Source organism: Lunatimonas sp., from assembly GCF_020832325.1.
Classification (GTDB): domain Bacteria; phylum Bacteroidota; class Bacteroidia; order Cytophagales; family Cyclobacteriaceae; genus Lunatimonas.
Genome location: NZ_JAFIEU010000040.1, coordinates 1 through 107,064, shown reverse-complemented (window position 1 = coordinate 107,064; position 107,064 = coordinate 1). Strand labels below are relative to the sequence as shown.

At 46.9% G+C, this 107,064-nt stretch carries 83 protein-coding genes; 58 read left to right on the top strand and 25 right to left on the bottom strand.

The window, feature by feature from the left end; all coding sequences use genetic code 11:
* Positions 1-141: 141 nt before the first annotated feature.
* Positions 142-1,071 carry an RraA family protein gene (locus tag JJU34_RS14565; RefSeq protein WP_228693119.1) on the bottom strand — a complete coding sequence of 310 codons (930 nt, stop codon included), beginning with the start codon at positions 1,069-1,071 and terminating at the stop codon, positions 142-144.
* Between the two features lie 693 nt (positions 1,072-1,764).
* On the opposite strand from JJU34_RS14565, the gene JJU34_RS14560 reads away from it, so the two are divergent.
* The 3 genes from JJU34_RS14560 to JJU34_RS14550 all read left to right on the top strand — a co-directional run bounded on the left by JJU34_RS14560 (position 1,765) and on the right by JJU34_RS14550 (position 9,474).
* Positions 1,765-5,154 (top strand): SusC/RagA family TonB-linked outer membrane protein, encoded by a 3,390-nt coding sequence (locus tag JJU34_RS14560; RefSeq protein WP_228693118.1) that lies wholly within the window; start codon positions 1,765-1,767, stop codon positions 5,152-5,154.
* A 29-nt stretch (positions 5,155-5,183) separates the two neighbouring features.
* Complete coding sequence (locus JJU34_RS14555) at positions 5,184-6,767, top strand: SusD/RagB family nutrient-binding outer membrane lipoprotein (protein WP_228693117.1); 1,584 nt, start codon at positions 5,184-5,186, stop codon at positions 6,765-6,767.
* Positions 6,768-7,035: 268 nt separating this feature from the next.
* Positions 7,036-9,474, top strand: a complete 2,439-nt coding sequence (locus JJU34_RS14550) for a TonB-dependent receptor (RefSeq protein ID WP_228693116.1) — start codon at positions 7,036-7,038, stop codon at positions 9,472-9,474.
* 393 nt (positions 9,475-9,867) lie between these two features.
* On the opposite strand, the gene JJU34_RS14545 is transcribed toward JJU34_RS14550, so the two are convergent.
* The 4 genes from JJU34_RS14545 to JJU34_RS14530 all read right to left on the bottom strand — a co-directional run bounded on the left by JJU34_RS14545 (position 9,868) and on the right by JJU34_RS14530 (position 12,563).
* On the bottom strand, positions 9,868-10,077 hold the full coding sequence (locus JJU34_RS14545; RefSeq protein WP_228693115.1) for a hypothetical protein: 210 nt from the start codon (positions 10,075-10,077) through the stop codon (positions 9,868-9,870).
* 23 nt (positions 10,078-10,100) lie between these two features.
* Positions 10,101-11,282 (bottom strand): AAA family ATPase, encoded by a 1,182-nt coding sequence (locus tag JJU34_RS14540; RefSeq protein ID WP_228693114.1) that lies wholly within the window; start codon positions 11,280-11,282, stop codon positions 10,101-10,103.
* A 236-nt stretch (positions 11,283-11,518) separates the two neighbouring features.
* A complete protein-coding gene (locus tag JJU34_RS14535) occupies positions 11,519-11,911 on the bottom strand; it encodes a hypothetical protein (protein ID WP_228693113.1) in 393 nt (130 codons plus the stop codon).
* Positions 11,912-11,951: 40 nt separating this feature from the next.
* On the bottom strand, positions 11,952-12,563 hold the full coding sequence (locus JJU34_RS14530; protein ID WP_228693112.1) for a hypothetical protein: 612 nt from the start codon (positions 12,561-12,563) through the stop codon (positions 11,952-11,954).
* A gap of 420 nt (positions 12,564-12,983) precedes the next feature.
* On the opposite strand from JJU34_RS14530, the gene JJU34_RS14525 reads away from it, so the two are divergent.
* Positions 12,984-13,739, top strand: coding sequence for a hypothetical protein (locus JJU34_RS14525; RefSeq protein ID WP_228693111.1), 756 nt, complete (start codon positions 12,984-12,986; stop codon positions 13,737-13,739).
* 102 nt (positions 13,740-13,841) lie between these two features.
* Here the strand turns inward: JJU34_RS14525 and JJU34_RS14520 are convergent, their stop codons facing one another.
* Together JJU34_RS14520 and katG are read right to left on the bottom strand one after the other, a co-directional pair.
* A complete protein-coding gene (locus tag JJU34_RS14520) occupies positions 13,842-14,870 on the bottom strand; it encodes a sugar phosphate isomerase/epimerase (RefSeq protein WP_228693110.1) in 1,029 nt (342 codons plus the stop codon).
* 126 nt (positions 14,871-14,996) lie between these two features.
* Positions 14,997-17,255: a catalase/peroxidase HPI gene (katG, locus tag JJU34_RS14515; protein ID WP_228693109.1), complete on the bottom strand. Its 2,259-nt coding sequence runs from the start codon at positions 17,253-17,255 to the stop codon at positions 14,997-14,999.
* A 176-nt stretch (positions 17,256-17,431) separates the two neighbouring features.
* Here katG and JJU34_RS14510 point away from each other — a divergent pair, with 176 nt between their 5' ends.
* The 6 genes from JJU34_RS14510 (at position 17,432) to bla (ending at position 23,372) form a co-directional block, all read left to right on the top strand.
* Positions 17,432-17,866: a hypothetical protein gene (locus JJU34_RS14510; protein WP_228693108.1), complete on the top strand. Its 435-nt coding sequence runs from the start codon at positions 17,432-17,434 to the stop codon at positions 17,864-17,866.
* Between the two features lie 125 nt (positions 17,867-17,991).
* Positions 17,992-19,032 carry an alcohol dehydrogenase catalytic domain-containing protein gene (locus tag JJU34_RS14505; RefSeq protein ID WP_228693107.1) on the top strand — a complete coding sequence of 347 codons (1,041 nt, stop codon included), beginning with the start codon at positions 17,992-17,994 and terminating at the stop codon, positions 19,030-19,032.
* 225 nt (positions 19,033-19,257) lie between these two features.
* Complete coding sequence (locus JJU34_RS14500; RefSeq protein ID WP_228693106.1) at positions 19,258-20,139, top strand: SDR family oxidoreductase; 882 nt, start codon at positions 19,258-19,260, stop codon at positions 20,137-20,139.
* Between the two features lie 75 nt (positions 20,140-20,214).
* Positions 20,215-21,912: a gamma-glutamyltransferase gene (ggt, locus tag JJU34_RS14495; RefSeq protein ID WP_228693105.1), complete on the top strand. Its 1,698-nt coding sequence runs from the start codon at positions 20,215-20,217 to the stop codon at positions 21,910-21,912.
* A 182-nt stretch (positions 21,913-22,094) separates the two neighbouring features.
* Entirely contained in the window at positions 22,095-22,346 is a 252-nt protein-coding gene (locus tag JJU34_RS14490; protein ID WP_228693104.1) for a hypothetical protein, read from the top strand.
* Between the two features lie 234 nt (positions 22,347-22,580).
* The gene (gene bla / locus JJU34_RS14485; RefSeq protein ID WP_228693103.1) at positions 22,581-23,372 is read left to right on the top strand and encodes a subclass B1 metallo-beta-lactamase; all 792 of its coding nucleotides are present in this window, start codon (positions 22,581-22,583) and stop codon (positions 23,370-23,372) included.
* Here bla and JJU34_RS14480 read toward each other — a convergent pair.
* The 6 genes from JJU34_RS14480 to JJU34_RS14455 all read right to left on the bottom strand — a co-directional run bounded on the left by JJU34_RS14480 (position 23,369) and on the right by JJU34_RS14455 (position 32,157).
* Positions 23,369-24,247 (bottom strand): hypothetical protein, encoded by an 879-nt coding sequence (locus JJU34_RS14480; protein ID WP_228693102.1) that lies wholly within the window; start codon positions 24,245-24,247, stop codon positions 23,369-23,371. The genes bla and JJU34_RS14480 overlap by 4 nt on opposite strands.
* 19 nt (positions 24,248-24,266) lie before the next feature.
* Positions 24,267-26,117 carry a 3-oxoacyl-[acyl-carrier-protein] synthase III C-terminal domain-containing protein gene (locus JJU34_RS14475; protein ID WP_228693101.1) on the bottom strand — a complete coding sequence of 617 codons (1,851 nt, stop codon included), beginning with the start codon at positions 26,115-26,117 and terminating at the stop codon, positions 24,267-24,269.
* A gap of 3 nt (positions 26,118-26,120) precedes the next feature.
* The gene (locus JJU34_RS14470) at positions 26,121-26,840 is read right to left on the bottom strand and encodes a sterol desaturase family protein (protein ID WP_228693100.1); all 720 of its coding nucleotides are present in this window, start codon (positions 26,838-26,840) and stop codon (positions 26,121-26,123) included.
* 165 nt (positions 26,841-27,005) lie between these two features.
* Positions 27,006-27,395, bottom strand: coding sequence for a response regulator (locus tag JJU34_RS14465; RefSeq protein WP_228693099.1), 390 nt, complete (start codon positions 27,393-27,395; stop codon positions 27,006-27,008).
* Between the two features lie 13 nt (positions 27,396-27,408).
* Complete coding sequence (locus JJU34_RS14460) at positions 27,409-30,453, bottom strand: PAS domain-containing protein (RefSeq protein ID WP_228693098.1); 3,045 nt, start codon at positions 30,451-30,453, stop codon at positions 27,409-27,411.
* 609 nt (positions 30,454-31,062) lie between these two features.
* A complete protein-coding gene (locus tag JJU34_RS14455; protein ID WP_228693097.1) occupies positions 31,063-32,157 on the bottom strand; it encodes a 6-bladed beta-propeller in 1,095 nt (364 codons plus the stop codon).
* 108 nt (positions 32,158-32,265) lie between these two features.
* Here JJU34_RS14455 and JJU34_RS14450 point away from each other — a divergent pair, with 108 nt between their 5' ends.
* The 4 genes from JJU34_RS14450 to JJU34_RS14435 all read left to right on the top strand — a co-directional run bounded on the left by JJU34_RS14450 (position 32,266) and on the right by JJU34_RS14435 (position 37,610).
* Positions 32,266-32,931, top strand: coding sequence for a flavodoxin reductase (locus tag JJU34_RS14450; protein ID WP_228693096.1), 666 nt, complete (start codon positions 32,266-32,268; stop codon positions 32,929-32,931).
* A 165-nt stretch (positions 32,932-33,096) separates the two neighbouring features.
* Positions 33,097-34,509, top strand: a complete 1,413-nt coding sequence (locus tag JJU34_RS14445) for an L-serine ammonia-lyase (protein WP_228693095.1) — start codon at positions 33,097-33,099, stop codon at positions 34,507-34,509.
* Between the two features lie 43 nt (positions 34,510-34,552).
* Positions 34,553-36,445 (top strand): CBS domain-containing protein, encoded by a 1,893-nt coding sequence (locus JJU34_RS14440; protein ID WP_228693094.1) that lies wholly within the window; start codon positions 34,553-34,555, stop codon positions 36,443-36,445.
* Entirely contained in the window at positions 36,435-37,610 is a 1,176-nt protein-coding gene (locus tag JJU34_RS14435; RefSeq protein ID WP_228693093.1) for a succinylglutamate desuccinylase/aspartoacylase family protein, read from the top strand. Before JJU34_RS14440 ends, JJU34_RS14435 begins: the two co-directional genes overlap by 11 nt.
* Before the next feature lie 3 nt (positions 37,611-37,613).
* Here the strand turns inward: JJU34_RS14435 and JJU34_RS14430 are convergent, their stop codons facing one another.
* Positions 37,614-38,597 (bottom strand): glycoside hydrolase family 43 protein, encoded by a 984-nt coding sequence (locus JJU34_RS14430; RefSeq protein ID WP_228693092.1) that lies wholly within the window; start codon positions 38,595-38,597, stop codon positions 37,614-37,616.
* Between the two features lie 371 nt (positions 38,598-38,968).
* Between JJU34_RS14430 and JJU34_RS14425 the strand changes: the two genes are divergently transcribed.
* The 15 genes from JJU34_RS14425 to JJU34_RS14355 all read left to right on the top strand — a co-directional run bounded on the left by JJU34_RS14425 (position 38,969) and on the right by JJU34_RS14355 (position 59,901).
* Complete coding sequence (locus tag JJU34_RS14425) at positions 38,969-42,070, top strand: TonB-dependent receptor (protein WP_228693091.1); 3,102 nt, start codon at positions 38,969-38,971, stop codon at positions 42,068-42,070.
* A 23-nt stretch (positions 42,071-42,093) separates the two neighbouring features.
* A complete protein-coding gene (locus JJU34_RS14420) occupies positions 42,094-43,599 on the top strand; it encodes a RagB/SusD family nutrient uptake outer membrane protein (RefSeq protein WP_228693090.1) in 1,506 nt (501 codons plus the stop codon).
* Positions 43,600-43,824: 225 nt separating this feature from the next.
* A complete protein-coding gene (locus JJU34_RS14415; RefSeq protein WP_228693089.1) occupies positions 43,825-44,862 on the top strand; it encodes a ThuA domain-containing protein in 1,038 nt (345 codons plus the stop codon).
* Positions 44,863-44,874: 12 nt separating this feature from the next.
* Positions 44,875-45,729 (top strand): sugar phosphate isomerase/epimerase family protein, encoded by an 855-nt coding sequence (locus JJU34_RS14410; RefSeq protein WP_228693088.1) that lies wholly within the window; start codon positions 44,875-44,877, stop codon positions 45,727-45,729.
* Positions 45,730-45,774: 45 nt separating this feature from the next.
* Positions 45,775-46,599, top strand: a complete 825-nt coding sequence (locus JJU34_RS14405; RefSeq protein WP_228693087.1) for a sugar phosphate isomerase/epimerase family protein — start codon at positions 45,775-45,777, stop codon at positions 46,597-46,599.
* 5 nt (positions 46,600-46,604) lie between these two features.
* Positions 46,605-47,408, top strand: coding sequence for an alpha/beta hydrolase (locus JJU34_RS14400; RefSeq protein WP_228693086.1), 804 nt, complete (start codon positions 46,605-46,607; stop codon positions 47,406-47,408).
* A 42-nt stretch (positions 47,409-47,450) separates the two neighbouring features.
* A complete protein-coding gene (locus tag JJU34_RS14395) occupies positions 47,451-48,590 on the top strand; it encodes a VCBS repeat-containing protein (RefSeq protein WP_228693085.1) in 1,140 nt (379 codons plus the stop codon).
* Positions 48,591-48,809: 219 nt separating this feature from the next.
* Positions 48,810-50,384 carry a calcineurin-like phosphoesterase C-terminal domain-containing protein gene (locus tag JJU34_RS14390; protein ID WP_228693084.1) on the top strand — a complete coding sequence of 525 codons (1,575 nt, stop codon included), beginning with the start codon at positions 48,810-48,812 and terminating at the stop codon, positions 50,382-50,384.
* 132 nt (positions 50,385-50,516) lie between these two features.
* A complete protein-coding gene (locus tag JJU34_RS14385) occupies positions 50,517-50,837 on the top strand; it encodes a Rieske 2Fe-2S domain-containing protein (protein WP_228693083.1) in 321 nt (106 codons plus the stop codon).
* A gap of 108 nt (positions 50,838-50,945) precedes the next feature.
* On the top strand, positions 50,946-54,917 hold the full coding sequence (locus tag JJU34_RS14380; protein WP_228693082.1) for a hypothetical protein: 3,972 nt from the start codon (positions 50,946-50,948) through the stop codon (positions 54,915-54,917).
* A 341-nt stretch (positions 54,918-55,258) separates the two neighbouring features.
* Positions 55,259-55,861, top strand: coding sequence for a sigma-70 family RNA polymerase sigma factor (locus tag JJU34_RS14375; RefSeq protein WP_228693081.1), 603 nt, complete (start codon positions 55,259-55,261; stop codon positions 55,859-55,861).
* Positions 55,836-56,072 carry a hypothetical protein gene (locus JJU34_RS14370; RefSeq protein ID WP_228693080.1) on the top strand — a complete coding sequence of 79 codons (237 nt, stop codon included), beginning with the start codon at positions 55,836-55,838 and terminating at the stop codon, positions 56,070-56,072. The genes JJU34_RS14375 and JJU34_RS14370 overlap by 26 nt, the downstream gene beginning before the upstream one ends.
* 119 nt (positions 56,073-56,191) lie before the next feature.
* Positions 56,192-56,878 (top strand): endonuclease III, encoded by a 687-nt coding sequence (nth, locus tag JJU34_RS14365; RefSeq protein WP_228693079.1) that lies wholly within the window; start codon positions 56,192-56,194, stop codon positions 56,876-56,878.
* Between the two features lie 3 nt (positions 56,879-56,881).
* Positions 56,882-58,681, top strand: coding sequence for an asparagine synthase (glutamine-hydrolyzing) (asnB, locus tag JJU34_RS14360; protein ID WP_228693078.1), 1,800 nt, complete (start codon positions 56,882-56,884; stop codon positions 58,679-58,681).
* Positions 58,678-59,901 (top strand): glycosyltransferase family 4 protein, encoded by a 1,224-nt coding sequence (locus JJU34_RS14355; RefSeq protein WP_228693077.1) that lies wholly within the window; start codon positions 58,678-58,680, stop codon positions 59,899-59,901. The genes asnB and JJU34_RS14355 overlap by 4 nt, the downstream gene beginning before the upstream one ends.
* On the opposite strand, the gene gldB is transcribed toward JJU34_RS14355, so the two are convergent.
* Entirely contained in the window at positions 59,873-60,868 is a 996-nt protein-coding gene (gldB, locus tag JJU34_RS14350; RefSeq protein ID WP_228693076.1) for a gliding motility lipoprotein GldB, read from the bottom strand. The two genes, JJU34_RS14355 and gldB, sit on opposite strands and share 29 nt — an antisense overlap.
* A 305-nt stretch (positions 60,869-61,173) precedes the next feature.
* Here gldB and JJU34_RS14345 point away from each other — a divergent pair, with 305 nt between their 5' ends.
* The 9 genes from JJU34_RS14345 to JJU34_RS14305 all read left to right on the top strand — a co-directional run bounded on the left by JJU34_RS14345 (position 61,174) and on the right by JJU34_RS14305 (position 73,600).
* A complete protein-coding gene (locus tag JJU34_RS14345) occupies positions 61,174-62,550 on the top strand; it encodes a fasciclin domain-containing protein (RefSeq protein WP_228693075.1) in 1,377 nt (458 codons plus the stop codon).
* A gap of 279 nt (positions 62,551-62,829) precedes the next feature.
* Positions 62,830-65,406, top strand: coding sequence for an SLBB domain-containing protein (locus tag JJU34_RS14340; protein ID WP_366512712.1), 2,577 nt, complete (start codon positions 62,830-62,832; stop codon positions 65,404-65,406).
* A gap of 5 nt (positions 65,407-65,411) precedes the next feature.
* Complete coding sequence (locus tag JJU34_RS14335; protein WP_228693073.1) at positions 65,412-66,473, top strand: exopolysaccharide biosynthesis protein; 1,062 nt, start codon at positions 65,412-65,414, stop codon at positions 66,471-66,473.
* 23 nt (positions 66,474-66,496) lie between these two features.
* Positions 66,497-67,792: an oligosaccharide flippase family protein gene (locus tag JJU34_RS14330; protein WP_228693072.1), complete on the top strand. Its 1,296-nt coding sequence runs from the start codon at positions 66,497-66,499 to the stop codon at positions 67,790-67,792.
* 1 nt (position 67,793) lies between these two features.
* A complete protein-coding gene (locus JJU34_RS14325; protein WP_228693071.1) occupies positions 67,794-68,747 on the top strand; it encodes a glycosyltransferase family 2 protein in 954 nt (317 codons plus the stop codon).
* Positions 68,735-70,129: an O-antigen ligase family protein gene (locus JJU34_RS14320; protein ID WP_228693070.1), complete on the top strand. Its 1,395-nt coding sequence runs from the start codon at positions 68,735-68,737 to the stop codon at positions 70,127-70,129. The genes JJU34_RS14325 and JJU34_RS14320 overlap by 13 nt, the downstream gene beginning before the upstream one ends.
* On the top strand, positions 70,116-71,207 hold the full coding sequence (locus JJU34_RS14315; protein ID WP_228693069.1) for a glycosyltransferase family 1 protein: 1,092 nt from the start codon (positions 70,116-70,118) through the stop codon (positions 71,205-71,207). The genes JJU34_RS14320 and JJU34_RS14315 overlap by 14 nt, the downstream gene beginning before the upstream one ends.
* The gene (locus JJU34_RS14310; RefSeq protein ID WP_228693068.1) at positions 71,200-72,354 is read left to right on the top strand and encodes a glycosyltransferase; all 1,155 of its coding nucleotides are present in this window, start codon (positions 71,200-71,202) and stop codon (positions 72,352-72,354) included. The genes JJU34_RS14315 and JJU34_RS14310 overlap by 8 nt, the downstream gene beginning before the upstream one ends.
* A 97-nt stretch (positions 72,355-72,451) precedes the next feature.
* Positions 72,452-73,600: a DUF1972 domain-containing protein gene (locus JJU34_RS14305; protein WP_228693067.1), complete on the top strand. Its 1,149-nt coding sequence runs from the start codon at positions 72,452-72,454 to the stop codon at positions 73,598-73,600.
* A 135-nt stretch (positions 73,601-73,735) separates the two neighbouring features.
* Here the strand turns inward: JJU34_RS14305 and JJU34_RS14300 are convergent, their stop codons facing one another.
* Positions 73,736-74,644 (bottom strand): universal stress protein, encoded by a 909-nt coding sequence (locus JJU34_RS14300; RefSeq protein ID WP_228693066.1) that lies wholly within the window; start codon positions 74,642-74,644, stop codon positions 73,736-73,738.
* 234 nt (positions 74,645-74,878) lie between these two features.
* Between JJU34_RS14300 and JJU34_RS14295 the strand changes: the two genes are divergently transcribed.
* The gene (locus JJU34_RS14295; RefSeq protein ID WP_228693065.1) at positions 74,879-75,439 is read left to right on the top strand and encodes a 2'-5' RNA ligase family protein; all 561 of its coding nucleotides are present in this window, start codon (positions 74,879-74,881) and stop codon (positions 75,437-75,439) included.
* Between the two features lie 5 nt (positions 75,440-75,444).
* Here JJU34_RS14295 and JJU34_RS14290 read toward each other — a convergent pair whose 3' ends face one another.
* Positions 75,445-75,933, bottom strand: coding sequence for a DUF6702 family protein (locus JJU34_RS14290; RefSeq protein WP_228693064.1), 489 nt, complete (start codon positions 75,931-75,933; stop codon positions 75,445-75,447).
* A gap of 91 nt (positions 75,934-76,024) precedes the next feature.
* Between JJU34_RS14290 and JJU34_RS14285 the strand changes: the two genes are divergently transcribed.
* Positions 76,025-76,609 carry a HupE/UreJ family protein gene (locus JJU34_RS14285; RefSeq protein ID WP_228693063.1) on the top strand — a complete coding sequence of 195 codons (585 nt, stop codon included), beginning with the start codon at positions 76,025-76,027 and terminating at the stop codon, positions 76,607-76,609.
* A gap of 204 nt (positions 76,610-76,813) precedes the next feature.
* Positions 76,814-79,141, top strand: coding sequence for a M1 family metallopeptidase (locus JJU34_RS14280; protein ID WP_228693062.1), 2,328 nt, complete (start codon positions 76,814-76,816; stop codon positions 79,139-79,141).
* A 523-nt stretch (positions 79,142-79,664) separates the two neighbouring features.
* Here JJU34_RS14280 and amt read toward each other — a convergent pair.
* Together amt and JJU34_RS14270 are read right to left on the bottom strand one after the other, a co-directional pair.
* Positions 79,665-80,897 (bottom strand): ammonium transporter, encoded by a 1,233-nt coding sequence (gene amt, locus JJU34_RS14275; protein WP_228693061.1) that lies wholly within the window; start codon positions 80,895-80,897, stop codon positions 79,665-79,667.
* A gap of 60 nt (positions 80,898-80,957) precedes the next feature.
* Positions 80,958-81,296, bottom strand: a complete 339-nt coding sequence (locus JJU34_RS14270; protein ID WP_228693060.1) for a P-II family nitrogen regulator — start codon at positions 81,294-81,296, stop codon at positions 80,958-80,960.
* Positions 81,297-82,084: 788 nt separating this feature from the next.
* Here JJU34_RS14270 and JJU34_RS14265 point away from each other — a divergent pair.
* Both JJU34_RS14265 and JJU34_RS14260 read left to right on the top strand, forming a co-directional pair.
* The gene (locus JJU34_RS14265; protein WP_228693059.1) at positions 82,085-82,984 is read left to right on the top strand and encodes a sugar phosphate nucleotidyltransferase; all 900 of its coding nucleotides are present in this window, start codon (positions 82,085-82,087) and stop codon (positions 82,982-82,984) included.
* Between the two features lie 185 nt (positions 82,985-83,169).
* Complete coding sequence (locus JJU34_RS14260) at positions 83,170-83,586, top strand: DoxX family protein (protein ID WP_228693058.1); 417 nt, start codon at positions 83,170-83,172, stop codon at positions 83,584-83,586.
* Between the two features lie 23 nt (positions 83,587-83,609).
* Here the strand turns inward: JJU34_RS14260 and JJU34_RS14255 are convergent, their stop codons facing one another.
* Positions 83,610-84,707, bottom strand: coding sequence for a DNA replication/repair protein RecF (locus JJU34_RS14255; protein WP_228693057.1), 1,098 nt, complete (start codon positions 84,705-84,707; stop codon positions 83,610-83,612).
* Between the two features lie 102 nt (positions 84,708-84,809).
* Here JJU34_RS14255 and pdhA point away from each other — a divergent pair, with 102 nt between their 5' ends.
* The 6 genes from pdhA (at position 84,810) to JJU34_RS14225 (ending at position 91,331) form a co-directional block, all read left to right on the top strand.
* Positions 84,810-85,832 (top strand): pyruvate dehydrogenase (acetyl-transferring) E1 component subunit alpha, encoded by a 1,023-nt coding sequence (gene pdhA, locus JJU34_RS14250; RefSeq protein ID WP_228693056.1) that lies wholly within the window; start codon positions 84,810-84,812, stop codon positions 85,830-85,832.
* A 114-nt stretch (positions 85,833-85,946) separates the two neighbouring features.
* Positions 85,947-86,666 carry a tetratricopeptide repeat protein gene (locus tag JJU34_RS14245; protein WP_228693055.1) on the top strand — a complete coding sequence of 240 codons (720 nt, stop codon included), beginning with the start codon at positions 85,947-85,949 and terminating at the stop codon, positions 86,664-86,666.
* 78 nt (positions 86,667-86,744) lie between these two features.
* Positions 86,745-87,221 (top strand): 6,7-dimethyl-8-ribityllumazine synthase, encoded by a 477-nt coding sequence (gene ribH / locus JJU34_RS14240; protein WP_228693054.1) that lies wholly within the window; start codon positions 86,745-86,747, stop codon positions 87,219-87,221.
* 232 nt (positions 87,222-87,453) lie between these two features.
* The gene (locus JJU34_RS14235; RefSeq protein WP_228693053.1) at positions 87,454-88,776 is read left to right on the top strand and encodes an aspartate kinase; all 1,323 of its coding nucleotides are present in this window, start codon (positions 87,454-87,456) and stop codon (positions 88,774-88,776) included.
* A gap of 278 nt (positions 88,777-89,054) precedes the next feature.
* Entirely contained in the window at positions 89,055-89,393 is a 339-nt protein-coding gene (locus JJU34_RS14230; RefSeq protein WP_228693052.1) for a DUF6787 family protein, read from the top strand.
* Positions 89,394-89,519: 126 nt separating this feature from the next.
* A complete protein-coding gene (locus JJU34_RS14225; protein WP_228693051.1) occupies positions 89,520-91,331 on the top strand; it encodes an ABC transporter transmembrane domain-containing protein in 1,812 nt (603 codons plus the stop codon).
* On the opposite strand, the gene nadC is transcribed toward JJU34_RS14225, so the two are convergent.
* Together nadC and JJU34_RS14215 are read right to left on the bottom strand one after the other, a co-directional pair.
* Positions 91,309-92,169, bottom strand: a complete 861-nt coding sequence (gene nadC, locus JJU34_RS14220; protein ID WP_228693050.1) for a carboxylating nicotinate-nucleotide diphosphorylase — start codon at positions 92,167-92,169, stop codon at positions 91,309-91,311. The genes JJU34_RS14225 and nadC overlap by 23 nt on opposite strands.
* Positions 92,170-92,278: 109 nt before the next feature.
* Positions 92,279-92,686, bottom strand: a complete 408-nt coding sequence (locus tag JJU34_RS14215; RefSeq protein ID WP_228693049.1) for a DUF4783 domain-containing protein — start codon at positions 92,684-92,686, stop codon at positions 92,279-92,281.
* Positions 92,687-92,924: 238 nt separating this feature from the next.
* Here JJU34_RS14215 and gpmI point away from each other — a divergent pair, with 238 nt between their 5' ends.
* The gene (gene gpmI, locus JJU34_RS14210) at positions 92,925-94,448 is read left to right on the top strand and encodes a 2,3-bisphosphoglycerate-independent phosphoglycerate mutase (protein ID WP_228693048.1); all 1,524 of its coding nucleotides are present in this window, start codon (positions 92,925-92,927) and stop codon (positions 94,446-94,448) included.
* Between the two features lie 39 nt (positions 94,449-94,487).
* Positions 94,488-95,027, top strand: coding sequence for a hypothetical protein (locus JJU34_RS14205; RefSeq protein WP_228693047.1), 540 nt, complete (start codon positions 94,488-94,490; stop codon positions 95,025-95,027).
* Positions 95,028-95,036: 9 nt separating this feature from the next.
* Here the strand turns inward: JJU34_RS14205 and JJU34_RS14200 are convergent, their stop codons facing one another.
* From JJU34_RS14200 to JJU34_RS14190, 3 genes are all read right to left on the bottom strand, one after another.
* Positions 95,037-96,563, bottom strand: coding sequence for a sodium:proton antiporter (locus JJU34_RS14200; protein WP_228693046.1), 1,527 nt, complete (start codon positions 96,561-96,563; stop codon positions 95,037-95,039).
* Positions 96,564-96,790: 227 nt separating this feature from the next.
* Positions 96,791-98,017 carry a Glu/Leu/Phe/Val dehydrogenase dimerization domain-containing protein gene (locus JJU34_RS14195; protein ID WP_228693045.1) on the bottom strand — a complete coding sequence of 409 codons (1,227 nt, stop codon included), beginning with the start codon at positions 98,015-98,017 and terminating at the stop codon, positions 96,791-96,793.
* Positions 98,018-98,037: 20 nt separating this feature from the next.
* Positions 98,038-99,129, bottom strand: a complete 1,092-nt coding sequence (locus JJU34_RS14190; protein WP_228693044.1) for an anhydro-N-acetylmuramic acid kinase — start codon at positions 99,127-99,129, stop codon at positions 98,038-98,040.
* Between the two features lie 127 nt (positions 99,130-99,256).
* Here JJU34_RS14190 and JJU34_RS14185 point away from each other — a divergent pair, with 127 nt between their 5' ends.
* From JJU34_RS14185 to JJU34_RS14155, 7 genes are all read left to right on the top strand, one after another.
* A complete protein-coding gene (locus JJU34_RS14185; RefSeq protein WP_228693043.1) occupies positions 99,257-99,985 on the top strand; it encodes a type III pantothenate kinase in 729 nt (242 codons plus the stop codon).
* Complete coding sequence (locus JJU34_RS14180) at positions 99,978-101,246, top strand: hypothetical protein (RefSeq protein WP_228693042.1); 1,269 nt, start codon at positions 99,978-99,980, stop codon at positions 101,244-101,246. The genes JJU34_RS14185 and JJU34_RS14180 overlap by 8 nt, the downstream gene beginning before the upstream one ends.
* Positions 101,243-102,559, top strand: a complete 1,317-nt coding sequence (locus tag JJU34_RS14175; protein ID WP_228693041.1) for a hypothetical protein — start codon at positions 101,243-101,245, stop codon at positions 102,557-102,559. The genes JJU34_RS14180 and JJU34_RS14175 overlap by 4 nt, the downstream gene beginning before the upstream one ends.
* 71 nt (positions 102,560-102,630) lie before the next feature.
* Positions 102,631-103,176 carry an LPS export ABC transporter periplasmic protein LptC gene (lptC, locus tag JJU34_RS14170; RefSeq protein WP_228693040.1) on the top strand — a complete coding sequence of 182 codons (546 nt, stop codon included), beginning with the start codon at positions 102,631-102,633 and terminating at the stop codon, positions 103,174-103,176.
* A gap of 14 nt (positions 103,177-103,190) precedes the next feature.
* Positions 103,191-103,406, top strand: a complete 216-nt coding sequence (locus tag JJU34_RS14165; protein WP_228693039.1) for a hypothetical protein — start codon at positions 103,191-103,193, stop codon at positions 103,404-103,406.
* Complete coding sequence (locus tag JJU34_RS14160; protein WP_228693038.1) at positions 103,407-104,678, top strand: hemolysin family protein; 1,272 nt, start codon at positions 103,407-103,409, stop codon at positions 104,676-104,678.
* Between the two features lie 87 nt (positions 104,679-104,765).
* Positions 104,766-106,880 carry a peptidylprolyl isomerase gene (locus JJU34_RS14155; RefSeq protein ID WP_228693037.1) on the top strand — a complete coding sequence of 705 codons (2,115 nt, stop codon included), beginning with the start codon at positions 104,766-104,768 and terminating at the stop codon, positions 106,878-106,880.
* Positions 106,881-107,064: the final 184 nt, after the last annotated feature.

Below are 107,064 nucleotides of genomic sequence, written 5' to 3'. Positions count from 1 at the left end.
GGCAAGCAGGATATGTGTTCTTATCAGATTACTACCAAAAGGTTAGAGTCAAAACTTAAAGAACCGCCCTGTACCGAACGGTACGCAGGGTGGTGTGAGAGGACAGATAGGGAACTAATCCCTATCTTCCTACTCGATTGGTCAGTTCCCCTTTTCAAGATATGCTTCGATCTGCTCCATGCTTACCGCCAAGGGCTTGGGGTATTTTTTCACCCAGGCTCTAAACTCGTTTTTGATGGCTTCATTCCACTGTCCATGTATTTCGCCGGAAGGGTATTTGCCCTCCTGCAGCAGGACGCGTTCAAATTCGTCCCGTAAACCGACCAGTTCGGAGCTGATTACCAATTCTTCCACCAGGTAGGCCGGAATAAAAACGGTTCCATAATCGTTGGCAAATACCACGTCGCCGGGGAATACAGTTACTTCGCCAATCCGTATGGGAGCGTTAATGGACGTCGGCGTCATATCACGAATATAGGATGGGTCGTGCCCTTTGATCCAGGCGTTGAAGCCATCGGTTTCTTTGAGTTCCTGCATATCCCGCACCGATCCATAGAAGACCACGCCTTTGCCGGTTTTGCCGTAGATGGCATTTCCGAGGCTGGAACCGATCAGGGTGCCATCCTTCACTTTGCCATACCCGTCTGCTACGTAAATATCACCGGGAGTCAGGATATCGATGGGCCAAATATTGATACCGCCGCGCTGGGAGCGGCCCTCGTCCTTACCCCAAGCACGAACCAGGCTGTCCAGATCCGGTCGGGCAGGCATGAATTGGGCAGTGACCGCACGCCCCACCATGGTTTCGCCCGGTTTGAGGATGATCCAGTCCTTTTCGACCTGATTTCGGAAGCCTTTTCGCATGAGAAATCCCCAGATTTGCTCCAGCGTGGCGCTTTGCAGTCGCTCCAACATAAAATCAGGCACATGGGGCCGTCCATCCTCAAAACGCTCCCCTTTCCACTGGGAAGTAAGTCCGATGATTTGTTCCTTGGTTTGGCCTACTTGCTGCGCGTGTGCGTAAATGGAAACGCCTATAAATAGTAAACAGGCTAATAGATGCTTTAACATAGGTTATCGGGTTTACGACAAAATTTAACATGGTTTATTTTCAAAAATAAGCATTTTACAAAACGCCTGTGTATGGTAGCCAAGATAAATAATTTTAAGATTAACAATTTCTTAACCAAACGGCATGAAGGAAAGTGACCTCCGAGTAAAAAAATATAAAATATTACGCAATTCGTTAAAAATTTATATGTCTAATTTAATTTGTCTAATAGGTGCCGTTTATATAAATTTAGTTTGACCAAAATGCAGAAAATCCTTCAACGAGTAGAATGAACATTTATTACTAAAGAATAAAAATAATTGATCCAAACACCATTAAAGTCCCTATCTATTGATCTTTACCATTATTTTTTTAGCTGTTTATTAGTCAAAAAATTAAAAAATACCATTATGGAAATTACTTTAATTTCGAAATGTAGGTAGGTATCAATATTATCTTTGTTTTAAACGCTTAAACCAGATCACTTGTTTTAAATAAGGTCTTGCTTTGTTAATAATTTATAAATTTTTTCGTAAAGTTACAGTTCAAATTACCTTTTGTTAGCTAAGTTGTTGAACGCCGTAACCTGTAGAGCCTATGAAGAATCTTCTTACCTAAAATTACGATAGCGTATTGCTGTCATTTATCAAAACAAATCACACTAATTCTATCTTAATTACCGTTCGTACCCGAACATTTAGCACAACTAACTTATGAATAATGAAAAAAATCTACGCCTAACCAACCTGGCGAAGGGAATCGGTCGGTTCCTTTTGGTACCCGGGTTGATCATGACGGCTTGGAGTCAGCCTACCTACGGTGCAGTTGCGCCCGTGGAGACTGCGCTGACTGAAGCCTTGGAAGCAGACGTTACCGTGCAAGGTACCGTTTCAGATGAGCAGGGTCAGCCATTGCCTGGTGTGACCATCACCGTTCAGGGAAGAAGTACCGGAACAGTTACGGACATTGATGGGGGATATTCGATCACCGTACCGGATAATGCCACCCTAGTGTTTTCGTTTATCGGCTTCAAAACACAAAACGTTGCCGTCGGAAATCGATCTACCATCAACGTAACGATGACAGAAGATATCGGCGCACTGGATGAGTTTGTAGTAACTTCCTTTGGCGTGGCCCGTGAGCAGCGTGCATTGGGATATGCCACTACAACGATCAGATCTGATGAATTGATAAAAGCAGGTACTCCGAACATTGCTACGGCTCTTTATGGTAAAGCTCCCGGTGTGCGCATCCAAGCGGCTGCGGGTGGAGCAACCTCAGCGGTAAACATTACCATTCGGGGTGTGAACTCTATTACAGGTAGAAATCAACCCCTGATTGTTTTGGACGGTGTACCCATTCGAAACGAAGAGGTTAGTAACAATAACTACTGGGGTGATCAGCGCCTAAGAGGCAACGGTCTGTTAGACATCAATCCAGAAGACGTAGACAATATTTCCATCTTGAAGGGTGCCTCTGCTGCGGCACTTTATGGATCTGAGGCGGTGAACGGCGTGGTGCTGATTACGACCAAGAAAGGTTCTGCCGGACAAAAAGGCTTTTCCGTCGATTTCAACGCCAACTATTCTATGGATCGAATCGCCTACCTACCCAGGTATCAAAACGTACGGGGTCCTGGAGCTCCAAGACACGTATTTAACTTGGGCCAGAATGAAGAGGGATTCGTCACCTACGACGATGGCTCTACCGGCGTGCCTGCCACTAACTTGAACTTTGGAACTCCGTTTGATGGTCGGCCAGTACGTACTTGGGATGGTGTTATCAGACCCTACGAAGCGCAAATCGATAACTACGCGCAGCTATTCAACAATCCGATCAACTCTCAGGTTAACGTGGCCATCGCCAACTCTACCGATGTAGCAGACTTCCGACTGTCCTTGACCCGTCAAGACAACGAAGCTCTTAGCTTGAATTCCAAAAACAACAAGAACATCCTGAACCTAAACTCTACATTCCGGGTATCCAAAAAGGTTCGGACAGACCTGATGGTCAACTTCATCAACCAAAATACCGCGAACCGTCCTGTTTCAATAGATCGGATGATCAACAACTTTACCGGTATGATGACCCGCTTTGACAACGGAGCTTGGTACCTAAACAGGTATCAGACCAGCCAGGGCTATCGATTTGTGACCGGCAACGGACAAAGCCTGACGCCGGATGAAAACATCCGTCTGAATGGTTTCCAAGGCGATATCGCCGATTATGTATGGAGAGTAAACCGTCAACAAGCGTCAGAAATCAGCAACCGCGTAATCAGTAGCTTGACCAATACGATCGACTTCACAGACGAACTCTCCCTCCGTGCAAGGATTTCTACAGACTTTACCTATAGAAACTCCGAAACCAAATCAGCTACCGAACGACCATTGGCATTCGGGCCTTCGGGAGGATTCGGCATGCAGAATGAAACGTTTAACATTCTCTATGGAGACTTGTTACTATCCTACCGCAAAAACTTGGCGGAAGACATTACCTTTTCTGCCATGGCTGGCTATACCGCCAACAAAGAATCGTTGAATTCCATCAGTAGAAGTACAAATGGTGGTTTGAGCACCGAAAACCTGTTCGACATGATTGCATCGGTAAACATTCCGAACAACGGGTCATTCCGAAGATCACGGGTTATTGATGCAACACTTGGAACCGTAAACCTAGACTACAAAGGTATTTGGTATGTAGAAGGAACGGTACGTAGAGACCGCACTTCCACCATGAACCCCAACAACAACGCTTTTGTATACCCTTCGGTAAACAGCAGTTTCATGATCTCGGATGCGTTTGACCTTCCTCAAGTTATCAACTTTGCCAAGCTAAGGGGTTCTTGGGGTATTGTAGGTAACTACCCGGATATCTATCAAGCGAATATTGCTTACAATCAGGGCACCTTGGGTGAACAGCGTCCAGGCGGTGGTTCCGTACTTTTCACAAATATCCCTTGGAGTTTTGGAAACGACGGTATCCGTCCGGAGCAAAAATACGAGTTTGAATTTGGGCTAGAAGCCAAACTATTTACCGGACGCTTAGGGTTCGAAATAAACTACTTCAATGCGCAGATTCGGGACCAAATTCTTGGTTTGACTTTGCCCCCTACGGTAGGTGCAGGAAGTGTCCTTGCAAACATCGGTACTATGCGCAACAAGGGTGTGGAACTTTCCTTGACAGGACAGATCTATCAAACTTCTACCTTCCAATGGGAGGCTGGTCTGAACCTTGCCCGGACCATGAACATCATCGAACAGCTGGCAAACAACGCAACTGAATTGCTACATGCCGACTTTGACGGTAATGCAGCCCAGCTTCGTTCGGTAGTAGGGCGCCCCATGGGAGATTTCTATGCTCGTCCAGTAGAAACCGATGCCAACGGCAACAAAATCGTACAGCCAAATGGTTTGTACAAAATTGATCCGAACAACTGGATTCAGGTCGGTAACGCCATGCCAAAAGCCATCGGTGGTGTGTTCAACAACTTCAGGTACAAGAATATTTCACTGGATGTGATGGCAGACTTCCAAATTGGTGGTCACGTAATGCCAACCGGTATCAACTGGATGATTTCCAGAGGTCTTACAGAGGAAAGCTTGAACTTCATGAATACAGAGCGCGGTGGTTTGTCGTATTATGTAAATGCAAACGGACAAGGTGTTCAGACGAGTGCAGCAGCAGGTCCTAATGGCGAAACGGTTTTTAACGACGGTATGCTGATGGATGGTGTCACCGCTGATGGTAACCCCAACACCAATGTAATTTCACAAGCATTATACTATCAGCGTACGTACAACTGGGGAGGACCGCAGTATAGCCAGGCTAGATACGAGCTCTATATTCAGGAAAATACTTACCTGAAAATGCGTGAAATCAACTTGGGCTACGACATTCCATCACGTTACGTCTCCAAATTGGGTGCAAGGTCAATAAACGTATCGGCCTTCGGAAGAAACCTGTTCTTCTTCTACCGAAACATCAAGGATCTAGACCCAGAGGTGTTAACAGCTGGATCCCGATGGACCCAAACCCTTACCAGTGCAGGTACCAACCCGGCCACCCGATCCGTTGGGTTGATGCTTAGGGCAAAATTCTAAGCTAGTATACACCAGAAAATACGAATATCATGAATATCAAACATATCGCATGGGCATTATTGCTGATTGGGTTTACAGTCAGTTGCCAAATATCAGATTTCGAAGACAGTTACGTCAACCCCGCAACGGTTGCAGAAACCTCCATTGAAAAGCAATTCACGGGTTTTATTATTGCTAACAGAAACTATGTTCTCCCGAGTTATGACAATTACTTCATCAGCCTTCGAATTACGGCGAACCGCTTTACCCATTCCATTGGTTGGGTAAATGGCGAAAACCAGTACGTGCCGGGTTCTGCGGCGATTAATAACCGGTGGAGCAATTATTACCAATTCTTGGCCCAATACAGGGAATTGCAGAAAGTCTACAACGGACTAAGTGCTCAGCAACAAACCGACTACCGGCTTTACATGATCACTGCCGCTACCTACTTGTATGATCATACCCAGAAAATCGTCGATTTGCACGGGGACATCCCTTGGTCAAAGGCTGGCATGTTGAGTACCAATGGCGGTAATTTCGGAATCTCGTATCCCGAATACGATACAGCTGAATCCATCTACACCAAAATGCTGGATGATTTGGCGGGTTTTGCCGACGAACTTCGTTCACTAAATATCAATCCCGGAATTAAAGTAGGTTTTGACAATCAGGACCTCATCAACCGGGGTGATATCAATCAATGGTTGCGCTATATAAACTCCTTGCGTATACGCATGTTAACCACAGTAAGCGGAACGTCAACCTTCGGAGCCAGAGCAAACACGGAGATCGCTGCTATCCTCGCGAATCCTGGAAACTATCCGATTGTATCTAGTAACGCAAACAATATCAATTTCCGGATTCATACCCTTGGTACATTGATTGGTGCTACTTCGTTTCAGAGCGGATTGGAAGATTGGAATGGGAATATCGCCAGTAAATATATCCTAGAACACATGATAAACAATGGCGACCCTAGGCTTACATACCTCTTCGAGCCCGGTATTGAAGCCGAGGGTGAGTTCATTTCCATGGATCCATTGGCAAATCAGAGTGTGCAGACTGAGTTGGTAGCCACCAATACATTGGCGATCTACAACCGGTCTACCACCAGTAGAAACCAGTATTTCCCCGGGGTTTTGATTAACTCTGCTCAGGTACACTTGATGCTTGCAGAATACTTCACCAAGCAGAACCAAACCGGACAGGCAAAACAACACTATGAGACGGCTATCCGTGAGTCCTTTGCGTATTACCAAGGCCTAAGGAGCCTCTCCAACAATGCCATTTCACCGGCCCCGGCAGCAGTGACTGCTGATGATTTGAACGCGTATATCGCTGCACCGGAGGTTTCTTGGGAAACTGCTACAAATGCAACCGAGCGCATGCGTTTAATCGCCCGTCAGAAATGGCTACATTTCAACGTAATACAGCCCTTCGAAAACTGGGCAGAAATGCGTCGGGTAGATGTACTTAATCTACCATTTTGGGAAGACCAGTCCAATCAGCAGCGCTTCCCGCCTAACCGTTGGATCTATCCGGATTCGGAACAAACCTACAACCCTGAAAACTATGCTAGGGTACAGCCTACCGATAACCTCACTACCCGTATTTTCTGGGATGTAGATTAATCGGAGATATTTTTCTTACTTAAAAGGGTCCTTCAATTGAAGGACCCTTTTTCATTGAGGCATGTTTAGGCTTTTCGGCACAGGGCCTTTCGGAAGTATTAAACTGGCGGGTTATTTTTTATCAAGTCAATCCCTCCGGCGAGCATAAATATTTTTTATCATATCCTAAAATAACTTTTATTTAGAATTAATCTAAATTAATTGTAAGATCGATTAATGCGCAATAATATTGCATGCAATTTAAATTTGATCTAAATAAAAGGGTGCTATGAGGTTTTCACAATTACTTATTTTAGCCTTGTTTATGCTTGTTTTCGCTGCCAAACCGGCTAGTGCGCAGAAAAATTCCTTGCGGGGAACAATAGTGGATGCAGACAACCGCGCAATACCAAGTGCTAACGTTTACTTGGAAGGGACCGTCCGGGGTGTCATGTCTGACGATGCGGGCAAATACACCATGAGGGATATCCCGCAGGGTGAATACACCCTAAAAATATCCTTCCTTGGCTACAAAGAAACCAGTGTTCCGTTTCAAATTGCCGCACAAGAAAACTTAGAGCTGAACATCAGAATGGTGGAAGATCAGGTTTCCTTGGATGCCTTTGAGTTCAAAGTAAGTAGGGGTATCACCGGACAAGAGCGTCTCCCCGAAGTAGAAGGTTTCCAGATAAATGCGGCCAAGAAAAACGAGGTAATTCGGTTGGATGGCATAGATGCCAACCTGGCGATGAACAATAGCCGTCAGATATTCGGACGTACGCCCGGTATTTCCATCTGGGAAAATGACGGTTCCGGTATACAGCTAGGCGTCGCTTCCCGGGGCTTGAGTCCCAACCGATCCTGGGAGTTCAACGTTCGGATGAACGGATACGACATTACCCCGGACCCCATGGGTTATCCGGAGGCCTACTTCACTCCTCCCATGGAGGTAGTGGATCGCATCGAAATCATCCGCGGTGCCTCCTCCATACAGTATGGATCGCAATTTGGCGGTCTGATGAACTTCGTGATGAAAAAGCCGGATAAATCCACCCGCTTTACCTTCGAGACATTAAATACCGTAGGCAACAACGGACTTTTCAGTACCTTCAATTACCTCGGTGGCACAGAGGGAAAATGGAGCTACACGGCCTACTACCAGAAAAGGGTTGGAAATGGATGGCGTGAAAACGGGTATTTCAATACCGATCACGCCCATGCCGAGGTGAATTACGCTGCAAGTAACCGACTCATGATTGGGCTGGAAATGACCTACATGAATACCGAAAGCCAACAGCCGGGTGGATTAACCGACGCCCAATTTGCCCTAGATGCGAGAAGCAGCACCCGGGAGAGAAACTGGTTCAGCACGCCTTGGGTGATTCCCGCGCTAACTGCTGAGTACATCGTCAACAAACAGACCAAACTGAGCTGGAAAACCTTTGGTACCTTTGCCGAGCGAAATTCAATTGGCTTTATGCAGCCCATCAACGTGGAAGATGATCTGGGCAACCGACAGGTAGACCGGGATTTTTACACTACCTATGGATCAGAACTGCGGATGATTACCGAGTACACCCTGCTTGGAAAATCCAATACATTGGCTGCCGGTGTCCGCTATTTTAATGGCTTTATCGACAGAAAGCAACTAGGCGAAGGCGATAATGGAACCCGGATGAATTTCAACCTCATCCCAGGTGCAGCATACCGTAGGGATCTGGACTTCACCAATACCAATCAGGCAGTCTTTGCAGAAAACGTATTTCGTTTTTCCGATAGGTGGCTGCTAACTACCGGACTACGCTTTGAGCGCATCTTCTCCAACATGGAGGGGGTTTTCAACCGCGTAAACGGAAGCGAAATGCTGCTAGAACCTCAGCAAACCATCCGGAATTTTGTGTTGGCCGGTGTAGGTTCACAGTACAAAATCACCCGAAATACCGAATTCTACACCAACTTCTCCCAGGCGTACCGACCCGTGCTGATCTCTGATCTCACGCCTCCCGCCACCACAGACCTAATCGACGACAACCTGAAGGATTCGCGCGGATTTAACTTCGACATAGGATATCGGGGCAGCGTGCAGAATTGGCTTCAATTTGACCTTGGATACTTTCACTTGAACTACGCCGACCGGATCGGAACCATCGCAACCCTAAACCAAGCCGGTGCGGTTCAGCAATTCCGTACCAATCTGGGCAATTCAGTGAGCAAAGGATTTGAAGGATACGTGGAATTTGATCCCATCACGGCCCTGTTTAAGACTTCGCAGTTCGGATACCTGCACCTCTTTGCTTCCCTTGCCTTCATCGATGCACGGTATGGAGATTTTCCGACTACCTCCGTAAGAGAAGGAGCCATCGTATCCGGCAATCTCAATGGCAATCGCGTAGAAAATGCCCCCAGAAAGATCAATCGCTACGGTGCCACCTACCGATATAGCAGGTTTTCAATGACCTGGCAATGGAGCGATATCGGGGATGCATTCTCCGATGCCTCCAACACCGTAGCACCCAACACGGCCGCTACCGTGGGCCTGATTCCCGCTTACCAAGTACAGGACCTGTCCGTATCGGCAGACATCAAAAAGCGGTACCTCTTTAGGGGAGGAATCAACAACCTTACGGATGAACGTTATTTCACCAGAAGAGCCGGTGGATACCCCGGCCCCGGCATTATGCCCGGCGACGGAAGGACTTTTTACCTGACCTTCGGTTTCAAACTCTAGAGGATAATATCCCTAGCAAAAAAAGGCTGCCTGTGTCTTCGAAGATACAAGCAGCCTTTTTTTAGTATAACGTAAAGTTGCCCCGGTAATAGGATCTTCAGGGATTCTCTCAAAAGAAACGCATAAGGCCAAAGATTCCCGAATAAAAACGGTGTTTTGCCATCTGGTCTACAGTTATCCCACTGTGCGGTACCGCTATGACCTCTGTGAATCAAACAAACGGTCGAGATATTCGAGATATTGTTGGGACAGATTGTCGCACCCTTGGTGCTTGCGGGGATTGGGATGACCTATTTGCATAGCCCTAACAGGCCATGCTACTGATTGCCACACCGTTGGTGCATTAGTGGAAGTGGCCAGTGGCCGCATGATTCCATAGCTCTGTTGGTTATGTTAGTACCCCTCGCACTTTAGTATCAGCACCAAAGGTGCGGCATCACTAGCCTTGGGCAACGCCCAAGGAAGAAGGTGAATACGGCACCCAAGCGCCAAAGGCGCGGAAATAATAGCCTGGCCCATCACCCCAACACATCCTCCCTTCGGGAAAATAGTAGAGGCCACCAAAGCAAGGCGTAGCGCTTGGGCAAGGAAACTACAGGACATCACAAGAATTATTCATCCTCCTCCTAATACAACATACCAAATAACCAAAGAGGCACGCTCCGATTGCTCCCCCCTTTGATATCAAGTGCCAAATAGGATTGGGGGATTCCTTGGAGCTGATCGGTGGTCTTGGAAGCGCCACCTACCTCAAATACATACGCATCATCGACCATAAAGTCCCCAAACTTCGGCGCCGTCACCGAATGGACAGCACTCAGCTGATTGAGGAAAAAGGTTTCACGGACACTGCCGATATTTGCCATGGTTGGCGAAAAGAGATAAATAAAGTTAGGGTTTTGCAAATAAATCTTCTCTGGCTTCTGAAGGTAGCTTATTCCTTTGGTTGACGATCGTAACAGTAGGAGAATCTGCGCCTGATCCAGAATATCAAGCAACCGTAACACCGTGTTCCGAGGGGTTTCCAGCTTTGAGGCCAATTTCTGGATGTTGGGTGTAAACGGGACACTTTCGCTCAACACGAAAAGTAATTTTTTCAATGTACGGGTGGTGGAATGTTGCAGTTCCTCAAATGGCGCGATATCCGTATCTATGACCAATTGGATGGTCTCCTGTAATTTTTGATGGTAATCATTTTTTGATTCCAAAAAGTAAGGGAAATAGCCATATCTCAGGTAATTCGGGAAATCTGTATCAAAATTAAAGGTATCCAACAGCTCAGGACCCATTACGTGATGTTTGTTTAAAACCTCTTCCAAACGAAGGGTTGGCAGGTCAATATTCTTCTGAAAGTTAAGGTATTCCCTAAAAGACAAACCATGTAGCCGATAGACCGATGCTCTTCTGGATAGGTCGGCCTTTCCTTTTGAAATATCAAGTATGGAAGAACCTGTCGCAACTACCTGAATATCTTCATAATCATCATATAGCTGCTTGAGATCTTTTGACCACCACCCGTATCGGTGAACCTCATCCAATAGAAAAACACGGTATCCAAGCTCATAGAGAGATGCCACAGATTCCACCAACCGGTGGGTTTCGAAGTAAAAATCATCAAGACTTACGTAAATGCCCTTTCGCTGAATAGAAGAAAGATACTGTAAGAGAAGGGTTGTTTTGCCCGACCCTCTATAGCCAAGTAGAATTATCAGCTTTTGGTCCCAATCAATTTTTTCATATAAGTACCGCCTTTTTCTCTCTTTAACAGATCTTGCTTTACGCTCGGATTTTCTAATCAGACCTTCCATGAAATAGTTTCTTTAAGAAGCAAATATATATAATAGTTTTTACAAAAAGTATTTTGATCAAATAGTTTTAGAGGAAAGCAAATTTATTGGACACTTAAAGCAAAGGGGTTATAGTCAATATGAAAGGAGATGAGTTTGTAAACGGCAATAGGGAGTCTGAATAAAAGGTATCCGTTGGATTCCGTTAGCAAGATAGGTTTAGGTCAGGACTACGATTTGAAAGAATAAGTTAGTCTCTAAATTGGAAAACTTCCGCCATTGCAACTGGCCCAAAGTTGGTTGTAGCTTTTAAAATAGGCCGAAATAGAAGGGAATAAAGGGATCTGGCTGGAAATCATATTTTCCCTCGTGGCGGAGATTTCCTGTATATCTTCCAGGCGGTCCAGGTAGTTCTTGTCGATAGCGAACCCCTCCTTGATCAGGTTGTCCACCAGCAGCTGGTTATTGCCGAAGAATGCGGCCTTTTTGTAATGATCCGGATTACTGACCGTGCCGCAGAACATGCTTTGGGGTCTCTCCTTTGTCTGGCCAAATAGAGACCCGGGGCAGAGCAGAAAAAGGAAGATAACCCCAGTCCTCTCGGAAAAGAAACAGGACTTTCGATATTTACCGGTAAAAAAATGTTTCATGGTTTATTGTTTTGGGTTGAGAATTATTTGCTTCGTGATTTCAATAATTGAATTCCTCCAGGTCTTTATGGATTTTCAAGATCCAAGGGGACATATGGTGCTTTCTAGAGATAACTCTCCCATTATCTATATGATAAGTACCAGATGCTTCATCATAAATTCCTGGAAAGTACTGAGATAAGAGTTCCCCATTGTAAAAAATGTCAATAGGCCCCTGTTTTACATGGTCTTGGTCGTTGACTATTCCAGTGGAATGAACCCTAAGCGTATCTATATCCTGTTCAAAAAAACGAAATAGATAATAAAGGTCTACATTAAGAGGCTGGCCCCTGTAGCGGATAGCTTCCCCCAAATTGCCCCCTACCACCAGAGGCCCAAACAATGTATCCCCCTCTACAATCGATCCCTTACCCACTACCGGACGCCATGCGAATTCGTTTAAATCCCCAGGGGGGACTAGCTTCCCGTTGTCATCAAGCCTGGCCCCGCATATCTCAACGGATGTTTTAGGAAGTCTATTACAGTCCGAATCCACAAAATCGAAATAGAGAAAAATCCAGGCTGGATATCCGCCACCAGGTGTTTCGTCTGCATTACAACTCCCAAACAGTGGCAGCAGGGCAATAATAGAAAGAAATAGGTACGTTTTCATAGATTAATTGGGTTATACATTGATATGATTTATGCAATAGATAAATAGATGACGTGATTTAGTCTAAAAATGCTACATTTTTCAAAGGAAACTTTTATTTTTTTTCTTTCAATCACATTAAACACATTCCTATCTAGTACGGTATACCCTCTGGAAACAGTGTGTCAAAAATTATTTTGATACTTTTAGTCAAAAACGAAAAAAGTCAATCTTCCCATACTAGGGGTGCAGCGAAAGCGAATCCCATAGGTATTTTCTAAGACCCCTTACGAACTGCATACCATCCTACCTTTATACTATTTAAACAATTCCACCGTGCCAAAGAAAAATTAATTAGCAGTACACATTTTTTCATACCATTTTTTATTTTAATTTTTATTTGTTAATTTACCGGCTATCAACTAATTATCCAAGAATAAAATGAAAAAATTTATTCTCCTATCTCTTACCATTCTCGTTATTTTCCAATTTGGATGTGTTTCTGAGGATGAACAACCAATTCAGGAAATCGAAAATACAGAGTTCTTCAGACCCTCAGGCAAATTGGCTTTCACATACAGCCATAGAAATGCCCATGAATATTTAAGTGTTGCGGAGCACCTGTATGATTCGGAAGGTGCTAAGGCTAAAACAATACTGAATAATGAACTTTTGGGACGAACAATAGCAACATACTATGTTTACAATGAACTGGACAGTCTTCATTGGGAGAGGAGGTATAACATTACCGGTGACCAACGAGTTTTCAATCTTGCCTACGAACGGGTCTTTGACCCCCAAAACCGGCCAATAGAACTCCGTGCTCACCTAGCGGATGGTACCGAGAGATGGGTATACCGAAACCATTTCGACGATAACAACAGGTTGGTAAATAGAGAAATGCCTAACGGGGAGCGTGAGGTATATACCTATCTGGACAACGGCAGGATAGCCACCATAAGGATACAATACAACAACAGCGACCTTTCCATTGGACACCTATACCGCTACGATGACAAAAACCGCCTGATCGCAAAGGAATACTTTGTCATCCGGGGTGACAGCATCCCGGAAAGTGGCGAGGGAAATATCGAGGAGTTTGATTATGATGAGCAAAACCGACTGGTGGAGAGTAGATATTACGATCCAAATTTTGGATTTGTGCTACAGGGCAGGATTACGTATGAATACTATTGATTCATCTTCTCACGCAAAAAAGTCGCCCTGTGTCTTCAAAGCTACAGGGAGACTTTTTCCGTTAGGATACAGCAATGGTATTTGGAATATACAGCGTAAAAATCAGACTATCACTTTCCTACAAAACTCCAAACACCGCTGTACCTCTTTAACAGCATCCGACCCTTCGGGAACCTGGTATTCCAGCTCTATGGAAGCCGGAAACCTGTACTTATTGGCCCGCATGGCCTGGAAAATTGCAGGTAGGGGAGTGTCTCCTTCGCCCCAAGCCAGATTTCCCTTTCCGTTGGCGGGTGTCTGACGGTCTTTGATGTGCATGCTGTAGATGCGCTTGTGGTGCTTGGCGATTAGCTCCATCATATCGGTATGCCCAGCTGCCACGTAATGGCCGACGTCAAAATTCAGCCCGTTTCGCGCACTTTGCGCCAATGCCGTGTCCCAAAACGTAAACGTCTGCTGCTCGTGGCCGTGATATCCCACGGACATTTTATATTGCTCGCCCAATCTACCCAACCGCTGTGTATGGGCATCATTTGAAGGATGCTCCAAGGTAACATGGGATGCACCTAGGGCTTTGGCTGCCTTCATTCCATAGGCAATGTCCGCATCTGAATTATTCTGCCCAAAAGCACTTGGCTTAAACGCATAGATACTGACACCAGCATCCTTGTACAGTTTGCGCAACTGCTCAAATTTGCGGAAATCTACCTTTTCCCTCCACTCGGCTACCACCTTCGCATAGGCTTCGGCTTCCTGTTGCATTTCCTGGAGTTCCTTGGTCTCGTCCGCCGTCAATGTCTCGCCCCGCCGCTGCTTCCCACCCAGTTGCCCCATACGCATGCGGTCTATCGAAGATGCTGGCAAACCGGCAAAGGACTCCGCCGGGCCACCCATCAGCTCTATGGCACTGATGCCTGATTCGGTGACATACTTGAGCGTCGCTTCCGAACTTTGGTCTGGCATGGACCGATAGGAATAGGTGATGCAACCTATCTGTACCCCATTGATACGGGAATTGGGTTTGTTGTAATGGGAGATGATGGCGGGTGCACTTTGCAGCCAGGTAGGTGCTAGTGCCAATCCAGTGGCTCCCAGCGCGGATTTTACCAGAAATGTTCTACGAGACGTCATACGTGTTACGTTGAATGAAGCAGAAATATAAACAGAGCGGTTGAATTTACCGGTAAAACCGACAGTATTTTCCATAAAAAAGGCCACCCTTGCGGGCAGCCCTTATTGTGGTAGTAAGTAATCCTTTTATTTCTTGTACACCATGTCAAAACGATCCAGGTGCATTACTTTGGTCCAAGCCTTTACGAAGTCATGTACGAAACGCTCTGAATTATCAGACTGAGCGTATACCTCGGCAAGTGCGCGAAGCTCGGAGTTTGATCCGAAGATCAGATCCGCCCTGGTAGCTGTATACTTCAGCGCGCCACTGTTGCGATCCCGTCCCTCAAATGCCTCGCCGGAGCGGTCGGTCGACTTCCATACCGTGGACATATCCAACAGGTTCACAAAGAAATCGTTGGTAAGCCGATCTTTCTTGTCGGTGAATATGCCGTGCTTCGAACCGTCATAGTTGGTGCCGAGTGCTCTCATACCGCCTACCAATACGGTCATTTCCGGAGCGGTCAACGTCAGCAACTGCGCCTTGTCTACCAGTAGTTCTTCGGTAGAAATGGTATATTTCGTCTTCAGGTAATTGCGGAATCCATCCGCCATGGGCTCCAGCAGTTCAAAGGAAGCTACGTCTGTCTGCTCCGCGGTGGCGTCCATGCGTCCGGGAATAAAGGGCACGTTGATCTGATGACCTGCATTGGCAGCGGCTTTCTCTACACCCACGTTACCGGCCAAGACAATCAGGTCGGCAAGGGAAACCTTGGTGGCTCCGGCACTGCCATTAAAGTCGCTTTGGATTTTTTCAAGTGTGGTCAATACCTTGTTCAATTGAGTCGGATTATTGACTTCCCAGTTACGTTGAGGTGCCAATCTTATTCTGGCGCCGTTCGCTCCGCCTCTACGGTCTGAACCTCGGTAGGTAGAGGCAGAAGCCCAAGCGGTAGATACCAACTCGGAAATGCTCAAACCGGAACCGGCTATGGCCGCCTTCAACTTATCCACATCCTGCGCATTCACCAACGGATGGTTTACCGCAGGGATAGGATCCTGCCACAGTAGATCCACGGTAGGCGCCTCAGGACCCAAGTACGTGGTCTTTGGTCCCATATCCCGGTGGGTCAGTTTAAACCAAGCCTTTGCAAAGGCTTCGTTAAAGGCCTCCGGATTTTCGTAGAAATGACGGGAGATCTTCTCGTATACTGGATCATATCTCATGGACAAATCCGTAGTCAACATGGTAGGCTTATGTTTCTTTTCCGCATCAAACGCATCGGGATACAATACTTCCGGATTTTTGGCAACCCATTGATGTGCTCCCGCAGGACTCTTGGTCAATTCCCATTCGTGCTCGAACAAGCTTTTGAAAAATCCCTGACTCCACTCATTGGGAGTTAGCGTCCAGATTACTTCTAGGCCAGAAGTTATCGCATCCGGGCCTTTGCCAGATTTGTAGGTACTGGTCCATCCCAGGCCTTGCTCCTCGATTGCGGCAGCTTCCGGCTCGGGGCCTACCTGGCTGGCAGGTCCGGCACCGTGGGTTTTGCCAAGCGTGTGTCCACCCGCGATCAGCGCCACCGTTTCTTCGTCGTTCATGCCCATACGGCCGAAGGTTTCCCGGATATCATGTGCAGCCAAAACAGGGTCGGGATTTCCGTTAGGTCCTTCTGGATTCACGTAGATTAGCCCCATTTGTACTGCAGCCAGCGGATTTTCCAATTCGCGATCGCCAGAATAGCGCTCATCGGCAAGCCATTCTTTTTCTTTACCCCAGTATACATCCAACTCTGGTTCCCAGACGTCTTCCCTTCCACCGGCAAACCCAAAGGTTTTGAATCCGGTAGATTCCAATGCCACGTTTCCAGTCAGGACCATCAGATCGGCCCAAGAAATTTGGTTGCCATACTTCTGCTTGATGGGCCACAGCAATCGCCTAGCCTTATCCAAATTGGCGTTGTCCGGCCAACTGTTCAACGGCGCAAAACGCTGCTGACCCGCACGGGAACCGCCGCGGCCGTCTCCGGTACGATACGTTCCGGCACTGTGCCAGGCCATACGGATAAACAGGCCTCCATAATGGCCATAATCGGCCGGCCACCAGTCCTGAGACTCGGTCATTAGCGTTCGAATATCGTTTTTCAAGGCTTCATAATCCAGCTTTTTGAATTCCTCGATGTAGTTAAAATTAGCTCCCAATGGATTGGACACCGGATTGTTTTGGCGCAAAATACTCAGGTTTAACTGATTGGGCCACCACTCCACGTTTCCGGTAGCTTTTGCAGCGCTGGGGCTTTTTTTCGTGGCTCCAGACCAGCCATCGACCGAGGCCTTCTCTTGAGCCTGCACAGACAGCACAGAGCTGCCTAGTAGGACAAGTAATAAAATAACTTTCTTCATATATAGGTGTTGATTTAGACGGTATGAATAACGCAAGCTCAAAGATACAATCTATTAAATATTCTTTGCAATTGAATTTTTCTATCGAAAATTGACAGAATTAATAACACGGGGCAGTGGCTTGCATAAACCACGAATATCCAGAAGGATACGTCGGCCCAGGAATTGAGTAAAAAATGAAGAATCTAGGGAAAGAAAAAATTACTTCTTTTTACCGTATGTTTGCCATAGAAGTTCAGCGCAGTAGGCGTGTTGCGATTGATCGTGTCTGTAAGGCTTGGTTTGTGCGCGTTGACGACAGATGCCCGAAAATTAAGTCGGCTAGCATATTTCTAATTTCACCATCCGGTATTCAATCTATGTTTGATAGCCCAGATTACCCGAAACCTTTAGAAGAGTCACTGTTTGAACGTTGGTTGGAGCAGGGGCGTCGCAGCCCGATTCCCTATGCATATATACTTGTCATTTGGGATGAACTCGATGGTTGCTATCTGCCCGTGTATACGCAATCAAGGTCTGAAATGAATCAGTTTGCCCGTTTCGGTGCTTCCCCAGATCAAAGAAGCATGGTGGCTGCTTACGATTTGTATTCCGAATCCAGGATTCTTTAGACAGCTAAGCTGACCATATTTTGGTCCGTGCCACTAAATCTTTTTGCGAAATTCCCGCCTCTTTTTAATAAACTAGGTAACTTCATCGCGAAAACCAAACAAACCTACCCAATGAAACCCATGCAGTGAACGCTTTTGGGGCAGCATCGTCAGATGCCCCGCTAAAACAGCTAACCATTCACAGGAGAACACCGCAACCATCCGATGTAGAAATTGATATCCTCTACTGCGGGGTCTGCCATTCGGATCTCCACACCGTGCGCAATGACTGGGGAGGTACCATCTATCCGGCCGTTCCCGGTCACGAAATCGTCGGCAAAGTGACGCAGGTAGGTAGTGCTGTGAGCAAATTCAGGGTAGGCGATACGGTAGGCGTGGGCTGCATGGTAGATAGCTGTAGAACTTGTGGTAGCTGCCAACAGGATTTGGAGCAATTTTGCTTAAATGGCTTCACCGGTACCTACAACAGCAAGGACCAGTACCTGAGCACTCCCACCTATGGCGGGTATGCAGAAAGGATCGTGGTCGATGAGCATTTTGTCCTACGGGTACCTTCTAATCTTGACCCCGCTGCCGTTGCACCGTTGCTTTGCGCCGGAATCACGACCTGGTCCCCACTTCGACATTGGAAGGTACAGGAAGGGAGTCGTGTGGCCGTTATTGGATTGGGAGGATTGGGACATATGGCTATCAAACTCGCCAAAGGATTGGGTGCATCGGTCACCCTCTTTTCCCGATCTGAGGGGAAAATAGAGGATGCCCACCAATTAGGCGCTGATGAAGTAATTATTTCCACAGACGCTGCACAGATGAAATCCGTAAAAGGCAAATTCGATCTGATCATTGATACGGTACCCTACGTCCATGACATCAATCCCTATGTGGGTGCCTTGAAGATCAACGGAACGCTGGTTCTAGTAGGCTATTTGGGCAAACTGGATCCCATGCTTAATTCAGTTCCGATGGTAATGGGGCGAAAGTCCGTAGCGGGATCTGTGATCGGCGGCATCGCGGAAACCCAGGAGATGCTTGACTTCTGCGGCAAGCATAACATCGTATCAGACATCGAGCTGATCCGTATGCAGGACATCAATACCGCCTACGAGCGAATGCTCAAAAGCGACGTGAAATACCGCTTTGTGATAGATATGGCTTCTTGGAGGTGATCGTTTTCACCTTGCCAATATAACGCCCAGTTTTTTTTGGATTTGTTCCGGGGGTCATTTAACCAGTCGATCATTTCAGGACATTGGTTGGGTGTTCGAATTTCCGCTTTATCCCTTCGAAAAATTTCAAAAAGTAGTAACTTACCAGTCTTACGGTGTCTTACGAAAAATTGAAACTTTCTCTTTAAAGTTGGGACAGTAGGTAAGGGGCAAGATTTCCGAATTATGGTAGACACAGGGCTTCAGGGAAAAACGGTAATCGTGACGGGAGCGAATCACGGGATCGGGGCTGCGATCGCATTGGCATTTGCCCGAGAGGGAGCGAAGGTATTGGTTACGTATTTGCGTCAGAGCCCGGAGTTTTTTGGAGAGACCCGAGAGACCGTGGTGCAGGCTACTGCTCCCGGGAAAGCGTTTTATTGCGGGGAAATCGGAAAAACCGGCGATTGGGTAGCTAAGGAGATACAGGGTATGGGAGGGGATTGCCTCACCGTAGAGACGGACCTGTCGGATCCCTCTACGATACCGATGCTGTTTGATTTGGCGGAGGAGCGTTGGGGCCGGGTGGATATAGTGGTAAACAATGCCGCCCTGGCAGATCCGGACACCTTCTTGCCTCAGGCCGTAGTGGATCAGGATCTGGTGTTTGCAAAGGAATATGCGCTAAAGGCCGTATCTGCTGCAACGCACGATGCCCATTTTCAGGTCAATAGCCGCGCGGTGGCCTTGATGATGACGGAGTTTGCCAAAAGGCATATTGCACGCGGAGCGAAGGTGGGCCGTATCGTGAATATTACCACGGATGGTTCCCGATGCCATCCATCCAGCGTCTCCTATGGTGCAAGCAAATTTGCGATGGAGAGTTATGCACGCGCAGCAGCGACAGAATTGGGCCTCTACGGCATCACTGTAAATGTGGTTTCTCCGGGTGCCGTGCAGACCGGGTGGATGCCGGAGGAAGTGGAGAAGGAACTGGCGGCGGGGTATCCGCTTCGTCGGATCGGTCAGCCAGAGGATATCGCCCATGCAGTGATCTTTTTTGCTTCGAGTCAGGCGGATTGGATCACCGGTCAGGTGCTTCATGTAGGTGGAGGAAACCGAATGTAGTGGGGCCTCTCGTCAACCAGTTTTTGCTTAGATTGAACCGAATCGTTACTCGTCTGAAATAAAGCCTTTACGCTTATGAAATTGATCAAAACAACTTGTATCCTTATTGCTTTATGTTGTATTGGACTCTCTGGGTTGCATTCGCAGGACCGTCTTTCCGGTAGGTCCTTTGCCACTAGGTCGGAGGTGTTGGCTCAAAATGGGATGGCTGCTACCAATCATCCGATAGCCAGTCAGATAGCCTTGGACGTGCTGAAGGATGGGGGTAGCGCGGTAGATGCAGCTATTGCTGCCAATGCCTTTTTGGGGTTGGCCGACCCGGCTATGAACGGTATCGGTGGGGACCTCTTCGCCATCGTGTGGTCTGCGAAGGAGCAGAAGTTGTTTGGTCTCAATGCTAGCGGGAAATCTCCGGCATCGCTCAGCTATGCGCAGCTGAAGGCTGAAGTAGATCAGGGAAGGAGCTATCGAGGCGGTCCCCTTTCCATTACCACGCCCGGCTGTGTGGACGGGTGGGTTGCTCTTCACGAGAAATTTGGTGTACTGGATTTTGCCCGTCTGATGGCTCCTACTGTTTCATATGCCCATGCAGGTATCCCGGTTACCTCGGAAGTGGCGGATTTCTTTCAGACTGTTGAAGAAGGTGTTCAGAGATCTGATAACCCCTCATTCAAAAAGGTCTTTTTTACCGATGGCCGATTTCCGAGAAAGGGTGAAATCCTTAAAAACCCGGATCTCGCCAAAACCCTAGAAATTATAGGGAGAGAGGCTAGAGATGGGTTTTACCGGGGTGCGGTAGCCAAAACCATTGCTGACTATGTAAAAGAACAGGGTGGATACTTAACAGAGGAAGACTTGGCGAACAATCAGCCGGTTTGGGTAGAGCCCGTTTCGGTCAATTACCGGGGATACGATGTGTGGGAACTGCCCCCGAATGGACAGGGCATCTCTGTCCTGCAGATGCTCAATATCCTAGAAGGTTTCGATATGTCCGGGATGTCCTATGGAAGTGTAGCGCATGTGCACCACTTTTTGGAGGCCAAGAAATTGGCATTTGAAGATATGGCAAAGTTCTACGGAGATCCGGATTTTGGCGATATCCCGCTAGAAGAGCTGCTGTCTAAGGAGTATGCGGCAAAGAGACGTGCACTTATCCATCCTGGAAAAGCTGGGGAATACCATCCCGGTTTGAGTGCAGGGGATCACACGGTGTACCTGACCGTGGCAGACAAGGAGGGCAACATGGTTTCGCTGATTCAGAGTTTGTCTTCAGGATTAGGCTCCCGGGTGGTACCAGATGGGTTAGGCTTTATTCTGCAAAACCGGGGCTCGGGCTTTGTGCTGGAAGAAGGCCATATCAATCAGTATGCAGCGGGAAAGCGACCTTTTCATACCATCATTCCCGCCTTTATCACCAAGGAAGGTAAGCCCTTTATCAGCTTTGGGCTGATGGGTGGGGATATGCAGGTACCCGGTCATGTGCAGGTGGTGATGAACCTCATCGATTTTGGCATGAACTTACAGGAGGCCGGTGATGCACCCAGGATCTTTCATTCCGGCACATCCGCAAGAGGAGGCAGGGTGCCGGGACTTGGCGAAACCTTTCTCGAGTCCGGATTTCCCTATGAAACCATCAGCGAATTGATGGATAAGGGGCATGTGATCCGGATGGACAAAGGAATCTATGGAGGGTACCAGGCCATCATGCTGAAGGACGGGGTTTACTATGGCGCGTCTGAGTCGCGCAAAGATGGGCAGGCGGTGGGTTATTGACCTGTTTTGGGCAAATTTCACGCTCAATTATACCAGCTTAAAAGCGAAGATAATACCCAATCTCTGCATTATAGGAACCTTGCCGATGACGGTACGAACTCAAAGACTCTGAAATCTTCGTTTTTTCGTACAGGAGTTCTTTTAGGGTGTAGAACAGCTAGAGGATACCCACAAAGCTTGATATGCGGATACCTGAATGTGATTTAGGTATTCCAGCTACAGGAAGCGATACAGACAAAAAAGCACGTTATGAAAAAGATATCAGGTGGGAACAGCGTTTTTCAAACTTCGTAAAAGCCCTCCGAAAGCTTTCCGAAGCAGTTAATTACATCAAGCAGAAAGAGGTACAAGACGATTTGGGAAATTCAAACACTATTGAACTGGTAGATGAAATTATTAGGGAAGGAAATTTATTCAAGGGACACCGACCCTAACCCCGCTCATTAATCAGTATCTCGAACGTTAGCCATGCCTATAAAGTAGTGAGTAAGGAAAATCGAAAAGGAGGTATAAAGCACATAGGAATGTTCGTTTTTGTATTTCCGGCTGCTTGAGTATATTTATTTCTGATTGGAGTTATCAGGAATAGTACGCTAAAAATGCTTGAGTAGCCTACGCCATGTAACTAGTCACTTGTTTAACCACTCAACAACAAAAATAACATGCGGATGAGAGATTCTCTTTTTGTCATTTCGGCTACATGCGTAGCTATCACAATGGTCGCTTGTAACACACCATCAAATCAAGCCATTTTTCCGCAAGAATTGTTTCGATCGGAGGAACTGGTGGTCACGCAGGTTTCCGAAAATGCCTACATCCATACCTCTTATCTACAAACAGATGATTTTGGAAAGGTTGCCTGCAACGGTCTCGTACTTACGGGAGGAGGGGAGGCTTACGTCTTTGATACGCCAACAGACGACATAAGCTCGGAAGCACTCATCGAATGGCTGCAAAACAGCGCAGATTTTCAGGTAAAAGGAGTAGTTCCTACCCATTTTCACAAGGATTGCTTGGGAGGACTGCCGGTGTTTGAAAGTTGGGGGATTCCTTCCTATGCTTCCCACCAAACGATACAGTTTGCTGCGGAAAACAACTTTGCCCTGCCCCAGCATGGTTTTGCGGATTCACTTTTACTCAAAGTGGGGGATAAAACCATTCTGGCTACGCATTATGGGGAGGGGCACACGGCGGACAACGTGGTGGTATATTTTTCTAGTGAGGATATTTTGTTTGGAGGCTGCCTGGTTAAGGAGCTCGGCGCACAAAAAGGATTTCTAGGAGACGCCAATGTATTCGCGTGGTCTCACACCGTGGAGCGGATCAAAAAGAGATTTCCGGAAGTCAAGGTAGTGGTGCCGGGCCACGGGGCTTTCGGTGATGGTGCGCTTCTTGACTATACCCTTGAACTCTTTAAGACCAGGCATTTCGGTGAGGGTAGGGTTCCCAACGCCGATTAATGTGGCGTAATGATTCCGTCACTCAGTTTGCTCAGCTTCATTTTAACGAGAATTTCATGCAGTGTTTCGGCAGCCAGGCCATGTAATACCAATCGATAGGCCGCGCTATAGGTTGTTTCCGGCACCATAGGGTGCTTGTTGTTTACCAACCCCAAGTGGGCGGGTGTTCCCAGTATCTGGGACGTATAAATAGCGATGGTTTCATCCAATTGCAGGGAATTGGAAGCACGCACGAAGTCATTGGCCGTCAGAAAAAGCTGGTAAAATGGCGTAAACAACTCTATAGCCGAACGCAGATCCAAGACGTTGGTCCATCGGTTTGGAAATTCGATGTGGTCAAACTGGTCCTCGGTGATCATGCTTAGGTTTAATTTTTCCGGGGGGCGGATCGTTAGCCCCCTTTCCTTTAATTGCCTGTTTAGGTTGATGACAAAATTATAGAGATTTAAATCGTGCTTCAAAAACAGATCCTCCTTGATGCTATCAAAATCTTTCGGTTTGAGGGGATTTCCTGCCAAGGATACCCCAGGCACATTTCCCGCGATAAACTGTAGGATCTCGGTGCCCACATGGAAGTGCCTAAAAATAAGCAAATTGGCATCTGGACTCACAAAGTTCTTCAAGCCCCATGCCAGAATCCGGTGCAGTACACGGGAGGAGTTCAATCCACGGGGCACAAAATATTTGAACACATGGATAAAAAACATGGTGACTTTGGACCAAACTTCTATGATGGGAAGCAGGTACCGCACCGATTTGGAGGAATTGTCCCGCATCAGGGCTCTCTTTGTGGTGGCGTTAATCGGAATACTATCGTCGAGGTAGAGGGCCAGCCAGGGGTTCGGGTCTCTTTCGTCGTGGGTTAAATTATCCATGGTGTCGTCGTTTGGTTGATCAGTAGTTGCCTAGCTCATTGAGCTGCATGGCGTAGAGTTTAGCAGTAGTTTTGGCCGTTTTCACGATTCGCTTGGCCAAGTCTAGGTTCATAAGCGGGTGCTCCAAGGCCTTTTCTAGGTTATGAAAGTGATTTTCATCTGCCACGCCGTGGTAGGTAAAGAAGGATACCTGATCGTCTCTAAGGTGGAGTTGTTCCTGGATCATCCTTCCCCAATAGCCGGCCAGTCGTTTGCCAATGCCCTCGATGATAAACATGGCCCCCAGCAAATCGATGGGGTTTGGTTTACTGGCCTGTTGAAAAACGAAGGAGGTGAGGGCCACGGTACCGATGTTTTTCTCACCGCTTCGGATGGTCTCGAGATCCTCTCCGAGGGCCTCAAAATTCCGTTCGAGCAGTTGATAGTCCTTGTGTTCGGCAGCGGTATGTTTGATAAAGGCCGACCGCAGCTCAAACAACCCAATGTCGATATGGGATGCGGCCCGGGAGATCCACTGAGAGCCATCGATTACCTGTTGGCGCAGGTCGGTCAGGAGCAGCTTGTAGTCGGCCAGACTGAGATTTCCCTGATGGATCTTGGCGACGACGGGCACCTGGAGCAATTCGGTCTCAAAATCAATCCAGACCTGCGCAAGATTCCGAATGAGCCACTCGGAGGTTTCGTTTTTGGCAAGGTTTAGTTCCGGAGATTCAATTTCCCGGGTCGTATAGGGCTTCTTTTCGGCTTTATCCTCCCCGACCACCGTGAGGTGCATAAAAGAAGTAATGAAACGGCCGCTTTCGGGCACCATGCACAGGATGCGGTCGCCGGCTTGTAGCCTGTCCGAATACAGCAACTCATCCAACATGATGTAGATGGAAGCAGCGCCGGTATTTCCCTTGGTAGGAAGGTTGCTAAACCATTTCGCGTCAGGGATTTCTCCGCCACCCTTGATCATCAACTCTTTGATGGGGCCCTTAAAGACCTCCGAGGAGTAATGGCAGCAAAACCAGTCTATGCCCGCTGGTTGGATTTTCCCCTGGTTGATCAATTCAAAATAGTGGGCTACACCGGTTTTTACCAGGCTATCCAGCAGGCGAGCATCCTGCCGGAGATTGATGGCTCCGGCGGCTGAGGCCTCTTCATAGCTGGGGTAGTCCAGCCAGGTTTTTTCGGTTTCGTTTTTGTTGTCTGTTTTCCCGGTAAACATGCACACCGGAAACTCATGGGCGTGGGATTTCAATTCAATCCAGTCGATCTTCAAGGATATCCCGGATTCATTTTTCTGGTTTTGCAATACGAATGCCCCTGCACCATCGGAAAGCATCCAGCGGAGGAATTCCACGGAAAAGGGAAGGGCATCCGTCCCTTGGGCCTCAAAGCGGGAGGCTTTGAACATCCTGCTTGCAAATTCGCTCCCCACGGATAGGGCGTTCTGTTTTTCTCCGCATTTAATCTGGGAATACGCATTTTTTAGTGCCATGATACCGCTGGCGCATACACTTTGGTGGCTGGAAACCTCGCAGGTACCCAAATCCAGACCGGCATGCACCATGCTGGCAAATCCCGGTATGGGCAGATCCCCTTGGGTGGTTCCCGTACACAATAAGTCGATCTCGCTGGCCCGCAGGCGGCTTCTCTCCAGTGCCGTTCGGATGGCCTGTGCGGCCAGCTCGGCGTTGGAATGGGTAGATTGCTGCTGCTTATCCAGGGCATAATAGCGTGTCTGGATGCCATTTTGTTTTAGTATGCGCTCTCGGTTTCGGCTATCTTTTCCATGGATACGGCCCAGAAAATCTTCCATTTCCGCATTGCTAATAGGTGAATTGGGGAGGAAGGAGCCTGAACTGGTGATATATACTTCTTGCATGGGTTATTTCGTTGGTTTGGAAAACAGCTTATCCAGAAGGTTTAGGGCAAAACCATAATTCTTCCTTCCCTTGCTGTGGTGCTCGTGATGAGCCGTGCCAAATAGTCGCCAGCTATTGCCCCTGCCAGTGCCAAACCGGTAATTGCAATGCCCTGCAAAGTTCAGCAGGATACTGACTGTAGGGTAGAGAAATACTGCTACAATAGGCATAGGGATAAATGGAACAATGGTCAGAGGCACCGTACTCAGTAAGAATGCCTCCAGCCAGTGGAAACTGTACACCGAATAGACGGTGGGGACTGTGGATCGGTGATGGATGTAGTGAATATGTTGCATCATAGGCTTGAGGTGCATGATCCGGTGGATCACATAGAAGTGGACCTCGTTCCAAAGCGTCAGTAGGATTAGGCCCCAGAGGATATTTATCCACGTGTTTGGCAGCAGGTAGATAAAGTCCATCCGAATCAGGTAGATAATGGGAAGGGAAGAGAATCCAAAGATGACGATGGATTTCAGGGAGTGGCGAATCTCAAACCGACGCTGACGGCTAGAGGTCTCTCGGGTATCAATTATTTGGAGCAGATCTTTTCGGGCCAGGAATTTACACGCCCTGAGAAATAGGCTTCCCAGGCCAAAATAGAGGAGTAAAAAATAAAGAATCGTCACCCCAAACCATGCTAGGTAGGAGAATTGGGAAACCATGCCTTCTAATAGAGCCTCCATCAAAACCAAGGACGAACAAAAGATCCGACCCGTTGTAAATATAGACAAAATTCTCAATCAATGAGGCTCGGCATGCCCCATCTGTTCCGACAATTTTGCTTGATGGATAGTTCTTCGATCCAAGGCTTAGTTCTTTTCAATTTTGTCAGGGCCATACAACGTATTTTATACCAGAGATTTGAGAAAATCAGCGGATAATGGTTTTTCAATAAAATTTATCACATGCGTGTTGTCTTTTGCTTTTTCGATATCCCTAGGATCTATGGAGGAAGAAAGTATATAGATAACTATTCTTTCTTTAATAGCGGTCTCAAGGTTCTCAAATTCTTCCATGAATTCCCATCCAGACATTACGGGCATATTAATATCTAGAAGGAGAGTTGTTTTCTCAACAGACGAACGATCGAATGAATGTTCTAGATATTCTAACGCCTTTAGTGGCTCTTCAAAGGCAATTAGAGACGCGTCCGGATATATCTTCTTGATAATCATTTTATTGAACATGTTATTGATTGGATCATCATCCAATAGCATAAATTGAGGTTCTGATTTCATATAAACTATCTAATTAATTTGGTCTTTCAAAGCTGATTGTAAATGTGGTTCCTTTATTTATTTCACTATCAATTTCAATTCGTCCACCTAATGTTTCTACCTGTGTCTTTACCATAAACAGTCCCATTCCTTTTCCTTCTGTATGAAAATGAAATCGTTTATATAATCCGAATATTTGATCTTTTTTCTTGGTTAGGTCAATTCCAATCCCATTGTCCTTAAAAGTGATAATGATATTTTTTTCCGACAATTGGCTTTTTATCTCTATTATGGGGTTAACAGCCTTCTGTTTGTATTTTATGCTATTTGAGATCAAATTGTAGAATATGCTATGTAGGTAGCTTTTTATGGTTTTAATTTCATCGATCTCATTAAAATTGACTATAAAAACAGCACCTTCTTTGTTGATAAGGTTTTGAATACTTTCCTGAATATTTTCAACAAGGTTAGTGAGATTTACCGTGACCTTGTTCTCGTGTATTTCATGCTTCTTTTGCAAGATATAACTTAGATCTTTCAAGGTCATGTCCAGACCTTGAATTGACTTTTTTAACCCAATATTCAATTGGTCTTTTTGATCTTGATCCAATGTTGAGTCAAGTAATAAATTGCTGATTCCAATAATATTTGCAACCGGTGCACGAAGGTTGTGGGAAACGATATAGGAGAATTGTTCTAAATCCCTATTCCTTTGTATTAGATCATTCATGATTTTTTGCCGCTCATCTTCTGCTATTTTTCTGTCGGTAATATCAGACCGTATGGCAATGTATTTGACAGGTTTACCTTTTTCGTTTAGAAAGGGAACTATAGTGGTGTCAACCCAGTAAAAGGAGCCGTCTTTGGCTCTGTTTTTAAACTCGCCTTTCCAAGTTTTTCCGGAGGAGATTGTTTTCCATAATGTTTTGATAAAATCTTTGGAATGGTAGCCCGAGTTGATAAGCCGATGGTCTTGACCAATCAGCTCTTCACTGGTATATTTGGAGATTTTGCAAAAATTCTCATTTGTGTGAATTATTTTTCCTTTGGCATCGGTGATTGCCACTATAGTAGACGCATCTAGTGCATTGCGGTAATCTGCAATTATTTTTAAGTTAGCTATCTGTTTCTGCTCTGCTTTTCTCCGATCTGTAATATCTCTTATGCACCCAATGAGGTAATCTTCTCCATTCGCTGTGAAATAATTAACAGACATAGAGACAAATACGGTCTGCCCGTTCTTTTTCCTCCCTTCTAACTCCAGATCTTTTACATACCCTTTTGTCTTGAGCTCATGTAGTATACGTGCTCTATCCTCTTGGTTTTTATACAGGTTGAGTTCCTGGGAGGTTTTATGTATACATTCTTCTCTCGTGTATCCGAATATGTCAAAATACTTATCATTGACCTCAAGCAACTTTCCGTCTGTAATTGTTCCTATGGAGAAGGCATCTGATGCCGTCATAAAAGCCAATCTAAACTTTTCCTCACTTTCTTCGGTATTTTTAATACTATTGACTAGTTCAGTGATATCTCTGTTCATTCCGATCATTCGATAAGGAAGACCGAGTTCGTTCTTAAGGAAAATTCCGGCTGCTTTTATATATGCTATTTGTCCGTTAGGTTTGACAATTCTGAACGAAGAATCGAATTTTCTTTCTTCTCTTTTTGCCTGCTCAAGCTCTGTGATGACCGCCGATTTGTCTTCAGGGTGAAGCGTATGTGCCCAATGTTCAAAGGTATTTTTTGTTTCATTTTCCGTGAAACCATGCAGGGCGTACATGCGATTGTCCCAAATCAATTCATTTGTTTGAAGGTTCCAGTCCCAGACTCCCAGTTCAGCGGCTTCTACTGCCAGCGTTAGGCGGTATTCATTTTCCTCGGATATTTTTTTTGTCTCCAGCAACTCCTGCTGTATCAACCTTCGTTCGGTGATATCTTGACAGGTTCCAAATGTCCGTAAAGGTTTGCCTGATTCATCGTAGAGAATCTTCCACCTTTCCTCTACAATTTTTATATTTCCTTTTGCCGTAATAATCCTATGTTCGACAGAATTATAGTTTTTGGTGTTAAATGAAGCGATAAATTTATGGTGTACCATATCCCTATCATCGGGGTGGACGAAGTCTAGGAAGGATTCATGCGTTGGCTGGAATGCCCTAGGATCCAGTTCGAAAATCTTGTAGGTCTCTGGCGACCAATTTACCGTTAAGTCTAAAAGATTTGTCTCCCAACTACCGAGTTTTGAGACCATTTGGGCTTCAATTAATTTTGCCTCATTCGTCTCACTTCGAATTACTTGATCCTTTAGTTCTTTTTCGATTCGTTTTTTCTCCGTTATTAGTTCCGTAAACAGGATGATTCCCCCCACCTCTCCGTTATCCTGAAACCATGGACGTATTTCCCATCGAACCCAGTCTATACTTCCATCCTGACGGATAAAGTAATCTTCGTCTCTTTTATCGGCCTTGCCTTTTAAACATTCTTGATGAATTTTTTTCCACTCAGCGCCAATTTCGGGGAAAATTTCATAGTGACTTTTGCCAATTAGCTCTTTGCCGATCAAATTATAGTCGGCAATCCATTTATCGCTCCTAGCTAGATAACACATTTCAGTGTCTAGCATGGCTAATGCAGCCGGACTGCCTTCTATGAACTTTAATAGTTCTTTGACGTTTTTTGAATAGTTCTCTTCGGCGATTTTCACTTCCTCTAGTTGGACGAATGTGAAATCCGAATTGAGGCATTTGTAATACACCTTAACTCTTTTTTCCTTTTCGAAGCCTGTGTTTGTAAAAGAATATTCCCGCTCTATATCTAGTTGGTTTTTGGTACAGGTTTCCAAATCCTGGTGCATTTCTATACATTGCGCCAGCAGTTCACTACTTTTCTTACCATGAAAAGGCTTTCCAGACTCCTGAAAGTAATTTAGAGCTTCTTCGGTGTAATCTACTAAGGTGTAGTCTTCGTCCTTTTTTTTCCAAATAAAGGAAGGTGATTTTAGTTTTTGGAAGAGATTCAGGTATACATCCCGAGAAATCTCGTCTTTTATAGGCGGATTGCCTTCATAGCCTTTCATCGTATTGGTGGAATTGGTAAAGTAGTGTTAAAGAGGTTGTTGATGCCTTGGCTTTGGGTTTTGGTAATCGCTTAATAGGGAGATAGGTGTAGTATGAATTACTTGTTTTTCTATAGCCTATGCAAAGGGAGGGTAATACCTTTTAGGGCACTTGCCAAGTTCGGAATTACCGGTTGATTTACGTTTAATATTACATAAATGGAAATCCCTGCCTGTGAAGGAGGCTCTTGGTCGTTTCTGAGAATTCAGAAAATTTTGGGTTGGATGTTTGAATTATCTAAATGACGGATAATCAGTCACAAGCAACACTATTCTTCCTTGTATTGCATTCAAACTTGTAACATTACGGATGTATTGTGAAAATAGGCTACGCTGCGATTAGAAAAAGATTAGTTATTATTTATAGCTTGGTTAAGAGTGTATTTTTTAGGTGTGCACAGACTTTCATCTGTCTATAATTGATTTTTAATGTTCAGATGGAATCCCTGCCTACCGGCCTTTAGGTCGCATGTTTGCCCCTATAGCCATCGGGGCATCCCACCGTGTGTCGCCTGCGTCGTGCTAGATTTCATGCCGCCACAGGCCATAGGGACAATTGGAATTAAGCGCTTATTTCCACCGTACCCAAAGCAGCATGGGATTATCTTCCTGTCCTACAGCATCTCGCTGTTCGATGACAAAGTAGGAGGTCCCGTTTGATTTTGAAAAGGGCATTCCTGTTTCTGGGAATTTTGGGTCTTGGAACCCTCCCTTTACTACCGAGGATTTCCGATTGCTTTTTTCATGGATATATAGGTAGCGCTCTCCCTTGTAGCGATACTGTACCTGATAGAGTGTGGGGGTAACCTGCACATCTCCCATGCTGAATTCCGGTGGGAAAGTGGCTTCCGATACGCTTTCCCGAAACCGAAAGTTCACTTCGGGTACTAGCTCAAAATTATTGGAAACTGTATATAAGGTGTCTCGTCGATACGTTTCTGGCAGGAGGGTGGGCAGAAAGAAGTAGCTGGTGTCATTTACCTGAAACACGAAATTTTGTTGTCGGTACACCAGCCCAAGGTTGCGGATCAAATGAATGTTGTGTGCGGGGCTGGCTAAGGTGTCAAATTCACTACCTAACACGTGTAACCGATTATTGACTAAAAAGCCATTTTCGTGTGGCTCCCCGTATTGGCTTTCCCAGAAAAAATAGTGGTCGGAGGTAACGAAGGTTGCCGAGAGCATGCGCGTCTTATCTATGTACTCCTCGACGAGGGTTCCGTCTTCTTCAAAAATCAGTGTTTTGTGATCAAATGGAGCACATACGATCAACCGTTTTCGTCGGCCATCGTAGGCAATGGAGGTAGGCACTTGGAATTCACCTGGTCCCTGACCGTTTATTCCAATTCTGCGAATATACCGTCCATCCCAATCGAATTGCATAATGGAGGGATCAGCACCCAAGTTGAGCACATAGATGTAAGTTTCGCCAAAAGCTACATCGCCTATGTAGGATATGAGGCTTTTGGGTGTACTTTCTAAGGGAATAGCCCGTGTCTCGTCGGAATAATCTGTCAACCAAGCCGGTTTAGCGGATGCCTCCGAGTGGGGAATTACCAGCGTAGGGATGCCTTCCGTTTTCGAAAGCTGATTGTTCTTTCCACAGCCGAACAGGATTAAAATTCCGAATGCGAGGAGCAAATTGCCCAAAAAGCATCTGTTCATAGACCTATTTGGCGTTTGTTTTGGGGTAAGGTATCATTTAAATCCGACGATTAAAAGAATAGAACGGTATTTGCACAGTAACACCTATAAACCAAACATACCGAATACATGAGTAATAACGTAAAGATTATCAGTGTCCGATCGCTTACACACGATGTAAAGGAAATAAAAGTGGAAAAGCCACGTGGATATACCTTCGTTCCGGGGCAAGCTACCGAAGTGGCCATTGACAAGGAAGGATGGCGGGATGAAAAACGTCCGTTTACCTTCACCTCTCTTCCCGAAGAGGAGCATTTGGAGTTTGTGATCAAATCCTACAGAGACCATCAAGGGGTAACCTATCAGGTGGATGGGTTGTTGGAAGGAGATCGTCTGTTGATCGGAGATGCTTGGGGTGCCATCACCTATAGAGGGCCAGGTGTATTTATTGCAGGCGGTGCGGGTATTACACCCTTTATCAGTATTCTTCGGCTGCTTGAATCCAAGGGACAACTTGCGGGACACAAACTGATATTTGCCAATAAAAGAGGGAAAGATGTGGTGTTGGAATCCTATTTTTACGATTTGCTTGGGGAGAATTTCCTGTCCATTTTGAGCGATGAAAAAGTCGATGGGCACCACCATGGGATGGTGAATATGGCATTTTTAAACGAGCAACTGTCCGATTTTTCCCAGGAGTTTTACGTGTGTGGCCCGGAGGGAATGGTAAAGGATGTGAGCAGCAGTTTAGAGCAACTGGGTGCACGACCGGATGGCATTACCTTTGAGAAGTAGTTTTCGCGGATGCTTGCAAATGAAGCCCATCTTTTTGGGATGTGGCCGCTTTCCTTTCTCCTGCTCCTGTGGCAAAGAACAAGCAGCTAGGTTATGTGATGCTGATGGTTCAGTTTTTCGGGTGTATATTTAGCCAGTTAAGGAGTGAAACGGTTTGGTGTCAGTATGGAAAATATTTCAGTTTTTGATATATTAAAAATCGGTGTCGGTCCTTCCAGTTCCCACACCTTGGGTCCTTGGATTGCCGGCTCCCTGTTTTTGGAAGAGTTGGGCGCCGACAGGCTGGCATCGGTGACTAAAGTCCACGTGCACCTCTATGGTTCCCTGTCCCTTACTGGCAGAGGCCATGCCACGGATTTGGCGGTAACGATGGGATTGTGCGGGTTGGATCCGGTTCAGTTTCCGGTGGATCAGCTGGGCGCGTTAATGGACCAAATTCGGGAACAGGGGATTCTTCGGCTAGCCGGGGGTCATGTAATACCATTCGAGGTGGACAAGGACATTTTTTTTCATGGAACGTTTCTGCCCTACCACGCCAATGGTCTTCGCTTCGAAGCGTTTACGGCCGATGGGGTGATAGGAGAAACGTATTATTCGGTGGGAGGTGGATTCGTGCAGAAAGAAGGCGAGAAAGACAAATCTCCCGCTGTACGCGCACAGTTTCCCTTTCCGATAGAAAAGGCGAATCAACTGCTGGCCTATTGTACCCGAGAGAATAAGCGCATTTCCGATATCGTTTGGGCAAATGAGCTATCGCTACGTGATAAGCCGGTTATCGAATCGGGGTTATGGAAGATTTGGGAGACCATGTTGGAAAGCATATACCTGGGATGTCATACAGAAGGGGTATTGCCAGGAGGGTTGCATGTGAAACGCCGGGCTTTTGAGCTCCATAAGGGACTCATCGGAAAGGAACTATATTCTGGTCCGCAGGAGTGGCTGGCGGCTGTCCGGCGCTCTGAGGGAGGATTCCGACGGGTGATGAAATGGGTTAGCTGCTTTGCGCTAGCCGTGAACGAAGTCAATGCAGCACTCGGTAGGGTGGTTACCGCTCCCACCAACGGCAGTGCAGGCGTAATCCCTGCCGTGTTGCTATATTACCTGGCCTTTGAAAATGCGCAATCGGGTAGGGATGAGGTATTTCGCTTTCTGCTGGTGGCAGCTGAGATTGGCAGTATTTTCAAGAAAAACGCCACTCTTTCTGCCGCAATGGGAGGGTGTCAGGCGGAGATCGGCGTTTCCAGCGCGATGGCTGCAGCTGGTCTTTGCGAGCTGCTAGGCGGTAGTCCCGGGCAGGTTTTGACCGCAGCGGAAATCGCTATGGAGCATCATCTGGGCCTGACCTGTGATCCCATTTCCGGTCTGGTTCAGGTACCCTGTATTGAACGTAACACCATGGGGGCCATAAAAGCCATAAACGCGGCAGAGTTGGCGACGGAAACTTCCCTGGAACATACGAAGGTATCCCTTGACAAGGTGGTTCGCACCATGTGGGAAACCGCCAGGGACATGAATGGGAAATATAAAGAAACATCCGAAGGAGGATTGGCTCTTTCCGTCAATTGGGTCGACTGCTAGCCAAGGGCCCATCTCCGCAAGCATACCTGTAACGATCTAGCCTATGGGACAACAGCAAGTCCGTTCGAAGAAAAGTAAGATAGAACGAAAGAAATTTCTCAAGCATTTGCTGCTAGACGTGGAAGCCTTGGATGAGATGCTAAGGAGAAATCTTATTGAGAAGAACATTCAGCGTATAGGAGCGGAGCAGGAGCTCTCGCTGGTTGACGCCTACTATAAGCCATCCCGAAAAGGGCCTGCGGTGTTGAACCGGGTCAATGACCCCCACCTGACCACAGAGCTCGCCCTGTATAACCTGGAGATTAACCTAGATCCTCAGGTGTTGAAAAAGCAGTGCTTTTCCAAGATGGAGAAGCAATTGCAGGCGCTTTTGGCAAAGACAGATCAGGCAGCGAAGGCGGTTGGAGATAAAGTGGTGTTAAGTGGAATACTGCCCTCCATTGATATTCGTTCGGGTGAGTTGGACTTCATGACCCCGAATCCACGGTTCTATGCGCTCGATGAAGTGATTCGCCAATTGCGGGGGGAAGATTTTGAGCTAAATATCCTCGGAGTAGATGAGTTGATTTTGGCTCATACTAATATTCTTTTTGAGGCATGCAACACCAGTTTTCAGTGCCACCTGCAGGTCGACCCCGATGAGTTTGTGGATCAATACAATTGGGCTCAGATGATATCCGGGCCGGTGCTGTCTGCTTGTACCAACTCCCCATTGTTATTTGGGCGGGAACTTTGGAGCGAGACCCGGATTTCGCTTTTTCAGCAAAGTATCGATATCCGGAGCAAGGGATATCACCTCCGGGAAAAGGAACAGCGCGTTTCCTTTGGCAAGGGTTGGGTGAGTGAAATCACCGAAATCTACAAGGAAGCGATTGCCCGGTTTACGCTGATTCTCACCGATACGGTGGAGGAGGATTCCATGAGCGTGCTGAAGAAAGGGGGCATCCCTAAGCTAGCTGCACTAAATTTGCACAACGGCACCATCTGGCGGTGGAACAGACCCTGTTACGGTGTGGGGTCAGGCATTCCCCATTTACGTATCGAAAACAGGTACCTCCCTTCCGGTCCCAGTGTGATTGATGAAATGGCAAACTTTGCCTTTTGGGTGGGGTTGATGAAAGCCATGCCGGAGCACTATAAAGGAGCTTGGCAACATAAATCTTTCGAAGATGCAAAGGGTAATTTTTACCGAGCCGCTACTTCCGGCCTGCACAGTAGCATGGTATGGGAAGGAAAAGCGATTCCTTCCCGTAATCTCCTGCTGGATCATTTGCTGCCATCGGCTAGAAAGGGTTTGCTGGATTGTGGCATTGAGCTGGAGGAAGCAGATAGGTACCTGAACGTGCTGGAGGGTAGGGTGAAAAAGGGATTAAATGGCAGTGTATGGACCGTAAAAAGCTTTAGGAACCTCAAAAAGACCCTGTCACGGGAGGAGGCCATGGTAGGGGTGACTGCCGCCATGCACACCCGTAGGATGTCAGGACTTCCGGTACATTCTTGGCGACTGCCAACCAAGTTGGAGATAGAGGATTGCCGCATGCCTTACGATTGGATAGGTAACTTTATGACCACCGACCTCATCACAGTACAGGAGGAGGATTTACTGGATTTGGTAGAGAAGATTATGGACTGGAAGCGCATACGACATGTGCCGGTGGAGGATAGAAAAGGGAATTTAAAGGGATTGATCACCCATAAAATGATCGGTCAGGCTAAAGACACGAATCAACCGGATCGGTTGCTGTCTGCGGCAGACGTCATGCGCACCGACTTGGTCACCGTTGGCAAGGACGCGGATATAAGGTTCGCTATCTTATTGATGGTGGACAAGCAAATCAGTTGTTTGCCGGTGGTAGAAGGGAACCGACTGATTGGTTTGATTACGGATAGGGACACGCAGCAGCTGTGGGAAAAGATGAAAGATCATGAAGCCTGAAAAGCAAGCCGCCTTTCATAGTGACCAAACGTCCCTTCATAATCGCACCCTCTACCGTGTGGAAAAAGGGCCTACCGATCCAACGATGGTGGTGTTTGTGGGGATGCATGGCAACGAGAAAGCGTCTATTCAAGCAGTCGAGGAGATGGTAGTAGAAGGACGGCTTTCCTCGCCTACCCTGCTAGGCAACTTGTTTGTGTTGATAGGTAATAAGAAAGCCCTGAGCTTGGGAAGGCGTTTTATCGACAAGGATTTTAACCGGATATGGACAGCGGAACACCTGCACAGGGCCCGTACCGAAACGGAGTCCAACTGGCCACCCACGCATGAATTGGCGGAATTAAAGGAGTTAGATACCGAGATTTCAGAGATAATCCGGAAATATGGAGCCGGACGACTTTGTTTTTTAGACCTACACACCACTTCTGCGGAAAGCGGGGCCTTTCTTCCCTTCAACGACTCGCTTGCCAACCGTCAATTGGCCGAAAGGTTCCCGGTGCCCCTCATTTTGGGGATAGAGGAGTTTTTGGAGGGGCCATTGATGAGCCATATTAACAATTTGGGATTCCCCGCATTGGGGTTTGAAGCTGGCAGGCACGGGGCTACAGCTTCCATACTTCGGCACCGGGCTTTCTTGGAGTTGGCCCTGTGTCATTGGGGAATAAAAACACTCTCCGACGGTGAAAAATCAGGCCTGGAAAAACAGCTGTCGGAATCTTTGGCGATTCCTTCGGGATTTTACGAAATACGCTACCGGCACGATGTGCGCCCGATGGAGGGCTTTGCCATGGACCTGGGCTATATTAATTTTCAGCCGGTAACAAAAGGGCAGCGGTTAGCCTCCGATAAGCAGGGTGTTATCTACGCGCCATATACCGGTCTCATGTTCATGCCCCTATACCAAGTGGAAGGCAGCGATGGTTTTTTTATTATCCGCAGGGTTTCCAGGTTTTGGTTGGTCCTCTCCAAATGGCTTCGGAGGGCGGGTATTTCCGAACTTATCGCTTGGCTGCCCGGCGTGGAAAAGGATCCGGTCGAAAGTGCCATCTACTGGGTGAATCCGAGAATTGCCCGCTTTTTTCACCGCGAGATTTTTCATCTATTGGGCTACCGAATCAAACAAGAGAAGCGAAACGGAGCTATCCGGATCGTACGAAGGGGCTAGAGGTTAGTTTGCCGGCCCGTTTTTTACCAAGTGCTCAAATTCCTGCTTGGTTACTTTAAAGACAGTGCCGTGCCTCGTGCCTTCCGGAAAACTCACTTTGTCGGAAATGTCCTCCCAGTTTTCTAGGTCGTAGGAAGCCACGGCACCCATCTGATGGTCGATGTATTTATCGAAGTAGACGATCCATCGGTCTCCCACTTTGGCGGGTGTAGGACCTTCTGCCCAATAGTCTCCAGTAATCGGTGCACTCGCTGGCCCATATCCCTCCGTTAGTCGATTGCTTCTAGCTATTCGAATATTCTTCTGGGCAGGTTCACGGGTTTCATCTTTGATAAACAGGATGTATTGCCCACCTTCTTTGATCAGCGTCCCGTCTATGACGTTAAAGCCCGGCTCGTAAAAGAGCTTGGTTTCCGAAAAGGCTTCGAAGTCTTTGGAGGTCACATAGTATTTTCGGTGGTTGTAGGCATTTTCTTCCATGGATTGGGTTTCTGGATAAAGTCCCGTGATCGTGGTAGACCAAAAGATCAAATAGAGGTCGGATTCCTCGTCGTAGAATACTTCGGGTGCCCAGGTATTCCTTGCCCCTTCTTCGTGGGCCATTACCGGAATAAACCGTTGCTCAGACCAGTGAATGAGGTCTTCGGAAGTAGCGTAGCCGAGACCTTTTTCGTTCCAGCTTACCGTCCACACCATGTGAAACTTTCCGTCACCACCACGGATGATGCATGGGTCTCGCATGAGTTTATCTTCACCGGCAGTAGGCGTTAGAAATGAGGCTCCTTCAGATAGCGCTTCCCAGGTATAGCCATCTTCCGAATAGGCGAAATGCAGGCCGTCTTCACCGTTGCCTACAAAATAGGAGAACAGGAAGATTTCTTCTGAGATTCCCGTGGCCGATCGGGTGCCTTTGGATGATTGGGGGCTACCGCACGAAAGAAATGTAAAAATGAGCAGGGCGAAAGTTAAACCGATTGGTGGATTCATCGTCGTTTGGTTTACTAGGTTTAGGCTGCAAATTACAAAACTCAGCGATTTTGTTTCTGTTTGCCATTGAAATTGGGGGGTTGATTTGCTTATTTTCACTCTTTGTTCATCCTGTAAACACTTTATTCGTGATATTCGGTGTTTTTTGGGGCTGGTCGGCAGTATTTAGCGTTTTTAGGATGGTTTTCGGTTAATTTAAGCTATTTTTCCTTGGAAATACTTTATAAGATATCATAAAAAGCAGGACAGTACAGGATGGGGGTTTATTCTTGAAATGCTAAGTTTATATATGATTTATTTTGGTTTATCCGGTCTTGGAAAAATTAAAATAAACTATAAAAAACAATAATTTCAACTTAACCTAATTATTTATGAATCGAACAGTGTACAATTTACACAACGGCAGATGGCTGCTTTTGTGTGTGATGAGTCTGTTAATCGGGTCTGCGGCTTTCGCCCAGCAAACCCGAACCCTTACGGGCGTGGTGAAGTCTCAGGCAGACTCGGAGTTGATTCCGGGGGTGTCTGTATTGGTAAAAGGTACCCAGCGGGGTACGGTGACCGACATCGATGGGCAGTTTAACCTACAAGTGTCTGACGGGGAGGTGATTGTAGCCAGCTTTATTGGCTATGAGACCAAGGAGACGGTCGTTTCTTCCAGTATTACCAATATGGAGATTTTTTTGAGTTCCTCCTATTCCGATTTGGGAGAGGTGATCGTGGTGGGTTATGGAACCCAGCGAAAATCGGATTTGACCGGATCGGTAGGATCGGTGAGCGCCCAGGCACTACAGGAAAGACCGGCGGCCTCTCTGAATCAAGCACTTTCTGGAAGGATTCAAGGAGTAAACGTTTCCGTTAACTCCGGACGTCCAGGCGGCAGGGCCAATATCCGTATCAGAGGAAATACCTCCGTAAGTATCGCCAACGATCCGCTCTATGTAATTGACGGGGTGATCATACATGCCACTGGATTGGCCAATGGTAGTACTCCCATCGATTATATCAATCCCAACGACATTGCTTCAGTGGAGGTATTGAAAGATGCTTCCGCCACCGCAATATATGGTGCTCGTGGAGCAAACGGAGTTATCTTGGTAACTACTAAGCGCGGAAGTTCCAAGGGGGGTATTATATCCTACGATACAGATTTCAGCGTAGGAGTGCTGCCACGAAAAATACCTTTGTTAAATTCCGAAGAGTTCTTGCGGGTGGAGGAACTAGCATATCAAAACGCCCAAAAGTATGATCCGAATGGTTGGGCAAACGGGATTTATAGAGATCCGAGGTTAAAGCGGACAGATCCCAGGCTTTTTGATTCCAACGGAAATCCACTATACGATACCGACTGGCAAGACGAGTCATTCCGTCAGGCAATTACCCAAAACCATCAGTTGGCCTTTACTGGTGGAAATGAAAAGGACAGTTACGGTGTGTTTTTGAACCACCGCAACGAAGAGGGTTTGATGCGTGGTTCTTGGTTGAAGCGTTACGCTGCCCGTTTCGTGTTTGATAGCCAAATCAAAGATTGGCTGAAGGTGGGGGGTTCGCTTGCTTATAACGATCAGCGGGAAAGCCAGATTGACCCGCTGGGTGCAGGAGGTATCATCGCCATGCGTCAGGTGTTGGAGGCCTTGCCGATTATACCGGTACGGTATCCGGACGGAAGCTGGGGTGGCAACGAACACTACCCAGGCATGGAAGGTGGCAACAACCCGCTGCATGTGGTGGAAGATCGTGTGTATGAACTCAGCACACAGACTATTTTGGGAAATGTGTATGCCAATTTTTACTTGGCAAAAGGGCTTGAGTTCAGATCTATCTTAGCGACAAACATCATCAATCAACGCACGGACTATTACGGTGGTAGGATGCTAAACTTTATCGCCCGAAATCAACGGGGGGATGCGTCTGTTACCAACGATCGACATAATTCCTGGCAGTTCGAAAATTACCTTACCTACAACAAAGAGATCGATGAAAATCAGTCATTCAATGCATTGTTAGGACTCTCCTGGCAGCAAGTGGACAGGTTCCAATCCATGGCTAGGTCGCAGGATTTTCAAGATGATTACTTTAAGTTTTATAATCTAGGAGCGGGAGCAAACGTGTTTCAAACAACTTCCAATTATACTGCTTACGCATTGAATTCCTATTTTGGACGATTCAATTACAATCTGAAGGAAAAGTACTTGGTAACCTTCACTGGAAGGATCGATGGGTCTTCTAAGTTTGGAGCGGCAAATCAATATGCGGTGTTCCCCTCCGCAGCGGCTGCTTGGAGGGTGTCGGAGGAAGATTTTCTTAAAAACAGCAATACCGTTTCCAATTTGAAGGTGCGTGCCAGCTACGGTATTACCGGTAACTCGGAGATACCGGCCTTTCAGTCCTTGGCAGGTATGGGGAACTATACGGTTATTTTCGGAGACCAGCGGGCAATCGGGTTGGGCGTAAACCGACTGGCCAACCCAGACCTACGTTGGGAAAGAACCTTTCAGACCGATATGGGGCTGGAATTGGGGTTATTCAACAATCGCTTAACCTTAGAATTGGATTTATATCGCAAGTTAACCCGAGACATGCTCCTAAGTGCGCCGGTTCCTTCCAGCAGTGGATATTCTAACGTTACCCGGAACATTGGTAGCATGGAGAACAAGGGTATTGAAATAGCCCTGAACTCGGTCAACGTGGACACCAAAGGGTTTAAGTGGGACACCCATTTCAATATATCACTGAACAGAAACACCGTATTGGAATTGACCGGAGGTGCCGATATCATAGGAGCCAGCACGATTATCAGGGAAGGATATCCTGTAAGCTCCTTCTTTGGATTTGTACACTTGGGTACATGGAATCTGGACGAGGCGGATTTGGCGGCGAGCTTTGGTAAACGTCCCGGTGATATCAGGTATGAAGATGTAAACGGAGACGGTGTAATCAATGACCGTGACCGGGTGATTATGGGACAGGGCATTCCAAAGGGCTTCGGTACCTTGATGAATACCTTTAACTACAAGAATTTTGAGTTACTCGTTGATTTACAATTCATGTACGGAAATGGAGTGCTCTGGAGAAGCAAACACTCTGCGGAGGACCGTACTGGTATTGCCAACAGCTTTAGAACAGTACTCAATGCTTGGACGCCCCAAAACCAGGATACCAATATAGCTGAGATCAGACCGATGTCTGCAGGGTACAATACCTTCAACGATACAGACAGGCTTCAGGATGGATCCTTCTTGAGGGGTAGAAATTTGATGTTTGCCTATGTATTTCAGCCCCAGCTGGTGCAAAGGCTTCATTTGAGCAGGCTTCGGGCGTTCGTTTCGGTACAGAATTTCTTTTTGTCCACTCCGTTCCAAGGATATGATCCGGAAGTCAGTACCTCCGGTGCAGCGTTTGACCAGGGAGTTGACCTCTATGCGTATCCCAAACCGCGGGTATTTATGTTAGGGTTGAATATAGGGCTTTAAGGATAACTGAAAAACGTGAAAAAATGAAAAAGTACATAAAACATATCGCTAGAACAATGATCATGGGCCTCGTGTTGGTCTCTGGATGGTCCTGCGCCGATTTTCTGGAAGAAACAGACAAATCGAACTTCACACTTGAAAATTATTTCACTCGGCCTGAGCATGCCACGAGCGTGGTCAATACCATCTATGCGGGCTTACCACCGATTATGGCAAGTGGTTTTGGAGGTGGGCCTTGGATGATGCTGGAGTTTGCAACAGGTTTGGCAGATACGGAACTTGGGCAAGCTCAGAACAGCCTTTTTGTGCGTTCGCTGATCAATAACTCCGATAATGGCTACGGACAAACCTATTGGACCACATATTATAGGGGCATTCAAAATGCGAATTTGGCAATCGAAAAAATTCCAGATATTCAGATGGACCAAGCAGCAAAAAACCGGCTGCTTGGAGAGGCTCGCTTTTTACGTGCTTACTATTATTACCATCTCGTTCGAATTTTTGGCGAAATTCCATTGATCACGGGTGTTATTGATCTTGCCTCGCCCGAAATGTACCCTTCACCCTCACCGGTGGAGTCAGTTTATGATTTGATAGTGGAGGATCTTACCTCTGCTGAGACATCTGGCTTGCCATTTAGAGAAGGAACTGGTAGGGTATCCATGGGAGCAGTAAAGAGTATGCTTTCCAGTGTTTATTTGACAATGGCTGGCTATCCCTTGCAAAAAGGGTCTCAGTATTATCAGCTCTCGGCGGCGAAGGCAAAAGAGGTGATAGACTCCGGACAATTCTCTTTATTTCCTCGATATACCGATCTGAATACGGTTTCACTGAAAAATCAAGGGGAGTTTATCTTTATGATTCAGTATGCGGCCTTTATCCAACCCAACACGGTACAACAAGCGATTTTGCCCTACAATAGAGGGATCAGTCAGTACAATGCGGAAACCGGTGGAATCTTTGCGAATGCGGATTTTGTAAGGTCTTTCGAGACAGGAGATAAGCGAACCGAAGAAAAGCAATTTTTCTTTACGGAATATACCCTTAGGGCAGACAGGAGCCAAGTATTGCAATTGGGCGATTACTACATTTGGAAGCATTTTGACGAAGAGGCACAGCTAGTCACCACCAGCAGCGGCATGAATTGGCCGGTGTACCGCTACGCCGAAGTGCTGCTCACCTATGCCGAAGCACTTAACGAGGCTAACGGGCCCTCTCAAGCAGCGTACGATGCTGTGAATTTAATCCGGAGAAGGGCTGAATTACCTGACCTTGAGGGATTGTCCCAAGATCAGCTGCGCCAGGCGATTTGGAAGGAAAGGTGGCATGAACTCTGTTACGAAAACAAAACCTGGTTTGACATGGTACGTCTGAGAAAAGCCATGAACGTTTTTACCGGCGATTTCGAGGATTATGTAGGACACCAGTTTTCTTACGGACCGACCGTGACCTCCAGAGAACTTTTGTTTCCAATTCCAACTGCGGAAGTACGGAACAACACCAATCTGAGACAAAACCCCGGATATTGATCGAGGTGGTGAATAGATGAAATCCACGGAGGCAGACTTGGTTTGCCCCCGTGGATTTCTTTTCTTTACTGCTGGGCAAACAGATTAGGTTTCGTTGCCTCAAAAAAAAGAATTATGGAATCTACCCAAATTCCAATATATTAACCGATGATTTGGGTAAAGGAAACCAAAAGGTTTTCATGCTTTGCCTCAACTAATCATCTTACTAACCTAAATATAGAACGAATGAAAAACCTACACAGGGGAGTCTCAACTTCCCGCCGTTGGATCATGCTTGCATGTGTGATGCTGCTCATAGGAAGCGTAAGTTACGGACAACATGGAGAAATGTGGCTGGAATACTCGGGAGGACAAGGCCCTGGAAAGGGCAAAACGGTCGTTTTGATCAGCGGTGACGACGAGTACCGATCCGAAGAAGGGATGCCCATGCTGGCAAAGATCCTTAGCACCCATCATGGGTTCGATACCAAAGTGCTATTTGCCATTGATCCGGAAAAAAAGGAAATAATCCCCAATTATAAAAGCAATATTCCAGGGCTTCACTTTTTGGCCGATGCGGATTTGGTCATCATGCTTATGCGCTTTAGGGAGCTGCCGGATGATCAGATGAAGTTTATCGACGACTATGTACAGTCTGGAAAACCTATCATTGGCCTACGGACGTCCACACATGCCTTCAACTACGGAAAGGATAACCAAAGCAAATACCGAAAGTACCATTGGATGGCCAATGAGCCAGGCTGGGAAAAAGGGTTTGGAAAGAAGATTCTGGGTGAAACCTGGGTGGCGCACCATGGCCACCATGCCGTGGAGGGAACCCGGGCGATGATAGATGGCGTATCTCATTCTTCCAAACATCCCATCCTTCGGGGTGTAAAGGATATCTGGGTAGCTTCCGATGTGTATACCGTCAATGGCTTGGGTGAGGATGCACAGGTGCTGATGCACGGCGCAGTGACCCACGGAATGACAGCAGATACGCCGGTGAATTGGGAGAAAGCCCTCATGCCGGTAGCTTGGATTCAAACCTATACCAGCGACGCAGGGAACACAGGAAAAGTTTTTACGTCCACCATGGGGGCCTCTGTGGACCTGGAAAGTGCTGACCTGCGAAAATTAGTCGTCAACGCGGCCTACTGGTGTCTCAACATGTCGCACCAAATTACAGAGACCACAAAGGTAGACTACGTGGGCGCCTATAACCCAACCATGTTTGGATTTGATAACTGGAGAAGGGGCATGAAAGTAGCCGACTTCAAATAAAAGGATAGCAATATGAAGAACAAAATTGGATTCAATGTACTGGCTTGGTCTGCCGCCGTTTCCGACGACCTCAAACCGATTATTGACCGATTGAAAACAACCGGATACGATGGGGTGGAATTTTTGGTGGGAGCGCCAGATGAGCAGGCCTACAAGCGCATAGGAGATCACGTAAGAAGCTTGGGGATGGAAACCACCACCGTATTTGTATTAGGCCCTGATGAAAACCCTATAGACCCGGATGCAGGAGTCAGGGCAAAGGCATTGGATAAGATCAAGTGGACCATAGACCGTTCCTACGACCTTGGAGCAAAACTGATATGTGGTCCTTTTCATTCGGCATTTACCGTATTTGCCAAGCGCGCTCCGGAGGAATCGGAGTATGAGCGTAGTGCGGAGGTGCTCCATAAGGCCGGTGACTATGCGCAACAGGCGGGCATTCTTTTGACACCTGAAGCCCTCAACCGATTCGAATGCTACCTGTGCAATACCATGGACCAACTGATTCACCTATTGAAGAAAGTAGACCATCCCCATGTAAAGGCCATGTTTGACACTCACCATGCCAACATAGAAGAAAAGAAACTTGGCGATGCCATTCGCAAGATAGCGCCTATGTTGGGCCACGTGCACATTAGTGAGAATGACCGCGGTACCCCTGGATCCGGCCATGTGCCATGGGACGATGCATTTTCTGCCTTGGCCGAAGTGGGCTTTGACGGGTGGCTGACCATCGAGGGTTTTACCCGCAATGACCCGGATTTCGCAAATTCCATTGGCGTGTGGAGGGAGTTTTCCCAGCCTTGGGAGATGGCAGAAAACGGCTTGAAGTTCATCAAAGAGATGGGTGCCAAGCACGGCCTCTAATCCGATAATCCTAGAAAATATAATCTCAAACTAACGCTTGACACAATGATGAAATTACCATTCCGTTTTGGAGCAGAAGTATATACTTGGTTTATGGCTGGCAATGGGGAAACCCATAAGGGTCAGCTGGCACATATGATTGACATTATTGCCGACGCAGGGTTTACCGGCATACAGCCTATTTTTACCTGGATGGGGCCGCTCTCTGACCCGAAGCTGCTGGCAGACAAGTTAAATCAGCGAAACATAGACCTGGCTGCCGTGGCGCTGGCTTTGGATTGGAACGGTGCAAAGGAAACCGACGAAGAGCGGCGCATAGCGGATGATGCCATCAGTATGTTGGAGCAGTTTCCAGGTTCGGTGTTGTGCACGGTACAAATACCTACCGGACGGCACGATTTGGTAAGCAGACGTAAAAGTTTGACATCCATTGTGAACGAAGTTTCGAAGCGGGCAGCAGACCGCGGTGTGGTTAGTAGTTTTCACCCTAATTCACCCCACACGTCCATTACCCGTACCGAGGAAGATTATCAGGTCATCTTGGAAGGATTGGATGCATCCGTCACCGGTTGGTGCCCGGATGTAGGCCATATCATCAACGGCGGAATGGATCCATTGGCCAAAATGAAGGAATACCAGTCCCTGATCAATCATGTACATTACAAAGATTGGGACGGCAATCCAGAGTTTACGTTGATGGGGAATGGAAAGGTGGACCTGGTGGGAATCACCCAATGGCTGAAAGATATTGCATTTCCAGGTTGGATCATCTGCGAGGATGAGGGGCAGGAGGCCTTGGAGGATCCGGACTTTGTAACTCTCCACGATGGAAAGTGGATACACGAAACCTTGGTCAAACAACTAACCTAAGTAAGATGCCGACTGTAAACGCAAACGGAATAGATATTTACTATGAGACCCGGGGTAGTGGTGAGCCTCTACTGCTCATCATGGGGATCACCGCTCCAGGATCGGTGTGGGAGAAGCATACTGCAGCATGGGAAAAGGATTTTACCTGTATTCTAATGGATAACCGGGGAGTTGGCCGGTCGTCAAAGCCCGTGGGACCTTATTCTACTGCATTGATGGCAGATGACTGTGCCGCGTTATTGGAAGCCTTGGGCATTTCCCAAGCCCGTGTTGCCGGAGTTTCTATGGGCAGTACCATTGCGCAGCAATTGGCGATTCGACATCCTCACAAGGTAAGGTCAATGGTCTTGATGTGTCCTTGGGCCCGCTGCGACAACAAGGCCAAGGCAATTTTCGAACTGATGGTAGATTGTAAGGCTCGCTTTAGGCCGCAGGAGTTTAGCCGTTTTATTCAGCAGTTAATTTTTTCCAAAGCCTCTTGGGATGATCCGGGCACTTTCCAAGCCATGTTGGAGGATAGAGAGGGTGCTGCAAACGACTCCAATCCTCAGCCCCTACTCGGGCTGGAAGGACAGGCTGCGGCCTGTATAGAACACGATGTGTTGAAGCAGCTTGGGCATGTACAGATACCCACCTTTGTCGTAGGTGGCGAGGCCGACGAGTTTACACCCAAGTGGATGACTGAGGAGGTAGCAAAGGCTATTCCCGGGGCGGATCTCCATATTTATCCCAACAGTGGACACGCCTTTCATTGGGAAAATTTGGAGGACTTTAATCAGCGAGTTGGCCAATGGTTGTTACAAAATTAACTAGTCCGTAGTGGACGTATTTCAAACCCAAAATCACCAAACATGCACACGCTATCGCTCATCATCCCCTTTTTCGCTCTTTGGTTTGCAACTCAAGATAACCCGCCAAAGCATGTTACATTCAAGAAGCAGCTGATTGCAGCAGAGAGCGCTGAATCCGCGGGAGTGTTTGATGTGAATGGAGACGGACATCTGGACATCGTTTCCGGCAGCTACTGGTACCAAGGGCCGGACTTTAAAAAGAAGCATTTTATCGCGGTTTTTGATCGGGTGGGTGAATACTTTGACGATTTCTCCACCATTCCCATGGATGTCAATGGCGATGGCCACATGGATTATATCACCGGGGGCTGGTTTGGTGCTACTTTGGTTTGGATGGAAAATCCGGGTAACAACGGTGCCTGGAAGACCCACGAGATCTACAAAACTGGCAACATAGAAACAACCCGTGCCTGGGACGTAGACGGTGACGGTCAGTTGGAGATTGTTCCGAATACACCCAACAAGCCGCTTGCTTATTATAAACTTGTCCGAGATGCAATGGGCAAGGGGACGGGTACCTTTGAGCGTGTGGAAGTAGCTGCAAACCATGGCCATGGATTAGGATTTGGAGATATCAACGGCGATGGGAGGGGAGATTTTATCCTGGCCAACGGCTGGCTGGAGGCACCCGAAGATCCCCGTTCCGGTCCTTGGAAGCTGCATGAGCATTTCAACCTAGGTTCAGCGAGTATTCCTGTGCTGGTGCAGGACGTCAATGGAGATGGTCTAAATGACTTGATAGTGGGCCAAGCCCACGATTATGGACTGGATTGGTACGAGCAGCGTCAAGATGGTCAAAGTCGTTCCTTTTTGAAGCACCCCATCGATCCCTTTCATTCCCAGTATCATTGCTTAGAATGGGCAGATATCGACAATGATGGTCAGATGGAGTTGGTGACCGGAAAGCGCTATCGAGCCCACAATGGAAACGACCCCGGTGGTCACGATCATTTGGGTATGTACTATTTTAAGTGGAACGGGGAGTCGTTTACAAAGAATGTCATTTCCTATGGACCATTCGGGGAGGGTAAGGGCTCCGGGATTTACTTTGCCATTGCAGATGTGAACCAATCCGGATTTTTGGATATCGTAGTAGCTGGTAAGGACGGCCTCGCGGTTTTTTACAACGAAGGGCGTTAAGCTTAACCTAATGTTCACACAAACTTTGCACACGCGAATAGGTACCTGCGTAGATTTGTTTTTGTATCGTCTGAAGTAATTATCCTGCCTTCTGTTTGGTCGGTACGCACCTACGGTGAGTAAAATAATCATCCGGCAGGATTCTTCAGCATAGCACTTCGGGTTGGTTTACCAGATATGCCACACAGGTTCGATAGAAACAACAAATTACTAAGTCATATGCAAAAAATATTTTCTATTTTTCTGATTATGTTGGTGTGGCCTGCTTTTTCGCAACAGGTCGCCACGGGGTATGTGTACGAGGATCTCAATCAAAACGGCAAGCGGGACCGGAGAGAAAAGGGAATTGCGAACGTTTCTGTCAGCAACGGAACGGATGTGGTCCTGACCGACGGACAAGGCAGGTATTCGCTCGAGGTTGGAGAGGACAACATTCTTTTTGTGATAAAGCCCAGCGGTTACTCGGTGCCCGTCAATGATGCGAACCAACCCCAGTTTTACTATATCCACAAGCCTTCCGGCTCACCTGCTACCAAGTATCAGGGAGTTGTACCCACTGGGCCACTGCCCAAATCCGTGGATTTTCCGCTGTATGCAGCAGAAGAGCCAACAAACTTTACCGCGTTGATTTTTGGGGATTCCCAGCCATATACCACCCAAGAGCTAGCTTTTTTTCAAAAGTCCGTGGTTGAGGAGGCTAAAAATGAAAAACAGGCAGTCTTCGGGTTGACACTCGGGGATCTGGTGGGGGATGACTTGGACCTGCATCAGCCCTATATTCATGTCATGAAAGCGATGGGTTTGCCTTGGTATAACCTAATGGGAAACCACGACATGAATTTAGATGTAGACCGGGATGAATGGAGCGATGAGTCGTTTGAGGCAAGCTTTGGACCAGCCAATTATGCGTTCAATTATGGAGGCGTTCATTTTATAGTGCTCGATGATATCCTGTATCCCGACCCCAGGGACGGACAGGGATATTGGGGCGGTTTCCGGAAAGATCAACTTGATTTCGTGCAAAACAACCTAAGGTTTGTGCCCCAGGATAAGCTCGTCGTACTGGCCTTTCATATTCCTCTTTTTCATGTTGACGAAATCTCCTTTCGAGACAGCGATAGACGTCGGCTTTTTGATTTACTGAAGTCCTATCCGAATGTGTTGGCCATGTCTGCCCATACCCACCTGCAGCGCCAGAATTACTACACCGCAGAGGACGGGTGGCACGGTGAGAAGCCTTTTCACGAATTTAACGCAGGTACCACCAATGGAGACTGGTATTCTGGCAAATTGGATGAAAACAACCTCCCGATTTCTACGATGCGGGACGGAACCCCCAAGGGCTATACCCGTTTGAAAATAGTAGACAACAGCTATCAGTTGGAATATCAGGTATTGGGTAAGCCGGCGGATTATCAAATGCACGTGTTTCATCCGCAGGTGGTTGCTAATAACCGGGGGACTCAGGCAGGGATTTTTGTGAATTTCTACATGGGACACCAGGATGATCAGGTGGAGTATCGAATCAACGGGGGCGATTGGAGACCCTTGGTTTGGGTGGATGCCGCAGATCCGGTATTTGTCAAAGAAGTGATGGAGTGGGACACGGCAGATCAGTTAATGGCTGGGAGAAGGCCCTCAAACCCGGTTAATAGCACACACCTATGGAGGGGCAGTATGCCAACAAATCTCGGAAATGGATCCCATCAGATTGAGGTAAGGGCTACGGACCGGTCAGGAAAGGTTCATACGCACCGCAGCACCTACCGAATAGCTGAACCGGTTGCCTTTTGAACGAAACGAGGTGAATCGGATGTTCCGTGTGGCTGGAGTACCGGCCACACCTTTTTTTGTTTGTTCCCGATCTAGGCCGTCCCGGTCTTTGGTGAGGGACATGCAGTGACCGCAATGAATATTTAAAAACAGATGAAGGAATATAGGTTGGGAAATAGTCGCGAAGGGGTGATTTCCCTCTTCCCGGAGCGCACCATCAAGCAAGTATCGTTGGGTGATCAAAAGGTTTGCGTGGCGAGAATCGGCGAGCGATTTTTCGCTTTTGAGGGGCTCTGTCCACATCGTATGGCGAGTCTTAGCGAGGGTTGGATCACGGCATTTGATGAGGTAGTATGCCCACTTCATCAATACCGGTTTGAGTTGGCATCGGGGCGGGTGTCCTCCGGTGATTGTAGGGAATTGATTTGCTTTAAAGCAATCCTCGATGATGGAGGCTTACTGATTTACCTTTGAAAACATTTGTTTTTTTCAGTTTATTTAGAAGTTAAATACGGTGTTATATTTTTTTGTAAAATAAAGTTTTTCTAAATTGATCTCGGTTTCGTATCAGCTGTTGTGCCAATGAAATTCCGGGATCTACGTGTATGGTTGTATGTGTTTGGGCTAACGGCCTTGGTAGCCATATACCTGTATCAGCAGTCCATGAGTCACAAGAAGGAGTTGGAATCCCAATCCATCAAGGCAGTTGTACTTGGTAAGAATAATCTACAGGCTACCTTTCATAACTACCACTTACAGCTCGATGAATACCTCAGCCGAAACTACCTGGCATTGACCGGTGGGTCATTGGCTGATCAAGCTGCACAAATTGCCGCTATTTTTGATAGCAATCCCAAATTTCAATTACATCAAATTCAAACGTTATCAAGAAAAGAGGCTGCGGAAAAGCAATTCGAGGGCTTGCAAAGCCGAGTAATTTTGCGGGATAGTTCTTCAAGCATGTTGGTGGAGAACTATTTTTTTGATTTAGAGGGGAAGGTTTCCGGAGGTAACCCGGGCAGCCGATTTTTTGTGACGGAATCGTTGATTGAAGAACGATTAGGGGTTTCATTTGATTCCAACCCGAAAGATGGGGGAGAGAGAAGCCTGAAGTTTTTGGTGGAGCACGAAGTGCCCTTTTTCCGGTTGATGGAGGATAATTTGCCCTTAAGGTTTTTTGATAGACTATTTTTGTTGGATGCCAGTGGGGTAGTAGTTTATCCAAGTGAATACAGAGGTACTGCATTGCTCGACCCCGCGACGGTTGAAAGCCATTCATCGATCGGTCCTGAAAATAATGCAGAGGTGATGAAGGCGGGAGAGCTTATATTTCAGATGAATCTCGGTAGTGAGGAATTTGAAGCCTTTATGTCTCCTTGTTTGCTAGCTGGGGGTCACTATTTTTTATTGGGGCTGAAAGAGCGATCCCAATTCCAACGGGCAGCTTACCGCATCGATTTTGGCGTACTGAGTGTGTTGGTATTGGTACTGGTACTGGTCTTGTTTGGTATTCCGATTATCGGGATTTTTAGCTTGAGTGCCGGAGATGTGCTCAGCAAGGGGAAGGTAATGGGTATTGGATTGTCTCTGATATTTTTGGCATTGGTGGCAGGTTATACCTTGGCATTTATTCAGAATCAACGTACCTCCGAGCTGGATGTGGAGCTGCTTAACGAATTGGAGGGAGATATTTCAGCGCAGTTTCAGCACTATTATTCCCTCCTCCAACGCTTTTCTGTTGCGGAGAATCAGGATGATGTGACGAAAGATACCCAAAACCAGCTTCCAATTAACGAATACATACAATTTGGAACCGATGGCTTCATTCGAAAGCTGGGCGTACCAGGGACTGGGATGATGGGGCTGGGCGACCAATCCTTTATCAGCATCAAACAGAGAGATTATGTGATAGAGTCCAAACGCAATCCCTCGAAAGCCTTCTTATCGGCTCATTTTTCCAATGCTACCGGTGCATTGGAGGGCGTAGTCAGTTTGTTCCAAGATGAAATCGGTAGTGCGATTACGTTCGATGTAGGTTCGTTAGTGAGTAGCGAAATGAATAGGAACCGCTTTTTTGTGTTTAAGGAGGATGGAAAGGTAATCATGAAAAGTACCGGAATGGAAATGCCGGTAAACCGTCTTCAGGATGCTATTGACGAGGGTGTTTGGTCCCGCATTCAGACACTGTTGGGAAACAATGCGGAAAGGCATCAGAAGCGAAGCTGGGAGATGCCTCTCTATGTCAACGGGCACGAATACCAGGCCATTTTTAAGCGGCTGTCATTTGATGGGTTTTCGTCGTCGGTATGGGTAATGTACTTGGTGGACAAGAGTCTGCAAGATTCGCTGTTCATTTTGACAACGTTTGAGACATTGGCATTTTTGTTTCCGTATTTGTTGCTACTTGGCTTGCTGATTTCCTTTGTGTTTTTAGCTCGATTGCAGCCGATCTATCTGCGCATGCGGGAGTTTTCGTTCGACTGGTACCGACCCGCTCCATCAAAGAGAAATCAATATTTATATGCCAATTACCTGTTGGCTTTTCACATTATCGTTTTTCTGTTTGTGTATTTGGTCATTCCTCTGACCTTGTTTTCCATTTTTCTTTGGTCAGCGCTATTAGCTATGAGTGCCAGTATATGTAATTTTGTGCTGCTGTTTCCCGATACAAAAAGAGGGCTTGGCACCCGGGAGTTTAATTTTCTGGCTCCCGCTTTGTTTGTTTTCCTCCTGCTAGCCATAGGATTGGTGTTTCTAAATGCTTACGCATTGGATCAGAATTATTTTTATTGGGGAATGCTCATGCTGTTTTTATTGGTTTTTGCGGTGATACTTTGTTTTGTGGCTTCGGGGATGGGGAGGATGCCAAAGCTTAAGCCGGACTTTAGTGGAGAGATCAAGGGTTGGAAGAAGATACATTTCCAACTTACCAAGATGTGGAACTTTATCACGCAGCTTCAAGTGGAAAAACGTATATTTTCTCTTAATTTTTTGCTCTGGATCATTGTTCTGGGTTTTTTGCCGGGTTATGCGATTCATCGTCAGGTGTTTGTGCAGGAAGTGTACATCTGGAAAAACCCCGTGGGCGGGGGAGCCAAACCATCGGGCATACAGCAGGTTTCCGGCTTTTACCAAGATTTAATCTCCGTCCACGAACAGTTGAGGCGGGTGAATTTCAGCCGGCTTACCTACCGCTCGGATGAGGAGTTAAGCAGGTTTATTGCCCCGGACATTCGTGCGGTGGAGGCTTCTTTTATGCGACCCAAGCAGGTGTATTACGGGGTTGATCGCTCCGTGCAATCGGCTTCCATCGCCGAGGTTGTTTTTCAGAAAATTGGGCAGACCCCGGTGCTTTTGTTAACCACGATCCTGTTATTTGGACTGTTTTTTAACTTAATCATGCGGGTCAGTAAACGGATATTTCTTGTAGACTATTTATTTCCGGTACAGAATAAGCGGCTACCCTCCGCCTGTATCAAGCGAAAGTTTACTTTTGTAATTGGCTTGGACAATAAGAAAATAAGCAAATGGATCCGTTACCATTTCCTGATAAATAGAGACCGTTTACTGATTCTTTCCGCTACCTCGGATGAAAGTTCCTGGCCAGAGGAAATGGAGGATTGTCAAGCTGTTTTGTTGCAAAACCTCCATGGTTTGGACAGTGCGTCGGAGGTACTGGAAGTTTTGGAGCGGTTTAGAGACAGGTTTTTTGGCCGTAGTTTATTGCTCTTTATTTCTTCCGGTCGATCCATTCAGGACATTATCCAAGAGGGTGCCAGCGAAATGGAAGTGTTGCGTATAACGGAGATCATGAAACCGTTTCTGTTTTACATCGTCCCACTTAATTTCCACCAAGAGGTATTGCTGCTGCCTCACGATATAGGGGATTGGGCTTCCATGTCCGAAGAGCATAGGCAGGGTTTTCGTCGGAAGGTAAAGTCGCCGCTTTTCAATGACCCCTTGGTAGCAGGGCTTAGTGAAGAGTTAATTTATGGGGAGAACAATACTGCGCTGGCCTGCCTCATTACCGATGAACTGTTGGAAGAGTCGCTGGAAAGCAGGATTTCGCAGGACCGCTACGAAAAGTGTATCCTCTCTATTCAGCGGTACAACAAAGCCTTCTTTATCAACGTGTGGTCTAAGCTGAATATGAGAGAAAAGAAGCTATGCTATTACTTCGCATCGGAAGGATTTATCAACTATACCATGCGGGATGTAATGGCATCCCTGTTGCAAAAAGGTGTTTTAAGCTTGAATCCTACCCAGGATCGGTTGCGTCTTTTTTCGGTTTCCTTCACCAATTTTGTACTAGCCAACACTGCCGAAAAGGAAATTGAAGCATTTAGGAGGGAGGAAAAAGCGAAGGGAACTTCCAGACTGGTACAGGCTGCTGCGATTAGTTTTGTGTTCATTTCGGTGTCTGTGATTGGGTTTTATGACCCCAATATACTCGATCGTAGCGTCGCTTACGTGAGTGCAGCCATAGGTCTTTCCGGCACGATTTACAGTTTTTTTCACAAAGGCTTCAAAAGCATGTGGTCCGGAGATTCTTAGGTCTGGTATGATTATTGTTTCCCACATACAGTTGAACTTGCGTGCTTCATTGCCAGTCTTCGTTTGTTTGGGGAATACTATTTTTGAGGTCCTGATTATCAGTTTATTGTTTGGTCAGCGAAGTGCCTTTTGCGAGGCAGGTGATGCCTACTGATTCCCATGCATACGTTTGGCTGCCTTGGAGCGTCTCGTTTCGATAAAAGCTGAGTTTATACAAAAAAAATGAAAATAAATTGCTATGTTTAATCCTATTCGATACATTTGGTCGGATAGTACGGATAACTTTCACCTTAAACAAAGCAATATGGGAAAAAACTCTACGTTATAAAAAAGTCAGATTTATGAGTAAAAGGGTAGGACCTAAAGACAGCGAACTTATTGCCCAATATAGAAACGGTAGTGAAGCAGCCTTTGAACGATTGGTGGATAGGTACAAGTCCAGAGTTTATTCGACTATCTTGATGATAGTGAAGGATCAGGGTGTGGCGGAAGACCTTTTACAGGATGTTTTTGTGAAGGTAGTACAGACACTCAACTCAGATAAATATAACGAAGAGGGTAAGTTCCAGCCTTGGCTGATGCGCATAGGGCACAATTTGGCCATCGACCACTTTAGGAGAGCGAAGCGTTATCCCTCCGTTGTCATGGAAGATGGGTCCAACGTGTTCAACACGCTAAATTTTGCCGAGGAGAATGTAGAAGATCTAAAGGTAAAAGATGAAACCTACGAGATGATAAGGAAGTTGGTAGAAGAGCTTCCGGAAAATCAGCGGCAGGTGTTGATCATGCGGCATTACATGGACCTAAGCTTTCAGGAGATTGCCGAACAAACGGGAGTGAGTATCAACACAGCGTTGGGGCGCATGCGATATGCTTTGATCAATCTAAGGAAGAAACTTAAACATATTAATATAGCCTATGACAAAATCTTTTACCCAAAATGATCTGATAAGGTATATTTATCAGGAAATGTCAGCAAGTGAAAGCGTGGAGTTTGTCCAGGCACTTCAGCTAGATCCGGTTTTGATGCAGGAGTATCTAGATCTGTTGGGGTCCTTGGAACATCTCGACCACCTTTTTAGGGAGCCCTCCGAGCGGATAGTTGGTCAAATCAAAGGCATGGCCCGGTCATCCAAAGGATTGGAAAAAGTATAAAAATAGTAGCAGCTAAAGCATTCGACCTGTTAACTTTGATTTGGAAAAGTTAGCAGGTTTTTTTATTTGCCTGCTACAAGGCTTGTGTATGAATCAAGCCACTATGAAATTAGACTGATATGTTGAAGAAAGAGCGATTCAAAGCGTTTGTCGATCATTTTGCCTCGGAAATGCCCGTACCTGAAACGGAACTTACGTACGAAAATCCTTACCAATTGTTGGTAGCGGTGATACTAAGTGCGCAATGTACCGATAAGCGAATCAACCTGGTTACGCCGGCAATATTTCGCGATTTTCCCTCTCCGGAGCATTTGGCACTGACTACTTTTGATGAACTGTTCCCCTATATCCGTTCGGTCTCCTACCCCAACAATAAGACGAAACACCTCATTGGGATGGCTAAGATGTTGGTGGAGGATTTTGGTGGGGAGATACCTTCGACTGTTGACGAGTTGGTCAAGCTCCCTGGGGTTGGCCGGAAAACGGCCAATGTGATTACCAGTGTGGTTTGGAATCAGCCAAATATGGCCGTGGATACGCATGTATTTAGGGTCTCAAAGAGATTAGGCTTGGTGACCCAGTCTGCCAAAACCCCCTTGGAGGTAGAAAAGCAGTTGACGAGGCATTTGCCCAAGGAAGTAATCCACAAGGCGCATCATTGGTTGATCCTGCACGGAAGGTACACCTGTCTAGCTAGGTCGCCGAAATGCGCTACCTGCACGATCACCTACCTGTGTCGGTATTTCGAGAAAAACAAACTTCAGGCTGAGAAAACGACAGGGCTACCTCCAAACCAAAATGGATAGGCCATGTGCGGGATCAATCTGCTATTAAATTTCCCCGAAGCCATCGCAGCGCAGGCGATTGGCGCAATGACGGAAGCAACCTCATACAGGGGTCCGGATGCCTCGTCCTGGACAGAGATTGCTACAGGCTCATTCCTGGCAGCAAACCGTCTAATGATCATGGGTCTAGAGGACGCCGCCAACCAACCCCTTTTCACTCCAGATAAACAGCAGGTGTTGGTGTGGAATGGAGCATTGTATAATTTTGGTGACCTTCGAAACCGCTTGTTGCAACGCGGAATAACGATGAAAGGGGGGAGCGATTCGGAGGTTCTTCTGCACTGGCTGACAGCGTTTGGAGAGTATGGACTTCGGGATTTGCAGGGGATGTTTTCGCTGATTTTTGTAGACAGAGTGAAGGAAAATATAGTCATCGCGCGAGACCTTACCGGTCAAAAGCCCTTGTATTTTTCACAATCCAACGGTGGATGGCTATTTTCTTCCGAGATCCGCGGCATCCTCGCCAGTGGCTTGGTACCAAAGCGGCTAAACAGGTCTCAATTTGCTCCTTATTTTTACTTGCGTTACCCCGTACCAACCGAAACCTTTTTTGAACAAGTTCGTCAATTTCCAGCAGGGAAGGTAATGGTTTTGGGATTTGATGGGGAGGAAAGGGATTCCTTTTCACTGTTTTTAAGTGACCATGGCAACGGTATACTGCCGAGTTCGGAACGCTTTGAGGAGCTGCTTACGGACGCTGTAATGACCCATTTTCGTGCGGAAGTGCCCGTAGGTATTATCCTAAGCGGCGGCGCCGACAGTACTCTTCTATATCAGCTTTGGTATCAGGAGACTGGAATACCGTTGAGAAGCTATACCGCGGTGTTTGAGAAGCGGTACGAGCGGGAATTTGAAGACCATGCCTTTGCGCATAGGGTTGCAAAGGGTTTTCGGGGTGATCACCAAGAGGTAATGGTATCCCCGGAGGTTTTTTTGGCCCATTGGGAGGCCTATTGCAAGGGCTTGGATCAACCTGTCGGGGATAGCGCGGGATTCCTCACCTGGATGATCGCCAAAGATGCAAAAGAACACGTCAAGGTCTTGGTAAGCGGTGCGGGTGCCGATGAGCTGATGGGGGGATACAATCGCCACAGGGCTTTTTTGAGCTACCTAGACCATCCCCGCATTGCAAACTTGCTGAAAGGTTTACACAGATTGCCGCAGCTCCCAGCACCATATAGGAAGTTTTTCGCTGCCATTTCCCAAGATCCTGCGTCCACATATCGTGATTTGGCTGCCTTACAGCCCCTACCACCAGAGCTGTCCGCATCCTTGAAGATATCCCTAAAAGATGAGTCCTTTGGACTGAAAGCAGCACTGGATTACGATAGAAAGGGTTACTTGGTGGAGGATGTCTTGAAAGTACTGGACAATTCCTGTATGGCATTTGGGATAGAAGGACGATCACCCTATTTGGATTACCCTATCCTCGCGTTGTTTGGTCAGCTATCTGAATCGGAGCAACGGGCTTTGATTGGGAAGAAATGGATAAAGGATCTGTTGATCTCAAAGGGGCAGTCAGCGGTGGCAAATAGACGGAAGCTTGGTTTTGGTCTTCCCATACTTGGATGGTACCGCCACCATAGGGCTTTTAAAAACAGTGTCTTAGATACCCTTTCGAGGTTTGAAGCCAATTTTGGTGCAGATCTTCCACCTGAAATGCGTAAATTGATCCGAAACCCTGACTCCGAAATGAAAAGGAGTTATTTACAGGTTTGGAACCTGTATTTGCTCGCCTCTTGGATTTACTGCCATCGTCTATGAATATTGTTTATGTACATCAGTATTTTTTAACTCCCCGGCAAGGGGGTGCCGTAAGGTCATATCATCTGGCAAAGGGGTTAGTAGATGCAGGTGCACAAGTGGACGTGATTACTGCACATAATCAGGCACACTACGATATTCAGTGGGTTGACGGCATACGGGTACATTATCTTCCGGTCTCCTATAAGAATGAATATTCTTTCATAAAACGCGTAATTGCCTTTTTGACATTTGTCAGACAGTCCAAGAGGCTTCTTCAAAAGTTGGCACGACCCGATCTATTGTATATTACCTCCACGCCGCTGACCACCGGCCTGATTGGCATTTGGGCAAAACGGCGGTTGGCGGTGCCTTTTTTCTTTGAGGTTAGGGATTTATGGCCAGAGGCACCCATTCAAATGGGGATAGTTAACCATCCCATTTTAAAATCCTTGTTGTATCGAATGGAACGGCGTATTTACCAGGAGGCCATTCACTTGGTTGCCCTTTCGCCGGGGATCAGGGAAGCTTTAGTCAGGGCTTGTCCAGGGAAGGCAGTTTCCTATATACCCAATTTTGTGGATACCTCATTTTTTCAAACCTCTGAAAGGAGCCTGACCGACCATTCAGACGGTTCCTTGCCCAGAAAACCCCTTACGATTTCCTACGTGGGTGCCATAGGGCGGGTAAATGGCTTAAGCGCATTCTTGGATTTGGCGGAAGAAGTGCTGAAAGCAGGGAAGCATTGGCGTTTTGTGCTGATGGGTAAGGGTGCATCGCTTCCACACCTTTACGAAGTGGTCAGGGCTAAGGGCCTAACCAATGTGGAATTTCGACCTTTCGGTAACAAGCGAGCCGTTCGGGAACAATTGGCGAGGAGTGATTTTGCCTATCTGTCCTTTCTGCCCTTACCGGTGTTGGAGTCCTCTAGTCCCAATAAATTTTTTGATGCCTTGGCGATGGGTGTGCCGATAGTTGTCAATTTTAAGGGTTGGATTGCCGATTTGGTACAACAACACGAAATAGGTGTATTACAAGGTAATCCGCTGTGGAGAACGGTGCAACAGATAGAGGCACTGTATCAGCATCCTACCGAATGGAAAAGTGCAAGTCAGCAGGCAAGGGAGCTTGCGGAGCGACAGTTTTCCAAAGAAAAAGCGGTCTCGGTTTTGTGTAGCCTGTTGCTACAAGCGAACAGTCCTGGTAAGATGGCTAGCGGGGCCTATAACCGGATAGCCTAAATATTTCCCTGGCGTTGTCTTGTTTCATTAGTTCGGGCAGACCGATTGCGTTGTTTTCCCGGTAATCGTCCACGATGTTCCATCCCATCCAGCGCCCAATTCGACCGGGAGCATCTAAGCTAATTTCATCGGTGAAGGGTGCCTCTCCCGTATATTTTCTGATTTCAAAAGGGTTGGTTTCGTAGAAAAGCTCATTTTCGATGAAGTGGGCATAGATCATCTCCTCATTGCTGTAGCAGGCGATGATGTCCTCGGATGTGTATCCAATGATAAACTCATCGGGAGTACACGGCATCACTTGCTTGGTGAAGTGATACGATTTCCCATAGAAGATCATCTCAGCCAACAGCGTGTTGTCTTTCAGATCTGTTTTGTTAAACCAAGACGAGATGGCAGTTATCACCGTTGGCACTAAATGCTCTTTGGTATACCTTCGACTGATGTACTGGGGCAATTCTACCGGTTGAAATCGATGGTCGTTGGGCAAAAAGTAGTCCAAGCTGATAACGAGCATGTCTTTGGTCAGGTAAATATCGTTTGTAAAGCCGCTTACATAGGTATAGATAATGGGCGGTTCGAACTCGGGAAAGAAATACTTGATACTTTTAAATGCGTCCTCAAACATGTTCTCCAAATCTTCCAACCCGGGATAATGAATCAACACCTCGCGGTAAAGTTCCTGCATGCCGGGATCATTGTGCAGTGTCACAATCTCCTCCACAAATGCGCTTCGATCCTCAAACTCACCTTCTAGGAGGTATTTTTCCGCAAAAGCAGGGTAACGCTCCAGGCCTGTCAAGATTCCATCGGAAGTCACCTGTTCAAAGAAGACTTTTTCCAGCCGGGTAATTTGAATGTCCATGGCGATTTCTTCGATTTCTTTCGGTAGGGTGCAGGTATCGGTGGAGCGACTACACCCTAGGAGAAGAAGGGCCATGAGGCAACTAAGCAGGCGATTTGCGATCATGGTTCAAATATATGCAATAAAGGATTAATCAACTATTAGAGCTGATTCACCCGTTCTAAAACCCGCATCAAGTACCATACCAAGTAAAAATTTAAAATTACCCAGTAAGAAACAGGGCATCAGCTTCTAAGCGATTTCGGTATGGAGATAGAAATCAGTGATTCATTGTCTATACATTTAATTTTAGACACAAAAAAGAGTTGTTTGTTTATTTTTGTTTAACAAATATTCATTTTTATTAAACTAATCTATCCGCTAGGCGTTCTTTATGGGACTTTATTAATTTCACTAAACCGATAAATATTATGGAAAATTTGAAAAGAAACTATCATTTATTTTTCGTGTGGCTGGCAGCCTTCGGAATGCTGGCTTTTACATCATGTTCTGATGACGACAACGGTCCTATGCCTCCAGCAGAGGAAAACATTGTGCAGGTAGCGCAGGGTGCATCTCAATTTTCTACGTTGGTAGCGGCAGTACAGCGCGCAGGATTGGTAGATGCCTTGACTGGACCTGGACCATTCACCGTATTTGCGCCAACCAATCAAGCGTTTACTGATGCGGGAATTACCGATGTATCAGCGGTTCCTGTAGATCAACTGAGAGATATTTTATTATATCACGTGGTTTCTGGAAGGGTGATGTCCAACCAAGTTACTTCTGGTGCGGTTCCAACCTTGTTGGAAGGAGAAAGCCTGAACTTCACTGTAAGTGGTGGTGCGATTACTATCAATGATGGCGTAGGCGTTACTACGGCAGATATCACTGCCTCCAACGGTGTGATTCATGCCATCAATTCGGTATTGTTACCTCCAACTGAAGAAGAGGAAGAAGAGACGAATACAATCGCAGATATCGTAATAGGTAACGAAAATTTCTCTACGCTACTAGCAGCAGTTCTTGAAGCTGGTCTTGCCGATGCTTTGGCTTCTGCAGAAGGTGAATTTACAGTATTTGCGCCAACCGATGCTGCATTTGCTCGATTTATGGAAGACAACGGCCTGACTGCTGAGGCGCTACTCGCGTCTGAGAGTTTGGTAGATATTCTTTCTTACCACGTGGTTACTGGATCAGTTCCATCCTCTGCGGTTGCAGCAGGAAGCGTGAGTTCACTAGGGGGAGTGCCCTTCTTTGTAAGTGTTGATCCCGACGGAGGTATCTGGCTGAATGGATCTGCGCAAGTTGAGGCTACAGATATCATGGCGGATAATGGCATCATTCACGTGATTGATTATGTAATTACTCCCCCAACACAATCTATCGCCGAGATTGCAGTAGGATTTACCACTGCCGAAGAACCTCAGTTTACGCAGTTGGTGGGTGCGCTTTCAAGAGCGGGGTTAGTTGATGCCGTTAACGGTGGATTTGACGATAATTTGACTGTGTTTGCACCTACCGATGCAGCTTTCGCAGCCCTGTATGAAGCATTGGATGTAGATGGCTTCGAAGACATCGAACTAGATTTGCTTACAGCGGTGTTGACCTATCACGTAGTACCTGCTAGAGCGTTCTCTCAAGACCTACGGGAAGGCGCTGAGTTGCCTACATTGAGCGGAGAAAATACGTTGACTGTTAATCTGTCTGAATTGCAGATCAATGAGTCAGGATTGATTCCATCGCTCCTTAATGTACACGCAACAAATGGTGTGATCCACGTGATCGATCAAGTGCTACTACCCTAACGATATTTATCAGGTTAGTTAGTGTGCAAGAGGTCTTCTCCGGAAGGCCTCTTTTTTTGCTTTTAGGCAGGTTATATTTAATAGCCGTTAATTGACCCATAAAAGAATGTAATAATTATCTTTACAGCGTTTTAGGTCACACCACCAAGTATTCCTCCGTGCAAACCCAAAAGTGACTGTGTTTGAGGAGGCGAAGCTGTGGCCTTGCGGGTTTAAATAAGCGTTTGGGAATTTATGGGTATTCAATTATTTTTAAAGAGAAAGATTACATTTGTTTGGTTGATACTTTTTTTGGTAGCTTTTGGTAGCTACATAGCACCCGCTGCATCACAGTCTTTGCAGGACATTTCTTCGTTGAAGGTCGACGATCTTTCGGATGAACAGTTGCAGGTTTTGGTGAGGCGGGCGGAGGAGGCTGGTCTTACAGAGTCCGAGTTAATCATGATGGCCCAAGCCCGCGGAGTGCCTCAATCTGAAATCAATAAGTTGCGTAATAGGCTGGAAAATATGGATATTTCCATTTCGGCTGGAGGTCCACGTAATTTGGGATCAAAACGGCAGCCCCGACAGCAGACCAATTTGAATGCCATCACGCAGGGAGTTATCAATTTCCAACAGGAACCAACGGATGGACTCGAAGAGGTAGAGCCTTATTTTGGCTTAGACCTGTTTTATAGCAAAAACAGACGCCTTTCGTTTGAGCCAAATTTCAACTTGGCTACCCCCCAAAACTATGTCATTGGCCCTGGAGATGTGATTTATATAGACCTGTATGGCCAATCTGAAAAGTATTTTGAGGGGATGGTTACGCCGGAAGGATCCCTGATACTGGACAATGTGGGGCCTATAGGGGTGTCGGGAAAGACCATAGAGGAGGCAACAGCACTCATCAAGAGCCGGCTTTCCCGCTTTTATACCGGATTGGCGGGCGCAAATCCCAATACCTACCTGCAGATCAGCCTTGGAAATTTACGTACCATTCAGGTACATCTGGTGGGAGAGCTTAGGCTTCCAGGTACTTTTACGCTGAGTTCTTTGAGTACGGTGTTCAATGCCCTATATGCTGCGGGCGGTCCGAATGTCAATGGGTCCATGCGCAGTATTAAGGTCATACGAAACGACCGTCAGCTAGCGGAAATCGATGTGTATGACTTTTTGATTAATGGAAAGACAGATATCAACCTGCGACTACAAGATCAGGATATTATTTTGGTTCAGCCGTTTTTAGGAAGAGTACATGTATTGGGGGAAGTAAAGCGTCCGCTAATCTTTGAAGTAAAAGAAGGAGAGACCTTTCAGGATGTACTGGGCTATGCCGGTGGCTTTACCGATGAGGCATTTAAGGATAGAATAAGCGTATCCCGAACGACCGGCAAAGAACGGGCTGTGTCGGATATTTTTAATAATCAGTTTTCGATTTTTTCGGTAAAAGGTGGAGACACCTATACCGTAGGCAGGGTCCTTGACAGATACACCAACCGCGTACAGATAAAAGGAGCAGTTTTCCGAGAGGGGAATTATGCCCTTACGGAGGGTTTGACACTGAAGGAATTGATTCGCCATGCAGACGGTCTACGGGGGGAGGCGTATTTGGAGCGTGCCAGTATTTTAAGAACCAAAGACGACCTGACCACCGAAATTCTGACAGTAAACCTGCGTGAATTGTTGAACGGGGGTGCTGCTGACATACCGTTGCAGCGGGAAGATGTGGTACGGGTTTCCAGTATTTATGATCTTCAAGAGGAAGTATACGTGCAGATAACCGGAGAAGTACGCAACCCTGGTACCTATCCCTATTCTAGTCAGATGACCGTGGAAGACCTCATCGTACTAGCCGGTGGACTGAGAGAGTCGGCTAGCACGCAGGATATAGAGATTGCCCGACGGGTAGTGGATCCGGCGGAAGGGTTGTTTTCAACCTTGGTCCCCGTTACCATTACCAGAGACTTGATTTCGAGTGTTGCATCTCAGAGATTAGAGCCCTTTGACAATTTGGTGATCAGAAGAAAGCCGAATTTCAGTCTGGAAAAGATGGTGTATGTAGAAGGCCAAGTAAATTCTCCGGGCACTTTCGTGGTTCAGTCTGCCAAGGAGCGGATTTCGGATGTGATTCAGCGGGCAGGAGGGCTCACCTCCTTTGCGTATTCCAAAGGTGCTACGTTGATCCGCCGTACAGAATATTTCAATACCGAATCAGAGCAGCTTAGGCGTAAACGGAACTTGATGGACCTGCAGGCCAAGCTACAGTTTGACCCAAATGATACCGAGGCCCAAGAGGCGCTTTTACAGCGATTGTTTAAAGATTTGGGCGTAGGAGATCCCGATCGGGACGCTGCTGAAAGTGCGGCAGTATCGGACGTAAAGCGGGAAACGGTGGCTGGAATCGCAGAGGATAAGGGTGATTTTGGCCAAGTTAGGATCCGCGAAACGGAGGCCGTAGCGATCGACTTGGAAAAGATTCTGCAAAATCCCGGTTCGGCATTTGATCTTATTTTGGAAGAAGGGGATATTATTTCCATCCCACGGCAGCTACAGACTGTAAGGTTACGGGGCGATGTGGTCTATCCGACCACGGTTCGTTTTGAGCGGGAAACCGGGGTAAAATATTACATCAATAGAGCCGGTGGATTTGACATTCGGGCTAACCGAAAACGTACCTACGTGGTCTATGCAAACGGAGAAGTTGCCAGAACAAAGAGTTTCCTCGGCATGAGATTGTATCCGTCCATTGAACCGGGGGCTGAAATTTTCGTTCCAACCAAGGGTCCCCGCATTCCAGTCAGGCCGGGCGATCTTGTAGGCCTGACTACGGGTTTGGCCACGTTGGTGCTGATAATCTCACAGATAAACCGTTAATTATCATGTCAGAGAAGCACATATTGGAAGATAAGCTCACCCTGCGGGATGTGGTATTGCGTACGAAGTGGTGGGTAGGGTATTTTTGGAGCAAATGGCGCATCATTGTCCTTTGGGCTGTAGCAGGATTTTTGCTTGGCGGATTGGTTTCCATTTGGAAGAAGCCGGTATATGTGGCTGAGACCTCTTTTGTGTTAGAAGATGCCGACAATGGAGGCTTGGGGCAGATGTCCGGCCTCGCATCGCTGGTTGGGGTCAATTTGGGTTCGCTTGGGGGCTCTAGCGGGTTGTTTCAGGGCGATAATATCATAGAATTGTACCGGTCAAATAATATGATCGGAAAAACACTGCTTAGTCCTTTTGATCGGGATAGATTGCTGATTGAGCGTTTTATTGCCTTTAATGAGTTGGATAAAAAATGGAAAAAGGCGGTGGACTTAAACGCCCTTGATTTTAGAAAGCCGCGGGAGACCTTTTCAGTTACACAAGACTCCGTGATGCGTGAGGTTTCACGCTTGATCCGGGAAAACCACCTGTCAGTGAATAAGCCCGACCGAAAGCTGTCGATCATTCAGGTGAATATATCCTCCAAAGACGAGCAGTTTGCCAAGGTGTTCAACGAGACCCTTGTCGAAAATGTCAATGGATTTTATTTTGAAACCAAAACAAAGAAGACTTCCGAAAATCTGAACATCCTTCAGGCGCAGGCAGATTCTGTGAGGCGGATTTTAGACACGAATCTGGAGGAACTGGCAGCCCTGTCGGACCGAATGCCCAGTCCCAATCCCCTGATGCAGGCAGGTAATATTGGCGTGCGCAAAAAGCAAATCGATGTGCAATCCTCCTCCGCCATCTATGCGGAAATTGTAAAAAATCTGGAGATAGCGAAAGTCAACCAACGCAACAATTCTCCCCTTATTCAAATTATTGACGGACCCCGATATCCACTTGAGCGGTTTGAAATCAAGCCATTAAAAGGGGTTGTGTTGGGTGCTTTTTTTGCAGTTTTTGCGGGCATCCTGGTATTGTATGTAAGGGAGGTGTATCGTCGGGATTTTGGAAGTTGACCAGCGACCCAACCATTTTTGATATGATTGAACGGATTAGGAGTATTCATTTTTTAGGTCTCATTAGAAACCGATCGCTGCAAAATTTTATTTTTCTGAGCCTGATTCAGGCTTCCAATATACTGATCACGCTGGTTTCTATGCCCTTGTTGATCACATCGATAGGAGTTGACCAGTTTGGCTTGGTGAATTTAGCTTTTTCGGTGATGGTGATAGCCAATATTTTCGTAAGCTTTGGGTTCAACCTTAGCGGACCACGCGCAGTGGCCCTAAACCAGCAGAATCCAAAAAGACTGTCCTTCCTGATCTCCCATATCCTTGGAGGAAAGGTACTGATGGCGACGATCGCTACCGGTACGATTCTCCTATTGATTTTTGGCTTTAATCTGTTTCGAGATTATCAGACGATTTTGGCGCTCTCAGTTTTATTACTTTTTTCTGAAGCTACACTCCCTCTTTGGTTTTTTCAGGGCCTGGAGAAAATGAAACTAATTTCGGTGGCCAATGTGATCAGTAAGCTAATGTATCTAGCCGGGATCGTGTTATTTATCCATACACCTGCCGAAGCCAGATGGGTGAATCTACTTTTGGGTGGGTGCGGTCTGTCAGTAAACCTCCTGGTGCTGGCATATGTGCGCTGGAGATTAGGAATCGTGTTTGTATCCCCAAAGATCAGGCGTATACTGAGATCACTCCAGTCAAACCTTCACTATTTCTTGAGTAACCTGACGTCCTACCTGACCTTTAACGGAGGCTTGGTGATTTTGAGTTTTTTTGCCAATTCACAAACACTCGGTATGTACAGCCTCGCCGAAAAGATTGTGATGGTGATCCGGCTTTTTCCATCTATTCTCACACAATCCGTGTATCCGAACGCTGCCAAACTGTTTATCGGCCAACCCGAAAAATTTATTCCATTTATGAGAAAAGTCTATTTGGGTGGCCTGGCCCTTTCTCTTAGCTTTTCGGCGATAACCTTCTTTGCAGCACCACTCATCATTCAATTTTTAGCAAAAAGTAGGTTGGAGGACGCTGTATTTTACCTGCGCCTCCTCTCCTTGATTCCATTTTTGGCCTGCCTGAACATGGTCAATGTGCTTTTTTTCCTGGTCACCAATCAGCAACAGCAACTTTTTAGGGTGTCGGCTTGGATGTGTGCGTTTATGGTGACGACGGCTTCAATCCTTACCTATCAGTTTGGCGTTTTGGGGATCTGCATCGCATTGTTGTCTACAGAGCTGCTGCATTTTGTCAGCTTTTCGGCGTTGGTTGCGAGAAAAAATCCGGATCTTTGGCGTCGCTTTTACCTATTTGCGTGACATGAGTATTGCAGAAACGTCCATTTTTCCTTCGGTAGCCCTAGTCGTGGTCAATTGGAATACCTACGGGTATACCAAGAACTGTTTGGATCAAGCGGCTAAGCTCGATTATCCCAATTTCGAAGTTATTTTGGTAGACAATGGTTCCTCAGATGGAAGCGGGGACCGTATCCAAGCAGAGTACCCACACATTACCTTCCTTTCAAATGACCGGAATCTGGGTTTTACCGGCGGGAATAACCGCGGAATCGATGTGGCATTGGAAAGAGGTTTTTCTTATATTTTTTTATTGAATAACGACACCTACTTTGACCCGGGATTCCTAGATCCCTTGGTTTCACATATGGAAATGCATCCTGGTACCGGTGCCGTGCAGCCGTTGATTTACGAGTCAAACGGTGCCAAGGGTGTGTGGCACGCAGGAGGAGTGTTTAACCGGTTTACCGGAAAGACCAGCAGTATCAAGCGAACGGTGGACCTACAAAGCCCTTATCCGTCGCAGTGGTTGACCGGCTGTGCCTTTTTGGTCAGATCCACAGTCGTTCGGCAGATCGGTACCTTGCGGGATGCCTACTTTGCCTACTTTGAAGATGTGGATTGGTCTTTTCGGATCAAACACGCCGGATACACCTTGGAGATCGTGCCTCAGGCTGTGTTGCACCATGAAGTGAGTGCCTCTACCAAGTCGAAAACCAAACTTAAGGAGGGATTCCTAAGCCCCGCCGCCCACTATCTCAATGTGAGAAATCAGTTTCTCCTTCTAAAGTCAGAGCCGATCGGATTGGTGAAACAGACGGCATGGCCTTACCAGATTGTAACAGGACTGGCCGTACTTGGGTATTTTGTGTTACGTCTCCGGATAAAGAAGCTTAGAGCAGCTGCTGATGGACTATGGGATGGCCTGAGAGATCATCCCAAGTCGGAGATACCCCCCGATATTTCATGCTATTTGTAATCGTCGTTATCGGTACCGTCTTCTTGGCGGGGATTACCTTTCGGAAAATCATTCTGAAAGGACAGTGGGAGTTTGTAATCTTCTTCGCGGCCCTGTTTTTTCCATTTTATATTACGATTCTGAGTATCGTATACACAGCCACGAGGTCCACCCTTCTGCTCACCGCCTTTCAGTCTATCAAAGAGTTGGTCATTGGGTTTGCGGTACTAAGTTTTTTCATTTTCCAAAGGGATCTGGCCCGTTATCCCTTCCGGTTGATTACTTTGGACTGGCTATTTGTGGCATTTTATGCCTTCGCGTTTATGTTTTTGGTGTTGCCAATCGGGGAGGCCGAGTTAATCAATAAAGTGCTCTATTTCAAGAACATGGTTCTGATGGGTGTCTTTTATTTTTTTGGTCGAAACACCCGGTTTAGTGATGATGCCCTAAAGCAATTGTTGCACCTGATGTTGGGGATTGGGCTGCTGGCGTTTTCATTCAACTTGGTGGAATATGCTATAGATACACATTTTCAACAGTTTACGGGGTATGCCTTGTTCAATGAGCAGGTAAATGAAGTGGTACCCCGGGGGAATTATGGACTGACTTGGACCTTTGAGACGCAAACGCTATCCAAGCGCTTTGCTTCTTTTTTTGCCGATCCCTTGGAGTTGGCTATTTCATCGCTGATGTTATTTTCCATCGCACTGATCATGTACCTTACGACTCCGAGGGAGAGGGCATATCCTTATTTGATCCTTGTTGGCGTTACATTGGGAACCCTGATGTTTTCCTCCTCCCGGTCCTCCTTGGCGGCCCTGATGGTTTTAGCACTCTATATTGCTTTTGTGTTCAAACTTCACAAAGTGTTGGTATTTGCTGGGCTGTTTGTAGTGTTGTTTGTGCTGTATTTCTTTTACCTGGCATCGGAGGATTTTCAGTATTTCGTCATCGACACCATCACTTTTCAAAATACCTCTTCGGTGGGGCACCTGTTAGAGTGGACAGCGGCGCTGGAATCAATGATTGCCAGTCCGTTTGGCATTGGGTTGGCTACCAGCGGAAATGTGGGTGCGGTGGACGATAGCCTGCGCGTAGGGGGAGAGAATCAATTTTTGGTTTTTGGGGTGCAGTTGGGCTGGATAGGAATGGCGATGTACTTGCTGATTTTGGCCATTTCGATCGTCTACGCGTACCGGGCTTTTTCCGAATTGAAAAACGTGCAGGAGGCGAGAATAGCATTCGTAGCGACATCCGTTAAATTTGCGATGATATTCCCCTTGTTCACCTCCAATGCCGAGAAGTTCTTTTTCGTGTCGCTGATTAGCTGGTGGATGGTGGGATACACGGTACATGCGATTCACCGGCAACGCCTAAATGCAACTTTGGATGAGAAAAATTAGGGTAGGGTACGACGCCCGCGATTTGTTTTTTGCTCAAACCGGCACGAGGACCTTCTCTGAGGAGCTGCTTCGTGAGATTCGGAAAGACAATGATGTGGAGTTGATTACCCTTGCACCGGTCTACGCCAAACCCCCAATTGGGAAGCTTTCTAAGGCTTTGGCCCACCTTCGGTTTATCTTCTGGAAGGTGGTGACCCTGCCACGCTTGGCCAAGAGAGCAGATGTCGACTTCCTCATCTGTCCAGATTACGTGGCGCCCTTTCTCTTTTTGGGGAAGATCAAGACCCTTCCCGTGTTTCATGGATGCAATATTTGGGAGTTGCCAGAAAACTACAACAGCATTTGGAGGCTCTATTTCAGTTTTTTAGCCAAACTAGGCGAGCAAAGGGCGCATGCCGTGTTGACCGTTTCGGAGTTTTCGAAGGATAGATTGAGGCAGGTACTTGGCTTGAATCCAGAAAAGATCAGGGTGATTCCCATCGGAGCCAAGCGTTTTGAAGGTGTTGGCATGACAGCCACCCATCCCCGGCCCTTTGAAGCGGACTATCTCCTACATATCGGTGTGTTGGATAAGCGAAAGAACCTCCCGGCTTTGGTGGAGGCATTTAGCAATCTGGAGGACAAGCGTCTGCACCTGATCTTGGTGGGTGGCCGCCCTTCTAAAGTGTTTATGGATGGCTATCCGGAGATAGTTGACAAGATAAACGAACGGGGCTTGCAAAGCCGGGTTCATCTCGAGGGATATGTGGCCGACGAGCTGCTGCCCGCCTATTATAGGCACGCCTGCGCATATGTGTTTCCATCCAGCTACGAGGGCTTTGGTATTCCTGTACTCGAAGCGTATCAATATGGTTTGCCCTTGGCGGCATCATCCGCGGCTTCGCTTCCCGAAGTGGTCGGTGCCGGCGGGTTGTTGTTTGATCCACGGGATGTAGGCGATATGACGCAAGTGATTACCCGCCTACTTCGTATGGATGCAGTCGAAAGAGCCGCGCTTCGGGCCGGCCAAAAGGACGTATTGGAGCGGTTTAATTGGCCCAATGCTTGGAAGGTAATCAAGGAGGTGATGCATGGATAGGAAGAAAGTATTGGTGTTCCACTCCAGTTCGGATCTTTATGGGGCGAGCAATAGTTTGCTACGTTCCTTGAAAGCGTTGAAACAACAACAAATGGATCCGGTTTTAGTGCTTTCCGAGCCGGGGCCCTTGAGTGAGGCAGTTGCTGAGCTAGGGGTTCCCGTGCATTATATCCGCCTTGGTGTGATTAGGAGGAAGTATGTTTCACTGACTGGGCTTTTTAATCGGATGTATTTTATCGGAAAGGCAATCCTGGAAATTAGACGTTTGATTAAGCAAGAGGGGTTTGACCTAGCGTTGACCAACACGGTTGTTATTTTTTCCGGGGCCATCGCATCCAAGCTGAGCGGTTTGCGGCATATTTGGCACGTGCGGGAGACGGTAGTTAGCCCGAAGCCGTTGAAGAAGTTCATCCTTTGGATGCTGAAGCATACTGGGGATGCGGTTTTTTTTGTGTCGCAGGCCTCCCGGGACAATTACCTGCCCTGGCTTCCGAAGGAAAAAACCCAAGTGATCTACAATGGGATAGATAGTTCCAGGTTTTTGGTTGCCGACCATGATTTAAAAAGTGAGCTAGGAATCCCGAAGGAAACGTTGGTGCTGCTAATGGTAGGTAGAGTAAGCTATTTAAAAGGGCAGCATTATTTTCTGGAAATTGCCAAGCTTCTGTTGCAGGAGAATGGGGGAATACACTTTGTCTTGGCTGGAGATGTATATCCTGGCAATGAGGCCATTGCCAATAACTTAAGGAAATTTATTGCCGATCATCAGATGGAGGCGAAGGTGACAGACTTGGGATTTCGGACGGATGTAGCTCGGGTTATGGCCGGTGCAGATATTTTTGTGTTACCCAGCGTGTTGCCGGATTCCTTGCCCACGACCGTTCTGGAAGCGATGGCAGCCGCCAAACCGGTGGTAGCGACAGACCTGGGAGGCGCTCGGGAAATGGTTTCGGAAGGGGAGACGGGTTTTTTGATCCCCGGGGACGATGCCGCCTTTGCAGCAAAGACCCTTCAGAGGCTGATTGATGATTCGGATCTGCGGAAACGTATGGGTGAACAGGGCCGCGTGATCGTGCTGGAAAGGTTTTCGTTGCAAGGCTACCTGAGCCATTTTGGAGAGGCGGTTTCCAGGCAACTTCCCAAATGAAGGCCTAGGGGGCATTGATTGTGGCTAATGGCAGTATTTGGTTTGTTTTTGGTATATTTGCGGCACCGATCGCGAATTTGGGAGGGATTTTTACCACATGAGGACATTAAAAAAGCATAGGCCACTGCGGGTGGCAGTTATTGGAACAAGAGGATACCCGTACGTGTACAGTGGCTATGAGACCTTTGTAAAAGAAGTGTGTGAGCGCTTAGTGGATCGAGGAGTAGATGTGACGGTCTATTGCCATCGTCCCCTATTCGCGGATCGACCCAAGGAGGTGAATGGGATCCGGTTAGTCTACGTGCCCTGTATCGAAACCAAAAACCTCAGCCAGCTAACAAATTCATTTTTATCGATGATCCATGTTTGTTTTTCCAAAGCCGATGTGGTTTTTGTGGCCAATAGCGCCAATGGTCCCTTTGGCATATTTCCCAAGCTTTTTGGAAAGCCTTCGGCGATCAATGTGGATGGATTGGAATGGCTTCGACCAAAATGGAAAGGATTGGGTGCCAAATACTTTCGATTTGCCTCTCGCTTAGCCACAAAGCTCTACGATTGTGTGGTGACGGATTCGGATGAGATGCAGAAAATTTATCTGGAGGAGTTTAATGCTCCCTCCAAGATGATAGCCTACGGGGCAAACCCCCGGTATCCCTCTGGAAATTCCCTGATTGCCCAATGGGGATTGGAAAAGGAGTCTTATTACTTGATTGTGGGGCGACTTATTCCCGACAATAATTCCGACCTGATCGTGGAGGGTTTTCTCAAGTCCAGTTCGGATCGAAAACTGGTTATAGTGGGCGACGTCCCTTACCAAGATGCCTTTGCGCAGCGGATGAAGAATATGGGGGGCAATCGATTGTTGTTTACTGGTTATGTGCGTGATCAGGAAGCACTTGCAGCGTTGTACCACAATTGTTACGGATACCTTCATGGCCACGAATACGGGGGTACCAATCCGGCGATGCTGAAAGCGCTGGCGTACGGCTGTGCGATTTTGGCCTTGAATACCCGCTTTAATCAGGAGATGCTTCAGGAAGGAAAGTTTGGGTGGTATTTTGAAAAGCGTGCAGATTCCCTTCGATCCCTGTTGGAATACGCCGAGACGGTACCCGAAAAAATGAAGCTGCTTCGAGAACACTCGAGAGAGGGATTGGGCCAAAAGTACAACTGGGATTTTGTCACGGATGAGTACGAACGGCTCTTTAGGAGTTTATGCAAGCGGGAGATAGAGGTTTCAGCTTAGCTAGTTTTTGCACTCAATTTAAGGCATAGGCATTGGAAGGGGGAAGCGCATGGAGACATCTTGTGCTTTTACTTCTGTACCTATCCATGAAGGAGGTAGGGAAAAAACGCCCTACCTGCCCGCACGCATAGCCATCTATAGTTTCAAAAGTGCCTCCAGAAAACTCATGTTTTCACCCTTTTTCTTCAAAATCAGGGTGGGTACCTCCGTGTTTAGCTGAATAAGCTTCTCGGCCACACTACCCAGCAGCATGGCCGCAGAATGTGTTCGGCCTCTGCTGCCAATGATGACCATGTCAGCGCCGAAGGATTTGCCGTAATCTATGATGTACCGGGCTTCAGATTGTTTTTCTTTCAGGATAAACTCGCAGGGAAGGTCGGTATAATCGTGCTTCGCTGTAAATTTCGCAAAATCCTTCTGTACGTTTTGAAGCATGATCCCCTTAAATTCCTCGTAGGACTTGCCGGTTTTGGAGTAGCCGGCAGGAACTTCGTACAAGTGGCAGCAAGCTACCGTGGCATTTACTTTGGCAGCAAGTTTCAAGGCCAGATCCACCGTGATACGGCTGTAATCGGAAAAGTCTAAGGGTACGAGGAGCTTGGAAGGATGATCGGTTCCGAAACCCTCCGGTATAAACAATACCGATGTGGGGGATTTTTGAGCTAGGTTTTTCGCTAGCGAGCCGGATCCCTCCAGTTGCTTTTTGCGGCCCATCACCAAGAGATCCACATCTTTAATCTTGCACCATCTCAGCACGGTCTCCATGGGACTGCCTTCCTTTACCATGATTTCGTATTCAGTGGGGTCAAACGAAAATTCGTTTAACTCATGCTTAATTCCCCGGATAATCGTTTCATCTACCGGAGCTAGGAGATCCGGATAATTTTTGGAAAGTTCTTCGGGTATGGACAGGTCTTTGGCTACATGTACAAAATATATTTTCTCTATGCCTAAAATAGGAGACCAGATTTTGATATTGGACAGTAGGGTTTCATCCATTTTCGTGAGGTCGAGCCCTACCATTACTTTAGAAAACTGTTTCATTTAGCGTTATCGATATGGTGTTTCAAGTTAAGCCTTTGGGAATAACTTTTAAAATGATCCCCCGTTTTTTCAGCTAAAAATTATTCGAACCCTATCTTTGTGCATGTGAGGGAACCTGATTGACCCGATTAATCGGCACACCTTGCGACCCCTTTCCGATCCAGATACGCTGTTGAAGATATAGTTGGATAGGAAGGTATCAAGCACGTATTGGCGTAAATAGCATGCAGGTTGATGGCAAAGAAAATGGAGAAATATTTTTTGGCGCTGGTTCCCAGAGGTCGGGTTCAGGAGTTGGCTGAAGGCGTGAAGGCCGCACTCAAAGAACGTTTTGGGGTCAAGTATGCATTGAAATCTCCTGCTCACGTTACCGTTAAAATGCCTTTTTTGTGGAATGAAAACAAAGAGGAGGAACTCAAGAGGATCTTAGGCAGTTTTGCAGCCGATCATGCCCCCTTTGCATTGATTTTAAAAGGATTTGGGCACTTCAGGCAACGGATCATTTTTATCCATGTATGGCCGCAGCAGCGGCTGGATGAGCTTCAGGCTGCGTTGAGGGAGCTGTCGAAAGTGAAACTAAAACTGGATGTTGAGCTGAGCGATCAAAATTTCCGGCCACACATGACTGTTGCCTACAATGATTTGAAAAAGAAGGATTTTCAGGACTGTTTTGAGTACGTGAGGTCGTTGGGTTTTGATCAGCGCATGCAGGTAGAAGATCTGGCCCTGCTGAAAAAGCGTGAAGGAAGGTGGGAGGTATTGACCCGCTTTCCTCTTGGAAAAACGGAGGCTTAAGCGGGTCAAAAAGTTAACTCACCCTCAGGGACACTTCGGGAGGTGATGATGCTTTTGGGGCTTTTGTTCAAATAGAAGTTGACGATATTTTGCTGGGTCGGAAAGTCCTCAAAGAGCAATGTGTTTTGGATACGTACGGTCTTCGGGGTGGGTACTTTTTCTGCCTCAAAATAAAACCACGCCGCATCGTCGTCCAGTTCAAATCCTAGGTACGTGAGCTCGATTTTTGATCCATTGATAACTAGCAGGTTATGTGTAAGCAGGTAAGCTTCTGCTAGTTTGTTTAGGGCATTGATATCCTGGGGTTGGAGAAAGTTTACCTTTTCTTTGCTTTCACGGCTGAGTGCTACCTCCAGGTCATCCCAAAAAATCTTCTGTGCGATCTCAATGCGTCCTTTCTCGCTATTATACACCATGTCGGTCAGGCTGATGAAAAAGGGGTGGGGTGTCAGCAAGCCGGCAACGCAATACAGGGTAACCAAGAGATTGACCATGAATGATTCGGTAAATTTGTTTAATATCTGAAATTAACCTTATTATTGCGACAAATTTAACAAACGTATTCCATTTCATACCAGCACATCGATGAACCAATTTCAACTGTATTTTAAATTAGGAGTTGAACACATTTTGGATTTGGCAGGATTTGATCACATCCTTTTCGTCATTGTGCTGTGTGTGGTATACCTGCTAAGGGATTGGAAGCGTATACTGATCCTTGTAACGGCATTTACCATCGGGCATTCCTTGACCCTTGCATTGGCTACGCTTCAGGTAATTAAAGTAAATACTGATTTGGTGGAATTTTTGATTCCCGTAACCATTGCGATCACCTGTGTTACCAATATTTTCAAGCCAAAGCCTGCCGCCGGGCGCTCTGCCATTCAGCTGAATTATTTTTATGCGCTCTTTTTTGGGCTGATCCATGGGCTGGGCTTTTCCAACTACTTACGGTCTTTGCTCGGTCGGGAGGCATCCATCTTTCAGCCCCTGTTGGCATTTAACTTGGGATTGGAGGTAGGACAGTTGATCATTGTGGGGATATTCCTGTTGGTCGCTTCCCTAGCGGTGGGGATAATTGGGGTAAAGCGCAAGGAGTGGATACTGGTAGTTTCTTCTATTATTTTGGGCATGGCTGTTATGATGATGCTGGAGAACAAGTATTGGTAGTCGCTATCCGAAGGATCGATCCAATGAAAGATAGATTCTGCGCTAGGCCAATAAGCGATGGATTGGGTTTGATTTCCTGAACATTTTCCCGGTTGGTTGGTTTTGAGACCATAAAATGATTATTTTGCGGGGTGTTTTTGAGTAAATATGATCCATTTCCATGCTCAAGGCCTTTTATTTTAACCGAAAATTTCCGATTTACATATGAAGAGAATACTTACCGCTATTTTTGCCTTGCTGGGCTTCCTAACCGAACTTTCCGCTCAAATCGATGAACAGCGGCACGGAAACCGTTTTGAACAACTCGGAACCATACTCCGGTCACCCAACGTATATAGAAATGCGGCGGGAGCTCCAGGGCACCTGTACTGGCAACAGCAGGCAGACTATGAGATCGACGTCACCTTGGACGATGAAAACCAATCCATTGCCGGAAGCGGCAAGGTACGGTATATCAACAACTCGCCGGATGCCTTGGATTACCTATGGATTCAGTTGGATCAAAACCAACGGGCTGCAGATTCGGAAACCCCAAAGATGACCACCAACAGCATCAGCCCACGGATGAACCTAAGGCAATTGCAGGGAATTTTGTGGCACGATGAGGACCTTGGATTTAAAATTTTATCGGTCAAGAAGCCAGATGGATCGGACATCCCAGTGACAATCAACTATACCATGATGCGATTGGATCTGGAGACGCCGTTGATGCCGGGTCAGGAGTTTGAATTCATGATGGAGTGGTCCTATAACGTGCATGACCGCATGGGTTTCATTGGAGGAAGAGCGGGGTACGAATATTTTGAGAAAGATGGAAATTACCTCTACACCGTCGCAGAATGGTACCCTAGAATGGCGGTTTACTCCGACTTTGAAGGATGGCAGAATAAGCAGTTTGCAGGCACAGGAGAGTTTGCTCTGGTCTTTGGAGATTATAAGGTGAATATTACCGTCCCGGCCGACCACATGGTGGGCTCCACTGGCGTGCTTCAGAATCCGGAGGCTGTTTTGAGCAGCACGGAGTTGCAGCGTTGGAATCATGCCAAGACGACCTACGATAAGCCGGTAGTTATCCGTACTCAGTCGGAAGCAGAGCGGTTGGAGAAGGGCAGGTCCAAGGATACCAAAACATGGGTGTTTCACGCAGAAAATGTGCGGGACTTTGCGTGGACATCCTCCAGAAAGTTTATTTGGGATGCCATGGCGGTCAAATTGGGTGGCAAGGACGTGATGGCTATGTCCTATTACGGCAAGGAAGCGAATCCCCTCTGGGGCCAGTATTCCACCCGGGTGGTAGCGCATACGCTGGAATCTTACTCAAAATACACGTTTGATTATCCGTATCCTGTTGCCATCTCGGTAGAAGCTACCAACGGCATGGAATATCCCATGATCTGTTTTAACTATGGTAGACCCGATGACGATGGTACCTACTCGGATGCCATCAAATACGGTATGATTTCCGTGATCATCCACGAGGTGGGGCATAACTTCTTCCCAATGATCGTCAATTCAGACGAGCGGCAGTGGACATGGATGGACGAAGGACTGAATACCTTTTTGCAGTTTTTGGCCGAACAGGAGTGGGACAGGGAGTATCCTTCCCGTCGAGGTCCAGCGCACAAGATCGTACCCTACATGAAGATGGACAAAAACCTCTTGGAGCCGATCATGACCAACTCGGAGAATATTTATTCCTTAGGAGGAAATGCCTATGCCAAGGCGGCGACGGCTCTGAATATCTTACGGGAGACGGTAATGGGACGTGAATTGTTTGATTACGCCTTCAAGCAATATTCCCAACGATGGATGTTCAAGCACCCCACACCTGACGATTTCTTCCGGACCATGGAAGATGCCTCTGCCGTGGATTTGGATTGGTTCTGGAGAGGCTGGTTTTTTGGAACCGAAACTGTAGATATTTCCATTGAGGATGTAAAATGGTATACCGTTGATTCCGGTAAGCCCTCCGAGGCGAAGGCGAGGGAAAGAGAGGCCTATGAGTTGGAAGAAGCCCATATCACGAAGGAACGGAATCGTACCGACGTGCGCGAAACGATCGTGGAACGTGATCCGGCTGCGCGGGATTTCTATAACAGCTACGACCGGTTTCGTGTAGGCCCTGAGGACGAGAAGCAATACCAGGATTTCTTAAAGTCCCTAAATGCCAAGGAGCGGGAGTTGCTCAACTCAGGCCTGAATTTCTACGAAATCAAATTCAAAAATAACGGTGGGTTGGTGATGCCAATCATCCTCCAGTTTAATTACGCCGATGGAACCTCCGAAGTAGAACGGCTCCCTGCGCAGATTTGGCGTATGGATGAATACGAGATCACCAAGGTATTTGGCAAGCCGAAAGAGGTGGTGGAGATTATCCTGGATCCTTTCCGGGAGACGGCCGACGTGGAGGAGGAAAACAATTATTGGCCCCGAAAATTCGTACCATCCCGATTTGAATTGTTTAAGAGCAGCATGCCGCCACGTGGAACCTCCCGAGGCGCTAACCCGATGCGGGACGCGAAAAAGAAATAGCCCTTAACTGAAAAATCTGTTTTTAACTAGAGGTTGTCTCCATATGTGGGATGACCTCTTTTTTTGTGCCCCTTTGGCTTTGCGATCGGGATTAGCCCTTTGCATGTTTAGCTGGTCGGGATAGCGTGGTTTTGCAAAAGGATTGACCACGCTAGTGACAAAGTAACGTGTCTCTACCGGGATACTACCAGCAAGACGATCCTATCATGCATTTGGAGGATCAGAACCCCGGCAACTTACCTGTTTCTAGCAGCCTATGTATCATTTCGAGTCTGCTTTTACTCGATTTCGATATTATTTCAAATTAGTACTAAGTCCTGTAGAACCAGCTTTATTCGATGACTTATCGGTGATTCCAAGCGAATGCGCCTCTTGGCTCTAACTTGCACCATCGATAGAAGGGAAGCTTCCGACCGTACCGTCTCTAGAGACACAATCAGGTGATTTTGTTCAATGTGCAAAAAAAAGGCACCTAAAAGGCGCCTTTCTTTACACATCAATCTAAAACTCACACTTCTAATCATTACTCTTTTGTAGCAAAATCCGGGTATGCGTGCATGCCGTGTTCATTGATATCCAGTCCTTCAACTTCTTCGGTTTCATCTACGCGGATGCCGATAGTTTTCTTTAAGGTGAAGAAAATGATAAAGGCAAAAGCGGTACAGAATACACCGATTACTACAATGCCGATCAACTGGGAGATTATTTGTCCTACTCCGGCAAGGTCTCCAAAAATACCTACTGCTAAAGTGCCCCAAATGCCACAAACCAAGTGTACGGATATAGCACCCACTGGGTCATCGATTTTAATTTTGTCAAAAAGAACTACGCCAAATACGACCAATATACCGCCAACAAATCCGATCACTGCCGATTCCCACACCGCCATTTGGTCTGCACCTGCGGTAATACTCACCAGACCTGCAAGGATACCGTTTAGGACCATGGTGATGTCGTAGGCTTTAAACTTGGCATAGGAGGCAAACAAAGCACCAAAGGCGCCAGCCGAAGCAGCAATAGCAGTGGTAACAAATACCAAGGAAACATCACCTGGTGCTGCACTCAGCACGGATCCCCCATTGAATCCAAACCAGCCAAACCAAAGCAAGAACACGCCGAATGTGGCAAGTGGCAGGTTGTGACCTGGAATCGCATTCATTTTGCCGTCTTTGTACTTGCCAATACGCGGTCCTAGGAGGTAGGCACCGATGATGGCTCCCCACCCGCCCACGGAGTGAACGATGGTGGATCCAGCGAAATCATAAAATGGGGTAGAAAGGGTGTCCAAAAAGCCTCCGCCCCACTTCCACATACCCACAATGGGATAGCAAATACCTACGTAAAGTAGGGAAAAGAACAGGAAGGGACCCAGTTTGATACGCTCGGCGACGGCACCCGAAACGATGGTAGCGGCAGTCGCTGCGAACATAGCCTGAAAGATAAAGTCTGTGAAAAAGGTATACCCTTCGTCGTAAGCAGAGGTGTCCCAGCCATCCGGCAGGGCCAAACCTAGTCCGGCCAGCCCGAAGAAGCCTCCCTCGAAGGCATCACCGGGGTACATCAGGTTAAATCCGATAAATGCATATGTCAATATTCCCAATGCGGGAATGATGGTGTTTTTAAAGAGTATATTGACCGTATTCTTTGCCCTGGTCAGTCCGGCTTCCAATGCAGCAAATCCCAAGTGCATGATAAATACCAAAATGGTCGCAACCATCATCCACAGGTTGTTTATGGTAAATAGTTCTTGGCTCATAGTTCTTTAGTGATAGTTAAGGTGAAATGAATTCGTTGTGGGTGATTCGTGATAGGGTGATTACAGGGCTTCTTCCCCGGTGTCGGTATTTCGGATTCTGAAGGCTTGCTCTACATCGTAAATGAAAATCTTACCGTCTCCGACTTCTCCGGTTCTTCCTTCTCTTAGGATGCATTCCGTCACTGCTTCTGCGAGATCATCCGGTACGACGATCTCCAGCTTGGTGCGCGGAATAAAGGTAGGTTCGTAGGCTACGCCTCGGTATTGCTGGGTTTTTGCGTGCTGCAGTCCCATGCCTTTCACTTCAAAAAATGTCAGGAATTTAACCCCAAGACTGGAAAGACACTGGTGGATTTCGTCAAACTTGGATGTTCGGATAAGTGCTTCAATTTTTTTCATTTTGCTAACGGGATTTGGTTTTCGTTAATAAATCGGAGTATAACCTAGATCATTTTTGACAAAAGTAAAAAAAGAGGTTTAATAAACAATCAAAAAGACTTGAAAAAATAAGGTTTAGTTTAAAAAAGGTGTTTTTGAAAACCATATATGATCGTATTGATGTAAAATGCTTGTTTTTAGGGGGTATAAACGAACATAAATTAATTTCCCTGATATTTGGTCTACTTTCGGTTTAAATCTGCAAGATGAATCCATATTGGTATTTTTGGATACGTAGATAATGGCCCAAGTTATTTTTTATGGAGATAATGGTTTTCTTATTGACGTTTATTAAAAGAAAAGGTATATGCTGTTCAGCATCCTGATTTTTGACATTTTTTAGCTGTGGGAGTTTTAGAATAGCGTATCTTTGCCGCCTGTGCAACGGCCTTGGGAAACGACATATCGTGAGGTCAAGGTCTAATGGTAATTGTAGACACATGAAATCGAGCATGACGTAACCGTCACACACTGGGATGCCCCGATAGCTATCGGGGCAAACATGCGACCTGCCTGCCGGTAGGCAGGGATTCCATCTGACCTTTGAAAAACAAAAAATAAACAGATGAAATCGAGCATGACGCAGCCGTCACACACTGGGATGACTATCCGCCATGCGAGATTCCATGTGACCAATGAAAAATCAATTATAGACACATGAAATCGAGCACGACGCAAGCGACACACGTAGGAACGATTGTAATACGTGCGAGATTCCATCTGACCGTTAAAGAACAAATTATAAACAGATGAAACCAACCCTTTTGATTTTGGCTGCCGGGATGGGTAGCAGGTATGGAGGAGACAAGCAAGTAGACGGATTTGGTCCGCATAAGGAGACCATTCTGGAATACAGCATTTACGATGCGATTCAGGCCGGCTTTGGAAAGGTGGTCTTTATCGTGCGGCAGGAGATTTTAGAACTGGCTAAGTCCCTATTTTTTGAAAAGCTTAGCGATAAAGTGGATGTTGACTTTGTAGTGCAATCTCTTGGTAGCTTGGTGCCCGCCGAACACCGAAACCCGCAACGTGTGAAGCCCTATGGCACAGCCCATGCGTTACTATGTGCAAAGGACGCTATTCGGGAGCCTTTTGCGGTGATCAATGCGGATGATTTTTACGGACGGGAGGCGTTTCAGGCCTTGGGAGCTTTCCTTAGTGAAGAGGTGAGGCCTGATCTTCACTGCATGGTGGGCTATGCAATAAAAAATGTTCTTTCGGAATACGGGACAGTCAGTAGGGGTGTCTGTGATTACGGATCGGAAGGCAATTTAAAAGGCATGATCGAGCGGACCGCGATCAGTCGCCGCGAGGATGGGAGCATTGTTCACGAGGCCAATGGTGAACGGATAGTGATCGCAGAGGATACCCCTGTGTCCATGAATTGCTGGGGATTTCACCCATCCGTCTTTGAAGAAACCGCTCGTCTTTGGGAGGCGTTTTTGGAGTCGCAGGGACATGAACTTAAATCGGAATTTTACATACCCACCGTTGCGAACACGCTGATCCAAGAGGGTAAAGCTGCCGTGCGAATCCTGGAGGGTGGCAAAACTTGGTTTGGTGTAACCTATGCGGAGGATCGTCCCATCGTGATCGAGGCGCTCAAAACATTGCACGATGCTGGAATATACCCAGAAAAACTTTTCTGATTTAAATAGGAGTGAAACGGTATCCTCGGACAATAAAAAATAAACCGCCGATTTGTTTCAAGTTTCCAACATAATTGAATAATTTTAAGACACTTAGAACCGATTCGGCCTACCGTATAACGTTTGGCGAAAAGGTTTTTTGGTACATAGCGCACAATATCCAACCTCAAGAAACCCAATTAGACATGAAGCAACTGATTTTCTCCAACAAATCTTTTGGAACTGATATTGCCTTGTTGATTTTGCGGGTGGGGGCTTCTATGATGCTTCTCACCCATGGATGGGCAAAGATCACCAATTTTAGCGAAAGGCTGAACACCTTTGCCGATCCGATTGGGCTGGGCTCGGCGCTGTCCCTTCAGTTGGTGATATTTGCAGAGTTTTTTTGTGCCATCCTGTTGATCTTAGGTTTCATGTCCCGGGTGGTGTTGATTCCCTTGATTATCAACATGGCCGTTATTACGTTCGTCGTCCACGCTGGAGACCCCTTCAACAAGCAGGAGTTGCCCTTGTTGTTTTTAGTTTCCTTTGTAGTGTTGATGCTCACAGGACCGGGTAAATTGTCCATGGATGCCCAAATTCTTCGCAAAAGGCGGTATTAGTCCGAATCCCCGATTTCACCATTTTAGAAAGGTTTACCTTGGCTGATACCGATGAGTTTGGCAGACATGGACAGGGACTCAAAGATGCTCTTGGAGCGCTCAGGCCTTGCATCGGTGATAAAAAGCTGTCCAAAGCCTCTGTTTGCCACCAAGCGCATCAACTGCTCGATGCGTTGGTCATCGAGTTTGTCAAAGATATCGTCTAGTAGGAGGATGGGGACTTGGTTCTTATGCTGTTTCACCACCTCAAATTGAGCGAGCTTCAGTGCGAGGATGAACGACTTCTGTTGACCTTGTGAACCAAATTTTTTCAGTGGGTATCCATCGATTTCAAAGGCAAAGTCATCTTTGTGAATGCCCGATTGGGTTCGTTTGAGTAAAATGTCTTTGTCCAGTTGTTTTTTAAACGTTTCCTCAAAGTCGGAGTTGTTCAGGTCGCTTTGGTATTGGATGTCTACCGTTTCCTGACTGAGGGAGAGCTCTTGGTAGTGCCGGTGCAGCGCCGGAATGTATTCCTTCAAAAAGAAGGTTCGTCGCTGATGGATCGCGTGAGACAGCCGGATGATTTCCCTATCATAGGGTTCCATTAGCTGTGGGTCTTTTCGGCCACCCTCGTGAAAATACTTCAAGAGGGCATTCCGCTGTTTTAAGAAATGCTGGTATCGAATCAGGTCAGCAAGGTAGGCCTTGTCGATTTGGGACAACATGCTGTCAAAAAACTTCCGACGTTCTTCGCTGCCATCCCGGATCAGAGAGGTGTCATCGGGAGCAATAAGTACCACGGGAATCAGGCCAATGTGATCGCTCATCTTCTCGGTGGCTTTCCCGTCGACTAGCAGTTGTTTTTTTTTACCCCTTTCAAAGGAGCATATCACTTCCATCTTCCGCTCTTCGGTGACAAAGGATCCTTTGATCGAGAAAAAATCCGTACCATGGAGGATTTGGTTTAGGTCCACCGAGCTGAATGCACTGCGTGTCAGGCATAGGTAGTGGATGGCGTCTAACAGGTTGGTCTTTCCTGCACCGTTCAAACCCGTGACGCAGTTTATGTCCGGGGAAAACTCCAGTTTGGCTTCTTGGTAATTCTTAAATTGGTGGAGTCTAATATTTTTGAGGTACATGGTTAAGGAAACGGCGATTTTGACTATTTTCGCATTCTAGCCCAAAGTTTAGCGGTTTTGATTATCTTTGGGGTCAAAGTTAGCATATTTATACGTAACGATATGGCAAAAAAGAGTTCTGGTACGACTAAGGCAAAAGTAAACTATTCAAAAGAAACCTACGCCTACTGGTACGAAAGCATGCTGCTCATGCGGCGTTTTGAGGAAAAGGCGGGGCAGCTTTACGGGCAACAAAAGATCCGAGGATTCTGTCACCTGTATATCGGTCAGGAGGCCTGTGCTTCTGGTGCCATTACAGCATTGACTAAAGACGATAAGTGGATCACCGCTTACCGATGTCATGCCCATCCATTGGGTTTGGGTACGGATCCCGGTGCAGTGATGGCCGAGCTGTTCGGTAAGGAAACCGGAACTACCAAGGGCAAGGGAGGCTCCATGCACATTTTTGATAATACCCGTAATTTTGCCGGGGGGCATGGTATCGTGGGAGCACAGATCCCCATGGGTCTAGGCCTTGGCTTTGCCGAAAAATATAAGGGTACCAAGAACCTATCCATATGCTACATGGGCGATGGGGCAGTCAGGCAGGGCGCTTTTCATGAATCGTTGAACTTGGCCATGCTATATAAAGTGCCAGTAATTTTTGTCATTGAAAACAATGGCTATGCGATGGGTACCTCCGTGCAGCGTTCTTCCAATGTGAACGAGCTGTATACCTTGGGAGAAGCCTACGATATGCCGTCGTTCCCTGTAGATGCCATGAATGTAGAGGCGGTGCACGAGGCTGTAGCTGAAGCGGCTGAGAGAGCCCGTAAAGGAGAAGGGCCCACCCTGTTGGAATTTAGAACCTATCGATACAAGGGACACTCCATGTCGGATCCGCAAAAATACCGTACCAAGGAGGAGGTAGAAGAGTACAAGAAGCGAGACCCAATCGAGCAAGTAAAAGATACCATCCTGAGCAATCAGATTCTCACGGAAGACGAAATCAAGGAGATCGATGCCAAAGTGAAAAAGCAAGTGGCCGATGCGGTGAAATTCGCCGAAGAATCTCCTTGGCCGGATGGCGAGGACGCATTCAAGGATGTGTATGTAGAAGACGACTACCCGTTTATCCGGGAATAATGGATCACAAAGATGTAGTGAAGCCATCCACAGCTACAAAATGTGGATGGCTTTTTTCTTTATTATTTGTGATTCAAGGAAAAGCCATATATTTGCGATCTGAAAATTACCATCATGTCTAAAAGTAAAGTGAAGCGAACAAGTAAAAGCCAAGAGGTCTCTAACGAGCTGTTGGAAAATCCCGAGGCGATTGCCAATAGGTTAAACAGAGGGGAAGCCTTTTTAAAGGAAAATACCAAGCTGGTGGCGGGTGTTATCGGTGCGGGGATCTTGGTCATCGCTGGCATTCTGTTTTTCCAGATTCACAAAGCCAACCAAAATAAAAAGGCGCAGGCTGAGATGTTTCAGGCTGTCTATTACTTCGAGCAAGACAGCGTAGACCTAGCGCTCAATGGCGATGGGGTAAATGTCGGGTTTCTGACGATCATTGATAATTATGGTGGTACGGACGCAGCTAATTTGGCGCATTTTTATACGGGATCCATTTACCTTTCCCAAAACGATGCCGCTAGGGCCGTAGATCATTTGAAAAAGTTTTCTGCCAGTGATTTCTTTGTACAGGCGCAGGCCTACTCCTTGCTAGGGGATGCCTACATGGAATTGGGAGATTACAAAGAAGCGATCCGGCAGTACAACCGTGCGGTGGGTCATAAACCAAACAAGTTTTTTACCCCTAAGTACTTGAACAAGCTGGCAATTGCTTACGAAGAATCCGGCGATTTGAAAAAGGCAATCGAAACCTACGGCCGCATTGAGAGCGAGTACTTCGATTCATACGAATTTACCGCAGCCCGAAAACACAAAGCCCGATTAGAGGGTCTATCTTCCAACTAACCTGTATAAACAGTTAAGACATGAAGAAGAGTAAGACCATGGGTTTTACTCTTTTTTTTGTCAATGATGTAATATGTTATGGCAACTTCTCTAAAGAATTTAAGTCAACACAGTGACGCAAATGTCAAGGATATCAGCAATAAGAGGTTTGGTATAGTGGTCTCCGAGTGGAACGAGGAAGTAACCGAGTCGCTGTACTCCGGAGCACTGGAAACACTCCTGGCCAATGGGGCCAAGCGGGAGCATATTATCCGGAAAAATGTGCCGGGGTCCTTCGAACTTTCTTTGGGGGGGCAATGGCTGGCTCAACAGGAAGATATTGATGCCGTAATTTGCCTAGGCTGTGTCATTCAAGGAGAAACCCGACATTTTGATTTTATCTGCGATGCGGTCGCAAACGGAATCACCCAAGTGGGATTGAAGTACAACAAGCCGGTTATTTTTGGCGTACTAACGCCCGATACACAGCAACAGGCCTTTGACCGTGCGGGAGGCAAACATGGGAACAAAGGAGATGAAGCCGCTATCACGGCCATCAAGATGCTTGGTTTCTAGGATCGGATTCCCAGAACTAATTGAACGGTTGAGAGTTTAGCAAATATTCTTCATAATCTCGCGTTGTGCGACCTGATTTGAACGCAAGTTGATCCAACAAGTACAACGCGGGAAGTTCGCAGAAAAAGAAATATAAACAGATGAAATCGAGCATGACGTAGCCGTCACACAGTGGGATGACTATCCGCCATGCGAGATTCCATGTGACCATTGAAAAATCAATTATAGACACATGAAAATCATGAAGTTTGGCGGGACCTCGGTAGGGAAGCCCGAAAGAATGTATCAAGTAAAGGACTTGGTGACCACCGGTGACGAACCGACGATTGTTGTTTTGTCCGCACTATCAGGGACTACCAATGCCTTGGTAGGTATAGGAGATGCCTTGTCGGCAGGAGATAAAATCCTCGCAAAGCAACGGATCGACGAGCTGAACGCGCATTACAAGCAGTTCTGTTCTGAGTTGTTTCGAAGTGAGGTGTCCAGGCAAGAAGGTGAAAAGATCATTCAGGAGCATTTTGAGTTTTTAGCTATCCTGCTGAAAATATCCTTCAACGATGCCATCAGTAAGGACATACTGGCTCAGGGTGAGCTCCTGTCCACCAAATTGTTTTATACCCTCCTGCAAGAGCTGCAAATCGATGCAGTGTTCCTGCCTGCCCTGGATTTCATGAGTATTGATGAGCACAGCGAACCAGAGCTTACCAAGATCAGGGAAAAGCTAAACGCGCTGTTGGCCAAATATCCCCAAAAGAAACTCTTTGTGACTCAAGGGTACATCTGTAAGAATCACCGAAACGAGGTGGACAACCTGAAGCGGGGGGGAAGTGATTACACGGCTTCTCTGATCGGAGCAGCGATTTCTGCCTCTGTGGTGGAGATATGGACCGACATCGATGGCATGCATAACAACGATCCGCGCATCGTGGACAAGACCCGTCCCATTGCCAATTTATCCTTTGATGAAGCCGCTGAGTTAGCCTATTTTGGGGCCAAAATCCTGCATCCGGCTTCCATTTGGCCGGCGCAGCAGTTCAATATTCCTGTAAAGCTGTTGAACACCATGCAGCCGGAGGCGCTTGGTACCACGATTACTGCCAACGTACAGGAGCGGGGCGGGGTAAAGGCCCTGGCAGCCAAGGATGGCATCACCGCGATCAAGATTAAATCAAGCCGGATGTTGTTGGCCTATGGCTTTTTGCGCAAGGTGTTTGATGTCTTTGAAAAATACCGTACTTCGATCGATATGATTACCACCTCGGAGGTGGCCATTTCACTGACCATCGATGATATTTCTCATCTAGAGGAGATTAAGTTGGAGTTGGATAAATTCGGAACAGTGGAGATTGATCACAACATGGCGATTATCTGTATTGTGGGTAATCTAATTATGGAGCAGCAGGGCGTTTTGCAGGATATCATGGGTAGTCTTTCCGAGATACCGCTTCGCATGGTGTCCTATGGAGGCAGCAAGCACAACGTGTCGGTGCTTGTAGACGCGGCTTATAAGAATCAGGCGCTGCAAAGTCTTAATCAGGGGCTGTTTGATTTCTAAAGGTAGGATTTCGTTGATTTAAGAGGGTGTGGTTTGTAGCTGCACCCTTTTTTGTTTTCATCGGGGCTGTAAAGGTACGAGTAATATCTCTAGCAACGGACGCTATCAATTGTGCTCTGCAATCTTCCTTTGCGTCCGTTGGGTCTTTCTGGCGCCCGTGGCGTGCACTATTTCTCGAAACCCTTGCAACCTTAGCACGGTACCCAGAGTAGGGCATTAGAGCAAATTGGAGTAATTTTGTTACTTTTGCCTCTAAATCACCTAAACCGATCGCATGGATGAGTAGTACTCCCGAAGATATCTCCCAAAAAACCTGGCTCCGCAAACTTCAAGATAAATGGAAGCTGGAAAGCCTCTGGCAGGTGATGTTGGTTTTGGTGGTCTTTGCCTGCACGGGGATGACGGTGCTTTGGATCAAACAGCCCATATTCGACTTGCTGGGTATCGATAGGTCGGAGGGAGGATTCGCGAAAACCATCCTATACTTGCTGTTGGTGCTTCCCTTATATCAGCTCATCTTGCTAGTTTATGGCTTTCTTTTTGGCCAGTTCAGGTTTTTCTGGGAAAAGGAAAAGCAGTTTTTACGCCGGATTGTATCGCTCTTTAGCAGGAAGTAATTTCCGTATAGATTTTTTCCATATACACGCAGAATCCAGCGTCTACTACCGGAAGCTCCATAGAGATGGGGCATTTTTGGTTAAAATGTGTACCTTTGCCCGCGAGAAAAAAGAGCACCTACTTCCATGGCTAAAACAAGAGGCCTTCCACTTGATGCGAGTGAAAAACGAAAACTAAATAAACAGAATTTTCAAAAGCTGGCCGGTATCTTTAGGTTTGCGCTTCCCTATAAAGTGCCTTTTTTTATCGGCATGGGGTTTCTGTTTTTTTCCAGTCTCCTACTACTTACGTTTCCCTATGTAGCGGGGAAGTTGATAGACGCCGCCTCGGGAGAGGCCTGGATCGTGGAAGGTATCAATTCGATTGCACTGATCTTGCTGGGGATTCTCTTTGTTCAGAGCTTGTTTTCCTTTTTTCGGGTTTGGCTGTTTGCTCAGGTAAGTGAGCGATCCATGCGGGATATACGCATGGCGCTGTACGACCGCATGGTGCATCTACCGATGTCATTTTTTGACAAGCGTAGGACCGGGGAGCTGATCAGCCGGATCACTTCCGATGTAGCCTTGCTGCAGGATACCTTTTCCATCACGCTTGCGGAGTTATTGAGACAGTTGATCACCCTGTTGGCGGGCATTGTTTTTTTGTTTTATACTACGCCCCGGTTGACCTTGTTCATGTTGGCCACCATACCCGTATTGGTGATTATCGCCATGGTCTTCGGCCGATTTATCCGCAAGTTGTCGAAAGAGACCCAGGATGAACTGGCCGCCGCCAACGTGGTAGTGGAGGAGACCCTGCATTCGATTGCTACGGTGAAGTCCTTTACGGGAGAGGAATTTGAGTCAAGACGTTACGGCAAGGGGTTAAACAACGTGGTAAAGGTAGCCTTAAAAGCAGCTGGGTACCGTGGTGCGTTTATTTCGTTTATTATTTTCGCCTTGTTTGGGGGCATTGTAGCGGTCATCTGGTACGGCGCCAACCTGGTCAGTGAGGGAAGCATGAGTGTGGGAGATCTGGTAAGTTTTGTGTTATACACCACGTTTATCGGAGGTTCCATTGCCGGATTGGGGGACATCTACGGACAGGTACAAAAAGCCATAGGCTCTTCGGAGCGGGTAATGGAGATCCTGGATGAGTTGCCAGAAACGTCCGCGCCTTTGGCGAACCCATCGACGGTTAAAGGGTCCATCGTTTTTTCAGACGTGCATTTTCAGTACCCCACTAGGCCGGATGTGTGGGTGTTAAAGGGTGTGGATATTTCCATACGCCCAGGAGAAAAGGTAGCCCTGGCAGGATACAGCGGGGCAGGTAAGTCTACGATTGTGCAGCTTTTGATGAAGTTTTACGAATGGCAAAAGGGAACCATCTCCGTAGACGGCAAGCTGCTGAATGAATGGGACCTCAAAGAGTTGCGTTCGCATATTGGTATTGTACCCCAGGAGGTATTGTTATTTGGCGGAAGTATCCGTGAAAATATTGCCTATGCCAAACCCAATGCCAGCGAGCAAGAAATCGTGGATGCGGCACGTAAAGCCAATGCCTGGCAGTTTATCGAGAAATTCCCGGAAGGTCTGGATACCTTGGTGGGCGAACGGGGAGTGAAGCTTTCCGGAGGGCAGCGGCAGCGAATCGCCATTGCCAGAGCCATTCTCAAAGATCCGGCGATTTTGGTGCTGGATGAGGCCACCTCTTCGTTGGATGCTGAGTCGGAGGCCTTGGTTCAAGAGGCTTTGGATAAACTGATGAAAAACCGGACCACCATTGTGATCGCTCATCGGCTGGCGACTATCCGCAAGGTGGACAGAATTTACATGCTAAAAGAGGGGCAGATCGTAGAGGAAGGTGACCACGAGACACTCTCGCAGGTGGAGGGGGGCTACTATGCCAAACTAGTCAAGCTGCAATTTACGGAAGCTACACTACCGCCTTTAGACTGATATCCATGCTTTTTACCTGATGGGTCAGTGCTCCCACGGAAATGTAGTCCACGCCGCATTCAGCTACCGCCACGAGGGTGTCTTCTGTAATGCCACCCGAGGCTTCGGTGGGGTATCTTCCTCCTATCAGTGCAACGGCTTCTTTCATTTGTACATAGGACATGTTGTCCAGCATGATAAAGTCTATACCGCCTACTTCCAACACTTCTGCTACCTCATCGAGGGTACGGGTTTCTACCTCTATCTTTAAAGGAAGCCCTTTTCTTTTCAGGTACTCCTGAGCAGCAGATACGGCCTGCCGGATGCCTCCGGCAAAGTCGATGTGATTGTCCTTCAGCATAATCATGTCGTAGAGTGCAAACCGGTGATTTTTGCCACCACCTATGCTTACGGCCCACTTTTCCATCATGCGGAAGTTTGGCGTGGTTTTACGTGTATCGAGCAGCTTAGCTTTCGTGTGGCTTATCTTTTGGGTGAGCTGATGGGTGTACGTGGCAATGCCGCTCATACGCTGCATACAGTTGAGCACCAGTCGCTCGGTGGTAAGGATAGCCGATACTTTTCCTTCCACAAAAAGTCCCACATCACCCGGTTCCACGGGGCTGCCATCCGGGATTTGGATGCTTACCTTCAGGTCGGGATCGTAGTGTTGAAAGATTTCTTTGGCCAGTTCCACTCCAGCGAGGATCCCAGGTTCTTTGATCAGGAGTTTTGCCTTACCCATGGCCGTAGCTGGGATTACCGCGAGGGTGGAGTGATCGCCGTCTCCGACGTCCTCTTTAATCGCTGAGGTGATAAAATCAGTCAACCTGGATTTTGTAATGTATGCTTGCTTCACAGGGTAAAAATAGGCAATTATTCCCTCATTAGCATGGAAAGAGCGTTCGCATTGTTCCGGGTATTGATGCCATGCAGGCTTTTCCCGAACTCCTCCCAGTGTTTTTTCTTTACTCTTTGGTGATTTCCAGGCTGTAGATTCTCAGTTGGCTGGCGGAATTGGGCTTGCTCTTGATCAGGGTTTTAAAAGTCCCTGCCGTGCTTAGGTAATTGCCGATCAGGTAGCTGATGGTTTCAGTAGATTCACTTTGGTGGATGATTTCAAAGTTTTGTGGAGGATGTTTCTTAAAAAAATCCCTCAGTATGATTTCCGCTTGATTTTTCGAAAAGTTGCCCCGGTTGTCACCCAGCTTGATCTCGACGGTTGCATCCAGAATTTTCGCAATTTCTTTACTAGAACCCTGCTTGAGCGCCTGTTCGATACGTTCAGCCAAGGGATTATGGATGTCTGGGGTAATCGTCTGTGCGGGCGAAAACAAGGTGAAGCAGCTGATAAATACGGCAATAAACAATCTCATGGCTTGGAGTTTGCAAATTCCAGGCCAAAATTACCCAGGGGTTGGGTAATTTATTGTCATTTACACCACTGGGTGTGCGTGATGCGTTTGGCTGCTAGAATCCATGATAAATTGCCGTGCTTTGATGAATATCGTTTATATTTGTCAGCTTAAATGCGCAGGTCTTTCGTGAATGCCATTAGGTACCAACCGCGTCTGATCCCTGCAATCTATCGGGATAAATCGAATACCAGCATACATGGACAAGAAAGTTTTATTGATGATTTTAGATGGCTGGGGATTAGCCACTAATCCGGATGTTTCAGCGATTGACAAGGCACAAACACCTTTTATTGACAGCTTGTATGACAAATATCCCCACGCCAAGCTGGATGCTTCGGGTTTGGCAGTTGGTCTTCCAGAAGGTCAAATGGGAAATTCCGAGGTTGGTCATATGAATATCGGTGCCGGCCGGGTGGTATACCAGGATTTGGTGAAGATCAACAAGGCGGTGGAAGCGGGTGAATTGAATGACCACCCGGTGTTGGCAGAGGCCTTCGCAGCGGCGGTCAAGGCCGGCAAGAAGGTACATCTGATCGGATTGGTTTCTGACGGAGGAGTTCATGCGCATATTTACCACCTCAAAGGTCTCTGCGACGCTGCCAAGGCCAATGGGGTACATGACCTGTATATCCACGCCTTTACCGATGGCAGGGATACCGACCCAAAAGGCGGACTTAACTACCTGAGTGATCTGAAGGAACACTGCGAATCATCCGTAGGGAAGATTGCGTCTGTGATCGGCAGGTACTACGCCATGGATCGGGACAATCGCTGGGAACGGGTGAGCTTGGCATACAAAGCAATGGTAGAGGGTGAAGGAGAGAAGTCTAAAGATATCCTTTCTGCCGTGCGTAAATCCTATGCGAACGGCGTGACCGACGAGTTTATCAGACCCATCATTCAGGTTAACGAGTCAGGAAAGCCCATCGGAAACATTGAAGAAGGTGATACGGTAATCTGTTTCAACTTTAGGACCGATAGGGGCCGAGAGATTACGGAGGTACTTACGCAAAAGGACTTTCCGGATTTTAATATGAAAAAGCTCAAGCTAAATTATGTCACCTTCACGATGTACGATGAGACGTTCGAGGGCGTGTCTGTGGTGTTTGAGAAGGACAATCTCTCCAATACACTGGGAGAGATTTTAGCCAAGAATCACAAGAAACAGATCCGCATTGCGGAAACCGAAAAATATCCCCACGTGACGTTCTTCTTTTCGGGTGGACGGGAGAAGGTGTTCGAGGGCGAGTCCCGCATCTTGTGCAATTCCCCAAAGGTGGCCACCTACGATTTGCAGCCAGAAATGAGTGCTCAGGAGATCGCGAAAAAAGTCAATCAGGAATTGCCTAAAAAGGAGGCAGATTTCATCTGCCTGAACTTCGCCAATGCCGACATGGTCGGGCATACCGGTGTGTTTGATGCAGCGGTGAAAGCCTGCGAAGCGGTAGATAAATGTGCCGAATCGGTGGTCAGGACCGCATTGGAAAACGACTATACCGTGATAGTGATCGCCGACCACGGCAACAGCGATTGTATGCTCAACGAAGATGGCACACCAAACACAGCACACACAACCAATCTGGTGCCTTGCATCATGGTTGATAAAGCGGACAAATTGGCCATTCACGACGGAAAGCTAGGGGATTTGGCCCCCACTATTCTGAAGCTCATGAATGTGGAGATACCAGCAGAGATGACCGGAGAGATCTTACTAAGTTAAATGAGGTATCTGGGAATAATTAAAAACAGGAGTCTGGCCATGTGGCTTGTGCTCCTGTTTTCATGTACGGAGCAAGGGACCAACCTTCGGGAAAACCCCACCCAATTGGATCAGTACTTTCCATTGAGCGATTTTGTACAATCGCAAATCGAACGTCTGGATGGAAAGAAAGTCCGAAAGACCTTGGTGTTGGGCGAACGGAAGGAGGAGGTGACCCAACAGTTGGATCAAGTGGGCTGGAGAAAGGAATTGGACCTGTTTATCCAATCCGATATCAACAAAGCATCCCTTGCGACCTCCTACACCACCGAAGAGACGGCCGATCGTATTGTACACAGGTTGATAGACGGAGAACTTGGAGATGTACAAGAGATGAAGGTGATCAAAGATGGTGACACCATCCTGGAGCTTTCCTTTACTTACCGAAAGGAATCTTTTTTTTACCTTTCGGAAGGTGCTGGCTCCATGACCGTGAATCCTGAGACCGGTCTAGTAGCATCCTACGAAGTGAGCGGCCGGCAAAAAGTTTGGTTTCTGCCAGCGAATACCATGGAGCTTAGCGCAGTCGTAAATCCTTAGGAAGCTTTTTTAGACGAAGGCGAAGAATACAAGCCAGGTTACAAACAGAATGGGGAGCAAAATGGGGATAGAGAACCGTATGATGTACCCAAAGAAAGAGGGCATTTTTATTCCGCTCTGCTCGGCGATGGATTTTACCATAAAATTTGGGCCGTTGCCAATGTAGGTCATGGCACCGAAAAACACCGATGCGATGGAGATGGCCATCAGTTGAAAGGCTGAGTCGGGAAATAGGTTTCCGGCAAAAGCTTTCACTTGCTGTATCGTGTTGATGTCTGCACCTTCTGAGGCCATGGCTGCCGCGAGAAAGTTGAGGTAAGTGGGTGCATTGTCCAAGAATCCGGATAGGGCACCGGTGCCCCAATACAGGGTGTTGGGAGTGATCATAGCGGCCCCTTCCGGAGATTTGGCAAAATCCCCCACAAGCTCAAGTGCAGGCATCATGGTACCAAATATACCAATGAAGATGAAGGCAACCTCCCGGATAGGCTCAAAATTAAACTCATTGCCCTTTATGGCATCTTTACTGGCAAACTTGAACGAGAAGTATGCTACCGAAAGCATGATGGTTTCACGGATAAATGAAAACTTTTGTCCGTCGTAATGGATGGCTGGAACCCACTCCAGCACGTTGGGGTCTAAAAACACCGATATGATGATGACCAAAAGCCAAAGGAAGTTCTTGGTTCCTATGAGGGATATTTTGTTACTGAACAGATCAGGCTCGGGAAGGTCGTGTTCTTCTGTTCGGCCGAATTTTCGGTCCACAAAGTAAAACATGGCAGCCAATATGGCCAACGCCAGTACCCATGCCGGCCAGTTGTGTTCCAGCGTCCAGAAGAAAGGCACACCTTTGAGGAAGCCGAGAAAAAGGGGTGGGTCACCTATCGGAGTCAGAGAGCCTCCGATGTTACTAACCATGAATATAAAGAATATAATGTGGTAGGGCTGGATATTGTGCTTGTTTAGCCGTATAAATGGCCGAATAAGTAGCATGGAAGCGCCTGTAGTACCTATCAGGTTAGAGATCAAGGCGCCGATTACCAGCAGGGAGACATTGGCCAACGGGGTGGATTTTTTGTCCACTTGAATCAGAATACCACCAGAGGCTATGTATAAAGAGGCGAGCAGGGCAATGAATTGTACGTACTCCGCCAGTGCATGGACTGGATTGTGCACATTGTGAAGAGCGAAAAGGTAATAGGCTACTACGAAGGCGGCCAAGCCAACGGCGATCTTGGGGTAATTGTGGTGCCAGAAATGCTCATAAAACAGCGGACCGGTGGCAATCATCAGCAGTAGGGCCACAAAGGGAATTACCAGCCAGCCGGGTGCGTGAGCATGCTCCTCGGTATGGGAAGTAGCGGCTTCATGGTCCACCGAAGTATGTTTTGAGGCATCGGCCAAAAACTCCCATTCTGCGGTAGTAGTCAGCTCAGAGGAAGAATACTCGGCGGGTGCGGCATCTACCGTAGGGATAAAAGGAAATAATAGTAGCCCAAAAACAAGGGTGCATGAAGCAATGAAATTCTTCATCAAGTAGTTCAATTAGGTTAGTTGAAAACTCAGGAAAATTAAGTTACTCAAACGTGGTAAGAAAACCTATTCCAAAATTTTAGCTCCCTAAACTACCTATTTTGAATAATACGAAACAACAATTTTGATGGAAGAGGGATAAAATTTTATAAAGGGTGTGATTTAAACATCTGAAATCACACCCTTTAAAATTAGCGTATCAAACACTGGCTATACAGGATTTTGTGCTATATGAGTTGGTTTAATGCAATTTCCAGTGCTGTTTGGGCGATTTTGGTCCGAGCTGTATTTGCCTCGTGGGCCTTTTTCAGCGCAGCGGCTACGGTGTTACTGATGTCTTCAAATATGGCTTCATCGGTAAGGGAGGCTTTTTCACCCATCAGGTAGGCGGCAAGTCGTGCCATGCCTGAGTTGGAAATGAAATCGGGGATCACCGAGATTTTGTTGTCTGCCATGATGCCGATGGGCCCCAAAAAAATATCGTCTTCAGCAAAGGGAATGTTTGCGCCGCAAGTAATCAGTTGCAGGCCTCCATTTAACAGGCGAGTTACCTGTTCCTTGGTCACCAATCTGGAGGCAGCAGCCGGTACGAAGATATCGGCAGGGACATCCCAGATCTTTTGTGAGGCTTCGGCATAGGGAATCAGGTCGTCCGATCGGAGTTTGTTGTGTTCTTTTTCCACAAAAAAGGTTTTTACTTCCTCCAGTGAAAATCCGGCAGGATTTATCAGTCCGCCCTCCAGGGACAGGATTCCTACGATTTTCACGCCTGCCAGTGCCAGAAAGCAGGCAGCGGATGCCCCCACGTTACCCCAGCCCTGAATCATGGCCTTTTTGCCCGTCAGCGTGCCGCCCCACAGGGCGTAATAGTGCTTGATGGATTCGGCGAGCCCGTATCCTGTGATCATATCGGATACCACAAACTTTTTGCCGCCATCTGGCGCATAGAGCGGGTTTTCGATGATTTTGGTCATTCCCTGCCGCAGCTGACCGATTTTCCGTATTTTTTCGGGTTCGGCTGCTTTGTAATACCCATTTACGATCCCTTCCTGGGGATGCCAAAGACCGTAACTCTCTGTAATGGGGAGTATCTCCTGCTGCTCGTCTACGTGAAGGTCACCCATGGTTCCGCAGTAGTTTTTCAGGATAGGCATCACAGCGGCATACCATCTTTTCAATACCTCTTCTTTCCGGGGATCCAAAGGGTCAAAGTTGATCCCCGACCTGGCTCCGCCCACAGGAGGTCCTGACACGGTATATTTCACCTCCATGGTTTTTGCTAGCTCGATGACGTCCTGTTTATCGATTCCTTTCTTCATTCGGGTGCCACCTCCCGCAGCTCCACGGCGTAGGGAGTTGATGACCAGCCAACCTTCGGCTTCCGATTCGCTGTCGCTCCATTCAAATACAATTTCAGGTTGTTTATTTTCGAACTTCTTCAATAATTCCCGCATAATATACTGGTTGATTGTTTTTATCCTTCGTTAAATCCATACAGCGTGCCTCCGCAATTGTCTCTCATTGCTCCTGTGACAGAGGCCAGACAGTTTGGCTGGTGCAGGAGGCGCAGTACGCCGAGTAGGCCAAAAATCAAAGCCTCTTTGAATTCCAACACGGTGGCATCGGGCACCACGATCTCGACTGAATCTCCGGCGTGTCTTCGGAGGGTTTCAATGAAAAAGTCGTTGTAAGCACCGCCGCCGGTACAAAGTAGTTTCCTTTTGTCATCCTTTCGTTGATGTATGATTTCCGCCACTTGCTGTGCAAAATGTGCCGATAAGGTAGCCAAAATGTCCGGTACGGGCAAGTGAAATTCTTCCAGTAAGGGTAGGAATTCAGCTTCAATATCTTCTCTACCGAGGGATTTTGATCCTTGAATATGGTAATAGGACAGGCCGTTCAGCTGTTGTAGGAGGGAGCTATGGATACTTCCCTTTCGGGCGAGATGGCCTCCATTGTCAAAAGGGACCCCCAACTTTTCCGCAAATCTATTGAAAAGCAGATTAAATGGAGAAACATCAAATGCAATCCGTTTGCCGGCCTGTTCAAAGGAAATGTTTGCGATTCCCCCCAAATTTAAGCAAAAGTCAAAGTCCGGAAAGAGTAGCTGATCCCCTATGGGGACCAACGGCGCACCCTGCCCTCCTAACTGCACATCTAGGCTTCTAAAATCATTGATCACAGGCAGGCCCGCAGAAGCGTGCAGGCTCCAGCCGTTACCGATCTGCAGGGTAAGTTTTTTGTCCGGTTGGTGGTACACGGTGTGTCCGTGGGATGCGATGGCCAAGGGGGCAAGCCGGTGTTTCAGGCAAAATTCTCGGACCGTCTCACCCATCCATCTGCCGAACGCTACGTCCAAAACGGCAAGATCTAAGGCACTATGCAGGTGACTCTCCTTCAGGGATTTCCTTAGAGACGCGGGAAAAGTTACCGTCTCGGCGGCCTGTACCTCATAGCTCCAAGCGGTGGATTCTACCGGAGTGAATGTGGCGGCGACTATATCCAATCCATCGCAGGATGTCCCCGACATCAAACCGATCATGGGGTAATTCCTATGAATTTTCATTAGGGTTAAATTATGTTAAAACAGTGTACGTAAAGTTAAAAATATTTTTGTGTGCCCGAATACCTTTTTGAAAATGCCTAATTTTACCGAAGCTACTAAACGCCCTTGCTATACGTAATTTTCGATTTTGGACAACTTCATCATAGATATAGGCAACAGCAGGATTAAGGCAGCCCGATTCCGGGATGGCACCATGCTCGCGGATTGGAGCCTGATGGAACTGTCTGAGTTAAACAGGCTGGCCGGGCAATTGGATGTTGATCAGGTGTTGATCAGCTCGGTGAAATGGGGTAGGGAGGAACTGGAGCAAGCGCTTGATTTCGCTTTTGTCTACTTTGACTATGAAACCCTGTTGCCTGTGGAGAACCGGTACGAAACGCCTTTTACGCTGGGACTGGACCGGATCGCTGCGGTGATTGGGGCCCGGTGTTTTCAGGAAGTTGGTCCCGTTTTGGTAGTGGATTTGGGCACCTGCATTACCTTTGAGTTTCTGGATTCGAACAATGCATATTTGGGTGGCGCCATTTCGCCAGGTATTCAGATGAGGCTGGAGGCTATGCATAGGCAGACGGCCCGCCTGCCACTGGTTTCCTGGCCGGAAGCCGGAGCCCCGCTGATTGGGCAAAACACGATAGCTTGCATGCAGTCTGGCATGTATCATGGTGTGCAGCATGAGGTATTGGGAACGATCCAAACCTATCAAAAACGATTCGAGAACCTCGGGGTCTATATTTGCGGCGGAGATGCCAAATACTTTGAAAGCTTAACAAAAGACCCCATATTTGTAATCCCCAATTTGGTCCTTTTTGGACTAAATAGAATTTTAACGTACAATGTCGAAAAACTACATGCGTAATTTATTGAGTCTTTTTGTAGGCTTAGTATCCATAAATTTCAGTATTGCTCAGTCAACTTCCTCTACATACAGCTCATTGGGAATAGGTGAATTCAATAACTCCGGATTGACCCAAAACCAAGCGATGGGAGGGATGGGTGTTAGTTATGGAAGCAGTTTTAGCGTAAATAACGTGAATCCTGCCATTTCTGTTAAGAATTATGCGTACAGTTTTCAGGCGGCATTCAATTACAATACCTTGGATGCGGCGACCTCTGCGGGTTCTGACCGGATAGACGGTGGAGGGCTTAGCTATGTGACCATGTCTTTTCCGCTTATCCCAAGGAAGTGGTCCATGGGCTTGGGGCTAAATCAGGTCACAGGTGTGGATTACAATCTCTCGGTGGAGTCGCCGGTGGTGAATTCTTCGCTTATGTCCATCAACAATATCCAAGGTCGCGGGGGCTTAAGTGAAGTGTACTTGCAAACGGGATTTATGGTAGCCAAAAATCTCAGCCTAGGCTTGCACGCTTCTTATTTGTTTGGATCCACCATTCGAACGAACCAATTGGAGCTTCTTAACGAGCAAGGAAATGAAGTGGGGATTTCTTCGGAATATTACGAGAGAACGACCTTTAGTGACATCACGTTCAAGGGTGGATTGTACTACATGGCAAAACTCAGCGAGCGAAAACTCTTGAATTTTGGTGCCATTTATCATCTTTTTGGAGACATTAACGGAAAAGAATTTGCTAAAATGGCAGAATTAGGGCAGTCTGCAATCCCAAATTCTCCAGGAAATGTATTGAGTGATGATGTTTCGGGTAGTATCTTTATCCCGCAGCGACTTGGTTACGGGGTTTCTTACGAGAAAATTGATAAATTTGTTGTAGGCTTGGAGATGCAACATCAGGATTTTAGTCAGTTTAGGGGATTTCACGGTGGCGAGAGCCCGCTGACCAATTCCTACAAGATAAGCTTGGGTGGGCAATACGTGCCAAACCCATATTCTATCGAGCGATTGTTTGACAGGATAACCTTCCGATCCGGAGTGGAATACGAAAGATTGCCCTATTTTCTCAACGAGACTGAGATTACAGATATTGGCATAAATTTTGGAGCATCCATTCCTGTATACTCGATGTCATTATTTAATTTGGCATTTAAAGTAGGCTCCAGAGGAACGGTAGATAATGGATTGATTAGAGAAAATTATTTCAAAGTATCCTTGGGTATTTCAATAAATGATAATAGTTGGTTTTACAAAAAAGTATTTGAATGATGTGGACAAACAGGAAATTTAAATGGGGGCTTATTGGGTGTCTTTCCTTTTTGATGATTGGAATGGCCAATGCCCAAGATGGATGGAACTGGCCTTCTGATCCTCAAATGGAAGCAAAAGCCAGGGAACTGAACGCGGCTTACACTGATTACAAGCGTTCGGAGGAGTTCTTGAAAGCAAAATCGGGACTCCATTGGTTGCTCGTAAACGTGCCCGAGTTGAATGAATCACTCTACATCAACGGTGTAGACATTTATGCCGGCGCAGCTAAAGCTGCAACCGATCCAAAAGAGCAGCGCATCTACCAAGATTCTGTGATGATCCTTTACGACTTAAGGAACAAGCTGTACGAAAACGAATCTCGGTGGATTGCCAATAAGGCGTTCTACGCGTACAACTTCTACAAGGGGGAGAAAGATAAAATTGGGGAAGCTACCGACGCCTTTGCCAGAGTGATCGAAGTGAATGGGACACTTTCCTATCAATTGGTTCCCGCTTACTTTGACGCCGTTTACCGCAATTATGCTTACAACAAAGCGTATAAGCCCGAGGAGCTGCTTGCCATTTACGAGAAACTGAATGGAATCCTTAATGAGGCCGAAGGTGCTGGCAACGATGTAAGCAATCAAAAGGGAATCATGGAACAGCTAATCGTAGCCATGGATATCATCGACTGCGATTTCATCGCCAATATCCTTGGACCCAAGATGAAAGCTGACCCTGATAACATGAAACTTGCCCAGCAGGTATTTCAGTACTCTGTACAGCAGAAGTGTACCAATTCGGAGACCTTCCTTTTTGCCTTGGAAGTAATTGACAACAACGACCCTACCTTCTCCACATCGCAGGTAAGGGGTCTGAGGTACATGCAAAATTCCGAGTATGCAAAGGCTGGTGAGTTATTTGAAAAAGCATTGACTTTGGCAACAACAGACGATCAGCGTGCCGAAATCCACTGGGATATGGCAAAAGTTCATGCCAACCTTGGCAGAAAAGGTCAGGCAAGAACCTCTGCCATGAAAGCTGCCGAGTTGAGCAAGGATCGTGAGAAGGATGCTTACAGCTTTATCGGTGGTTTGTACATGAGTTCGTCTAACGATTGTCGAGGAGGTCAAAGCCGAGTGAAGGATTACTCCATCTTTATCGCTGCGTACGACGCATATGCCCGTGCGGGAGACTCTTCCGGTATGTCCAACGCAAAATCAAGATTTCCCTCAAAAGAAGAATTGTTTACAGAGGGATTCCAAGTGGGTGAAACGATCAACACGGGATGCTGGATTGGCCAAACGGTAACTTTGGCTACCAGGGACTAAGTACGATCTAAATAAAGTATTATATTCATCAAAAGGCGGTTACATACCGCCTTTTGTGTTTATCTTTGAGTATGGGTTTGAGATCCGCGGATATTTTGTCAGCCTTATTGGTAATGGGATGCTGCATTTTCTCCCTTTCATGTAGAGAAGATGTAGATAAAAGTCAGTTGGCCTTCTATGACGGACCCACCAGGGTCGGTTTTGATATTGTATTGCACCACAGCGACTCGGCGATTGTACGCACGAAGCTGATGGCCGATAAACAGCTGGAGTTCCGGAATGGCAACAACGAATTTCCGGAAGGCATACTCATTCATTTCTTTGACAAAGATGGCTCATTATCTACAACCATACAGGCGGATCGCGGGTATTACGAAAAGCGAACAAACCTGTATCGGGGAGAGGGGGACGTTCGTGTACATAATATCGCCAAAGACCAAAAGCTAAATTCAGAGGAATTGTTCTGGGACCCGGGAAAAAAGAGGATTTACACCGAAAAGTTTGTGACCGTAGAGGAACCGGATCGGATTATCAGAGGTACTGGGATGGAGGCGGACGAAGGCTTTAATGAATATACCTTTACCGAAGTCACAGGGGTAATTGATAATGCGTTATAAACGATTGTAAACAAATGAAACTTCTCGACTACCTCATATTGCCGGCTGCAGCAGCATTAGTGATCATCGGAGCGCATATCACGATGACGCAGGGGGTCACCGCATCATATTCCATCCTAATGTTTGCGGTAGCCTTGTTGTTTTGGTACATGTACCGTAAGCGGGTGCGTGCGGAGCGGGAGGAATCCTCAAGTAGTCCCGAACCAAAGAAAAAGAAAAATCGACGCTAGATGGAGACACAGTATTTGGTATTTGTCTTGATTAGTCTGTTTTTTTCTGCCTTGTTTTCGGGACTGGAGATTGCATTTGTCTCCGCTAACCGGCTTCATATAGAGCTTCAGAGCAAGCAAGGTAAGCTTTCGGGTGAGATACTTTCCCGATTTATCAATAACCCCAGCCATTTCATCGGTACCACGCTCCTTGGAAATACCGTGTCTTTGGTGCTTTACGGTATTTTTATGGCCTATCTGCTGGAGCCGCCGATCCAACACCTGCTTCCAGAGGGATTCAATAATCAGGCATTCGTCATGATCGTGCAGACAGTGGCCTCAACGGTGATTGTTTTGATTACTGCTGAGTTTGTACCCAAGAGCATCTTTATGCTCAACCCCAATAGTTTGTTGGCATTCTTCTCGTTGCCTTTTGCATTGATCTATTATGTGATGTATCCGGTGGTTTGGTTTGTAGTAGGCCTGTCCAAAATTTTTATTACCGGCGTATTGAAGTTGGAGTATGCGGAGGGCAAGCCGGTTTTTGAAATCACAGATCTAAACAGCTTTATTCAGAACAACCTTGGTGCACAGGGTGAGGATGGGAAGCTGGAAATTGATACAAAGATTTTTGACAATGCGGTAGAATTTAAAACGGTGCGGGTACGGGAATGCATGGTGCCACGTACCGATTTGGTGTCTATTGAAGAAAGTGAGGATATATCAGAGCTCAAGAAGGCATTTATCGAAAGCGGCCATTCAAAGATTATCGTCTACAGGGATACCATTGACGATGTAATTGGCTATTGCCATCACCTAGAGCTGTTCAAAAAGCCAAAAACCATCGGTGAGATTCTGACTTCCATAATTATTGTTCCGGAATCTGCCTTGGCCAATGAGCTCTTGGTTCAGTTTATCAAGGAACGCAAGAGCCTCGCATTGGTAGTCGATGAGTTTGGAGGCACCAGCGGGATCGTAAGCATGGAAGACATCATCGAGGAGATCTTTGGCGAGATTGAAGATGAGTATGACAGCGACGACCTCATCGAGCAGCAACTTTCAGATACCGAGTTTCTGCTAAGTGGTCGGCACGAAATCGACTACCTCAACGAAAAGTATGCTTGGAACCTACCCTCCGGTGACTTCGAAACGTTGGCGGGATTTATCCTTTCCGTAACGGAAAATATACCCCAGAAGGGGGAGTCAGCCATCTTTGGACCATTTACCTTCACGGTGGTTTCCAAACAGGATCATCGTATTGATACTGTAAAGCTTAAGATCAGCGCCGGCTAGATGCTAAATACTTGATTTATTGATCGAGGATTATTTTGAATTTAGAGGGATATGTAATTATTTTGCGACACTTCAAAAAATAGGAGAATGGCATTAATAAAAGAAATCAGACAAAGAACAGGTCTTGCTATCGGTGTAATCGCGGTCGGGCTCATCTTTTTCCTTGTGGGAGGAGATATATTGGGTCCTAATTCGATGATCCTCGGCAGTGGAAGAACCACCGTTGGGGAGATAGCGGGCGATCGTATTTCTTACGAGGAATATATACAAAAAATAGAGGAAGCAAAACTCTCTTTTCAGCAAAACACCGGAAGAAACCCTTCCGAAAATGAGCTGTACAGTATCAGGGAACAGGCGTGGCAAGCGCTGATTGTAGAAAAGGTCTTCTCGGCTGAGTATGAAAAGCTAGGATTAATCATTTCCGACGATGAATTGGTAGACATGGTTTCGGGCAAGAACATCATTGCCGAGTTACGAAGAGAGCTTACAAATCCGCAGACTGGCGAGTTTGACAGGCAACAACTTTATGCTTTCCTTCAATCTTTGGATAACGCGGATCCCCAACAGCAGCGGTTTTGGGCTCAGCAAGAAAGACTGTTTGCTGACTCCAGGCTTCGTATTAAATACGACAACCTGTTGGGCTTTTCCGAGTATGCTAATACCGCGGAGGCGCGTCTTCAGCACAGAATGGCCAATACCATTGCGGAAGTCGATCATGTACATATCCCGTACTACGTGATTTCGGATACAGCGGTGTCTGTTTCTGAAAATGAACTGAAAAGCTTCATCAGCAAAAATAAAGAGCGCTTCAAAGTCAATGAAAGCAGGGATATTGACTATGTCACCTTTAGCTTGCGTCCAAGCGCGGAAGACTCTATGGCGGTCTTGACCGAGATTCGGGCGCTTACCGAGCAACTTAAAGCCTCAGAGGATGACTCTGTTTTCGTGCTTCGCAATTCAGAGGTGAGCAATTCGTTCAGAACAATTCTTCCAGGCGACAATTTGCCGGCAAATCTGACCTCCAATGTGGAAAATCCCGAGTCAGGTATGGTGTACGGTCCTTTTTTGACCGAACGATCCAGCTATGTTTCCTACAAAGTGACCGAGCAGTTTGAGGGCACCCCTAGAATGCGTGCAAGCCATATATTGCTTTCAACAGATGGCTTAGAAGGTACCGCTAAAGCCGAGGTTCGTGCCGAAGCTCAGCGTATTTTGGATGAAATCAAAGGAGGCGAGAATTTCTTTTTTGCCGCCCAGCAATATGGACAGGACGGCACAGCCCAGCGGGGTGGTGATTTAGGGTGGTTTGCCAAAGAAGACTTTATCGATGAGTTTGCGGATGCAGTGTTCTCGGCCCGAACTACCGGTCTACTCCCCAATTTGGTAGAAACCGAATACGGATACCACATCATAGAAGTAACCGAGCTTCCACAAACACTTACTACAAAGCTTGCTATCTTGGAGTTGGAGCTGATTGCAAGTGATGCTACGAGAAACGATGTGTTCCGAAACGCGGACATGTTTGCTGCCAACTCCTCAAACGCAAAAAGTTTTCGGGAGAATGCAGAGAAGGAAGATTACCAAGTGCTAAAGGCTACCGGTGTAGGATCTTCTGCGAGATCGCTCAACAACCTTACGGGTGCCAGAGAGATCATTCGATGGTCTTTTACCGAGGCCTCCGTTGGGAAAGTTTCGCAGGTATTTGAACTGGACGATGCCTATGTGGTGGCTTTGTTGGTAGCGGAAACCGGCGAGGGAGTTGCTGACTTACGTGATCCCATGACCCGTGAACAGGTCACCATGGAGGTTCGCAACGAGAAGAAAGCTGACTTGATTATTCAGCAAATAAAAGGATTGGAGAGCTTGGAGGCAATAAAGGAAAAATTCCCCGATGCCTCCTTGGGATCTACTCCTGACCTCCGGATGAATGCAACAGTGATTCCGGGTGTCGGTTTTGCGCCTAGGGCTGTGGGAGCCATATTCGGTATGCGCACTACCGGAACCTTGTCTCAACCAATTAAGGAGGACATTGGAGTGATCGTAGCGAAGGTCAATAACCTTACCCCGGCTCCAGAAATAGCAGACTTTACGAGGTATCAGAACGAGATAACCACCAACGCTTCCCAGCGGACCAGCTACATGATTATGATGGCAATGGAAGAACTGGCAGATGTGAAGGATTACCGATACAAGTTCTTTTAAGAATTCACACCAAAAAGGATCCCATTTCTATGCAGGAATGGGATTTTTTTAGTGTGCCGTGCATGGTAACTAACTAGGTGGTGAAAGTCCACTGTGGGGGTTTGTAATCGCCAACCACTAGCCAATAGCAAGGGTGTCCATCGTGAGGTGGAATCTGAAGGAAGCAGGCGGCAAAACTCTGCCC

Coding starts and splice junctions, on each gene's coding strand:
- JJU34_RS14305 (WP_228693067.1), top strand. CDS start 72,452: ATGAGGACATTAAAAAAGCATAGGCCACTGCGGGTGGCAGTTATTGGA.
- JJU34_RS14235 (WP_228693053.1), top strand. CDS start 87,454: ATGAAAATCATGAAGTTTGGCGGGACCTCGGTAGGGAAGCCCGAAAGA.
- JJU34_RS14160 (WP_228693038.1), top strand. CDS start 103,407: ATGGAGACACAGTATTTGGTATTTGTCTTGATTAGTCTGTTTTTTTCT.
- JJU34_RS14465 (WP_228693099.1), bottom strand. CDS start 27,395: ATGAAATCAGAACCTCAATTTATGCTATTGGATGATGATCCAATCAAT.
- JJU34_RS14195 (WP_228693045.1), bottom strand. CDS start 98,017: ATGCGGGAATTATTGAAGAAGTTCGAAAATAAACAACCTGAAATTGTA.
- JJU34_RS14335 (WP_228693073.1), top strand. CDS start 65,412: ATGTCAGAGAAGCACATATTGGAAGATAAGCTCACCCTGCGGGATGTG.
- JJU34_RS14470 (WP_228693100.1), bottom strand. CDS start 26,840: ATGGAGGCTCTATTAGAAGGCATGGTTTCCCAATTCTCCTACCTAGCA.
- JJU34_RS14420 (WP_228693090.1), top strand. CDS start 42,094: ATGAAAAAGTACATAAAACATATCGCTAGAACAATGATCATGGGCCTC.
- JJU34_RS14295 (WP_228693065.1), top strand. CDS start 74,879: ATGGCAAAGAAAATGGAGAAATATTTTTTGGCGCTGGTTCCCAGAGGT.
- JJU34_RS14255 (WP_228693057.1), bottom strand. CDS start 84,707: ATGTACCTCAAAAATATTAGACTCCACCAATTTAAGAATTACCAAGAA.
- JJU34_RS14415 (WP_228693089.1), top strand. CDS start 43,825: ATGAAAAACCTACACAGGGGAGTCTCAACTTCCCGCCGTTGGATCATG.
- JJU34_RS14450 (WP_228693096.1), top strand. CDS start 32,266: ATGAGTAATAACGTAAAGATTATCAGTGTCCGATCGCTTACACACGAT.
- JJU34_RS14400 (WP_228693086.1), top strand. CDS start 46,605: ATGCCGACTGTAAACGCAAACGGAATAGATATTTACTATGAGACCCGG.
- JJU34_RS14155 (WP_228693037.1), top strand. CDS start 104,766: ATGGCATTAATAAAAGAAATCAGACAAAGAACAGGTCTTGCTATCGGT.
- JJU34_RS14440 (WP_228693094.1), top strand. CDS start 34,553: ATGGGACAACAGCAAGTCCGTTCGAAGAAAAGTAAGATAGAACGAAAG.
- JJU34_RS14165 (WP_228693039.1), top strand. CDS start 103,191: ATGAAACTTCTCGACTACCTCATATTGCCGGCTGCAGCAGCATTAGTG.
- JJU34_RS14395 (WP_228693085.1), top strand. CDS start 47,451: ATGCACACGCTATCGCTCATCATCCCCTTTTTCGCTCTTTGGTTTGCA.
- nth (WP_228693079.1), top strand. CDS start 56,192: ATGTTGAAGAAAGAGCGATTCAAAGCGTTTGTCGATCATTTTGCCTCG.
- JJU34_RS14300 (WP_228693066.1), bottom strand. CDS start 74,644: ATGAAACAGTTTTCTAAAGTAATGGTAGGGCTCGACCTCACGAAAATG.
- JJU34_RS14330 (WP_228693072.1), top strand. CDS start 66,497: ATGATTGAACGGATTAGGAGTATTCATTTTTTAGGTCTCATTAGAAAC.
- JJU34_RS14225 (WP_228693051.1), top strand. CDS start 89,520: ATGGCTAAAACAAGAGGCCTTCCACTTGATGCGAGTGAAAAACGAAAA.
- JJU34_RS14380 (WP_228693082.1), top strand. CDS start 50,946: ATGAAATTCCGGGATCTACGTGTATGGTTGTATGTGTTTGGGCTAACG.
- JJU34_RS14265 (WP_228693059.1), top strand. CDS start 82,085: ATGAAACCAACCCTTTTGATTTTGGCTGCCGGGATGGGTAGCAGGTAT.
- JJU34_RS14480 (WP_228693102.1), bottom strand. CDS start 24,247: ATGGATAATTTAACCCACGACGAAAGAGACCCGAACCCCTGGCTGGCC.
- asnB (WP_228693078.1), top strand. CDS start 56,882: ATGTGCGGGATCAATCTGCTATTAAATTTCCCCGAAGCCATCGCAGCG.
- JJU34_RS14455 (WP_228693097.1), bottom strand. CDS start 32,157: ATGAACAGATGCTTTTTGGGCAATTTGCTCCTCGCATTCGGAATTTTA.
- JJU34_RS14175 (WP_228693041.1), top strand. CDS start 101,243: ATGATGTGGACAAACAGGAAATTTAAATGGGGGCTTATTGGGTGTCTT.
- JJU34_RS14435 (WP_228693093.1), top strand. CDS start 36,435: ATGAAGCCTGAAAAGCAAGCCGCCTTTCATAGTGACCAAACGTCCCTT.
- pdhA (WP_228693056.1), top strand. CDS start 84,810: ATGGCAAAAAAGAGTTCTGGTACGACTAAGGCAAAAGTAAACTATTCA.
- JJU34_RS14205 (WP_228693047.1), top strand. CDS start 94,488: ATGTGGCTTGTGCTCCTGTTTTCATGTACGGAGCAAGGGACCAACCTT.
- JJU34_RS14260 (WP_228693058.1), top strand. CDS start 83,170: ATGAAGCAACTGATTTTCTCCAACAAATCTTTTGGAACTGATATTGCC.
- JJU34_RS14565 (WP_228693119.1), bottom strand. CDS start 1,071: ATGTTAAAGCATCTATTAGCCTGTTTACTATTTATAGGCGTTTCCATT.
- JJU34_RS14405 (WP_228693087.1), top strand. CDS start 45,775: ATGATGAAATTACCATTCCGTTTTGGAGCAGAAGTATATACTTGGTTT.
- JJU34_RS14510 (WP_228693108.1), top strand. CDS start 17,432: ATGAAGAATCTAGGGAAAGAAAAAATTACTTCTTTTTACCGTATGTTT.
- JJU34_RS14230 (WP_228693052.1), top strand. CDS start 89,055: ATGAGTAGTACTCCCGAAGATATCTCCCAAAAAACCTGGCTCCGCAAA.
- ribH (WP_228693054.1), top strand. CDS start 86,745: ATGGCAACTTCTCTAAAGAATTTAAGTCAACACAGTGACGCAAATGTC.
- JJU34_RS14270 (WP_228693060.1), bottom strand. CDS start 81,296: ATGAAAAAAATTGAAGCACTTATCCGAACATCCAAGTTTGACGAAATC.
- lptC (WP_228693040.1), top strand. CDS start 102,631: ATGGGTTTGAGATCCGCGGATATTTTGTCAGCCTTATTGGTAATGGGA.
- JJU34_RS14285 (WP_228693063.1), top strand. CDS start 76,025: ATGAACCAATTTCAACTGTATTTTAAATTAGGAGTTGAACACATTTTG.
- bla (WP_228693103.1), top strand. CDS start 22,581: ATGAGAGATTCTCTTTTTGTCATTTCGGCTACATGCGTAGCTATCACA.
- JJU34_RS14520 (WP_228693110.1), bottom strand. CDS start 14,870: ATGACGTCTCGTAGAACATTTCTGGTAAAATCCGCGCTGGGAGCCACT.
- JJU34_RS14425 (WP_228693091.1), top strand. CDS start 38,969: ATGAATCGAACAGTGTACAATTTACACAACGGCAGATGGCTGCTTTTG.
- JJU34_RS14555 (WP_228693117.1), top strand. CDS start 5,184: ATGAATATCAAACATATCGCATGGGCATTATTGCTGATTGGGTTTACA.
- JJU34_RS14375 (WP_228693081.1), top strand. CDS start 55,259: ATGAGTAAAAGGGTAGGACCTAAAGACAGCGAACTTATTGCCCAATAT.
- JJU34_RS14345 (WP_228693075.1), top strand. CDS start 61,174: ATGGAAAATTTGAAAAGAAACTATCATTTATTTTTCGTGTGGCTGGCA.
- JJU34_RS14180 (WP_228693042.1), top strand. CDS start 99,978: ATGCGTAATTTATTGAGTCTTTTTGTAGGCTTAGTATCCATAAATTTC.
- JJU34_RS14245 (WP_228693055.1), top strand. CDS start 85,947: ATGTCTAAAAGTAAAGTGAAGCGAACAAGTAAAAGCCAAGAGGTCTCT.
- JJU34_RS14215 (WP_228693049.1), bottom strand. CDS start 92,686: ATGAGATTGTTTATTGCCGTATTTATCAGCTGCTTCACCTTGTTTTCG.
- gldB (WP_228693076.1), bottom strand. CDS start 60,868: ATGATCGCAAATCGCCTGCTTAGTTGCCTCATGGCCCTTCTTCTCCTA.
- JJU34_RS14200 (WP_228693046.1), bottom strand. CDS start 96,563: ATGAAGAATTTCATTGCTTCATGCACCCTTGTTTTTGGGCTACTATTA.
- JJU34_RS14320 (WP_228693070.1), top strand. CDS start 68,735: ATGCTATTTGTAATCGTCGTTATCGGTACCGTCTTCTTGGCGGGGATT.
- JJU34_RS14540 (WP_228693114.1), bottom strand. CDS start 11,282: ATGGAAGGTCTGATTAGAAAATCCGAGCGTAAAGCAAGATCTGTTAAA.
- JJU34_RS14475 (WP_228693101.1), bottom strand. CDS start 26,117: ATGCAAGAAGTATATATCACCAGTTCAGGCTCCTTCCTCCCCAATTCA.
- JJU34_RS14500 (WP_228693106.1), top strand. CDS start 19,258: ATGGTAGACACAGGGCTTCAGGGAAAAACGGTAATCGTGACGGGAGCG.
- JJU34_RS14535 (WP_228693113.1), bottom strand. CDS start 11,911: ATGAAACATTTTTTTACCGGTAAATATCGAAAGTCCTGTTTCTTTTCC.
- JJU34_RS14310 (WP_228693068.1), top strand. CDS start 71,200: ATGGATAGGAAGAAAGTATTGGTGTTCCACTCCAGTTCGGATCTTTAT.
- JJU34_RS14325 (WP_228693071.1), top strand. CDS start 67,794: ATGAGTATTGCAGAAACGTCCATTTTTCCTTCGGTAGCCCTAGTCGTG.
- ggt (WP_228693105.1), top strand. CDS start 20,215: ATGAAATTGATCAAAACAACTTGTATCCTTATTGCTTTATGTTGTATT.
- JJU34_RS14490 (WP_228693104.1), top strand. CDS start 22,095: ATGCGGATACCTGAATGTGATTTAGGTATTCCAGCTACAGGAAGCGAT.
- JJU34_RS14460 (WP_228693098.1), bottom strand. CDS start 30,453: ATGAAAGGCTATGAAGGCAATCCGCCTATAAAAGACGAGATTTCTCGG.
- JJU34_RS14550 (WP_228693116.1), top strand. CDS start 7,036: ATGAGGTTTTCACAATTACTTATTTTAGCCTTGTTTATGCTTGTTTTC.
- JJU34_RS14430 (WP_228693092.1), bottom strand. CDS start 38,597: ATGAATCCACCAATCGGTTTAACTTTCGCCCTGCTCATTTTTACATTT.
- JJU34_RS14385 (WP_228693083.1), top strand. CDS start 50,517: ATGAAGGAATATAGGTTGGGAAATAGTCGCGAAGGGGTGATTTCCCTC.
- JJU34_RS14445 (WP_228693095.1), top strand. CDS start 33,097: ATGGAAAATATTTCAGTTTTTGATATATTAAAAATCGGTGTCGGTCCT.
- JJU34_RS14190 (WP_228693044.1), bottom strand. CDS start 99,129: ATGAAAATTCATAGGAATTACCCCATGATCGGTTTGATGTCGGGGACA.
- gpmI (WP_228693048.1), top strand. CDS start 92,925: ATGGACAAGAAAGTTTTATTGATGATTTTAGATGGCTGGGGATTAGCC.
- JJU34_RS14280 (WP_228693062.1), top strand. CDS start 76,814: ATGAAGAGAATACTTACCGCTATTTTTGCCTTGCTGGGCTTCCTAACC.
- katG (WP_228693109.1), bottom strand. CDS start 17,255: ATGAAGAAAGTTATTTTATTACTTGTCCTACTAGGCAGCTCTGTGCTG.
- JJU34_RS14355 (WP_228693077.1), top strand. CDS start 58,678: ATGAATATTGTTTATGTACATCAGTATTTTTTAACTCCCCGGCAAGGG.
- JJU34_RS14530 (WP_228693112.1), bottom strand. CDS start 12,563: ATGAAAACGTACCTATTTCTTTCTATTATTGCCCTGCTGCCACTGTTT.
- amt (WP_228693061.1), bottom strand. CDS start 80,897: ATGAGCCAAGAACTATTTACCATAAACAACCTGTGGATGATGGTTGCG.
- JJU34_RS14545 (WP_228693115.1), bottom strand. CDS start 10,077: ATGTCCTGTAGTTTCCTTGCCCAAGCGCTACGCCTTGCTTTGGTGGCC.
- JJU34_RS14410 (WP_228693088.1), top strand. CDS start 44,875: ATGAAGAACAAAATTGGATTCAATGTACTGGCTTGGTCTGCCGCCGTT.
- JJU34_RS14290 (WP_228693064.1), bottom strand. CDS start 75,933: ATGGTCAATCTCTTGGTTACCCTGTATTGCGTTGCCGGCTTGCTGACA.
- JJU34_RS14525 (WP_228693111.1), top strand. CDS start 12,984: ATGAAAAAATTTATTCTCCTATCTCTTACCATTCTCGTTATTTTCCAA.
- JJU34_RS14560 (WP_228693118.1), top strand. CDS start 1,765: ATGAATAATGAAAAAAATCTACGCCTAACCAACCTGGCGAAGGGAATC.
- JJU34_RS14390 (WP_228693084.1), top strand. CDS start 48,810: ATGCAAAAAATATTTTCTATTTTTCTGATTATGTTGGTGTGGCCTGCT.
- JJU34_RS14370 (WP_228693080.1), top strand. CDS start 55,836: ATGACAAAATCTTTTACCCAAAATGATCTGATAAGGTATATTTATCAG.
- JJU34_RS14315 (WP_228693069.1), top strand. CDS start 70,116: ATGAGAAAAATTAGGGTAGGGTACGACGCCCGCGATTTGTTTTTTGCT.